Source organism: Streptomyces sp. NPDC094147 (assembly GCF_044764265.1).
GTDB lineage: Bacteria > Actinomycetota > Actinomycetes > Streptomycetales > Streptomycetaceae > Streptomyces.
The window spans coordinates 561992-675450 of record NZ_JBIWHT010000001.1; the positions used below are offsets into that span (position 1 = coordinate 561992).

99 protein-coding genes, 1 tRNA gene and 2 pseudogenes (1 of these 102 cut by a window edge) are annotated in these 113459 nt (G+C 72.0%); 54 read left to right on the plus strand and 48 right to left on the minus strand.

Features of this window, described 5'->3' with window-relative positions; all coding sequences use genetic code 11:
* Nucleotides 1-311 precede the first annotated feature (311 nt).
* Genes ACIQ8J_RS02595 through ACIQ8J_RS02610 form a run of 4 tightly spaced genes read right to left on the minus strand, consistent with a single transcriptional unit; the run spans nucleotide 312 to nucleotide 4288 of the window.
* Nucleotides 312-1598, minus strand: coding sequence for a bifunctional RNase H/acid phosphatase (locus ACIQ8J_RS02595; protein ID WP_403264036.1), 1287 nt, complete (start codon nucleotides 1596-1598; stop codon nucleotides 312-314).
* Nucleotides 1599-2342, minus strand: coding sequence for a zinc ribbon domain-containing protein (locus ACIQ8J_RS02600; protein ID WP_403265180.1), 744 nt, complete (start codon nucleotides 2340-2342; stop codon nucleotides 1599-1601).
* The gene (locus tag ACIQ8J_RS02605) at nucleotides 2339-3187 is read right to left on the minus strand and encodes a Nif3-like dinuclear metal center hexameric protein (RefSeq protein WP_403264038.1); all 849 of its coding nucleotides are present in this window, start codon (nucleotides 3185-3187) and stop codon (nucleotides 2339-2341) included. Before ACIQ8J_RS02605 ends, ACIQ8J_RS02600 begins: the two co-directional genes overlap by 4 nt.
* Nucleotides 3188-3235: 48 nt before the next feature.
* Complete coding sequence (locus ACIQ8J_RS02610) at nucleotides 3236-4288, minus strand: ABC transporter substrate-binding protein (protein ID WP_403264040.1); 1053 nt, start codon at nucleotides 4286-4288, stop codon at nucleotides 3236-3238.
* Nucleotides 4289-4512: 224 nt separating this feature from the next.
* Here ACIQ8J_RS02610 and ACIQ8J_RS02615 point away from each other — a divergent pair, with 224 nt between their 5' ends.
* Both ACIQ8J_RS02615 and ACIQ8J_RS02620 read left to right on the plus strand, forming a co-directional pair.
* Nucleotides 4513-5637 (plus strand): hypothetical protein, encoded by a 1125-nt coding sequence (locus ACIQ8J_RS02615; RefSeq protein WP_403264041.1) that lies wholly within the window; start codon nucleotides 4513-4515, stop codon nucleotides 5635-5637.
* Between the two features lie 55 nt (nucleotides 5638-5692).
* The gene (locus ACIQ8J_RS02620; RefSeq protein WP_403264043.1) at nucleotides 5693-5839 is read left to right on the plus strand and encodes a hypothetical protein; all 147 of its coding nucleotides are present in this window, start codon (nucleotides 5693-5695) and stop codon (nucleotides 5837-5839) included.
* 66 nt (nucleotides 5840-5905) lie between these two features.
* On the opposite strand, the gene ACIQ8J_RS02625 is transcribed toward ACIQ8J_RS02620, so the two are convergent.
* The 3 genes from ACIQ8J_RS02625 to ACIQ8J_RS02635 are packed head-to-tail and all read right to left on the minus strand — an operon-like array spanning nucleotide 5906 to nucleotide 8881.
* On the minus strand, nucleotides 5906-6868 hold the full coding sequence (locus tag ACIQ8J_RS02625; protein WP_403264045.1) for a 3-oxoacyl-ACP reductase: 963 nt from the start codon (nucleotides 6866-6868) through the stop codon (nucleotides 5906-5908).
* Nucleotides 6869-6916: 48 nt separating this feature from the next.
* Nucleotides 6917-7993: a Zn-dependent alcohol dehydrogenase gene (locus ACIQ8J_RS02630; RefSeq protein WP_403264047.1), complete on the minus strand. Its 1077-nt coding sequence runs from the start codon at nucleotides 7991-7993 to the stop codon at nucleotides 6917-6919.
* A 33-nt stretch (nucleotides 7994-8026) separates the two neighbouring features.
* Nucleotides 8027-8881, minus strand: coding sequence for a MaoC/PaaZ C-terminal domain-containing protein (locus tag ACIQ8J_RS02635; protein WP_403264048.1), 855 nt, complete (start codon nucleotides 8879-8881; stop codon nucleotides 8027-8029).
* Nucleotides 8882-9165: 284 nt separating this feature from the next.
* On the opposite strand from ACIQ8J_RS02635, the gene ACIQ8J_RS02640 reads away from it, so the two are divergent.
* From ACIQ8J_RS02640 to ACIQ8J_RS02650, 3 genes are read left to right on the plus strand one after another with little or no spacing between them, the layout of a single operon-like run.
* Nucleotides 9166-9471 carry a hypothetical protein gene (locus tag ACIQ8J_RS02640; protein WP_403264050.1) on the plus strand — a complete coding sequence of 102 codons (306 nt, stop codon included), beginning with the start codon at nucleotides 9166-9168 and terminating at the stop codon, nucleotides 9469-9471.
* Nucleotides 9472-9527: 56 nt separating this feature from the next.
* Nucleotides 9528-10736, plus strand: coding sequence for a sensor histidine kinase (locus ACIQ8J_RS02645; RefSeq protein WP_403264051.1), 1209 nt, complete (start codon nucleotides 9528-9530; stop codon nucleotides 10734-10736).
* Between the two features lie 35 nt (nucleotides 10737-10771).
* Complete coding sequence (locus ACIQ8J_RS02650) at nucleotides 10772-11404, plus strand: response regulator (protein WP_403265183.1); 633 nt, start codon at nucleotides 10772-10774, stop codon at nucleotides 11402-11404.
* 19 nt (nucleotides 11405-11423) lie between these two features.
* On the opposite strand, the gene ACIQ8J_RS02655 is transcribed toward ACIQ8J_RS02650, so the two are convergent.
* The 3 genes from ACIQ8J_RS02655 to ACIQ8J_RS02665 form a co-directional block, all read right to left on the minus strand.
* Nucleotides 11424-12872 carry an MFS transporter gene (locus ACIQ8J_RS02655; protein WP_403264052.1) on the minus strand — a complete coding sequence of 483 codons (1449 nt, stop codon included), beginning with the start codon at nucleotides 12870-12872 and terminating at the stop codon, nucleotides 11424-11426.
* Between the two features lie 264 nt (nucleotides 12873-13136).
* Nucleotides 13137-14348 (minus strand): lipid-transfer protein, encoded by a 1212-nt coding sequence (locus ACIQ8J_RS02660; RefSeq protein ID WP_403264054.1) that lies wholly within the window; start codon nucleotides 14346-14348, stop codon nucleotides 13137-13139.
* 14 nt (nucleotides 14349-14362) lie between these two features.
* Nucleotides 14363-16525 (minus strand): acyl-CoA dehydrogenase, encoded by a 2163-nt coding sequence (locus tag ACIQ8J_RS02665; protein ID WP_403264055.1) that lies wholly within the window; start codon nucleotides 16523-16525, stop codon nucleotides 14363-14365.
* A gap of 215 nt (nucleotides 16526-16740) precedes the next feature.
* On the opposite strand from ACIQ8J_RS02665, the gene ACIQ8J_RS02670 reads away from it, so the two are divergent.
* From ACIQ8J_RS02670 to ACIQ8J_RS02685, 4 genes are all read left to right on the plus strand, one after another.
* Nucleotides 16741-17334 (plus strand): class I SAM-dependent methyltransferase, encoded by a 594-nt coding sequence (locus tag ACIQ8J_RS02670; RefSeq protein ID WP_403265186.1) that lies wholly within the window; start codon nucleotides 16741-16743, stop codon nucleotides 17332-17334.
* A gap of 253 nt (nucleotides 17335-17587) precedes the next feature.
* The gene (locus tag ACIQ8J_RS02675; RefSeq protein WP_403264057.1) at nucleotides 17588-18550 is read left to right on the plus strand and encodes an N-acetylmuramoyl-L-alanine amidase; all 963 of its coding nucleotides are present in this window, start codon (nucleotides 17588-17590) and stop codon (nucleotides 18548-18550) included.
* 144 nt (nucleotides 18551-18694) lie between these two features.
* Nucleotides 18695-19549, plus strand: a complete 855-nt coding sequence (locus ACIQ8J_RS02680; protein WP_403264059.1) for a hypothetical protein — start codon at nucleotides 18695-18697, stop codon at nucleotides 19547-19549.
* A gap of 99 nt (nucleotides 19550-19648) precedes the next feature.
* Nucleotides 19649-20659 carry an LLM class F420-dependent oxidoreductase gene (locus ACIQ8J_RS02685; RefSeq protein WP_403264060.1) on the plus strand — a complete coding sequence of 337 codons (1011 nt, stop codon included), beginning with the start codon at nucleotides 19649-19651 and terminating at the stop codon, nucleotides 20657-20659.
* A 21-nt stretch (nucleotides 20660-20680) separates the two neighbouring features.
* Here the strand turns inward: ACIQ8J_RS02685 and ACIQ8J_RS02690 are convergent, their stop codons facing one another.
* From ACIQ8J_RS02690 to ACIQ8J_RS02705, 4 genes are all read right to left on the minus strand, one after another.
* Nucleotides 20681-21253 (minus strand): hypothetical protein, encoded by a 573-nt coding sequence (locus ACIQ8J_RS02690; RefSeq protein ID WP_403264062.1) that lies wholly within the window; start codon nucleotides 21251-21253, stop codon nucleotides 20681-20683.
* A gap of 87 nt (nucleotides 21254-21340) precedes the next feature.
* Complete coding sequence (locus ACIQ8J_RS02695) at nucleotides 21341-22417, minus strand: prenyltransferase (RefSeq protein ID WP_403264063.1); 1077 nt, start codon at nucleotides 22415-22417, stop codon at nucleotides 21341-21343.
* Complete coding sequence (locus ACIQ8J_RS02700; protein ID WP_403264064.1) at nucleotides 22414-23157, minus strand: class I SAM-dependent methyltransferase; 744 nt, start codon at nucleotides 23155-23157, stop codon at nucleotides 22414-22416. Before ACIQ8J_RS02700 ends, ACIQ8J_RS02695 begins: the two co-directional genes overlap by 4 nt.
* A gap of 117 nt (nucleotides 23158-23274) precedes the next feature.
* Nucleotides 23275-24600, minus strand: a complete 1326-nt coding sequence (locus tag ACIQ8J_RS02705; protein WP_403264065.1) for a glycosyltransferase family 4 protein — start codon at nucleotides 24598-24600, stop codon at nucleotides 23275-23277.
* 234 nt (nucleotides 24601-24834) lie between these two features.
* On the opposite strand from ACIQ8J_RS02705, the gene ACIQ8J_RS02710 reads away from it, so the two are divergent.
* Nucleotides 24835-25461: a TetR family transcriptional regulator gene (locus ACIQ8J_RS02710; RefSeq protein WP_403264067.1), complete on the plus strand. Its 627-nt coding sequence runs from the start codon at nucleotides 24835-24837 to the stop codon at nucleotides 25459-25461.
* A 267-nt stretch (nucleotides 25462-25728) separates the two neighbouring features.
* The gene (locus ACIQ8J_RS02715) at nucleotides 25729-26337 is read left to right on the plus strand and encodes a LuxR C-terminal-related transcriptional regulator (RefSeq protein ID WP_403264069.1); all 609 of its coding nucleotides are present in this window, start codon (nucleotides 25729-25731) and stop codon (nucleotides 26335-26337) included.
* Between the two features lie 270 nt (nucleotides 26338-26607).
* Here the strand turns inward: ACIQ8J_RS02715 and ACIQ8J_RS02720 are convergent.
* The 6 genes and pseudogenes from ACIQ8J_RS02720 to ACIQ8J_RS02745 form a co-directional block, all read right to left on the minus strand.
* Nucleotides 26608-27951, minus strand: a pseudogene (locus ACIQ8J_RS02720) (ATP-binding cassette domain-containing protein); the annotation flags it as partial.
* A complete protein-coding gene (locus ACIQ8J_RS02725; RefSeq protein WP_403264071.1) occupies nucleotides 27945-29594 on the minus strand; it encodes an ABC transporter ATP-binding protein in 1650 nt (549 codons plus the stop codon). The gene ACIQ8J_RS02725 and the pseudogene ACIQ8J_RS02720, both read right to left, overlap by 7 nt.
* A gap of 93 nt (nucleotides 29595-29687) precedes the next feature.
* A complete protein-coding gene (locus ACIQ8J_RS02730; protein WP_107090581.1) occupies nucleotides 29688-29822 on the minus strand; it encodes a SapB/AmfS family lanthipeptide in 135 nt (44 codons plus the stop codon).
* A 56-nt stretch (nucleotides 29823-29878) separates the two neighbouring features.
* Entirely contained in the window at nucleotides 29879-32449 is a 2571-nt protein-coding gene (lanKC, locus tag ACIQ8J_RS02735; protein ID WP_403264073.1) for a class III lanthionine synthetase LanKC, read from the minus strand.
* A 176-nt stretch (nucleotides 32450-32625) separates the two neighbouring features.
* Entirely contained in the window at nucleotides 32626-32859 is a 234-nt protein-coding gene (locus tag ACIQ8J_RS02740) for a ferredoxin (RefSeq protein ID WP_403264075.1), read from the minus strand.
* Nucleotides 32859-34322 carry an aldehyde dehydrogenase gene (locus ACIQ8J_RS02745; protein WP_403264077.1) on the minus strand — a complete coding sequence of 488 codons (1464 nt, stop codon included), beginning with the start codon at nucleotides 34320-34322 and terminating at the stop codon, nucleotides 32859-32861. Before ACIQ8J_RS02745 ends, ACIQ8J_RS02740 begins: the two co-directional genes overlap by 1 nt.
* A gap of 231 nt (nucleotides 34323-34553) precedes the next feature.
* Here ACIQ8J_RS02745 and ACIQ8J_RS02750 point away from each other — a divergent pair, with 231 nt between their 5' ends.
* The 7 genes from ACIQ8J_RS02750 to ACIQ8J_RS02780 all read left to right on the plus strand — a co-directional run bounded on the left by ACIQ8J_RS02750 (nucleotide 34554) and on the right by ACIQ8J_RS02780 (nucleotide 42685).
* Nucleotides 34554-35609, plus strand: a complete 1056-nt coding sequence (locus tag ACIQ8J_RS02750) for an MBL fold metallo-hydrolase (RefSeq protein ID WP_403264078.1) — start codon at nucleotides 34554-34556, stop codon at nucleotides 35607-35609.
* 571 nt (nucleotides 35610-36180) lie between these two features.
* Entirely contained in the window at nucleotides 36181-37422 is a 1242-nt protein-coding gene (locus ACIQ8J_RS02755) for a prenyltransferase/squalene oxidase repeat-containing protein (RefSeq protein WP_403264079.1), read from the plus strand.
* Nucleotides 37422-38060: an SCO2322 family protein gene (locus ACIQ8J_RS02760; RefSeq protein WP_403264081.1), complete on the plus strand. Its 639-nt coding sequence runs from the start codon at nucleotides 37422-37424 to the stop codon at nucleotides 38058-38060. Before ACIQ8J_RS02755 ends, ACIQ8J_RS02760 begins: the two co-directional genes overlap by 1 nt.
* A gap of 7 nt (nucleotides 38061-38067) precedes the next feature.
* The gene (locus tag ACIQ8J_RS02765) at nucleotides 38068-39330 is read left to right on the plus strand and encodes an energy-coupling factor transporter transmembrane component T (protein ID WP_403264083.1); all 1263 of its coding nucleotides are present in this window, start codon (nucleotides 38068-38070) and stop codon (nucleotides 39328-39330) included.
* Nucleotides 39327-41105 carry an ABC transporter ATP-binding protein gene (locus ACIQ8J_RS02770; protein WP_403264085.1) on the plus strand — a complete coding sequence of 593 codons (1779 nt, stop codon included), beginning with the start codon at nucleotides 39327-39329 and terminating at the stop codon, nucleotides 41103-41105. Before ACIQ8J_RS02765 ends, ACIQ8J_RS02770 begins: the two co-directional genes overlap by 4 nt.
* Nucleotides 41102-41956, plus strand: coding sequence for an ECF transporter S component (locus ACIQ8J_RS02775; protein WP_403264087.1), 855 nt, complete (start codon nucleotides 41102-41104; stop codon nucleotides 41954-41956). The genes ACIQ8J_RS02770 and ACIQ8J_RS02775 overlap by 4 nt, the downstream gene beginning before the upstream one ends.
* A gap of 306 nt (nucleotides 41957-42262) precedes the next feature.
* Nucleotides 42263-42685, plus strand: a complete 423-nt coding sequence (locus ACIQ8J_RS02780) for a lytic transglycosylase domain-containing protein (protein ID WP_403264089.1) — start codon at nucleotides 42263-42265, stop codon at nucleotides 42683-42685.
* Here the strand turns inward: ACIQ8J_RS02780 and ACIQ8J_RS02785 are convergent.
* Together ACIQ8J_RS02785 and ACIQ8J_RS02790 are read right to left on the minus strand one after the other, a co-directional pair.
* Nucleotides 42682-43893, minus strand: a complete 1212-nt coding sequence (locus ACIQ8J_RS02785) for an alpha/beta hydrolase family protein (protein WP_403264091.1) — start codon at nucleotides 43891-43893, stop codon at nucleotides 42682-42684. The genes ACIQ8J_RS02780 and ACIQ8J_RS02785 overlap by 4 nt on opposite strands.
* A gap of 270 nt (nucleotides 43894-44163) precedes the next feature.
* On the minus strand, nucleotides 44164-45333 hold the full coding sequence (locus ACIQ8J_RS02790; RefSeq protein ID WP_403264093.1) for a steroid 3-ketoacyl-CoA thiolase: 1170 nt from the start codon (nucleotides 45331-45333) through the stop codon (nucleotides 44164-44166).
* A gap of 237 nt (nucleotides 45334-45570) precedes the next feature.
* Here ACIQ8J_RS02790 and ACIQ8J_RS02795 point away from each other — a divergent pair, with 237 nt between their 5' ends.
* The 3 genes from ACIQ8J_RS02795 (at nucleotide 45571) to ACIQ8J_RS02805 (ending at nucleotide 48630) form a co-directional block, all read left to right on the plus strand.
* A complete protein-coding gene (locus tag ACIQ8J_RS02795; protein WP_403264095.1) occupies nucleotides 45571-46818 on the plus strand; it encodes a cytochrome P450 in 1248 nt (415 codons plus the stop codon).
* An 85-nt stretch (nucleotides 46819-46903) separates the two neighbouring features.
* Nucleotides 46904-47866: a phosphotransferase family protein gene (locus ACIQ8J_RS02800; RefSeq protein ID WP_403264097.1), complete on the plus strand. Its 963-nt coding sequence runs from the start codon at nucleotides 46904-46906 to the stop codon at nucleotides 47864-47866.
* Between the two features lie 62 nt (nucleotides 47867-47928).
* Nucleotides 47929-48630 (plus strand): pyridoxamine 5'-phosphate oxidase family protein, encoded by a 702-nt coding sequence (locus ACIQ8J_RS02805; RefSeq protein WP_403264098.1) that lies wholly within the window; start codon nucleotides 47929-47931, stop codon nucleotides 48628-48630.
* Here ACIQ8J_RS02805 and ACIQ8J_RS02810 read toward each other — a convergent pair.
* A complete protein-coding gene (locus ACIQ8J_RS02810; protein WP_403264100.1) occupies nucleotides 48534-50594 on the minus strand; it encodes a bifunctional glycosyltransferase 87/phosphatase PAP2 family protein in 2061 nt (686 codons plus the stop codon). The genes ACIQ8J_RS02805 and ACIQ8J_RS02810 overlap by 97 nt on opposite strands.
* A 187-nt stretch (nucleotides 50595-50781) precedes the next feature.
* Here ACIQ8J_RS02810 and ACIQ8J_RS02815 point away from each other — a divergent pair, with 187 nt between their 5' ends.
* From ACIQ8J_RS02815 to ACIQ8J_RS02825, 3 genes are all read left to right on the plus strand, one after another.
* Nucleotides 50782-51900 carry a DUF2330 domain-containing protein gene (locus ACIQ8J_RS02815; RefSeq protein ID WP_403264101.1) on the plus strand — a complete coding sequence of 373 codons (1119 nt, stop codon included), beginning with the start codon at nucleotides 50782-50784 and terminating at the stop codon, nucleotides 51898-51900.
* Nucleotides 51901-51978: 78 nt separating this feature from the next.
* On the plus strand, nucleotides 51979-52311 hold the full coding sequence (locus ACIQ8J_RS02820; protein WP_403264103.1) for an antibiotic biosynthesis monooxygenase family protein: 333 nt from the start codon (nucleotides 51979-51981) through the stop codon (nucleotides 52309-52311).
* Between the two features lie 47 nt (nucleotides 52312-52358).
* The gene (locus tag ACIQ8J_RS02825) at nucleotides 52359-52862 is read left to right on the plus strand and encodes a GNAT family N-acetyltransferase (protein ID WP_403264105.1); all 504 of its coding nucleotides are present in this window, start codon (nucleotides 52359-52361) and stop codon (nucleotides 52860-52862) included.
* A gap of 22 nt (nucleotides 52863-52884) precedes the next feature.
* Here ACIQ8J_RS02825 and ACIQ8J_RS02830 read toward each other — a convergent pair whose 3' ends face one another.
* The gene (locus ACIQ8J_RS02830) at nucleotides 52885-54927 is read right to left on the minus strand and encodes a DHA2 family efflux MFS transporter permease subunit (RefSeq protein WP_403264107.1); all 2043 of its coding nucleotides are present in this window, start codon (nucleotides 54925-54927) and stop codon (nucleotides 52885-52887) included.
* 192 nt (nucleotides 54928-55119) lie between these two features.
* Between ACIQ8J_RS02830 and ACIQ8J_RS02835 the strand changes: the two genes are divergently transcribed.
* Both ACIQ8J_RS02835 and ACIQ8J_RS02840 read left to right on the plus strand, forming a co-directional pair.
* Nucleotides 55120-56133: a peptidoglycan-binding protein gene (locus tag ACIQ8J_RS02835; protein ID WP_403264108.1), complete on the plus strand. Its 1014-nt coding sequence runs from the start codon at nucleotides 55120-55122 to the stop codon at nucleotides 56131-56133.
* A 186-nt stretch (nucleotides 56134-56319) separates the two neighbouring features.
* Nucleotides 56320-56994, plus strand: a complete 675-nt coding sequence (locus ACIQ8J_RS02840; protein WP_403264110.1) for an HAD-IA family hydrolase — start codon at nucleotides 56320-56322, stop codon at nucleotides 56992-56994.
* 63 nt (nucleotides 56995-57057) lie between these two features.
* On the opposite strand, the gene ACIQ8J_RS02845 is transcribed toward ACIQ8J_RS02840, so the two are convergent.
* Nucleotides 57058-57639, minus strand: coding sequence for a TMEM165/GDT1 family protein (locus ACIQ8J_RS02845; RefSeq protein WP_403264111.1), 582 nt, complete (start codon nucleotides 57637-57639; stop codon nucleotides 57058-57060).
* Nucleotides 57640-58038: 399 nt separating this feature from the next.
* Complete coding sequence (locus ACIQ8J_RS02850) at nucleotides 58039-58803, minus strand: ABC transporter permease (RefSeq protein WP_403264112.1); 765 nt, start codon at nucleotides 58801-58803, stop codon at nucleotides 58039-58041.
* 184 nt (nucleotides 58804-58987) lie between these two features.
* Here ACIQ8J_RS02850 and ACIQ8J_RS02855 point away from each other — a divergent pair, with 184 nt between their 5' ends.
* Both ACIQ8J_RS02855 and ACIQ8J_RS02860 read left to right on the plus strand, forming a co-directional pair.
* Nucleotides 58988-60661 carry an alkaline phosphatase D family protein gene (locus tag ACIQ8J_RS02855; protein ID WP_403264113.1) on the plus strand — a complete coding sequence of 558 codons (1674 nt, stop codon included), beginning with the start codon at nucleotides 58988-58990 and terminating at the stop codon, nucleotides 60659-60661.
* Nucleotides 60662-60744: 83 nt separating this feature from the next.
* Nucleotides 60745-61197 carry a DoxX family protein gene (locus ACIQ8J_RS02860; protein WP_403264115.1) on the plus strand — a complete coding sequence of 151 codons (453 nt, stop codon included), beginning with the start codon at nucleotides 60745-60747 and terminating at the stop codon, nucleotides 61195-61197.
* A gap of 91 nt (nucleotides 61198-61288) precedes the next feature.
* Here the strand turns inward: ACIQ8J_RS02860 and ACIQ8J_RS02865 are convergent, their stop codons facing one another.
* Complete coding sequence (locus ACIQ8J_RS02865) at nucleotides 61289-61837, minus strand: superoxide dismutase family protein (protein WP_403264116.1); 549 nt, start codon at nucleotides 61835-61837, stop codon at nucleotides 61289-61291.
* Nucleotides 61838-62053: 216 nt separating this feature from the next.
* Here ACIQ8J_RS02865 and ACIQ8J_RS02870 point away from each other — a divergent pair, with 216 nt between their 5' ends.
* Nucleotides 62054-62689, plus strand: a complete 636-nt coding sequence (locus tag ACIQ8J_RS02870; protein WP_403264118.1) for a DedA family protein — start codon at nucleotides 62054-62056, stop codon at nucleotides 62687-62689.
* Between the two features lie 112 nt (nucleotides 62690-62801).
* Here the strand turns inward: ACIQ8J_RS02870 and ACIQ8J_RS02875 are convergent, their stop codons facing one another.
* Nucleotides 62802-63038: a DUF2277 domain-containing protein gene (locus ACIQ8J_RS02875; RefSeq protein WP_403264120.1), complete on the minus strand. Its 237-nt coding sequence runs from the start codon at nucleotides 63036-63038 to the stop codon at nucleotides 62802-62804.
* A gap of 87 nt (nucleotides 63039-63125) precedes the next feature.
* Here ACIQ8J_RS02875 and ACIQ8J_RS02880 point away from each other — a divergent pair, with 87 nt between their 5' ends.
* Nucleotides 63126-63539, plus strand: coding sequence for an RNA-binding S4 domain-containing protein (locus ACIQ8J_RS02880; protein WP_403264121.1), 414 nt, complete (start codon nucleotides 63126-63128; stop codon nucleotides 63537-63539).
* A gap of 180 nt (nucleotides 63540-63719) precedes the next feature.
* Here ACIQ8J_RS02880 and ACIQ8J_RS02885 read toward each other — a convergent pair whose 3' ends face one another.
* Nucleotides 63720-64283: a DUF1990 family protein gene (locus ACIQ8J_RS02885; protein ID WP_403264123.1), complete on the minus strand. Its 564-nt coding sequence runs from the start codon at nucleotides 64281-64283 to the stop codon at nucleotides 63720-63722.
* Between the two features lie 1851 nt (nucleotides 64284-66134).
* On the opposite strand from ACIQ8J_RS02885, the gene ACIQ8J_RS02890 reads away from it, so the two are divergent.
* The 3 genes and pseudogenes from ACIQ8J_RS02890 (at nucleotide 66135) to ACIQ8J_RS02900 (ending at nucleotide 69260) form a co-directional block, all read left to right on the plus strand.
* On the plus strand, nucleotides 66135-66407 hold the full coding sequence (locus tag ACIQ8J_RS02890) for a hypothetical protein (RefSeq protein ID WP_403264125.1): 273 nt from the start codon (nucleotides 66135-66137) through the stop codon (nucleotides 66405-66407).
* A gap of 657 nt (nucleotides 66408-67064) precedes the next feature.
* Nucleotides 67065-67634 carry a MepB family protein gene (locus ACIQ8J_RS02895; protein ID WP_403264127.1) on the plus strand — a complete coding sequence of 190 codons (570 nt, stop codon included), beginning with the start codon at nucleotides 67065-67067 and terminating at the stop codon, nucleotides 67632-67634.
* Nucleotides 67635-68191: 557 nt separating this feature from the next.
* Nucleotides 68192-69260 (plus strand): annotated as a pseudogene (locus ACIQ8J_RS02900) (helix-turn-helix domain-containing protein).
* 1036 nt (nucleotides 69261-70296) lie between these two features.
* Here the strand turns inward: ACIQ8J_RS02900 and ACIQ8J_RS02905 are convergent.
* Nucleotides 70297-70371 (minus strand) — tRNA-Val (locus tag ACIQ8J_RS02905).
* Nucleotides 70372-70538: 167 nt separating this feature from the next.
* On the opposite strand from ACIQ8J_RS02905, the gene ACIQ8J_RS02910 reads away from it, so the two are divergent.
* The 4 genes from ACIQ8J_RS02910 (at nucleotide 70539) to ACIQ8J_RS02925 (ending at nucleotide 73725) form a co-directional block, all read left to right on the plus strand.
* Nucleotides 70539-71303: a DUF4097 family beta strand repeat-containing protein gene (locus ACIQ8J_RS02910; protein WP_403264128.1), complete on the plus strand. Its 765-nt coding sequence runs from the start codon at nucleotides 70539-70541 to the stop codon at nucleotides 71301-71303.
* 98 nt (nucleotides 71304-71401) lie between these two features.
* On the plus strand, nucleotides 71402-72763 hold the full coding sequence (locus ACIQ8J_RS02915) for a hypothetical protein (protein WP_403264130.1): 1362 nt from the start codon (nucleotides 71402-71404) through the stop codon (nucleotides 72761-72763).
* A 189-nt stretch (nucleotides 72764-72952) separates the two neighbouring features.
* Nucleotides 72953-73471, plus strand: a complete 519-nt coding sequence (locus ACIQ8J_RS02920) for a DUF4383 domain-containing protein (protein WP_403264132.1) — start codon at nucleotides 72953-72955, stop codon at nucleotides 73469-73471.
* Nucleotides 73472-73512: 41 nt separating this feature from the next.
* A complete protein-coding gene (locus ACIQ8J_RS02925) occupies nucleotides 73513-73725 on the plus strand; it encodes a zinc ribbon domain-containing protein (protein ID WP_403264134.1) in 213 nt (70 codons plus the stop codon).
* 217 nt (nucleotides 73726-73942) lie between these two features.
* Here the strand turns inward: ACIQ8J_RS02925 and ACIQ8J_RS02930 are convergent, their stop codons facing one another.
* The 4 genes from ACIQ8J_RS02930 to ACIQ8J_RS02945 are packed head-to-tail and all read right to left on the minus strand — an operon-like array spanning nucleotide 73943 to nucleotide 79145.
* Nucleotides 73943-74602: an O-methyltransferase gene (locus tag ACIQ8J_RS02930; RefSeq protein WP_403264135.1), complete on the minus strand. Its 660-nt coding sequence runs from the start codon at nucleotides 74600-74602 to the stop codon at nucleotides 73943-73945.
* Between the two features lie 52 nt (nucleotides 74603-74654).
* Nucleotides 74655-75470, minus strand: a complete 816-nt coding sequence (locus ACIQ8J_RS02935) for an HAD family hydrolase (RefSeq protein ID WP_403264137.1) — start codon at nucleotides 75468-75470, stop codon at nucleotides 74655-74657.
* Nucleotides 75467-77932 (minus strand): phosphoribosyltransferase, encoded by a 2466-nt coding sequence (locus ACIQ8J_RS02940; RefSeq protein WP_403264139.1) that lies wholly within the window; start codon nucleotides 77930-77932, stop codon nucleotides 75467-75469. Before ACIQ8J_RS02940 ends, ACIQ8J_RS02935 begins: the two co-directional genes overlap by 4 nt.
* A gap of 49 nt (nucleotides 77933-77981) precedes the next feature.
* Nucleotides 77982-79145 (minus strand): HpcH/HpaI aldolase/citrate lyase family protein, encoded by a 1164-nt coding sequence (locus ACIQ8J_RS02945; protein WP_403264141.1) that lies wholly within the window; start codon nucleotides 79143-79145, stop codon nucleotides 77982-77984.
* A 210-nt stretch (nucleotides 79146-79355) separates the two neighbouring features.
* Between ACIQ8J_RS02945 and ACIQ8J_RS02950 the strand changes: the two genes are divergently transcribed.
* Nucleotides 79356-80144: a TerD family protein gene (locus tag ACIQ8J_RS02950; protein WP_403264143.1), complete on the plus strand. Its 789-nt coding sequence runs from the start codon at nucleotides 79356-79358 to the stop codon at nucleotides 80142-80144.
* A gap of 14 nt (nucleotides 80145-80158) precedes the next feature.
* On the opposite strand, the gene ACIQ8J_RS02955 is transcribed toward ACIQ8J_RS02950, so the two are convergent.
* The 6 genes from ACIQ8J_RS02955 to ACIQ8J_RS02980 all read right to left on the minus strand — a co-directional run bounded on the left by ACIQ8J_RS02955 (nucleotide 80159) and on the right by ACIQ8J_RS02980 (nucleotide 84728).
* Nucleotides 80159-80893, minus strand: coding sequence for a Tellurium resistance (locus tag ACIQ8J_RS02955; protein ID WP_403264145.1), 735 nt, complete (start codon nucleotides 80891-80893; stop codon nucleotides 80159-80161).
* 152 nt (nucleotides 80894-81045) lie between these two features.
* Nucleotides 81046-82188: a DUF475 domain-containing protein gene (locus ACIQ8J_RS02960; RefSeq protein WP_403265189.1), complete on the minus strand. Its 1143-nt coding sequence runs from the start codon at nucleotides 82186-82188 to the stop codon at nucleotides 81046-81048.
* A gap of 159 nt (nucleotides 82189-82347) precedes the next feature.
* The gene (locus ACIQ8J_RS02965; RefSeq protein WP_403264146.1) at nucleotides 82348-82923 is read right to left on the minus strand and encodes a TerD family protein; all 576 of its coding nucleotides are present in this window, start codon (nucleotides 82921-82923) and stop codon (nucleotides 82348-82350) included.
* Nucleotides 82924-83018: 95 nt separating this feature from the next.
* Complete coding sequence (locus ACIQ8J_RS02970; RefSeq protein WP_403264148.1) at nucleotides 83019-83594, minus strand: TerD family protein; 576 nt, start codon at nucleotides 83592-83594, stop codon at nucleotides 83019-83021.
* A gap of 148 nt (nucleotides 83595-83742) precedes the next feature.
* Nucleotides 83743-84201, minus strand: coding sequence for a peroxiredoxin (locus ACIQ8J_RS02975; RefSeq protein ID WP_114035478.1), 459 nt, complete (start codon nucleotides 84199-84201; stop codon nucleotides 83743-83745).
* A 104-nt stretch (nucleotides 84202-84305) separates the two neighbouring features.
* Nucleotides 84306-84728 (minus strand): DUF3052 domain-containing protein, encoded by a 423-nt coding sequence (locus ACIQ8J_RS02980; RefSeq protein ID WP_403264149.1) that lies wholly within the window; start codon nucleotides 84726-84728, stop codon nucleotides 84306-84308.
* Nucleotides 84729-85154: 426 nt separating this feature from the next.
* Between ACIQ8J_RS02980 and aceE the strand changes: the two genes are divergently transcribed.
* Nucleotides 85155-87887, plus strand: a complete 2733-nt coding sequence (gene aceE / locus ACIQ8J_RS02985) for a pyruvate dehydrogenase (acetyl-transferring), homodimeric type (RefSeq protein WP_403264150.1) — start codon at nucleotides 85155-85157, stop codon at nucleotides 87885-87887.
* Between the two features lie 212 nt (nucleotides 87888-88099).
* Here the strand turns inward: aceE and ACIQ8J_RS02990 are convergent, their stop codons facing one another.
* Nucleotides 88100-89698 (minus strand): MFS transporter, encoded by a 1599-nt coding sequence (locus ACIQ8J_RS02990; RefSeq protein WP_403264152.1) that lies wholly within the window; start codon nucleotides 89696-89698, stop codon nucleotides 88100-88102.
* A 116-nt stretch (nucleotides 89699-89814) separates the two neighbouring features.
* On the opposite strand from ACIQ8J_RS02990, the gene ACIQ8J_RS02995 reads away from it, so the two are divergent.
* The 7 genes from ACIQ8J_RS02995 (at nucleotide 89815) to ACIQ8J_RS03025 (ending at nucleotide 97541) form a co-directional block, all read left to right on the plus strand.
* The gene (locus ACIQ8J_RS02995; protein ID WP_403264154.1) at nucleotides 89815-90468 is read left to right on the plus strand and encodes a TetR family transcriptional regulator; all 654 of its coding nucleotides are present in this window, start codon (nucleotides 89815-89817) and stop codon (nucleotides 90466-90468) included.
* Nucleotides 90469-90641: 173 nt separating this feature from the next.
* Nucleotides 90642-91853, plus strand: coding sequence for an alpha/beta hydrolase (locus ACIQ8J_RS03000; protein WP_403264155.1), 1212 nt, complete (start codon nucleotides 90642-90644; stop codon nucleotides 91851-91853).
* Nucleotides 91854-91970: 117 nt separating this feature from the next.
* Complete coding sequence (locus ACIQ8J_RS03005; RefSeq protein ID WP_403264157.1) at nucleotides 91971-92837, plus strand: DUF4429 domain-containing protein; 867 nt, start codon at nucleotides 91971-91973, stop codon at nucleotides 92835-92837.
* 295 nt (nucleotides 92838-93132) lie between these two features.
* Nucleotides 93133-94419, plus strand: a complete 1287-nt coding sequence (locus tag ACIQ8J_RS03010; RefSeq protein WP_403264158.1) for a sensor histidine kinase — start codon at nucleotides 93133-93135, stop codon at nucleotides 94417-94419.
* On the plus strand, nucleotides 94416-95099 hold the full coding sequence (locus tag ACIQ8J_RS03015) for a response regulator (protein WP_403264159.1): 684 nt from the start codon (nucleotides 94416-94418) through the stop codon (nucleotides 95097-95099). Before ACIQ8J_RS03010 ends, ACIQ8J_RS03015 begins: the two co-directional genes overlap by 4 nt.
* Before the next feature lie 199 nt (nucleotides 95100-95298).
* Entirely contained in the window at nucleotides 95299-96342 is a 1044-nt protein-coding gene (locus tag ACIQ8J_RS03020) for an alpha/beta hydrolase (RefSeq protein ID WP_403264161.1), read from the plus strand.
* Nucleotides 96343-96347: 5 nt separating this feature from the next.
* Nucleotides 96348-97541 (plus strand): acyltransferase, encoded by a 1194-nt coding sequence (locus ACIQ8J_RS03025; protein ID WP_403265192.1) that lies wholly within the window; start codon nucleotides 96348-96350, stop codon nucleotides 97539-97541.
* 1 nt (nucleotide 97542) lies between these two features.
* On the opposite strand, the gene ACIQ8J_RS03030 is transcribed toward ACIQ8J_RS03025, so the two are convergent.
* Together ACIQ8J_RS03030 and ACIQ8J_RS03035 are read right to left on the minus strand one after the other, a co-directional pair.
* Nucleotides 97543-98571, minus strand: a complete 1029-nt coding sequence (locus tag ACIQ8J_RS03030) for an aldo/keto reductase (RefSeq protein WP_403264163.1) — start codon at nucleotides 98569-98571, stop codon at nucleotides 97543-97545.
* A 6-nt stretch (nucleotides 98572-98577) separates the two neighbouring features.
* Nucleotides 98578-99066 carry a MerR family transcriptional regulator gene (locus tag ACIQ8J_RS03035; RefSeq protein ID WP_403264164.1) on the minus strand — a complete coding sequence of 163 codons (489 nt, stop codon included), beginning with the start codon at nucleotides 99064-99066 and terminating at the stop codon, nucleotides 98578-98580.
* A gap of 142 nt (nucleotides 99067-99208) precedes the next feature.
* On the opposite strand from ACIQ8J_RS03035, the gene ACIQ8J_RS03040 reads away from it, so the two are divergent.
* Nucleotides 99209-100027 (plus strand): serine hydrolase domain-containing protein, encoded by an 819-nt coding sequence (locus ACIQ8J_RS03040; protein WP_403264166.1) that lies wholly within the window; start codon nucleotides 99209-99211, stop codon nucleotides 100025-100027.
* Here the strand turns inward: ACIQ8J_RS03040 and ACIQ8J_RS03045 are convergent.
* Nucleotides 100014-100673, minus strand: coding sequence for a pirin family protein (locus ACIQ8J_RS03045; protein WP_403264168.1), 660 nt, complete (start codon nucleotides 100671-100673; stop codon nucleotides 100014-100016). The two genes, ACIQ8J_RS03040 and ACIQ8J_RS03045, sit on opposite strands and share 14 nt — an antisense overlap.
* 251 nt (nucleotides 100674-100924) lie before the next feature.
* Between ACIQ8J_RS03045 and ACIQ8J_RS03050 the strand changes: the two genes are divergently transcribed.
* The 5 genes from ACIQ8J_RS03050 (at nucleotide 100925) to fabF (ending at nucleotide 105789) form a co-directional block, all read left to right on the plus strand.
* Nucleotides 100925-102121, plus strand: coding sequence for a PucR family transcriptional regulator (locus ACIQ8J_RS03050; RefSeq protein ID WP_403264169.1), 1197 nt, complete (start codon nucleotides 100925-100927; stop codon nucleotides 102119-102121).
* A gap of 89 nt (nucleotides 102122-102210) precedes the next feature.
* Nucleotides 102211-103128, plus strand: a complete 918-nt coding sequence (locus tag ACIQ8J_RS03055; protein ID WP_403264171.1) for an ACP S-malonyltransferase — start codon at nucleotides 102211-102213, stop codon at nucleotides 103126-103128.
* A 13-nt stretch (nucleotides 103129-103141) separates the two neighbouring features.
* Nucleotides 103142-104140 carry a ketoacyl-ACP synthase III gene (locus ACIQ8J_RS03060; protein ID WP_403264172.1) on the plus strand — a complete coding sequence of 333 codons (999 nt, stop codon included), beginning with the start codon at nucleotides 103142-103144 and terminating at the stop codon, nucleotides 104138-104140.
* Between the two features lie 59 nt (nucleotides 104141-104199).
* Complete coding sequence (locus ACIQ8J_RS03065; protein ID WP_403264174.1) at nucleotides 104200-104448, plus strand: acyl carrier protein; 249 nt, start codon at nucleotides 104200-104202, stop codon at nucleotides 104446-104448.
* 78 nt (nucleotides 104449-104526) lie between these two features.
* Nucleotides 104527-105789, plus strand: coding sequence for a beta-ketoacyl-ACP synthase II (fabF, locus tag ACIQ8J_RS03070; protein ID WP_403264176.1), 1263 nt, complete (start codon nucleotides 104527-104529; stop codon nucleotides 105787-105789).
* 59 nt (nucleotides 105790-105848) lie between these two features.
* On the opposite strand, the gene ACIQ8J_RS03075 is transcribed toward fabF, so the two are convergent.
* Nucleotides 105849-106343: a DUF3145 domain-containing protein gene (locus tag ACIQ8J_RS03075; RefSeq protein ID WP_403264178.1), complete on the minus strand. Its 495-nt coding sequence runs from the start codon at nucleotides 106341-106343 to the stop codon at nucleotides 105849-105851.
* Nucleotides 106344-106679: 336 nt separating this feature from the next.
* On the opposite strand from ACIQ8J_RS03075, the gene ACIQ8J_RS03080 reads away from it, so the two are divergent.
* Entirely contained in the window at nucleotides 106680-107573 is an 894-nt protein-coding gene (locus ACIQ8J_RS03080) for an SGNH/GDSL hydrolase family protein (RefSeq protein ID WP_403264179.1), read from the plus strand.
* Nucleotide 107574: 1 nt separating this feature from the next.
* On the opposite strand, the gene ACIQ8J_RS03085 is transcribed toward ACIQ8J_RS03080, so the two are convergent.
* Nucleotides 107575-110034: a glycoside hydrolase family 3 protein gene (locus tag ACIQ8J_RS03085; protein WP_403264181.1), complete on the minus strand. Its 2460-nt coding sequence runs from the start codon at nucleotides 110032-110034 to the stop codon at nucleotides 107575-107577.
* Between the two features lie 237 nt (nucleotides 110035-110271).
* Between ACIQ8J_RS03085 and ACIQ8J_RS03090 the strand changes: the two genes are divergently transcribed.
* The gene (locus tag ACIQ8J_RS03090) at nucleotides 110272-111468 is read left to right on the plus strand and encodes a pyroglutamyl peptidase (protein WP_403265195.1); all 1197 of its coding nucleotides are present in this window, start codon (nucleotides 110272-110274) and stop codon (nucleotides 111466-111468) included.
* 49 nt (nucleotides 111469-111517) lie between these two features.
* Here ACIQ8J_RS03090 and ACIQ8J_RS03095 read toward each other — a convergent pair whose 3' ends face one another.
* Nucleotides 111518-112957, minus strand: coding sequence for a PepSY-associated TM helix domain-containing protein (locus tag ACIQ8J_RS03095; protein ID WP_403264182.1), 1440 nt, complete (start codon nucleotides 112955-112957; stop codon nucleotides 111518-111520).
* 34 nt (nucleotides 112958-112991) lie between these two features.
* Nucleotides 112992-113459, minus strand: the 3' portion of a protein-coding gene (locus ACIQ8J_RS03100; protein WP_403264183.1) for a hypothetical protein. Its footprint extends 342 nt past the window's final position; the window shows 468 of its 810 coding nt (coding positions 343-810); its start codon lies off the right edge, out of view; its stop codon occupies nucleotides 112992-112994.

The window sequence follows — 113459 nt, forward strand, 5'->3', positions numbered from 1 at the left end:
CCAACCCGCAGCCGCCCACGGCAAAGACACCCCACCGGAAGCTCAGCCTTCACTACCCGGCAGAACGGGCACGCGGGAAGAAGGCCGCCAGACACCACAGGCGAACGACCTTCCGACCACCAACCCGCAGCCGCCCACGGCAAGGACACCCCACCAGAGGCTCAGCCTTCACCACCTGGCAGAACGGGCGGGCGGGTGGGAGACGTCGGACACCACCGGTCCGCAGACGCCGGCGGCGTGCAACCCGCCACGGGATGGCCGAGCCCTCCGACCCCGGGTGACGGGCGGGCGGGTGGGCTAACGCCCCCCCCTCAGCCCAAATACCCCGTATCGTTCAGCAACCGCACAGACGCATTCCCGTCCCCGTAATACGCCACCGCCGACAGCGACGCCGCCGACAGTTCCATCCGGAACAGGGACTCCGGGGGCGCCCCCAGGGCCAGTCTCACCAGGGTTTTGATCGGGGTGACGTGGGTGACCGCGAGCACCGTGCGCCCGGGGTACGCGGCGATCAGCCGGTCCCGGGTCGCCGAGACCCGCCGCGCCACCGTCGCGAAGCTCTCGCCGCCCCCCGTCGGGGCCGCCTTCGCCGAGGCCAGCCACGCGTCGAGGTCGTCCGCGTACCGCTCGCGCACCTCGGCGAAGGTCAGCCCCTCCCACGCCCCGAAGTCCGTTTCGCGCAGGCCCTCTTCGATGCGGACGTCGAGCCCGAGGCGGGCCGCCACCGCCGCCGCCGTCTCGCGGCACCGCCGCAGCGGGGACGAGACGATCGCCTGGACGGTGCCCCGGGCGGCCAGCGCCGCCGCGGCCCGTTCGGCCTGGCCGCGTCCGACGGCCGACAGCTCGGGGTCGGATCCGCCGCTGCCGGAGAACCGCTTCTCGGGCGTGAGCGCCGTCTCACCGTGCCGCAGCAGCAGGAACGTGGCGGGTGCGCCCAGATCCGGGGCCGCCCCCCAGCCGACGCTCGGCGTGGCGGCCGCAACCGCCTTGTCCCGTACGGCAGTTGAGGCGACGGTCGAGGCAGAAGCAGAGGACACGGCCGCGGCACCCGCCAGCGCCGCCCGCGCCCTGGCCGCACCCGCCGCCGCGTCCCCGACCACCCGCGCCGCACCCGCGTCGCCGGACGGGCCGGACCTCGACAGCTCGGCCATCGAAGCCGACGGCTCCCACCGCTTCCCGCGCTTGCCCGCGTCCATCGCCTCGTTGGCCAGCCGGTCCGCGTGCTTGTTCCGCTCGCGCGGGATCCACTCGTACGACACCTGCGAGGCGGGCAGGATCCGCGCCGCCTCCGCCGCGAGCGGCTTCATGTCCGGGTGCTTGATCTTCCAGCGCCCCGACATCTGCTCCACGACCAGCTTGGAGTCCATGCGGACCCGCACGACCGCCGCCGGGTCGAGCTCCTTGGCGGCCCGCAGACCGGCGATCAGCCCCTTGTACTCGGCGACGTTGTTCGTCGCGACGCCGATGTACTCGGCCGCCTCGGCGAGCGTCTCGCCGGTCGCCGGGTCGAGGACGACCGCGCCGTACCCGGCGGGACCCGGGTTGCCCCGGGAGCCGCCGTCGGCCTCGATGACGAACTGCCGTACCGCGGAAGGCACTTACAGACCCGATTCCGACGTACGCACCAGAATGCGGCGGCAGTTCTCGCAGCGCAGCACGGCGTCCGGGGCGGCCGCCTTGACCTCGTTCACCTCGGTGATGTTGAGCTCCAGGCGGCAGCCCTCGCAGCGGCGCTGGTAGAGGCGGGCCGCACCGACGCCGCCCTGCTGCGCGCGCAGCTTGTCGTAGAGCTTGAGGAGGTCGGCCGGTACGGAACCGGCGACGATCTCGCGCTCCTTGGTCACCGAGGCGGCCTCGGCGTCGAGCTCGCCCAGCGCGGCGTCGCGGCGCTGGGTGGCGTCGTCGGTCTTGGACTGCACGGAGGAGACGCGCTCGGTCAGCTCGGCGGCCCGCTCCTGCGCGGACTCGCGGCGCTCCATGACCTCAAGGACGACGTCCTCCAGGTCGCCCTGGCGCTTGGCGAGCGAGGTGAGTTCGCGCTGGAGGCTCTCCAGGTCCTTCGGCGAGGAGACGGCGCCCGAGTCGAGGCGCTGCTGGTCGCGGACGGCGCGCTGGCGCACCTGGTCCACGTCCTGCTCGGCCTTGGTCTGCTCGCGGGCGGTGTCGCTCTCCTCGGTCTGCGCGGCGACGAGCAGGTCGCGCAGCTGCGTGAGGTCCTTGGTCAGCGATTCGATCTCGGCGTGCTCGGGCAGCGAAGTCCGCTTGTGGGCGAGCTGCGACAGGCGTACGTCCAGCGCCTGTACGTCGAGGAGGCGGATCTGGTCGGCGGGCGCGGCGTTCAGTTGGGGGCTCCATCAATAGAAGGGGAGGTGTGGTGGGCGGACCACGGGTCGGTGACCGTCTTCGAGACGTGGACCCTGAGGTCCCAGCCGTGGCGGTCGGAAATCTCGTCGAGCTGAGCGGCGGCCTGCTCGCACCAGGGCCATTCGGTGGCCCAGTGCGCGGCGTCGATCAGTCCCAGCGGTGAGTGCCGCACGGCCTCCGACACCGGGTGGTGACGCAGGTCGGCGGTGAGGAAGGCGTCGGCTCCCGAGGCCCGTACGGCGTCGAAGAGGCTGTCGCCGGAGCCGCCGCTGACCGCGACCGTGCGGACGGTCACCCCGGGGTCGCCCGCGACGCGGATGCCCTGCGCGGTGGCGGGCAGGGCGGCGGCGGCCCGCGCGGCGAACTCGCCGAGCGTCATGGGATGGTCCAGCTCGCAGACGCGGCCGAGCCCGCGCCGTCCGGCGGGGTCGGTGGGGTCGGGCACGAGGGGGCGTACGACGCGTACGTCCAGGGCGCCCGCCAGCGCGTCGCTCACGCCCGGGTCGGCGCTGTCGGCGTTGGTGTGCGCGACGTGCAGCGCGATGTCGTGCTTGATCAGGGTGTGCACGACGCGGCCCTTGAAGTGGCCGGCGGCGACCGTGGTGGTGCCGCGCAGATAGAGCGGGTGGTGGGCGACGATCAGGTCGGCGCCCAGCTTCAGCGCTTCGTCGACGATCTCCTGAACCGGGTCGACGGCGAATAGGACCCGGCGCACTTCGGCGTCGGGGTCGCCGCAGACGGTGCCGACGGCATCCCATCCCTCGGCCCGCTCGGGCGGCCAGAGGGCGTCGAGCGCGGCGATGACTTCAGACAGACGGGGCACGGACACAGGTTACCTGCGCTCCGCGCCCCGCCGGTCGGCCGCCGGGAGCTACTTCCGGACGAGGAAGCCGCGCAGGTCGTCCAGGACCGAGTCGGCGGCGGTGACGCCGAGGCCGAGGTACCAGGTCTCGTCCTTGACGTCCTTGGCCCGCCCGGCCTTGACGGCCTTCAGGTTCTTCCACAGCGGGTTGGACTCGGCGCTCTCCCGCTTGGACTTCTTCGGGTCGCCGTAGACGCCGGTGAAGATCCAGTCGGCGTCGGCCTGGTCAATGGTCTCCGGGCTGACCTCGGTGGCGAGGTCGACGGCCTGCTGGTTCTCGGGGCGCGGGATGCCGGCGTCGTCCAGGATGGTGCCGATGAAGGAGGCCTTGGCGTAGAGGCGGACCTTGCCCGGCAGGTAGCGGAGCATCGTCACGGTGGGCTTGTTCGCGCCGAGGTCCGTGCCGAGCCGCTTCGCCTTGGTCTCGTACGCGGCGAGCTCGGCCTTCGCCTCGGCGGTTCTGTCCAGAGCGGCGGCGTTGAGCAGAAAGTTCTGCTTCCAGGGGAAGCCGGGGCGGATCGAGAAGACCGTGGGGGCGATCTTGGCGAGTTCCTTGTACTTGTCGGCGGCGCGCAGCTGGCTGCCGAGGATGAGGTCCGGCTTCAGTGCGGCGATCGCCTCCAGGTTGAGGCTGTTGATGGTGCCGACGTTCTTCGGGGCGCCCGCGCCCTTCTTCAGATAGCTGGGGATGCCGTCGTCGCCCTCGGTGGGCGCGTAGCCGACCGGCTGGACGCCGAGCGAGACGACGTTGTCGAACTCGCCGACGTCGAGGACGACGACCCGCTTGGGCTGCGCCTTGATCTCGGTGGCGCCCATCGCGTGCTCGACGGTGCGCGGGAACTGGCCGGGCTTGGCGTCGGTGCCCATCTTCGCGGTCTTCTCGGCGGCCGCGGCGAAGTCCTTGCCGCCCTGTGCGACGGACTTCTTGCCGCCCGCGTCCGCCGTGGCCGAGGCCGACGCCGAGGCCTTGTCCCCGCCGTCACTGCTTCCGCAGGCCGCGAGGGAGAGCCCGGCGGCCACGGCGAGGGCGACGGCGGCGGTGCCGCGGCGGCTTGGGGACATCACAGGCTCCTGTACAGCGGGAATCGAGCGGGGTACGCCGTGCCGCACCAGCGGCCCAGTGCGAGTTAGGTACGCCTTACCTTACATAAAACGTTCCTGCACAGACGCCTCCCCCCGCACAGCAAAATCGCCCGACAGCCACCCTTTGGTGTGAAGCGAGTGGTCTCGTGTTGTTCGTCAGGAAGTGCGAAAACTAGCTTCGTGGGCCGGAGGTGAGCCATCTGATGACGGCTTTGGCCATCGAGACCGCCGCCGGGGGCGGCACGGTCGGGAGTACGGGATTCGCGATCACCGCGAACGGCGCGTACGCCGCGAGGCTGGTACGGAAGGGCGGCGAGGGGGACGCCTGGTTCCCGGAGCGCTGGACGCTCGACGGCCCCGAGCCGTACGCGGTGCCGCTCCCCGGCAACCAGCCGGAGGAGCCGGACACGGGGGTGCTGCCCATGGCGGACGGCAGGGTGCTCATCCACCGCCGGGTCGCCGACCGGCACTCCTTCGCGCTGCTCTACCCGACCGGCCCCGGCACCGGCGAACTGCCGCTGGGCGCGGTCGACGCGGCGGCGGGCGCGCTCACCCTGCTCCCGCCCTCCCCGGACGGCAGCTGCGCCTACGCCCTGGCGGCCGGCCCGGACGACACCGCGCTGTGGCTGGTGGCGGGCGGCGCGTTCGGGCCCGAGCCGGTGGCCCGCGTCAAGGGGCGCTGCTCGGGCGGGGTGTGGCTGGACCGGACCGGCCGGGTGCTCGCCCTGGACCGGGACCTGGACGGCCGCACCAAAACGGTGGCCGTCGACCTGGAGCGGGGCGGCGAGGTCACCGAACTGCTGGAGATCACCGAGGACAGCGACGACCGGCTGCTGCTCGCGGACGCCGACAGCGGGCTGATCCTGATCCGCTCCAACGCCCCGGGCCACGACCGGCTCGGCTGGGGCGTGCTCGGCTCCGCCCTCCCGGTCCGCTTCCCCGAATGCCTGCGCCTCGCGGACGCGGCCGTCACCCCGTTCGCCATTCAGCCGGGCCAGGTCCTGATGCCGGAATCGTGCCAGGTGGCCCTGCGCATCGACGCGGCGAGCGGCAGCTGGCTCGGCATCTGGCGCCCGGCGGGCCGTCATCTGCACCAACTCGCCGCGCCGCAAGGGTGGTTGGCGGGCTACGGGCTGTGGACGCGGGAGGGGGTGCTGAGGCTCCCGTGCAGCACGGACGCGAACCCCTGCGCGGTGCTCGGCGTGCCCGCGCCGCCGGACCCCGCGCCCGCCCCCGCACCGCCCCCCGTCAGGCCCGCCGCCCCCAAGCCCGTACCCCTGGCGCAGGCACCCCTGACCGGCCGTCGGCAGCCGTCAGGAGATCGTTAGAATCGGCGCGCTGTACGAGGGATACATGAACACAACAACGGGGTGACCACAGCTCATGTCCAACCAGACCGACACCCGTCCGCTGGAGACGGGGAACGACAGCGCAGGCAAGCACCGGGGCGGGGCCGCGTCGACCGAGGACTCGGCGACGCCGGCCCACGGACGCCACCGCCGCGAGGAGAACGCGGGCAGCAACGCCTGACCTGCCATACGGCCGAGGCCCCCGGGGTGCACCACCCCGGGGGCCTCGCCTTTGCCGTACGTCCGCTCAGCCCCGCTTGAGCCCGAGCACCTCGGCCGCCGCGAAGGTCTCGTTCGCGGGCCTGTCCGCGTAGTACGGGGAGAGCAGCTCGTCCAGCTCCTGGTACGAGAAGGCCTCCTTCGCCGAGTCGAACTTGGCGGCCACCCTGGGCCGTTCGACGATCGCGACCATTGCGCCGTGCACCACGAGCAGCTGCCCGTTGACCCCGGCGGCCGCGGGGGACGCCAGATAGCCGACGAGCGGCGAGACGTGCTCGGGTGCCAGCGGATCGAGCTGCCCCTCCCCCGGCTCCTGGCTGCCTGAATTTGCTGGAATGGCAGCGAACACGTCCTCGGTCATGCGGGTGCGGGCGCGCGGGCAGATGGCGTTGGCCGTGACCCCGTACTTGCCGAGCGCGAGGGCGGTCGAGGTGGTGAGGCCGACGATGCCGCCCTTGGCCGCCGCGTAGTTGGGCTGGCCCGCAGAACCGGCGAGGAAGGCCTCCGACGAGGTGTTGACGATGCGGCCGTAGACCGGGCCGCCCGCCGCCTTGGAGCGCTCGCGCCAGTGCGCGGCGGCGAAGTGGGTGGTGTTGAAGTGCCCCTTGAGGTGCACGTGGATCACCGAGTCCCACTCGGCCTCGCTCATCGAGAAGATCATCCGGTCCCGCAGGATGCCCGCGTTGTTGACCAGGATGTCGAGCTTGCCGTACGTGTCGATCGCCAACTGGACGAGTTCGCGGGCCTGTTGGTGGTCGGCCACGTCCCCGGTGTGGGCGACGGCCCGCCCGCCCGCGGCCCGGATCTCGGCGGCGACCTCCTCGGCGGGGCCCTTCGACGCCTGGCCCGAGCCGTCGCGCCCCGGCTGCCCGAAGTCGTTGACGACGACGGCCGCGCCGAGCCGGGCGAGTTCCAGCGCCTCGGCCCGGCCGAGCCCGCGCCCGGCCCCGGTGACGATCGCGGACAGGCCTTCAAGTGGCAGTGCTGCCATGCCGGTTGGATCCTCTCGCAGTCGGATGGACCAGATCTCGGTGCGGGTTCAGATCTCGATGCAGGTGCGGAGCGCTTCTCCGGTACGCATCTGGTCGAGGGCGTCGTTGATCCCGGCGAGCTGCACCCGGTGGGTGATCAGGCTCTCCAGGTCGATGCGGCCCGCCCGCCACAGCGCGATGGCCCGCTCGTAGGAGCGCAGCACGTCGCCGCCGCCGTACAGGGAAGGCAGGATGCGCTTCTCGTCGAAGAACAGCTCGAACATGTTGACCTGGAAGAAGTCGTCCATGGCGCCCGCGCCGACCACGCACAGGGTGCCGCCGCGCCGGGTGTTCTCGTACGCGGTGCGGGCGGTCGCGGACCTGCCGACCACCTCGAAGACGTAGTCGAAGCCCTCGCCCGCGGTGACGCGCTGCTTGGCGTCGGCGAACTCCTCGGGCGAAACCGCCTCGGTCGCACCGAACGTGAGGGCCGCCTCGCGCCGGGACGCGACCGGGTCGACCGCGACGATCTGGGCCGCGCCCTGCACCCGGGCGCCCTGGATGGTGGAGATGCCGACCCCGCCGCAGCCGATGACGGCGACCGACGAACCCGCCTCCACCTTCGCGGTGTTGATGGCCGCGCCGAGCCCGGTGGTCACCCCGCAGCCGATCAGCGCGGCGATCTCGTACGGCACGTCGTCGGGGATCGGCACCGCGCAGCCGGCCGCGACGACGACCTCCTCGGCGAAGGTGCCGGTGCCCGCGAAGCCGAACACGTCGCCGCCGGGCCGCTTGAAGTTGGGGGTACCGGCGTTCATGAACCCGGCCAGACAGAGCTGCGTCTGGCCCCGCTTGCAGGACGGGCACGCCCCGCACGCGGGCAGCCAGCACATCAGGACCCGGTCGCCCGCCTTGAGGCTCGTGACGCCGTCGCCCACGTCGATGACCTCCCCGGCCCCCTCGTGGCCGGGGACGAACGGCGCGGGCTGCGGAAGCACGCCGCTCATCGCCGAGAGGTCGGAGTGGCAGAGCCCGGTGGCGCGGACGCGGAGCTTGACCTTCCCCGGGCCGAAGCCGACCGCCTCCACGTCGTCGAGCACATCGAGCTTGTCCTGGCCGATCTCGTGCAGTACGGCTGCGCGCATGGTGCGGCTCCCTCAAGTCCCTCGGGAATCAGGTCAGTTGTGTGCCACGATCGTGTCGGCGAGGACCGGCGCGTCGTCCCGTTCGACGGCCGTCACCGACACCTGGACGCGGCCGGGGCCCGACCACATCCGGATGCGCAGGGTCTCGCCCGGGAAGACGACCCCGGTGAAGCGGGTGGCGTACGAGCGGACGCGGGTCACATCGCCGTCGAGCAGCGTGTCGACGACGGCCTTGAGCGTCATCCCGTACGTGCAGAGCCCGTGCAGGATGGGCCGGTCGAAGCCCGCGAGCTTGGCGAAGTCGGGGTCGGCGTGCAGCGGGTTCCAGTCCCCCGAGAGCCGGTAGAGCAGCGCCTGTTCCTCGCGGACGGGCCGCTCCACCACCTGGTCCGGGGCCCGGTCGGGCTGCTCGACGCGCGCCGAGGGCCCCCGGTCCCCGCCGAAACCGCCCTCGCCGCGCACGAAGATCTGCGCGTCGCTGGTCCACAGCGGCCCGTCCGCGTCGGCGGCCTCGGTGCGCAGGACCAGGATGGCGGCCTTGCCCTTGTCGTAGACGGCGGCGACGCGGGAGGTCGAAGTCGCCCTGCCCCGTACGGGGATCGGCCGGTGCAGGGTGATGGCCTGCCCGCCGTGCAGCACGGCCGCCAGGTCCACGTCGATGCCGGGCGCGGAGAGCCCGCCGACCACGCCCATCCCGGCGCCCGCGACGGTCGCGAAGGAGGGCAGGACGTGCAGCCGGGACTCCAGGGTGTAGCGCAGCTCGTCGGGATCGGTGGCCGGGGCGCCCGCCCCGAGCCCCAGGTGGTAGAGCTGTACGTCCTTGTGGTCCCAGGCGATCTCGGTGGACCGGGGCTCGGCGGCGACCGCCTTCGCGGCATCAATGGGCATGTGGATGCTGCTCCTTGAGCGTTGTGCGGGCACGGGGAAGACCTCGGCGCGGTCGTCCGCACCGTCGGCCGCACCGAGGCCGTACTGGACCGGGCCGAGGACCCGTTCTAGAACGCGTTCTAGGCCGATGGCCCCTAGGTATAGCGCACGCCCCGGCAGTTGGGAAGGCTCCTGACGCTACGTCAGATCCGCTCGCGGGCGCCCCGCACCATGACATTTGTCCTGACCAGCTCCGTACAAGCGCATCTGGGGCGGCCCCCGCCGCGCTCCGTAGCGTTCGGGGCATGACGCAGACGACGACACAGAGCGCCACCGCGGTCCGCTTCAGCGGGGTGGTCAAGCCCTACGGGGCGGTGCGGGCCGTGGGCCTCGCGATCCCGGGCGGGCTGCGGTTCCCGGTCACGGCCTTCCCCAACTGGCTGCGTTCGATCGCCGAGTACACTCCGACCCACCGCTTCGCCGGCCTCGGCCGGGCCACCTCGCAGGGCCACGCCCCGGGTGCGGCCACCATCGCGCTGATGGCAGCCTGGCTGCTGGCCTTCGGTTCGTACGCCGTGGTCTCCTGCCGTCGGTCCGCCCGGACCGCGTGAGCACACGGACACCGGGGCCGGGCGAGCGCATGGACCATCAGTACGGGGAGAACACGATGCCATCACTGCTGCCGAAGCTGCCGCCGAGGGGCGAGCGCCTCAAGGCCGAGGAGTTCCCCGGCCCGCCCGCCAACGGCTACGCCTTCCTGCCGTGGCTGCTGATGGGCACCGGCGCCGTCATCGAGGTGGCCAAGGGAAAGGTGGGGCACCCCTGGCTGGGCGGCGCCGGAATCGTCGCCTTCGCCGTCCTTTACGGGAAGGTCGTCTTCCGCGCCTTCGACAAGCAGCGCCGCGACGGGCGGACCACCTTCGTCCTGCTCGGCGCGCTGGCCGCCGTCACCTACGCCCTCGGACTCGGCTACGGCGGCAGCTGGCTGCTGTTCTTCCCGCTGCTCTCGCTGGCCTGCGGCGCGGTGCTGCGGGACAAGCGGCTCGGCTTCGTGATCCTGGCGCTCGCGGCTTCGGTGGGGGTGATCTCGGGGATCAGGACCGGCGACCCCTGGGACAACATGACCATCGCGTACGGGACGTTCATGTCCGGCATGGTGATCGCGGCGCTGCTCTCCCTCTCCGAGACGGTCCGCGAACTGCGCGACACCCGGCAGGAGCTGGCCCGTACCGCGGTCGAGAAGGAGCGCCTGCGCTTCTCCCGCGATCTGCACGATCTGCTGGGCCACACGCTGTCCGTGATCGTGGTGAAGTCGGAGGCCGCCCGCCGGATCGCCCCGCGCGACCTGGACGCGGCGCTCGGCCAGGTCGCCGACATCGAGTCGGTCGGCCGGCAGGCGCTCACCGAGATCCGCGAGGCCGTCACCGGCTACCGCGAGGGCAGCCTCGCCACCGAACTCGACCGGGCCCGCTCGGCGCTGAGCGCCGCCGAAGTCGAGCCGGTGGTACGCCAGTCGGGCCCGCCGCTGCCCGCGCAGGCCGAGGCCCTGCTCGGCTGGGTGGTCCGCGAGGCCGTCACCAACGTCGTACGCCACAGCGCGGCGACCCGCTGCGACATCGTGGTCGACGGCGCGCCGGAACGCGTGACCCTGACCATCACCGACAACGGCAAGGGCGCCCCCGCCGCGCCCTCCCCCGCCCCCCGCATCGGCGGCACGGGCCTCAAGGGCCTCACCGAACGCCTCGCCGCGGCGGGCGGCTCCCTCACCGCGGGCCCCGCCCCCCGCACCGGCTTTCAGGTCACCGCCGAACTCCCCGTGGACCCCCAGGACGCGGCCCTGGACACCGAACTGACCACGGCCCCCGAACACCGCTGAGGACGGGCGGCGCATACCCTTGCCGCGTGGACGAGATGCCCGAGAACCACCGGCCGGCCAAATCCGTAAGAGTTCTCCTCGCCGAGGACCAGGGCATGATGCGCGGTGCGCTCGCCCTGCTGCTCGGTCTGGAAGAGGACATGGAGGTGGTCGCCCAGGTGTCGGCGGGCGACGAGATCGTGCCCGCGGCGCTCGACTCCCGCCCCGATGTGGCCCTTCTGGACATCGAGCTGCCGGGCAGGAGCGGTCTGGACGCGGCCGCCGACCTCCGCGAGGAGGTGCCGGACTGCCGGGTCCTGATCCTCACCACGTTCGGCCGCCCCGGCTATCTGCGCCGCGCGATGGAGGCCGGCGCGGCGGGCTTCCTCGTGAAGGACGGCCCGGTCGAGGACCTCGCCGAGGCGATCCGCCGGGTGCTGCGCGGCGAGACGGTCATCGACCCGGCCCTCGCGGCCGCCGCCCTCAGCGCGGGCCCCAGCCCCCTGACCGCCCGCGAACGCGACGTGCTGAACGCCTCGGTGGACGGAGCGACGGTCTCCGACATCGCGGGCAAGCTGCATCTGTCGGAGTCGACGGTACGGAACTACCTGTCGTCGGCCATCGGCAAGACGTCCACCCGCAACCGCATGGAGGCGGTGCGGGCGGCCCGCCAGCAGGGCTGGCTGTAGCGGGCACCCGGGGGCTCCCTCAGACCCCGGAGGGGCTGGATTTCGGACTGGACGCACCCGAAACCCTGGGCAGCCACAGCAGCGCCAGCACCACGCTGCCCAGCAGCACGAACCCGCCGACGCGGAAGGCGAGCGCGTAGCCCGCCGTGAGGGACTCGGGGGTCACGGCGGAACCCGTCCGGGACGCCGCCACCGTGGACAGCACGGCGAGCCCCAGCGCCCCGCCCATCGTCCGGGACGTGTTGATCAGGCCCGACACAAGACCCGCCTCGCCCGGCGCGGCCCCGGACGTGGCCAGCGCCGCCAGCGGCGTGGTGGCGAGGCCCGCGCCGGTCATCATCAGGACACCGGGCACCAGGATCGACAGCCAGTACGGATCGTCCGCCCGCATCGTGGACTGCCAGCCGAACCCCGCCGCGGTGACCAGCATGCCCAGCACGGTCAGGTTCCGCGCCCCCGTTCTCGGCATGAGGCGCGGCGCCAGCTTCGAGCCGAGGACGACGCTGAGCGAGCTGGGGATCAGGGCGAGCCCGGCGCCCAGCGGGCTGTAGTCGAGCACGTTCTGGGCGTACAGCGTCATGAAGAACCAGGTGCAGAACATCGCCGAGCCGCACACGAACATCACCGCGTTCGCGGCCGAGACCGCCCGCAGCCGGAACAGGCGCAGCGGCATGAGCGGCGCCGTCGTGCGCGACTCGACCACGAGGAACGCGAGCAGCAGCGCGAGCCCGCCCACGAGCGGGACCAGCGTCCCGGACGCGCCCCAGCCGCCCTGTTCGGTCTGGACGATGCCGTACGAGAGGGTCGCGAGCCCGGCCGTGACGAGGACGGCGCCGGGCAGGTCGAGGCGGTGGCGCTCACCGGCCCGCGACTCGGTGATCCAGAGCGCGGCGCCGAGCAGGACGAGCGCGCCGACGGGCACGTTGATGAGCAGCACCCAGCGCCACGACAGCGCGTCGGTGAGGAGCCCGCCGACGAGTCCGCCCGCCGCGCCGCCGCCCGCGCCGACCGCCGCCCAGGTGCCGATGGCCCGGGTGCGGGCGGCGCCCTCGGGGACGGCGGCGGTCAGGATGGTGAGGGTGGCCGGCGCGAGCACGGCGGCGCCGAGTCCCTGCGCGGCGCGGGCGATGAGCAGCTGCCAGCCCTCCTGGGCGAGGCCGCCGCCGAGGCTGGCCGCGGTGAACAGGCCGAGCCCGACGAGGAACATGCGCTTGCGTCCGTAGAGGTCACCGGCGCGGCCGCCAAGCAGCATGAACCCTGCGAAGGCGATGGCGTACGCGTTGACGACCCACTGCAGTCCGTCGGCGCTCATGCCGAGGCCGGTGCGCATGGAGGGGAGGGCCACGTTGACGACGGACACGTCGAGCACGACGAGGAACTGCCCCGCGCAGGCGGCGAGGACGACGGGCCAGGTGCGGGAGGTTCGGGTGGGTGCGGATATGTGGGTGTCAGCGGGGGCTTGGGGCATGCGGGTAATGGTTGCACCTAGCAGGTGGCCCTTGCATCCATTTCTGGCCGCAATCCCGGCGGTCCGATGGTCCCAGGGGGTGTCCGGTGGGTCAGGGTCGGACAGGGCGCGGCGGCTGGTGCGGTGCATCGCAAGGCGCCGGAGCGGCTTCATAGCGGAGCTATGGGGACGTTTCGGCAACGCGGCGAGGTGCCGTGCCAGCCGCCGCGACCCCGGCCATGACCCACCGGACACCCCCTAGGCCCGAAACCCTCGGAGGCTCCGCTACCCGCGCCGCAGCACCGTCACCACCGCCGCGCCGCCGAGACCGATGTTGTGCGCGAGGCCGACGCGCGCGGCGGGGACCTGGCGCGGCCCCGCCTCGCCGCGCAGCTGCCACACCAGCTCCGCCGCCTGCGCGAGCCCCGTCGCCCCCAGCGGATGCCCCTTCGAGATCAGCCCGCCGGAGGGATTGACCACCCAGCGGCCGCCGTACGTCGTCGCCCCGGACTCCACGAGCTTCCCGGACTCCCCCGCCCCGCACATCCCCAACGCCTCGTACGTGAGGAGCTCGTTCACCGAGAAGCAGTCGTGCAGCTCGATCACGTCGACGTCCTCGATGCCGAGGCCGCAGCGCTCGTAGGCCTGCCGCGCCGCCTCCCGCGACATCGGCTGCCCGACCGCGTCGATGCAGCTCCCCGAGGCGAACGACTCCTCCGTGTCCGTCGTCATCGCCTGACCCGCGATCTCAACTGCCTTGTCCCGCAAACCGTGTTGGGCCACGAACCGCTCCGAGACGACCACGGCCGCCGCCGCGCCGTCCGACGTCGGCGAGCACTGGAGCTTGGTCAGCGGGCGGTGGATGGTCTTCGCGGCGAGCACCTCCTGGACCGAATAGGTGTCCTGGAACTGGGCGTTGGGGTTGTTCGCCGAGTGCCGGTGGTTCTTGGCGCCGACCGCGGCGAGCTGTGCCGGGGTCGTCCCGTAGCGCTCCATGTGTTCGCGGGCCGCGTTGCCGAAGATCTGCGCGGTGGGCGGTGACATCTCGAAGCCGTGGCGGGCCGCCATGACGCCGTAGTGGCGGGCCACCGGCGAGGTGGCGCCCCAATCATCAGCGGCTGCGCCGCGGGCGCCGTCCGAGCCGCCACCCAGCGCGCCCCGCTTCATCTTCTCGAAGCCCAGCGCGAGCACGCAGTCGCTGACGCCGCCCGCCACGAACTGCCGGGCCAGCATCAACGCACTCGCGCCGGTCGCGCAGTTGTTGTTGACGTTGTAGACCGGGACTCCGGTCAGCCCCAGTTCGTACGCCGCCCGCTGCCCCGCCGTCGAGGCCTGGAAGCAGTAGCCGACCGGCACCTGTTCCACCACCTCGTACGGGACCCCCGCGTCCGCCAGTGCCGCGCTCCCCGCCTCCTTCGCCATGTCCCAGTACTGCCAGTCCCGGGACTCCGGCTTCTCGAACCTGGTCATGCCTACGCCGACGATGTAGCTCTTCACGACAGGGGAACCCTTCAGTCTCGGGGCAGGCCGAGGATGCGCTCGGCCACGACGTTGAGCTGGACCTGGGTGGTGCCGCCCGCGATGGTCAGGCAGCGCGACATGAGGAAGCCGTGCACGGCCCGCTCGCCGGGGCCTTCGGTGACCGCGCCGTCCGGGCCGAGGAGTTCCAGGGCGAGCTCGGCGATCTTCTGCTGGTGCGGGGTCTGGACGAGCTTGCGGACGCTGGCCCCGGCGCCCGGCTCCAGGCCGGACACCTGCTGCATCGTGGTGCGCAGTCCGATGCAGGCCAGCGCGTGCGCCTCGGCGGCGAGCGCCCCGATACGTGCCCGGCAGGCCCCGTCGAGGTCCCCGGCGCGGGCGATGAGCGCTTCGAGGCCGGTGTCGAAGGTCAACTGGTCGGCCATGTGGACGCGTTCGTTGCCGAGGGTGTTGCGGGCCACCCGCCAGCCGCCGTTCACCTCGCCGACCACGGAGTCGGCGGGCAGCAGCGCCCCGTCGAAGTAGACCTCGTTGAAGAGGGAGTCCCCGGTGATCTCCTTCAGGGGGCGGATGTCGATCCCGTCCGTCCGCTTCATGTCGACGAGGAAGTACGTCAGCCCCTGATGCTTGGGGGCGTCCGGGTCGGTCCTGGCGAGCAGGATGCCGAAGTCGGCCCACTGCGCGGCGCTCGTCCACACCTTCTGGCCGGTGACGCGCCAGCCGCCGTCCTCGGTGCGTTCGGCCCTGGTGCGCAGCGAGGCGAGGTCGGAGCCCGCGCCGGGTTCGGAGAACAGCTGGCACCACAGCAGTTCGCCGCGCAGGGTGGGGCCGAGGAAGCGGTCCTGCTGGGGCCCGGTGCCGTACGCGAGGAGCGAGGGCACCACCCAGGTGGCGATCCCGAGGTCGCTCACCTTGACCCCGGCTCTCGCCAACTCCTCCTGAATCACCAGCTGTTGGACCGGTCCCGCGCCGAGTCCGTACGGGGCGGGCAGGTGCGGGGCCGCGTACCCGGTGGGCGCGAGGGCCCGGCGCGCCGCGCCCGGGTCCAGGCCCCGTACGCCCTCGATCGCGGCCCGCGCGGGCCCGCGGAAGTGCTCGGCCCGGGGCGGCAGCTCCATGCGCAGTTCCCGGCGCGCCCCGCCGCGCGCGAACCGCACGGCCCGCAGCCGGTGGGCGTCCCCGTTTCCGAGCAGCTGGCGGGCGACCAGGGCCCGGCGCAGATACAGGTGGGCGTCGTGCTCCCAGGTGAAGCCGATGCCGCCGAGGATCTGGATGCAGTCCTTGGCGCAGGTGTACGCGGCGTCCAGCGCGGTGGCCGCGGCGAGGGATGCGACGAGGCCGCGCACCTCGGCGGGCTCGTCCATGGCCCGCGCCGCGTCCCACACCAGCGCGCGGGCCTGCTCGACCCGTACGAGCATGTCCGCGCAGAGGTGTTTGATCCCCTGGAACCGGCCGATGGGGCGCCCGAACTGCTCCCTGACCTTGGCGTACTCGGCCGCCGTCTCCAGTGCGCGGGCCGCGGTGCCGCAGGACTCGGCGGCGAAGAGGACGGCGGCGAGGTCGCGGACCAGCGCGGAGTCGACGTCCAGGACCCGGCCCGGTGGGACCACGACACCCTCGGCGCGCACCTCGGCGGTGGGGCGGGTCGGATCCGCGCTCTGATGCGTACGGATCCGCAGCGCTTCGGCGTCCACCGCGAGCCAGAGCGTCCGGTGGTGGGCCTCGGCCGCGAGGATCACCAACTCGGCCTGGCCCGCGGCGAGTACGGGCGGGGCCGCGCCGTCGAGCAGCCAGCCGCCCTCGCAGCCGACGGCGGTGAGCGTCCCCGCGCCCAGGGCCACGGCCGCGGTCCGGCGCCCTTCGGCGATGTCCGCGAGGAGGTCTCGGTGGCGCCCGGCGCGGCGCAGCAGCTCGGCGGCGAGCGCACCGCAGAGGTACGGTCCGGGCAGCGCCGCGCGCCCGGCCTCCTCAAGGACGACGGCGAGCTCGGGCAGGGCGCCCCCGCCGAACTCCGCGCCGAGGTGGATCCCGAGCAGCCCCTGTTCGGCGAGCCCGTCCCAGTACTGCGGCCGGGCTCCGGCCGCCCCGGGCGCGTCCAGGAGTTTGCGCACCTCCTCGACCGGCACGGCCCGCGCCAGCCACCCCCGCACCGCCTCGGCGAGCTCCCGCTGTTCTTGCGTGATCGCGATGCCCATGTACGCCCTCACCCGTCGCCGGACCCGGAACGGCGCAAGAGTAGAACACGTTTCAATCTGACGGAAGGTCAGATCCGTCCGACGTTCCCCGCCCGGACCCGCCGCGGCGGCGTACGGCACCATGGACCGCCCACACACCTACGACCCAAAGGAGCCGGGCCGTGGCCACTGTCCAGCCTCAGATCCTGGCCGCCTTCGAGGCGGCCAAGGGCTTCATGCCCGTACGGGAAGGCCTCGCGCTGTACGCGGCGGCCACCCGGGCCGGGGCGCTCGGGCTGCCGCTCCTGGAGGTCGGTACCTACTGCGGGCGCTCCACGATCCTGCTCGCCGAGGCCGCCCGCGAGAGCGGTACGGTCGCGGTCACCGTCGACCACCACCGCGGCAGCGAGGAGCAGCAGGCGGGCTGGGAGTACCACGACCCGACGCTCGTCGACGCGGAGGTCGGCGCGATGGACACGCTGCCCACGTTCCGCCGGACGCTGCACGCGGCCGGCCTGGAGGACCACGTGATCGCGGTGGTCGGACGCTCGCCGCAGGTCGCGCGGGCGTGGGGCGGGCAGCTCGGCTTCGTCTTCATCGACGGCGGGCACACCGACGAGCACGCGACCGCCGACTACGAGGGCTGGGCGCCGAAGCTCGCCGAGGGCGGCACGCTGGCCATCCACGACGTCTTCCCCGACCCGGCGGACGAGTTCACCGGCCAGGCCCCGTACCGCATCTACCTGCGGGCCCTCGAATCGGGCGCCTTCACCGAGGTCTCGGCGACCGACTCCCTGCGCGTCCTGCGACGCACGGCGGCCGCGCTGTGACACGTCGCGGCGCCGGGTATCCGGGCGCCGGAGGATCGCGCCGCTAGGGGGTGCCCAGTGGATCGGGGTCGAACAGGCCGCGGCGTCTGGTGCGGTGCATCGTAAGGCGCCGGAGCGTCTTCAATGGGGGTCCCCCCTGGCCCTTGAGGCCTTGGGGGAGGAGCTATGTGGACGTTTCGGCAACGCGGCGAGGCGCCGTGCCGGACGCCGCGGCCTCGGCCCTGATCCGCCGGGCATCCCCTAGCATCGCAGCGTGTCGTACGACAGCGAGTCACAGAACCCTGACAGCCGGTCGCGCCGTGTGCGCGGCCGGGCCCTCGTCACCCTCGCCGCCCTCGCGCCGACCGCCCTCGCGGGGTGGCTCGTCTGGCAGGCGATGGGCGGGCCCGGCGGGCAGGACGACAAGCCGCCGCGGGTGCTGCCCCTGCCGAGCCGCACCGAGCAGTCCGCGCGCCCGGGGCCGGGCACCGCGACGGTGACCGTGACGGCCACGCCCGCCTCCCCCTCGCCCCCGGCCGCGTCCAAGGGCCGCCCCGGCGGCGGACCGCTCGCCGGAAAGACCGTCGTCATCGACCCGGGTCACAATCCGAATAACTTCCGGCATACGACCGAGATCAATGAGCAGGTCGACATCGGAACGAACAAGAAGGAATGCGACACCACCGGCACCGACACCAACGACGGTTATACGGAGGCCGAGTTCACCCTCGATGTGTCGCACCGGATCAAGGCGATCCTCGAAAAGCAGGGCGCGAAGGTCATCTTCACCCAGAACAACGACCGGACATTCGGCCCGTGCGTGGACGAGCGCGCCCGGATCGGGAATCAGGCCAAGGCCGATGCCGTCGTATCGGTGCACGCGGACGGCGCGGAAGAGGGCCAGCGCGGCTTCCATGTGATCCTGCCCGCGCTGGTGAAGGGCGGCGCCGCCAACACCGCGCCGATCATGGGGCCGTCGCGTGAACTCGGTGTGCGGATCGCGGGGAAGTTCGTCCAGGACACCGGCATGAACGCCTCCAACTACGTGGGCGACGGCACCGGTCTGGACACCCGCAGCGACCTCGGCGGGCTCAACCTGTCGACCGTTCCGAAGGTGTTCATCGAGTGCGGCAACATGCGTGATTCCCGGGACGCGCCGCTCCTGAAGAGTGCGGACTGGCGCCAGAAGGCGGCCCAGGGCATCTCCGACGGCATTACGTCGTTTCTCGGCGGGTAGGCTCCCGACCCGCCGTACGGCCCACGGACGCAGACGATAGATTCTTCCGCACAGGGGGAACCACCTAGAGCTTCACGCCGTGTGCACGTACACCGGCGGCAGCGATGACCGCCCCGACGAGACGACGCAAAAGAGGACTTTTACGTGAACATCCGCTCCCTCACACGAGGCGACGGCGTGGTGATCGGTGCAGCGGTGGTGCTGTTCATCGCCTCGTTCCTGGATCTCACCTCCGCTCCGAGCTGCACCGGTCAGTTCTGCCCCAACATCAGCGCGCCGAACGCGTGGGACTCGCTCTCGCTCCTGATGAGCATGTTCCTGGCCGGGATCATCGGTGCGGTGCTGTTCGTCGTCGGCCGTTCGCTTCCGCAGCCGAAGAAGGTCGTGGGCCTCGACGTCACGCAGTTCGGTGTCGCGTTCACCGTCTTCGCCGCGTGGACCGCGTTCTGGACGATCGTCGACGCGCACGGCTCCGGCGCCGGCCTGATCCTCGGCCTCATCGCCGCGCTGGCGCTGGCCGCGGGCGCCGTCGCCGCCCCGCTGGTCGGCGCGCTGAAGGCGCCGCTGGTCGGCGCCCCGGCCCCGGCCGCCGGCCAGCCCTACGGCTACCCGGGCGCGGCCCAGCCGGCCGGTGGTTACGGCTACCCCGGCGCCGCCCAGCAGCCGTACGGCGCACAGCCCGGCGACCCGAGCCTGGGCGGTCAGCCGCAGGCCCAGGCGCAGCCGTTCGGCGCGCAGCCCGCCCCGGACCTGGCCAAGGACGCCCAGGCGCAGCCCGCCGCGGCCGCCGCCCCGGCCGGTGACTTCGCACCGTTCTGGTTCGCGGTCCCGGTCGCCCGCCCGCTGTACGCGGAGGACGGCTCACCCACCCCGATCGCCGAACTCGCCCCCGGCACCTGGTACCTGGCCGTCGACCAGCGCGGCCCCGGTCTGGTCGCCCAGACGCAGGACGGCCGCCGCGGCGTCCTCCAGGACACCACGGGCATCCAGCGCGGCTGATCTCCCGCCACCTCCACGGCCCCTCGCCCCCTTCCGGGCGGGGGGCCGTTGCCCTACAGTCCCCTGACGGATCGTCAGATCACTGGAGGGGGACGGCACATGCGCCTGGGACTCGCACTCGGCTACTGGGGGCGCGGCCCCCACCCCGGCCACCTCCAACTGGCCCGCGCGGCCGAGGAGTTCGGCTACGCCTCGGTGTGGACGGCCGAGGCCTGGGGCTCCGACGCGTTCACCCCGCTCGCCTGGATCGCCGCGCACACCTCCCGCATCCGGCTCGGCACCGCGGTCGCGCAGATGGCCGCCCGCACCCCCACCGCCACCGCCATGCACGCCCTCACCCTGGACCATCTCTCGGGCGGCCGGATGATGCTGGGCCTCGGCCTCTCCGGGCCGCAGGTCGTCGAGGGCTGGTACGGCCGCCCGTTCCCGTCGAGCCCGCTCACCGCGACCCGCGAGTACGTCGACGTCATCCGCCAGGTGCTGCGCCGCGAGGCCCCCGTCGAACTCGACGGCCGGTTCCACTCCCACCCCTACGGCGGCGCGGACGGTACGGGCCTGGGCAAACCCCTCAAGTCCATCACCCACCCCCTGCGCCCGGACATTCCCGTACTCCTCGGCGCGGAAGGCCCCAAGAACATCGCCCAGACCACCCGCATCGCGGACGGCTGGCTCCCGCTGTACTGGTCGCCGACCCGCACCGACGTGTACGCGGCCTCGCTGGCGGGGTTGCGGGACGGCTTCCTGGTCGCCCCCATGGTCCGCGCCCACGTCTGCGACGACGTGGCCGGGGGCCTGCTCCCGGTGAAGGCGATGCTGGGCTTCTACATCGGCGGCATGGGCCACGCCGCCCGCAACTTCCACGCCGACCTGATGGCGCGCATGGGGTACGGGGAGGCGGCCCGCCGCATCCAGGAGCTGTTCCTGGCGGGCCGCCGCGACGAAGCGGTCCGGGCCGTCCCGGACGCCTTCGCCGACGAGATCTCCCTGGTGGGCCCGCGCCAACGCATCGCGGAACGCCTGGAGTTGTGGCGCAAGGGCCCGGTGACGGACCTGCTGATCACATCACCGGACCCAACGACCCTGCGCACGTTGGCGGACTTGAACGCTTAGCGCTGGGCGGACGCGGGGTGCTCAGCCACCCAACTGGCTGGCAGAGGGCACCTGGTCGGTCACCGGCGCTCCCGCGCTCGCGCCCGCGTTCTTCACCCCGCCGATCACGTTCTGGAACTGGTTGACGTCCGCGTCGCTCGCGTCCCCCTTGCGCAGCTTGTCGCCGAGGCCCTTCAGCGAGTCGATGCCGGACCCCAGCGGCGCGAGGGCCTTGGACAGCAGCGGGTCGCCCTTGGCGTTCTCCGTGGCCGCCTTCAGGCGGTTGTACGTGAACGCTCCGGCCAGGCCCGCCTTGACGAGGGCGAACGTACGGCCCTTGGCGCCCTTCTTGAACGTGCCGGCCTTGAACGGCTTCACGATCCACTGGTAGGCGGCGCCGGCCGCGAGACCCGCGTTCGCGACGAAGCGGGTCTTGGCGAGTCTCTGGCGCTCGGCGGAGCCGGTCGGCGAGGGGCTCGCCGCCGCGTTCTCGGCCGCCGTCAGACTGCTCTGGGTGGTCTTGGTCTGGCCTCCGCAGGCGGTCGTCGACACCAGGACGGTGCTGGACAGGACGACCGCCACGACTATGCGGCGGATGGGGAGCGTACTGGGCACGATGACCTCCGGGGGATGTTTCGGGCCTCCCAGGCAGCCTCACCCGCCTCCCCGCACTCCGCCACTCGGGCGACTCCGTACGAGTGGCTAGCCGCAGCAGTACGGGGCGAGCCCCCGGGGCAGGCGGTCGCCGCCGAAGACCGCCGTCGTCGCCTCGTCGCCGCCCAGCGCGGCCACCGCGAGGAGCAGGGAGCCCGCCGTCCACGTGGTGAGCTCCTCCGGCCACACCGCGCGGTTGCCCTCGAAGACGTACCCCGTCCAGTACATGCCCGACGCCGGGTCGCGCAGGTGCCGGATGGACTGGAGGATCTCCAAGGCCCGGTCGGACTCCCCCATCGCCCAGAGCGCCAGGGCCAGTTCGCAGCTCTCGCCGCCGGTGACCCAGGGGTTGGGCAGCACGCAGCGCACCCCGAGAGCGGGGACCACGAAGTCGTCCCACCGCGACTCGATGCGCTGCTTGGCGTCGGCGCCGGTGAGCGCGCCGCCGAGGACCGGGTAGTACCAGTCCATGGAGTAGCGGGACTTGTCGAGGAAGCGTTCGGGGTGGTGCTGGATGGCGTGCGCGAGCGCGCCGGCCGCCAACTCCCAGTCGGGCTGCGGCTCTTCGCGCTGCTCGGCGATGGCGAGCGCGCAGCGCAGGGCGTGGTGGACAGACGAACTGCCGGTGAGCAGCGCGTCGTTGACCGCCGTGCCGTCCTCCTCGCGCTTCCAGCCGATCTGCCCGCCGGGCTGCTGGAGGGCGAGGACCCATTCGACGGCCGCGAAGACGGCGGGCCACATGCGGTCGAGGAAGGTGTCGTCGCCGGTGGCGAGGTAGTGGTGCCAGACGCCGACGGCTATGTAGGCGACGAAGTTGGACTCCCGGCCGTGGTCGGTGACCCGGTCGTGCTCGCCGTCGTGGTAGGCGGCGTACCAGGATCCGTCCGCGTTCTGGTGCCGGGCGAGCCACGCGTAGGCGCGCTCGGCGGCCCGGTGCTCGCCCGCCGCGTCGAGCGCCATCGCGGCCTCGGTGTGGTCCCAGGGGTCCAGGTGGTGCCCGCGGAACCAGGGGATGGCGCCGTCCTCGCGCTGGGCGGCGAGGAGTCCGGCGACCGTCTGCGAGGCCTGCCCGGCGGTGAGCACCCCGGGCAGCACGAGGTGTTCGGTGCGCTCCGGCGAGGTCACTTGGCGGCGCTCTCAGGCAGGTGAGGCTTGGTCGCGTACGCCACGAAGCTCTTGCCGACGACCGGGTTGAGCGCCTTCTCGGCGAGCCGGGTGACCGTGCTGATGCCGGGCGTCTTCATGATGTCCCAGACCAGGAGCTGGTGGTACGCCTTCACCGGCAGCGCCTTGTCGTTGTCGACGCCGAAGGCGCACTTGAGCCACCAGTACGGCGAGTGCAGCGCGTGCGCGTGGTGGGTGCCGTACGGCTTGAGGCCGGCCTGCTTCATCTTGCCGATCAGCTCGTCCGCCTTGTAGATGCGGATGTGGCCGCCCTCGACCTCGTGGTAGGCGTCCGACAGCGCCCAGCACACCTTCTCGGGCCCGTACCGCGGCACGGTGACGGCTATGCGGCCGCCGGGCCTGAGGACCCGGACCATCTCGGCGAGCACGCCCTTGTCGTCGGGGATGTGCTCCATGACTTCCGAAATGATCACGACGTCGAAGGACTCGTCGGGGAAGGGGAGGTTGAGCGCGTCCCCCTCCATCGCCGTCGCGGTGGCTCCCTCGGGCGCCTCCCCGGCCTCCTTCATCGCGGCGAACCACTTGGCGACCTCGCGGATCTCCTCGCCGTTCTGGTCGAGCGCCACGACCTGGGCGCCGCGCCGGTAGCACTCGAAGGCGTGCCGGCCCGCGCCGCAGCCCAGGTCGAGCACGCGGTCGCCCGGGGCGAGCGGGAAGCGGGAGAAGTCGACGGTCAGCACGGGTGCCTGCTTTCGCGGACGGGGAGACGGAGAGGGGGTCGGCCGGGGTTTCGGGGGCGCCGGGTCACCAGGCGTCCCCGGGGGCGGGCGCGGCGCACCCGGGGCTTGCGCTCCGGGTCACCTGGCTGCCTTCCCGGCCGCGGAGCGGCCCTGGGCGGCGATCGCCGAGCGGTAGAGGTCCGCGGTGCCGATGGCGGCCCGGCGCCAGGTGAAGCGGTCCAGGACGCGTTCGCGGCCGGCCGCGCCGAGGCGGGCCCGCAGCTCCGCGTCGGCGAGGAGGCGGCCGATGGCCGCCGCGAGGGCTCCCGCGTCGCCCGGCGGCACGGCCAGGCAGGTCTCCCCGTCGGCCCCGGCGACCTCGGGAATCGCGCCCCCGGTGGTGGCGACCAGCGGGGTGGCGGTGGCCATGGCTTCGGCGGCGGGCAGCGAGAAGCCCTCGTACAGCGACGGTACGCAGCTGATCTGCGCGGATCGTACGAGGTCGACGAGTTCGGCGTCGGAGATGCCCTTGACGAACTGCACCGCGTCGCCGAGCGCGTACTTCTCGATGGCCTGGGCGACCGGTCCGTCCTCGGCGCGCCTGCCGACGACGACGAGGTGCGCTTCGGGGTGCTCGGTGCGCAGCTTGGCGAGCGCTTCGACCAGGAAGACCAGGCCCTTGAGCGGGACGTCCGCGCTGGAGGTGGTCACGATCCGGCCGGGCACCTCGGCGACGGCCGGGTCCGGCGACCACAGGTTGGTGTCGGCGCCGATGTGCACGACCCGGATGCGGTCCTCGCGCACCCCGAGGTGGTCCACGATCTCGCCCTTGGACGTGCCGGAGACGGTGAGCACGGACGGCAGCCGGCGGGCGACCCGCTTCTGCATGCGGGTGAAGCCGTACCAGCGGCGGACGGAGGCGCGGCGCTTCCAGTCGGCGGCGGCGTCCAGTTCGAGCTTGCGGTCCACGGTGATGGGGTGGTGGATCGTGGTGACGAGCGGTGCGCCGACGTCGCCGAGCAGCCCGTACCCGAGGGTCTGGTTGTCGTGGACCACGTCGAACTCGCCCCTGCGCGCGGCCAGATGACGCCGGGCGCGCAGCGAGAAGGTGAGCGGCTCGGGGAAGCCGCCGGTCCACATGGTGGCGACCTCCAGGCGGTCGATCCAGTCCCGGTACTCGTCCTTCTTGGGCGTACGGAACGGATCGGGCGAGCGGTAGAGGTCCAGGCTGGCGAGTTCGGTGAGCGGGACGCCCTCGTCGAGCACGGGGTAGGGCTGGGCGCCGATGACCTCGACGCTGTGCCCGAGCCGGGCGAGCTCGCGCGAGAGGTGGCGGACGTAGACGCCCTGGCCGCCGCAGAACGGGTTCCCCTTGTAGGTGAGGAGCGCGATCCGCAGCGGGCGCTCGCCCTCACGGCCGGCGTCCCCGGTGCGGGGGCTTGCCTCTATGGCCTCAGCGGTCACTCGCGGCCCCCTTCATCACTGCGTTTCGCCGGAGCGTAACCGCTCGCGCTAATCTAGAACAAGTTCCAGACTTGATCCTTCTCAAGCGTTCTTCGATCACTTGAGGAGCTTCGAATCTACCGGCAGGTAGCGCGACTGTAAGAGCCGGATCAGGTGATTCGCGCCACGACGGGACCCCTGCCATGCTGGGCCGCCGAGCGCGGGCGTCACGACGTGAACAACGGAACGGGACATATGACAGCGGAAGCCAGGGTGGCCACCGAGACCTCCCCTCCCCTGACGGAGCGGCAGGAGGCGCGCCGTCGCCGCATCCTGCACGCGAGCGCCCAGCTGGCCAGCCGGGGCGGCTTCGACGCGGTCCAGATGCGCGAGGTGGCGGAGGCGGCGGGAGTCGCGCTCGGCACCCTGTACCGCTACTTCCCGTCCAAGATCCATCTCCTGGTCGCCACCATGCAGGACCAGCTCCAGCACCTGCACGGCGCGCTGCGCAAGCACCCGCCGTCCGGCGAGGGGGCCGCGGACCGGGTGGCCGAGACGCTGATGCGCGCCTTCCGGGCGCTCCAGCGCGAGCCGCATCTGGCGGACGCGATGGTGCGGGCCCTCACCTTCGCGGACCGCTCGGTGAGCCCGGAGGTGGACACGGTCTCCCGGCAGACCACGGCGATCATCCTGGACGCGATGGGCCTGGACCGCCCCACACCGGAGCAGCTCTCGGCGGTCCGGGTCATCGAGCACACCTGGCACTCGGCACTGATCACCTGGCTCTCGGGCCGCGCCTCCATCGCACAGGTCAAGATCGACATCGAGACGGTCTGCAAACTGATCGACCTGACCGCGCCGCCCGTTCCGCCGAAAGCGTAGGGAATAACCGGGCACCCCTGGGCGCGCTCCCCCGCCGAAGGAGCCCTTCGATGCCCCAACTGCCAGGTGGGGCACGACAATTGAGGGATTCGCCGGGCCCTCGGAATGCGCCCCGGCGGCGCGTGCCGCGCCTCGTGTGCGCTTGCGCGCGCCCCCAGTGCCCCCCGTCAATCTGTTCGGCCGGGCCATGACAGGGGCAGGCGCCGCCCAGAATCGTTGCGTGCCCAACGAAGGCGCCGGTAGGTGAGCTTGGAAGGAGCTGGAAACGTGGTCCGGGTACTTCTCGTGCACGACTCGTGCCTGCTGCGATCGGCCCTGGCCGAACGCCTCGCACGCGAGCCCGACCTGGAGGTCCACCACACACCTTGGCGCGGCGCCCCGGCGCTCGCGCGATTACTGAGCCCGGACGTCTGCGCGGCCGATCTGGACTGTTCCGAGTCCTACGGGATCGCACCGCTCGGCGAACTCACCGGCTGCCGCCCAGGCACCGGGAAATGCCGACTCCTGGTGCTGGCCGACGCACACCGTCCGGGCCCGCTGAAGCGGGCGGCCGATGCCAATGCCCGCGGCTATGTGGACAAGGGGGGCACGCCCGAGCATCTGATCGCGGCCATCAGACAGGTGGCCGAGGGGAAACGGTTCGTCGACGACTCGCTGGGCTTCAGTTTCCTCAGAGCGGCCGAAATGCCGCTGACCCGCCGCGAGTTGAGCGTTCTCTCACTCGCCGCCGAAGGAGCCTCGATCTCCGACATCGCGCACCGGCTGCATCTGACCAACGGCACGGTGCGCAACTACATGGCCGCCATCACCCGCAAGACCGGCGCCCGCAACCGGGTCGACGCCATACGGATCTCCCAGGGAGAGGGGTGGGTGTGAGGCGCCGGCGCCGGTGAGATCGCGGTAGAACGCGGAGCGGGCGAGGAGCTCCTCGTGGGTGCCGAGTTCGGCGCGGGACCCGTCCATCAGCAGTACGCGGTCCGCGCGGCGGGCCGAGCCGGTGCGGTGGGCGACGACGACGAGGGTACGGCCGGGCCGCCCGGTGAACGCCCGCTCCGCGCGCGCCTCGGCCACCGGGTCGAGATGGCAGGTCGCCTCGTCGAGGAGCACCAGCGGCGCGGGCGAGGCGTGGGCCCGCGCCAGCGCGACGAGCTGGCGCTCACCGGCCGGGAGCGCTGCGGGGTCGAGCACGGCGTCGAGCCCGCCGAGCCGGGCGAGCAGCGGCCCCGCCCCGACCGCTTCGGCCGATGCCAACAGGGCGCTGTCGTCCGGGAGTTGGGGGCAGAAGTAGCCCAGGTTCTCCCGGACGGTGGCGGTGAAGACGTACGCCTCCTGCGGCACGAGCACCCGGTCGGTACCCCGCAGCACCTCGCCCGCGTCCGGCCGCAGCACCCCGGCGATCAGCGCGAGCAGGGTGGATTTGCCGATGCCGCTGGGACCGGCCACCGCGAGGTGCCCCCCGGCCGGTACGGCGAGGTCGAGGCGGTCGAGCACCGGGGCGGCGCCCGGCCCGTACGCGAAGACGACGCCGCGCAGCCGCACCGGCCACGCCGCCCCGTCCTCGTACCGCGCCCGCTCAGGAACCTCGTCCGCCTCCGCGGTGAGCCGTCGCAGGACGACCGAGAGGCGGGCGCCCGAGGCGCCGAGGCCCTGCACCAGGGCCTGGAGCGCGGGCAGCAGCGACTGGGTGAGGTAGGCGAACGCGCCCGCGAGGCCGCCCGCGGTGACTCCGTGGCGCAGCAGCCAGGGCGCGGCCACCAGGAGCAGCGGCAGGGGCAGCCGTCCCCCGATGCCCACGGCGAAGGTCCTGGCCACGCCCCAGACAGCGAGCGAGCGGGCCGCGCGGTACTCGCCGTCGATACGCGCCCCGGCATCCGTGGCGGCCCGCTGCTCGGCTCCGGATGCCGCGATGTCCCTCAACCCGGTTGCCAGCAGGCCGAGTTCGGCGGCAAGGCGTTCGTCGGCGGCCAGGAAGTCCTCCTGGCGCCGGGCGAGCGGGCGGAGTGTCGCGGCGAAGAGCGCGAGGCCGAGGAGCAGCGGGCCCGCGACCACCGGGAGCAGGACGGGGGCGAGGGCGAAGAGGCCGAAGAGGGCTCCGGCCGCGGTGAAGACGAAGGTGCGCGAGACGAGCACGAGCCCGGCGAGGGTGTCCCTGGCCAGTTCCACCTGCTGGGTGAGGCGGGAGAGCGCCGCGTCGTCCGCCTCGCGCAGGCCGCGCGTCACCACCGCCCGCACGAGTTCGTCCCGTACGGGTTCGACCAGCGCGGCGACGGCTCCGTACACCCGCCGGGTCCCGAACGCCCCCGCGAACACGGCGAGTCCGGCCGCGGCGAGCCATCCGGTGCCGGTGGCGGGGTGGCCCGCGAGGAAGCCGTCGTCCAGGGCGCGGGCGAGGGCGAAGCCGAGCAGGAAGGTCTGGGCTGCTTCGAGCAGCGACCATCCCGCGAGGCGGAACAGGACCGGTTTGCGCCGCCCCAGCAGGTTTCTCAGCATGCGGCATCGTCCTCGCCGAACACCGCGCGGTAGTCGGCCAGTCGGGACAGTTCGCGGTGCGGGGCGACCGCGCGCGGACGGCCGTCCTCCAGCCACACCACCAGGTCCGCGCGGGCCGCCGTCGAGGCGCGGTGGGCGACGATCAGATGGGTGCCGGTGCCGTGCAGCAGGGCCCGGGAGACCTTGAGCTCGGTGGCCGAGTCGAGGCTGGAGGTGGCGTCGTCCAGGATCAGCAGGCGGCCGGGGTGGGCGAACGCCCGTGCCAGGCCGAGGCGTTGGGACTCGCCGCCGGACAGGGGCGCGCTCGCGCAGGGGGTGGCATAGTCGGCGGGCATCCGGCGGACGAAGTCGTCGGCGCAGGCGGAGCGGGCCGCCGCCACCACGGCTGGCTCGCCCGGGTCGTGGGCCCCGTACGCGATGGTGCCGCCCACCGTGCCGCCGAGCAGCACGGGGCGGGCGAAGGCGTAGCCGACCGCACGGCGCAGCTCCGCGTGTGTGAGGGAGGGCAGCGGTACGCCGTCGAGGCAGACCGTGCCGGACTCCGGGTCGGCGAGGCGGCCCGCGACGGCCGCGAGGGCCGACTTGCCGCTGCCCGACCGGCCGACCACGGCGACCACCGCCCCGCCCGGCAGCGTCAGATCGACCTCGCGCAGGGGCCCGTGCATGACTCCCCGCAGGGTCAATTCACCTGCACCTGGCGGCAGTTCACCACTCCCGTACGTGACGACCGGCGCGGTCAGCACCTCCTGGAGCCGGGCGGTGGCGGTGCGTCCGCGGGTCAGGGTGTTCACCATGCCGACCAGGGCGCCGGTGCCGGTGGCGAGGCTCGCGTAGCGCCAGGCCGCGAGGAGGCCGCCGACGCTCAGGTCGCCCCGGGCCAGGCGCAGTCCGGCGACGGCGAGCACCGCGAGCTGGAGCAGCGGGAGCAGCACCGCGGCCTGCGCCGTGGAGCGGCCGAGCACCTGCCACATGAGGTGGCCCTGGCGGGAGAGTTCGGGCAGCGGCGCGAGGATGCGGGCGGCGTCCCGCTCGGGGTGTCCGGCCGCCGCGATCGTGCGGGCGCCGCGGACCGCCTCCAGGAGGCGGCCCGCGATCTGGCCCTGGGTGCGCAGATAGCCCGCGCTGCTCGCGCCCGAGCCGCGCACGAACACCCGCAGCAGCAGGGCGAACAGCGGCATTCCGGCGAGCACCACCAGGGCGGTCCACAGATCGGTGAGGGCCAGCGCGACGAGTCCGCCGACCGGGGTGATGACGGCGGCAAGCGCGCCCGCGATCGATACCGGTACGGTCGCGGCCTGGGCCGCGTTGCCGGTGAGACGCGCCACCAACTCACCCTCCGAACAAGCCTGTTGGGGACCGGCGTCGAGGACATGACCGAGGACCCGGCGGCGCAGCCAGGCCGCGCTGCGGGCGGTGGCGGTGGCGGTGACGGCCGATTCGAGCGCGCCGACCAGTACGGCGGCCACCGTGAGCAGGGCGCACAGGGTGATCCAGGGCGCGGCCTCGGGCTGCCGCCCGGCGAGCACCAGGTCGAGCGCGCGGCCGACGACCGCGGGCAGCGCGAGCCCGGTGCCGGCCGACGCGCAGGTCAGCGCCAGGACCAGGGTGCCGGGCCCGGCGCTCTGCCGGACGGTCTCACGCAACAGCAAAGCGGCCTCCCGCGTGCGGCGGCCCCGGCCGGCGAGCGGTGCCGGGCGGGGCCGCGTCGTTCACTGGTGCACCGGATTACGCGGTGATCAGAGGCAGAGCGTCAGGCTCGCGACGCTGTCACAGAGCAGCAGGCTGAGGCTGCTGCCGCCGCCGTGGCCGCCGCCGTCGCCCTCGTCGATGTCGAGTTCGACGTCGAGGTTCTGCAGGTCGAGAAGGGACATTGCATTCTCCTTATGTCGGCGATGTGCGTTGCCGTCCGTGGGGGACGGGGTTTGCTTCAGCCCCGGGTGGGGCCGTCTTGGGGGCCGCCCGGTGGGGCGGCGGATGGGGTGGCGGCGGTGGGCGCCAGGAAGGGCAGCCCGGCGGGCCGGTCGGCGAGCGCGGCGCCGAGCGCCAGGAGGCAGCCCGCCGTGCCGGTCGCGAGGTCCATGGAGAGGCGCATCATCTGGTCGCCGGGGAAGGCGAGTTGGCCTTCGTAGGGCAGGGCGTACCAGGAGAGTCCGGCGATCTGGTCGGCGAGCCAGGCGCGCGGCGCCCCGGTCCGCGCCAGGTGGAGCACCATGCCGGCGCGCCCGTTGAACAGGCCGGGCTGCGCGTAGTACCGGGAGCGGGCGGCGGGCAGGATCTTCTCCCGCGCCTGTTGGAACGCCTCGTCGGGCCGGTGGGCGAGGAAGTCGTCGAGGACCGCGGCGATGCCGACGCTGCCGCCGCCGAGGTAGGGCAGGGTGCGGGTGGTGTCGTTCACCACCAGGGTGCCGGCCGGGTTGGTCACACAGCGGTCGAGATCGCGCCGCAGTTCCTCGGCCGCCCGGTCGAGCAGCGCGGGGTCGCCGGTGGACTCGTACAGGCGCAGGAAGAACAGCGCGGGGCCGCCGGCGCCGCGCAGCAGCCCGGCCCGGTGTCCGACGGAGGGGCGCGCGGCGATCAGCTCGGCTGCCTCCAACGCCTGTTCCCTGTAGCCGAGTCGGTCGAGTACGAGGCCGAGTCCGGCGAGGCCGCCGTGCAGGTCGGGGGCGAGCCGCTGCCAGTTCTCGGCCAGGACTCGGCCGATCAGCTCGCGGGCCCGTTCGGGGTGGCCGAGCCGGTCGAGGACGTACGCGACTCCGGCGAGCCCGTCGTAGAGGCCGAGCGGGGTGCCGGACGGCGGCGGCGCGGTGTGCGCGAGGAGCCACTGTTCGCCCTCGGGGTAGGGTCCGGCGCCGGTCTCGGCGAGCGCGTAGAGCACTCCGGCGGCGCCGTGCGCGAGGCCGAGGCCGCCGCCCTCGGTGAACTGGGCGATGTCGCCGGGGAAGAGCCGGTCGTCGCGTTCGGGGCTCGCGGAGGCGAGGATGGCGCGGGCCATGGAGTCGCGGCCGGCCGGCCAGTCGGCCGGGTCGGCGGGCGCGCGCCCGGCGCGCTTCGGCGCGGACTCCCCCTCGATCACGCGGACCGCCTCGTCCAGGTACCCCGCGGGCAGGTCGGGGAACTGGGCGGCGGCGATCTCGGCGAGGTGCGCGGCCTTGGCGCGGTCGATGACCAGCAGGCTCGTCATCGGCACGAACAGCGCGATCCGCAGACAGGCCAGCGCGTAGCGGTCCACGTCGAGGCCCGTGCGGTCGAGGGGTGCGATGAAGCCGGGGTGGGCCATGGACTGGCCGCGGTGGCGGTCGACGGGCATGGCGGCCTCGAAGTCGAGGAGCCGTACGGACTGCTCGTCGGGGGCGACCATGATGTTGAACATGTGCAGGTCGTTGAAGACGATGCCCCGCTCGTGCACGGCGGCCACCGCGTCCTCGACGGCCCGCAGCATGCGCAGCGCCCACCGGGTGTACTCGGCGACCTCGGCGGGATCCGGCTCGACGCCGATGAGCGGGTGCCGGGGCGCGAAGAAGGAGTTGAGGGTGCGTCCTTCCAGGAAGTCCATGACCAGGAAGCGGTGCTCGCCGAGGGTGAACCAGTCGCGCACGGCGGGCGCGATGCCGAGCCCGCCGACCTGTTCCAGGGCGGCCTTCTCGCGCTCCAGGCGGGTCACCGCGTCGGCACCGTCCGCGGCGAGCCCGGCATGGGGCCGCGCTTCCTTGAGGACGACCCGCTCGCCGGTGCGGGTGTCGGTCCCGGCGTAGACGCCGCCGCCGTTGGAGAAGTGCAGGGCGCGTTCGATGCGGTAGGGCAGCTCGCCGGTGGTGGTCGCGTTGCGGGCGGCGAGGTGGGGCGCGAGGAACTCCGGCAGGGCGACCCAGTCGGGGACGTGGAAGACCGGGTCCCTGCGGTCGGGTACGAGCACTCCGTCGGCGTTCTCGACGGCGGTCACCAGGGTCCCGTTCGCGTCGACGCAGTGGCGCTTGGTGAAACCGCCGTAGCGGACGTAGAGCGGGCCCTCGCCCCAGCGCAGATCGGAGAGGATGTACGGCCCCGGCTCCCCGGCGAGCAGATCGCCCAACTCCTCAAGTATCAAGCGGAGTTCGGCTTCATCGGCGGGGTAGAGGGTGGCGAACTTCCCGCTGGAGCCGCGGCCCGCGTACTTGGAATTGCGCAGATGCAGGGGCCGGCGTCCGGGCACGAACTTGAAGGGGATGGCGCGCGGTACGCAGTAGTCCCACACCTGCGCCGCCGTCTTCTCGGCATTGTCCAGACAGGCCGAGACGTGGATCTTCCAGCCCTGCTGCGGCCGCACCGGGCGCCCTGCCGCCACGTCGGGGCTGAAGTGCAGCCAGTCTCCGGCGAGTTGGGAGGTCCAGCCGTCGGGCGCGGTGCGCTGGGCGGCCTCGAAGAGAGGGGTCCGGCCGTCGGTGCGCGAAGAGGACAAGCGGTCCGGGGTCTCGTAGAAATACCTGTCCGCCAGACAGAAGACCTCGTACCGCTTGTCCATGTGTGCCTCCCCCTCGACGCCATGGCATCGAGTGGCACTCCCCCCTCGACGGCGTGGCAACGAGATTTCCACGCCGCCGCCGGGGCCGGACAGTCACGCCTGTAATCAGGTCACCGTGCGGTACGCATGGGTCAACCTGTGTTCGCAGCGACCGAACAGGAGGGAACAAAGGCGGGCTAATCCTCCGGCGGGAACACCGTTTCGCGGGAGTCGAGCAGGGTGATCAGGATGGCTTCGACCGGGCAGCCCTCGGCGGCGGCCAGGATCTGCTCGTTGGCGTCGGTGTCGGGGGTGCGGGGGTGGGACTGGCGGGCGGAGTCGAGCTCGAAGCCGGCCGGGGCGTGGTTGACGCACATGCCGGAGCCGATGCACACGCCCCGGTCGACCTCGACGTGCCAGCGGTCGCCCATCAGGCACCCGCCTCGTATCCGGCGGGCAGGTGGATCATCTTGTGCTCCAGGTACTCGCCGAAGCCCTCGGGCCCGAACTCCCGCCCCACACCGGAGGACTTGTAGCCGCCGAACGGGCCCAGCATGTCCAGGCTGAAGGTGTTGACGTTGAAGGTGCCGGTGCGGACGCCGCGCGCGAAGTCGATGCCGTGCTCCACGTCACCGGTCCACACGCTGCCGCTCAGACCGTAGTCGGAGTCGTTGGCGATCTTCAGCGCCTCGGCCTCGTCCCCGTACGGCAGCAGGCAGATGACCGGCCCGAAGATCTCCTCGCGGGCGATGCGCATCGAGTTGTCGACACCGCCGAAGAGGGTGGGCTCGACGTACCAGCCCCGGTCGGCACCGGCCGGACGCCCGCCGCCGGTGAGGATCTTGGCGCCTTCCTCCTGGCCGATCCGGATGTAGTCGAGCGAGCGCTGCTGCTGGCGCCTGGCGACCAGCGGGCCGACCTGGGTCGCCGGGTCCAGCGGATCGCCGACGACCAGCGCGCCCGCGGCCGCCGCGAACGCCTCCGCGATCTCGTCGTAGCGGCTGCGCGGCGCCAGGATGCGGGTCTGGGCCACACAGGCCTGCCCGTTGTTCATCCACGCGGCCGGGACCACGCCCGCGACGGTCGCCGCCAGGTCCGCGTCCGGCAGGATCACCGCCGCCGATTTGCCGCCGAGCTCCAGGGTGACCCGGGTGAGGTTGCGCGCGGCGACCTCCATCACGCGCTTCCCGGCCGCGACGGACCCGGTGAAGGACACCTTGTCGACGCCGGGATGCCCCACGAGGTACTCGCTGACCTCGCGGTCCGCGGGCAGGATGGAGAGCACGCCGTCGGGAAGCCCGGCCTCGGCCGCCATCTCGCCGAGGATGTAGGAGTCCAGGGGCGACTCGGGCGACGGCTTCAGGACCACCGCGCAGCCGGCGAGCAGCGCGGGCGCCAGCTTGGCGGCGGCGACGAACTGCGGGACGTTCCACGGCACCACCGCCGCCACCACTCCGACCGGCTCGCGCCGCACCAGGATCGGGCCGAGCGCCCCGGACCGCCGCTCCTCGTAAGGGAACTGACGCGCGACGGCGATCGCCGAATCCCACACCATCATCGCGCCGAGCGCCTGCGCGAGCACGCTCCACGAGTACGGCGAACCGTTCTGCGAACTGATCGACCGGGCGATCTCCTCGTGCCGCACCAGGATCGCGTCCTTGATCCGCGACACGACCTCGATGCGCTCCTCCAGCGTCGCCCGGGGCCAGGGCCCCTGGTCGAAGGCCGTGCGCGCGGCGGCCACGGCCCGGTCCACATCCGCCCGCGAGGCGTGCGGTACGCGGCCGATGACCTGCTCGGTGTGGGGCGAGACCACCTCGATGACGCCGGTGCCGAGGGGGTCGGTCAACTCCCCGCCGATGTACAGCTGTCCGTGTTCCACAAGCTCGGTCATGCCTGGTGCCTCCTGCGGCGCGGGCTTCCCTGACACAGCTTCCTGACACTGTTTCAGAACTGATACCAGTTCTACTTGCAGGAGTCCACGGCCGGAACAGCCATGGCCGCCCGGCGACTTGGATGACTTGGGCGACCACTGAAACTGGTTCTAGTTATAGTGGGCGGGAAGCGTGCCACCGGGTACGCGTCCCAGGAAGGGGGCGCGCACCCAGACAGAGACGAGGACTCCATGCCGCAGGAGCCAGCCGCGCCTCAGGTGACCGACCACGGCGGCGGCGTCCACTCCATCAAGGTGCCGATCCCGGACAATCCGCTCGGCCACACCCTGGTCCACCTGATCGACACCGACCGGGGCCCGGTCCTCGTCGACACGGGCTGGGACGACCCGGCCTCCTGGGACACCCTGACCGCAGGGCTGCGCGCCCTCGGTACGGATGTCGCCGACGTCCACGGCGTGGTCATCACCCACCACCACCCCGACCACCACGGGCTGTCCGGTCAGGTCAGGGAGGCGTCCGGCGCGTGGATCGCGATGCATGCCGCCGACGCCGCCGTCGTACGCCGCACCCGCGAGGCCGAACCGGGCGTCTGGCTCGACTACTTGGCCGACAAGCTCGCCACGGCGGGCGCCCCCGAGGACCACCTCGCCCCGCTGCGGCAGGCCCGCGCCTCCGGCCGCACGCGCACCCTGCCGGGGCTGCGGGCCGCGCTGCCCGACCGCGAGATCGTCCCCGGCGACCTGCTGCCGCTGGCCGGCCGCCGGCTCCGCGCGATCTGGACGCCGGGCCACACCCCCGGCCACGTCTGCCTCCACCTGGAGGAGCACCACCCCGCCCAACTCCCGGGCAGCGGCCGCCTGTTCAGCGGCGACCACCTGCTGCCCGGCATCACCCCGCACATCGGCCTGTACGAGGACCCCGACGACGCCACGGAGACCGACCCCCTGGGCGACTACCTCGACTCCCTCGAACGCGTCGGCCGCCTCGGGGTCGCCGAGGTGCTCCCGGCACACCAGCACGCCTTCACCGAACCGGGCGTACGGGTACGGGAGTTGCTGGCCCACCACGAGGACCGCCTGACCGGCCTGCTGGCCCTCCTGTCCGCCCCGCTCACCCCGTGGCAGCTCGCCGAACGCATGGAGTGGAACCGGCCCTGGGCGCAGATCCCGTACGGCTCGCGCAACATCGCGGTGTCGGAGGCGGAGGCACATGTGCGCCGCCTGGTGAAACTGGGCCGGGCGGAAGCGGTGGCGGGGGGTGGGGTGGTGCGGTACCGGGCGGTGTAGGGGGTCGGGCGCCTGCGGCGGGCCTTTCCGAACCGGGGCTCCGCACCAGCCCCCGCTCCTCGAACTCCCCCAAGGCCTAAAGGGCCAGGGGGACCCCCATGAGGGGCTCGATTTGGCTGAGCATGGGGATTTGACCCCAGGTCCCCGCCCCGTCAAGGGGCGACTTCCAGCCCGTCCGGCGATTGAGGACTGGGGGTCCGGGGGCAAAGCCCCCCCCACGCGGCGGAGCCGCAAAATGTCACAGCGGGGAAGGGGCGGGGTGGGGAGAGAGGCCCCGCAGGGCCCCCGACCCCCGGCCGGTAAGGTGGGCGGGTCGTCATCATGCCCGTACGGGGGGAAGCCGGTGCAAATCCGGCGCTGACCCTTCCCCGAGCTCTCGGCTCCGCTTGAGCAGGGGAGACCCCAATCCGTAAGCCGCACAGCGGTAAGCCGGAATGCCTCACCGGACATGACCGGCTCAGAGTCACCCGCACCCCGCAGGTGACCGGCACCGTCGAGGCACACGGAGCCGGAGCCGGGTGCCAGCGTGCGCCCGTGCCCGCGCTCCCCCGCAGGAGAGGCACCGCCCGCCATGACCGTTCGCCGCTGCGCCGCAGCGCTCGCCGCCGCCACCGCCGTCCTGGGCGGCACCGCCCCGGCGGCCCTCGCCGACGGCACGCCGCCGCCCGCGACGGTCCCGCCGGGCCTGTACGGCACGAAGGACCCCCAGTACGACGGTGTCTTCCGGCAGTCCCTCGCCTTCCTCGCCCAGCAGAAGGCCGATGTGCAGCCGGCCGCCCAGGCCGTCGCCTGGCTCACCGGGCAGCAGTGCGCCGACGGCTCCTTCATGTCGTTCCGCGCGGACACCGCCAAGGCGTGCGACGCCACGAAGCCGGACACCAACGCCACCGCCGCCGCGGTTCAGGCGCTCGTCGCGATCGGCGGTCACGCCGACGCCGTGAAGAAGGGCGTCGGCTGGCTGAAGTCGGTGCAGCAGGACGACGGCGGCTGGCCGTACACCCCGGGCATGGGCGGCAGCGACGCCAACTCCACCGCCATCGTGATCGGCGCGCTCGCCGCCGCGGGCGAGAAGCCCGCCGAGGTGAAGTCGGCCAAGGGCGGCAAGTCGCCGTACGACGCGCTGCTCACCTTCGCGCTGCCCTGCGACGACCCCACCGGCGCGGGCGCCTTCGCCTTCCAGCCGGACCCGAAGACGCAGAAGCTGTACGCCAACGCCGACGCGACCGCCGCGGCCGTGACCGGCTCCCTCGGCAAGGGCCTCACCGCCACCGCCGGCCCCGCCGACACCAAGGGCACCGCCTGCGAGAAGGCCGCCACCCCCGAGCAGGGCGCGCACAACGGTGCCGCCTACCTCGCCAAGACGCTCGCCCCGACCGGGTTCCTGAAGTCCGCGCTGCCGGGCGCCGCCGACCAGCCCGACTTCGGCAACACCGCCGACGCGGTCGTCGCGCTGGCCGCCGACGGCATGGCCGAGCAGGCGAAGAAGTCCGCCGACTGGCTCTCGAAGAACGCCGCCGCCTGGGCCAAGGAGAACGGCCCGGCCGCCTACGCCCAGCTGGTCTTCGCCGCCGACGCGACCGGCGCCGACCCGAAGAACTTCGGCGGCATGAACCTGGTCCAGTCCCTGAACGCCACCGGCCCCACCCCGCAGGCGGCCCCGTCGTCGGGCCCGTCGTCGGAGAAGAAGGACGAGAGCGCGAAGACGCAGAAGAACGACGGCATCTCCGTCTGGTGGATCGTCGGCGTCGGCCTGGTCGCCGGTATCGGCGTCGGCTTCCTGATCAGCAGCCGCAAGAAGAACCAGCAGCTGTGATGCGGACGCGACTCGCCTCGTTCGCCGCGCTGCTCCTCGCACTGGTGGCGCTGGCCGCCGGTGCGGGGTCGGCGCAGGCGGCCGGGTACCGCTACTGGTCCTTCTGGGACCTGGCGGGCGACACCTGGACGTACGCCACCCAGGGCCCGGCGTCCGCGCACCCCAACGACGGCGCGGTGCAGGGCTTCCGCTTCGCGGTGAGCGCGGACTCGAACGACGCGACGCGGCCGCGTTCGGCGCCGTCCTTCGAGGCGGTGTGCGGTGCGACGCCGACCAAGGACGGCACGAAGCGGGTCGCGCTGGTCATCGACTTCGGTACGCCGCAGGACGCCGCCCGGGGCGAGACCCCGCCCGCCCCGCGCACCGCCTGCGCCCAGGTCGCCCCGGACGCGACCAGCGCGGACGCACTGGCGGCGGTCGCCAAGCCGCTCCGCTACAACAGCGCGGCCCTGCTGTGCGCGATCGGCGGCTATCCGCGCACGGGCTGCGGCGAACAGGTCACGGACACGGCGCCGAAGCCGGCACCCGCGACGAAGTCCGGCGGTTCCGGCCCCTCCGTCGGCCTCCTGGCCGGCGTGGCCGCGGTCCTGGCCCTGGGCGCGGCAGCGTTCTGGCAGTCCCGCCGCCGCAGGAACTGAAGCCGGAATGCCTTCTCCGGAAGACGACGGTCCGCGGCCGCCGACGGCGAGTACTCACCACAGGGAGACCCGCACCACCCCACTGACCAGCACGGGTGGTGCGGGTGGTGCGGGTGGGAACGACGGCCCGGCCGGAGGCCGGGCACGTACCCACCGGCCCGCCGCCGCCAGGCGCGCGCTCGCCGCCCCCACCGCGACCCGGAGCAACGCCGTGCACCCCGGCGCCTGGTGGCTCTGGGCGCTGGGCCTCGCCACAGCCGCGTCGCGCACGAACAACCCCCTCCTGCTCGGCCTCCTCGTCGGCGCCGCAGGCTACGTCGTGGCCGCCCGCAAGACCGACGCCCCCTGGGCACGCTCGTACACCGCGTTCCTCAGGATCGGCCTGTTCGTCGTCGGCATCCGCCTCGCCTTCAACCTGGTCCTCGGCTCGCCGATCCCCGGCAGCCACACCCTGCTCACGCTGCCCGAACTCCCGCTCCCCGACTGGGCGAAGGGCATCCGCATCGGCGGCCGGGTCACCGCCGAGGGCATGCTCTTCGCGCTGTACGACGGCGCCCGGCTGGCCACCCTGCTGATCTGCGTGGGCGCGGCGAACGCGCTCGCCAACCCAGCCCGCCTCCTCAAGTCCCTGCCGGGCGCGCTGTACGAGGCCGGGGTCGCCGTGGTCGTCGCGATGACGTTCGCGCCGAACATGGTCGCCGACGTCGTACGGCTGCGTACGGCACGACGGCTGCGCGGCCGCCCCACCGGCGGCATCCGGGCGATCGCCCAGATCGGCCTGCCGGTCCTCGAAGGCGCCCTGGAGCGCTCGGTCGCGGTGGCCGCGTCGATGGACGCGCGCGGCTACGGCCGCACCGCCCAGGTCCCCGCCTCCGTACGGCACACCACCACCGTCCTCACCCTCGGCGGACTCCTCGGGGTGTGCGCCGGAACGTACGGGCTGCTCGCCGCCGAGGGCGCCGGGTACGGGCTGCCCGTGCTGGCCGCCGGCCTGCTCGCCGCGCTCGCCGGGCTCCGCCTCGGCGGCCGCCGCCAGATCCGCACCCGCTACCGCCCCGACCGCTGGGGCGTCCGGTCCTGGCTGGTCGCCGGTTCCGGCGCGGCGGTCGCGGTGCTGACCCTCTGGGCGGGTACGTACGCTCCGCAGACCCTGACCCTGGGGGTCGTCCCGCTGACCGCGCCGAGCCTGCCGCTCTGGCCCGCGCTGTCACTGCTCGCCGGTCTGCTCCCGGCGTTCATCGCACCCGTGCCACCGAAGGAGTCCCCGTGATCCGGTTCGAGAACGTGTCGGTCACCTACGACTCCGCCGAGGAGCCGACCGTACGGGGTGTCGAACTCGCCATTCCCGAAGGGGAGTTGGTGCTGCTCGTCGGCCCGTCCGGAGTCGGCAAATCGACCCTCCTCGGGACGGTCTCCGGCCTCGTCCCGCACTTCACCGGCGGCACCCTGCGCGGCCGGGTCACCGTGGCCGGCCGTGACACCCGTACCCACAAGCCGCGCGAGCTCGCCGATCTGGTGGGCACGGTGGGCCAGGACCCGCTCGCGCACTTCGTCACCGACACGGTCGAGGACGAACTCGCCTACGGAATGGAGTCGTTGGGCCTCGCCCCGGCCGTGATGCGCCGCCGCGTCGAGGAGACCCTCGACCTGCTCGGCCTCGCGGAGCTGCGCGACCGCCCCATCGCCACCCTCTCCGGCGGCCAGCAGCAGCGCGTCGCGATCGGCTCGGTCCTCACCCCGCACCCGAAGGTCCTGGTCCTGGACGAACCGACCTCGGCGCTCGACCCGGCGGCGGCCGAGGAGGTCCTGTCGGTCCTCCAGCGCCTGGTCCACGACCTCGGCACGACGGTCCTGATGGCCGAGCACCGCCTGGAGCGGGTGATCCAGTACGCGGACCAGGTGATCCTCCTCCCCGCCCCCGGCGAGCCCCCGGTGATGGGCACCCCAGCCGACATCATGGCCGTCTCCCCGGTCCACCCCCCGGTGGTGGCCCTGGGCCACCTGGCAGGCTGGACCCCCTTGCCCCTGTCGGTACGCGACGCCCGCCGCATGGCATCCGCCCTACGAGCCCGCCTCGCCCCACATAACCCGCAGGCGGCCCCCGCCACCCACGGGGAAACCCGCGCCAACCCCTCCACCAGCACGGGATGGGGGTCCCCCCTGCTCCTTAAGAGCTTGGGGGAGGGTGGGAACGACAGCCCGGCCGCAGGCCGGGCGCACCCCCACCCGCCCGTGGCCACCAGGCGCACCCTGGCCACCCTCTTCCGCCGCGCCCCGGACACCCCGCGCACCCCCGACATCGCCCGCACCACCGCCCTCGGGGTAAGACGCGGCCGTGTGGAAGCCCTGCGGAACGCGGACCTCACCGTCACCCCCGGCGAGACCATCGCCCTGATGGGCCGCAACGGCGCCGGCAAGTCCACCCTGCTGGCCACCCTCGTCGGCCTGATCGAGCCGACCGCCGGCGCGGTCACGGTGGGCGGCCGCACCCCCCACCGCACCCCGCCGCGCGAGCTGATCCGCGAGGTCGGCCTCGTACCGCAGGAGCCGCGGGACCTGCTGTACGCCAACACCGTGGCGGCCGAGTGCGCCACCGCCGACGAGGACGCCGGGGCCACCCCCGGAAGCTGCCGCGAACTGGTCTCTCAGCTGCTGCCGGGCGTACGGGACGACACGCACCCCCGCGACCTCTCCGAGGGCCAGCGCCTCGCCCTGGCGCTGGCGGTCGTCCTGACCGGCCGCCCGCCCCTGCTCCTCCTGGACGAGCCGACCCGCGGTCTGGACTACGCGGCGAAGGCCCGCCTCGTCACGGTGCTGCGCGCGCTCGCCGCCGAGGGGCACGCCATCGTGCTCGCCACCCACGACGTGGAGCTGGCCGCCGAGCTCGCGCACCGTGTCGTGATCATCGCGGGCGGTGAGGTCGTCGCGGACGGCCCGACCGCCGAGGTCGTCGTCTCCTCCCCCGCCTTCGCCCCGCAGGTCGCCAAGATCCTCGCCCCGCAGCACTGGCTCACCGTCCCCCAGGTCCGCGAGGCCCTGTCGTGACCAGAGACACAAAGGACGTACAAAAGGACGTACAAGCCACCGAAGCCGTACGGGCGGTACGGGCTATCCGCCTCGGCCCGCGCGCGGTCGTCGCCCTGACGCTGATCACCCTGATCGGTGTCGCCGCGTTCGGCTGGCCGCTGCTCGCCGACGCGAACGCGGGGCTCGCGCACTCGCGTGACGCCCCCTGGCTCTTCGCCGCGCTGCTCCCGCTCCTGGTGGGTGTGGTGGTCGCCACCATCGCCGACGACGGCATGGACGCCAAGGCCGTCGCGATGCTCGGCGTACTGGCCGCGGTGGGCGCGGCGCTGCGCCCGCTCGGCGCGGGCACCGCCGGTCTGGAGCCGATGTTCTTCCTGATGGTGCTGAGCGGCCGGGTGCTCGGTCCGGGCTTCGGCTTCGTGCTCGGCTCGGTGACGATGTTCGCCTCGGCCCTGCTGACCGGCGGCGTCGGGCCGTGGATGCCGTTCCAGATGCTCGCGATGGGCTGGTTCACGATGGGCGCCGGCCTGCTGCCCAGCCCGCACCGGCTGCGCGGCAAGGCCGAGCTGGGCCTGCTCGCGCTCTACGGCTCGCTCGCCTCACTCGCGTACGGCACGGTCATGAACCTTCAGGGCTGGACGTACATCGGCGGCATGTCCTCGGGGATCTCCTTCCACCCCGGCGATCCGCTGCCCGCCAACCTGGTCCGCTTCTTCGCGTACTGCGCGGCCACTTCGCTGGGCTGGGACCTGGGACGGGCGGCGCTCACGGTGGTGCTGACCCTGACGCTCGGCGCCACCCTCCTCAAGGCGCTGCGGCGCGCGACGCGGCGGGCCAACTTCGAGGCCCAGGTCACATTCGAGGGCTGAACAGAGCCCCGCGGGGGTGAGGCCGCCCACAGGGCGTTGGTCCTCCACTAGGCGGGATAGTGGTCCCACAGCATGATCGAAGCGACCCCTCACAGCGGCACTGACCTGCACTTATCCGGCCCTTACACCTTTGGGACGTTTCACCCGTCATGCGACTCCCGCTAGTAAATGGGGTCATTGCGGCCATCCATCGAGCCGGTTACAACTGTTCGAGTCGCCGGAACCGCCCGGTCCGCAACCCGGGCCGATTCCTTACGGGTTCCCCCGTCGTGGAGGTCTTCGCACCTCCGGCGGAACGCGACGGCCATGTCCCCGAAGTTAGGTCCTTCGTTGTCTTTCGCCGCCCGCATCACCGCTCGTAAGAAGTCCATCGCCGCCGCCGGTGCCACGCTGCTCGCCGCCGCCGGTGTCGCCATGGCCGCCGTCCCGGCCCAGGCCGCACCGACGAGCGCCCAGGCGATCGCGCAGCAGATGATGCCGTCCGACCAGTTCCAGTGCTTCAGCAACATCGTGCACCGCGAGTCCGGCTGGAACCCCTCCGCCACGAACTCCTCTTCCGGCGCCTACGGCCTGGTCCAGGCCCTGCCCGGCTCCAAGATGGCCTCCGCCGGCGCCGACTGGCAGACCAACCCGGCCACCCAGATCAAGTGGGGCCTGAGCTACATGAACGAGCGCTACGGCAGCCCCTGTGGCGCCTGGAACTTCTGGCAGCAGAACAGCTGGTACTAAGCCGTACCGGCGATCGAGTCGAAGAGCCGCACGATCTGCGGCGCCGACTCCTTGAAGGCCCCGTTGTGGTCGACCGCACCTTGGTCGACGACCGGGGCCTTCTTCCCGTGCGCGGCGAGCTGCCGGGCACAGCTGAGCGTGTTGCCGATCGGTACGTCGGTGTCCCCGGCCGCGGTGTAGAGCCGCAGCGGCACGGCGGGCTTCCAGTCGCAGGTGTGGTCGTTGTCGCGCATGGCGTCGAGCAGCGCGCCACTGGGATGCCTGAGCCGCTCGTAGAAGCCGGGCGTGAGCATCTCCTTCGCGGTGCCCGGCAGCGCGCCGAGGACTTCCTCCGAGGTGTGCCGCCCGTCGAAGAGCTGGTCGACGACCTGGGCGTACGGCTGCCGGAACGCCTCCCCCGCTTCCTTGTACATGGGGTGCAGCCGGTTCTGGGCGGTGAGCCAGTAGGAGAGGTACAGCACACCGCTCGTGTCGTTCACCCGCCCGTCGAAGAGCGCGGGCATCTCCTCGCCCGCGATGTCGTACGGTCCCGACACCGGCGCCAGTGCCTTCAGCCGGAAGTGCGCGTCCGCGCCCCGGCTCAGCGCCTTGCCGAGCGCCATGGCGACCTGCCCGCCCTGCGAGAACCCGGTGCCGTACACGTCCCCGGTCAGCGGCCTGCCCAGCTCGCGGGCGGCGGTGCGGGTGGCCCGCAGCATGTCCAGCGAGGCGGACACGGACGACGCGGTGTCCATATAGGGGTGGCGGCCGGGCCCCTTGCCGAGCCCCAGGTAGTCGGGCGCGGCGACGGCCCGGCCCGCGGAGGCGTGCAGATAGGGCGAGATCCGGCCGGAGTCCTCGGAGGCGGAGGGCGCGTAGTCCCGGTCGACCATGGTGCCGTGGGTGTCCGCGACGAGGTCGAGCGGCCCGTGCCGGCCGTCGGCGGGCAGCGCGAGCAGGCCGGTGGCGGTGGTGGGGCGGCCCTGGGGGGTGATGGTGCGGTACGTGATCCGGTACGCGCGTACGCCGTACCGGACTCCGGTGGTGTCGACGTCCTCCCCCTTGAGGAAGGCGGAGACCTGGGTGGGCGCGAGGTCTGCGACGCGCGTGACGCCCACGAGGGTGCCTCGCGGGTGTGCGCCCTGCGCCTGGGCGGGTGCCGCCGCGGCTCCAACTAGCCCTGCCAGTACGACAGTTGCAGCCCCGGCCCGAATGTGTGACTTCGTCATACCCCGAACCTAGGCCCGGCCTCCGACTCCAACCATCCGGCCACCCCCCGAAGCGAAAGGGCACCTAGCCCCACCGGAGCGGAGACCTTCCCCACCCCGCCCCTTCCCGCTGTGACATTTTGCGGCTCCGCCGCGTGGGGGGGGGCTCCGCCCCAGACCCCGCTCCTCAAACTCCCCCAAGGCCTAAAGGGCCAGGGGGACCCCCATGAAGGGCTTGATTTTGCTGAGCGGCATTTGAACTGGGGGTCCGCGGGCAAAGCCCCCGGGAAGCTACAGCCGCTGGATGATCGTCGCTGTTGCCAGTGCGCCGCCCGCGCACATCGTGATCAGGGCGAACTCCTTGTCCCGCCGCTCCAGCTCATGCAGGGCCGTCGCGATCAGCCGCGCCCCCGTCGCGCCCACCGGATGCCCCAGCGCGATCGCGCCCCCGTTCACGTTCACCTTCTCCAGATCCTGCTCGAAGACCTGCGCCCAGCTCAGCACCACGGACGCGAACGCCTCGTTGATCTCCACCAGGTCGATGTCCCGCAGGGACATCCCCGCCTTCCCGAGCACCGCCCGCGTCGCGTCGATCGGCCCGTCGAGGTGGTAGTGCGGATCGGCCCCGACGAGCGCCTGCGCCACGATCCGCGCCCGGGGCCGCAGCTTCAGCGCCCGCGCCATCCGCTTGGACGCCCACATGATCGCCGCCGAACCGTCCGAGATCTGCGAGGAGTTGCCCGCCGTGTGCACCGCCGTCGGCATGACCGGCTTGAGCCGCCCGAGCGCCTCCATCGATGTGTCGCGGAGCCCTTCGTCGCGGTCCACCAGCCGCCACATGCCCTGCCCGGCCGCCTGCTCCTCCTCGGTGGTGGGCACCTGCACGGCGAACGTCTCCCGCTTGAACCGCTCCTCGCCCCAGGCGACGGCCGCCCGCTCCTGCGACAACAGCCCGAGCGAGTCGACGCGTTCGCGCGTCAGCCCCCGGTTGCGGGCGATCCGCTCGGCGGCCTCGAACTGATTGGGGAGGTCGACGTTCCACTCGTCGGGCCACGGCTTGCCCGGCCCGTGCTTGGAGCCGGACCCGAGCGGCACCCGGCTCATCGCCTCGACCCCGCAGCTGATCCCGACGTCGATCACCCCGGCCGCGATCATGTTGGCGACCATGTGGCTGGCCTGCTGCGAGGAACCGCACTGGCAGTCCACGGTGGTGGCGGCGGTCTCGTACGGCAGTCCCACCGCGAGCCAGGCGTTGCGCGCCGGGTTCATGGACTGCTCGCCGGCGTGCGTGACCGTACCGCCGACGATCTGCTCGACGCAGTCGGCGTGGATGCCGGTGCGGCCGAGGAGTTCGCGGTAGGTCTCCCCCAGCAGATAGGCCGGATGCAGATTGGCGAGCGCGCCTTGGCGCTTGCCGATGGGCGTGCGTACGGCTTCGACGATGACGGGTTCCGCGGCCATGAGCTCGTCCTCTCCTGACACAGCCGCTGGGTGTCCCGGCACCGCACGGCCACGAACTGATACGCGTTCTAGTTCTGAGTGCAGTCTTATGAGGGCTACCCCGGGTACGCAAGGGTTGTGCACGCCACACATGGGGAGTTCGGACCGCAACAGATGCTGCCGCAGGCCTTGCCAGTCGTAGAACTCGTTACTACCTTTCGGACCACATCTGATGGGCCGTCAGACATGGAGTGGCCAATGCGTTGCCCCCACCTGCCCGACGGGTTCGACTTCACCGACCCCGATCTGCTCCAATCCCGCGTGCCTCACCCGGAGTTCGCCCAGATGCGGCAGACCGCTCCGGTGTGGTGGTGCGCCCAGCCGGCCGGCATCTCCGGCTTCCCGGACGAGGGCTACTGGGCGGTGACGCGGCACGCCGACGTCAAGTACGTGTCCACCCACCCGGAGTTGTTCTCCTCCAACACCAACACCGCGGTCATCCGCTTCAACGAGTCGATCAGCCGTGAGCAGATCGAGGTCCAGAAGCTGATCATGCTGAACATGGACCCGCCGGAGCACACCCGGGTCCGCCAGATCGTCCAGCGCGGCTTCACCCCGCGCGCGATCCGGTCCCTGGAGGGCGCGCTGCGTGACCGCGCCCGCAGCATCGTGGACGCGGCGCTGTCCGAAGCCGACAAGAACAACGGCGCCTTCGACTTCGTCACCAATATCGCCGTCGAACTCCCCCTCCAGGCCATCGCCGAGCTGATCGGCGTCCCCCAGCAGGACCGGACCAAGATCTTCGACTGGTCCAACAAGATGGCGGCGTACGACGATCCGGAGTACGCGATCACCGAGGAGATCGGCGCCGAGGCGGCCATGGAGCTGGTGTCGTACGCGATGAACCTCGCGGCGGCGCGCAAGGAGTGTCCGGCCAAGGACATCGTCTCCCAGCTGGTCGCGGCCGAGGGCGAGGGCAATCTGCTCGCGGACGAGTTCGGCTTCTTCGTCATCCTGCTGGCGGTCGCGGGCAACGAGACCACCCGGAACGCGATCAGCCACGGAATGCACGCCTTCCTGACCCACCCCGACCAGTGGGAACTCTACAAACGCGAGCGGCCCGGCACCACGGCCGAGGAGATCGTGCGCTGGGCGACCCCGGTGGTCTCCTTCCAGCGGACGGCGACCCAGGACACCGAACTCGGCGGCCAGAAGATCAAGGCGGGCGACCGCGTCGGCATCTTCTACTCCTCCGCGAACAACGACCCCGCGGTCTTCGAGGACCCGGAGCGCTTCGACATCACCCGGGACCCCAACCCGCACCTCGGCTTCGGCGGCGGAGGCCCGCACTTCTGCCTCGGCAAGTCCCTGGCGGTCCTCGAAATCGACCTGATCTTCAACGCCATAGCCGACGTCCTGCCCGGCCTCCACCTGGCGGGCGACCCGCGCCGGCTGCGCTCGGCGTGGCTGAACGGCATCAAGGAGCTCCAGGTAACGCGCGGTTGACCCCGCCCCGGATCCGGGAGGCAGGGGCCAATCCCTCCTACGCCCCGCCCCTGTCTCCTCCCCGGACCCTCGCTACGCTCGCCCCATGGACGACGGGGTGGACACCGGGCAGGGCTGGGACACGACCCGGCTGTGGGTGGAGAAGAGCCTGGGCGGGGGCGCGCGGGTCGAGCGCGTGGTCGCGCTGCACGGCGGCTGGACCTCCGAGATGCGGCGCCTGTACGTCGGCGGCGACCGGCCGCGTTCCGTGGTGCTGCGGTCCTTCGTCAAGGAGTTCTACGTACGGCACGCCGCCGGGCTGCTCACGCGCGAGGCGGACATCCTGACGCTGCTCGCCCGCACCGGCGTACCCGCCGCCGAGCTCATCGCCGTCGACCCGCGCGGCGAGCACTGCGCGCACCCCTCACTGCTCATGTCGCTGCTCCCGGGCGACGTACGCATCGACACCCCCGGCGCCGAGCGGCGCGCGCCCCTGCTCGCCCGCCAACTCCTCGACATCCACCGCGTCGGGGTCGGCGCGTCCGACCGGCCGCGCGACTACGAGGCGTGGACCTCCGCCGAACGCGTCCGGGTGCCCGAATCCACCCGCCGGCCCGAGCTCTGGCGGCGTGCCATCGACGTCATCCGGCGCCAACCGCCCGCGTACCGGCCCGTGTTCCTGCACCGCGACTTCCACCCGGGCAACGTCCTGTTCACCGGCACCGGCCCCGAGCTCCGCATCAGCGGCGTGGTCGACTGGGTGGAGACCTCCTGGGGGCCCGCCGACCTGGACGTGGCCCACTGCTCGACCAACCTCGCGCTCCTGTACGGCGTCCCGGCCGGCCTCGACTTCGCCGACCAGTACGCCGCTGCGGGCGGACAGCTCTCCCCCGACCCCCTCGACCGCCTGTACTGGCGCCTCCTCGACGCCCTCGCCTTCGCCCCGGACGCCGAGAAGGTGGCGGTCCCCTGGCGCGAACTCGGCCGCACCGATCTCACACCGGACCTCGTCAGGGACCGCCTGGAGGCCTACCTCCAGGGCCTGTTCGATCTGACCCTCGGCTCTTGATCGCCCACCTCGCTGCTGAAACAGTTGACGGCACACGCTCTCGCGACTGAATCGGTGAGGAAATGGACGCACAACAACAGGATCAGCACACACCGGCGGAGCTGGCCGTCACCGAGCGCACCCGGCACCGGCGGCTCCGGGACCAGGGCAGTACGCGGGTCGCGGACCTCGACGCGATACTCCGGGCCGGGTTCGTGTGCCACCTCGGGGTCGTGGTCGACGGCACGCCGATGGCGGTGCCGACGGTGTACGGCGTGGACTTCGCGAGCCGCACGCTGTTCGTGCACGGCTCGGTCGCCAGCCGCAGCATCGTGCGGGCACCGGAGGCGACCGTCTGCGTGACCGTCACGCACATCGACGGGCTGGTCCTTGCCCGTTCGGTGTTCGAGCACGGGGTCAACTACCGCAGCGCGATGGTGTACGCCGTGCCCCGGCTGATCACCGGCGGGGACGAGCTCCTGCACGGCCTCAGGATCGTCACCGAGCACTGCGCGCCGGGCCAGTGGGACTACGCCCGTCGCCCCAACTCCCGGGAACTGGCGGCCACTTCACTGCTCGCGCTGTCGCTGAAGGAGGCGTCCGTGAAGGTGGCGGCGGGCCCGCCCGACGACGGGGACGGGCCCGACGGAAAGCTCGGCCTGTGGGCCGGGGTGGTGCCGGTGCGGACCTATTTCGGGACGCCCGAGGCCGATCCCGCACTGCCCGCGGGCATGGCCGTGCCCGACCATGTCGCGGCTCTGGGCAGCGGCAGCTCGGGCAGCTGAACGCGGCGCGGACCGGCCAGGACGTACACGAGCCCGAAGCCGGCCGCGACGACCGTCGCGCCGCCGATCGCGTCCAGCACCCAGTGGTTGGCGGTGGCGATGATCGCGCAGACCGTGAACAGCGGGTGCAGCAGGCCGAGCAGCTTCATCCAGAGCTTGGGCGCGCACAGCACGATGACGATTCCGCACCACAGCGACCAGCCGAAGTGCAGCGAGGGCATCGCCGCGTACTGGTTGGTGACCTCCGTCATCGCGCCGTAGTGGGGCCTGGCCAGGTCCTGCGGACCGTGCACCGTGTCGATGAAGCCGAGGCCCGGCATCAGGCGCGGCGGGGCCAGCGGGAAGAACCAGAAGCCGATCAGGCCGAGCAGGGTGGCGAAGCCGAGCGAGGCGCGGGCCCAGCGGTAGTCGGCGGGGCGGCGGACGTACAGGACGGCGAGGATCGCCATCGGGACGACGAAGTGGAAGGACTCGTAGTAGAAGTTGAAGAAGTGCTCCAGCCACTTCACGTGCTGCACACCGGAGTTGGCCCAGTGCTCGATGTTGATGTGCAGGGCGCGTTCCACATCGACGATCGTCCTGCCGTGCGCCTCCGCCGTCTCGCGGCCGCTGGTCGCGGCGGCCCTGATGTGCGAGTAGCCGGAGTAGCCGACCCGTATCACCAGGAGTTCCAGGAGCAGGTTGGGACGGGTCACCACGCGGCGCCAGAGCGGCAGCAGCGGGACGCGCGCCCAGCGGGCCGGGACGGGTTTGACGTACGTCGTCGGGACCGGGGTGCGGAAGTTCTCGTCGGTGCGCGCCAGGAACGGCACCGCGCAGGCGGCGGCGAGCGCCACGATGAGCAGCAGGTTGTCGCGCAGCGGCTGGACGGCGGCGATGTTCGGCAGGATCACGTCGCCGGGCAGCGCCAGGATGAGGATCACCGTCGCGGGCCAGACCTTGCGGTCGGCGGCCCGGCGTCCGGCCCGGCCGACGGCGGCGAGCAGTACCCACAGGAGCTGGTGCTGCCAGGCGGTCGGTGAGACGGCGACCGCGACGCTGCCGGTGAGGGCGACGGCGAGCAAGAGCTGGCCGTCGCGCGCGTAGCGGACCGCGCGGCGCAGGCCGAGGGTGATCACGACGGCGGCGAGGGCGGCGAAGAGGACGATTTCCAGCGGGCCGTGCAGTCCGGCGCGCAGCAGCGCGCCGTGCAGGGACTGGTTGGCGAGGCTGTCGGCGCGGCCGCCGAGCCCGGCGCCGGCCAGGTGGTGCACCCAGTACGTCCACGAGTCGTGCGGCAGCGCGGCCCAGGCGAGTGAGGTGGCGGCGGCGAAGGTGGTGAGGGTGGCGGCGCCCGCGCGTCTGCGGCCGGTCAGCCACAGCAGCGGGACGAAGAGCAGCACGGTCGGCTGGAGGGCCGCGGCGATGCCGATGAGCGCCCCGGAGAAGCGTTCACCGCGTACCACGAACAGGCCGAGCAGTACGAGCAGGACCGGGATGATGCCGGTCTGGCCGAGGTGGAAGGCGTTGCGCACCGGCAGCGACACCATGAGCAGGCTGATCGCGACGGGCGCGGCGAGCAGGGAGCTGCGACGCGAGACCGGGCCGGGCAGGGCACGGGCCACGACCAGGCCGAGGACGACGACGAGCAGCAGCGTGGCGAACGTCCAGCCGACGCCGAGTGCCTGCTCGGCGGCGTGCGAGAGCGGTCTGAGGACGAGACCGGCGAAGGGCGCGCCGGTGAAGTGTTCGGTGCCGGTGCCGTACAGCGAGCCCTTCACGTGGAAGGCGCCGCCGGTGCGGGTCCAGGTCTCCAGGTCGGTGAGCCGTTCACCCGGTGGCAGTCGCAGCACGGCCGCGATCTGCCGTATCGCGAGCACCCCGGCGAGCAGCCACAGGAACACGCGGGCCGTGCCGGTCCTGGGGTCCACCGTGCCGGTGTCCACCGCGCTGCCGCGTCCGCCACCGTGCTCCGCATTCGCCACGCCGCGCCGAACCTTCCGCCGATCGTCCTGTGCTCCCAAACCTTCGCACCACCCGGGCATGAAGACTCAGGCAACCCCCACTTCGCCTGACTGTCACCCGGATTTGCCCGGAACGGGCAACGTACCGGAACCGCCGGGGCCGCCACTCCGTCGTAGCTCCCGTCGATCACACGGGGGGTATACGGACATGCGGGACGCGCAGAGGCCGTGGCGCCGGGCGCTGCTGGTGGCGTTGGCGCTGGTGGCGCTCCAACTGGGCTCGCTGGTGGCCCCCGCGTACGCCTGCGGCTGCGGGGCGATGGTGCCGCAGAGCGGGCGGCAGCTGAGCGTGCAGCAGGAGACGTCGGCGGTCCGCTGGGACGGTGGGAGCGAGCAGATCGTGATGAGGCTCACGGTCGCCGGGAACGCGCCGCGGGCCGCCTGGATCATGCCGGTGCCGAGCCGGGCGACGGTGAAGCTCGGCGACCGGCGGCTCTTCGACGAGTTGGAGTCGCTCTCGGCGCCGGTGCACCGGACCCGTTCGTACTTCTGGCCGCGGAACGGCGACTGGCCGCTGACCGGCGCTCGCGCGGACGGCGCGGGCCCGCCGAGCGCGCCGGGCGCGGCCGCGAAGCCGCCCGTCGAGGTGGTCGGCAGACAGCGGCTCGGCCCGTTCGACGTGGCCCGCCTCACCGCGACCGACCCGACGGCACTGCGGGACTGGCTCGCGCGCAACGGCTTCCAGCTGCCGCCCGCCCTCGCCACCGAGCTGCGGCCGTACGTCGAGCAGAAGTGGGAGTACGTCGCGATCCGGCTCGCCCCCGATCAGCCGGGGCAGACGCTGGGCGGTCCGCTCGACCCGCTGAGCCTGACCTTCGCGAGCGACCGCCCGGTCTACCCGATGCGGCTCTCCCGCCTCGCGAAGACCCCGCAGACGCTGAACCTGTACGTGCTCGGCGAGCACCGGATGCAGACGGCGTCCACGATCGGCGGCGGGCCGCCCGAGACCCTGTTCGCGGGGAGGATCACGCACCCGTCGGGCCCACTGGGCGACCTGACCGGCCGCCCGGACGCGGTCTATCTGACCGCCCTGACCCAGTTCTTCGGGCAGCCGTCCCTGATCGACGGCGACCACGAACTCCACCCGTCCGCCGACGACACACCCTTCCAACGGACTTCGTACACCGACGAGTTGATGACGGTGGGCGGGATTCCGGCGTGGCTGTTGACGGTGGTGGGCGTGCTGCTGGTGCCGGCGGCCGGGGGCGCGGTGACCATCCGGATGCGCCGTACGCGGCGGACGAGGGGCGCCCTCACCCCGTCTTGACCTGGCCATGTAGCAGACTGCTCGCACATGGACGAGGCGAAGGCGCCACCCCGGCGGCCTTCTGACGAGAGGTGTCGCGTGCCCAGCGTCGTAAAGATCAACGTACTGACCGTGCCGGACGACCAGCGCGAGGTGCTGGAGCAGCGCTTCGCCTCGCGGGCGGGCTCGGTGGAGAACTCGGACGGGTTCGAGTGGTTCGAGCTGCTGCGCCCCGCGGAGGGCACCGACCAGTACCTCGTGTACACCCGCTGGCGCAGCGAGGAGGACTTCCAGAACTGGATGGCCACGTCCATGCGGGGCGCGCACGGCGGGGGTGCGCAGGGCGAGGGCGGCGAGCGGCCGGGGCCCGCCGCCTCCGGGTCCACGCTGTGGTCCTTCGAGGTCGTGCAGCAGGCCGCGCCCAAGGCGTGAGCGAAATTCGGTGGCCGTGGCGGGGGTTGCCGGGATAGGCAGTGCCCATGAGCTGGATCATGGCCACCGAGCGGTACGACACCCCCGACGCGAGCCTGCTGCGCCGCGACTACTACGACGAGGTGGCGAGCCGGTGGTACGGCCGGCCCGCCACCGGCGAGGAGATCGAGGCGGGGCTCACCGATGACGGCGCGGATCAACTGCGGCCGCCCACGGGGGACTTCGTGGTCGGCCGGTACGGGGGCCGGGCCGCGGCCTGCGGTGGCGTACTGCTGTGCGCGCGGGCTCCCGTGATCGACGGCACGTCTCCGGCGACGGCGGAACTCACCCGGGTCTTCGTCCGCCCCTTCGCGCGCGGGACCGGGGGCGGCGGGGCGCTGCTCTCGGCCCTTGAGGACGCGGCCCGGCGCCTGGGAGCGCGGCGCCTCGCGCTGGACACCCGGCACGATCTGGTCGAGGCGCGGGGGCTGTACGCGAAACACGGCTACCGCGAGGTGGCCCCGTACAGCGAGGGCCCGTACAGCGAGCGCTGGTTCGCGAAGGAGCTGTAGCGGGGGGGGCGGGAAGACCCGCTCACGCCGCGTGATCCCGCGGCACCGGCGGCCCCCCGGGCTGCTCCGCGTCCGAGCCCGACAACTCCTCCGTCAGCTCCGCGACCAGCTTGACCAGGTCCGTGGGGCGGTCCGGGCCCCACCAGTCGCCGAGGAGTTCCGCCAGGGACTCCTCCCGCGCCGCCGCCAGGCGGACCGCCACCTCGCGGCCCTGCGGCGTCAGCACCATCGGCAGGCCCTCCCGCCGGGCCAGACCGCGCGACTCGACCTGGCGCGCCGCCTCGGTGATGATGTGCAGCGGCACGGGGCTGCGCTCGGCGAGCACCCCGGGTTCGGCGGATCCGTACTTGTTGATGCGCAGGAGCAGCCAGCTCGCCGCCGGGAGCAGGTCCAGGTCCGCCTTCGCCGTGATCGTCTCGTAGATCTCGCGGCGGCCCTCCCGCGTACCGAGCACCGACAGCGCCCGCGCGCACTCGTCGTACGAGGATCGCTCGACGGGGTTCGAGGCGACGGTCTGGCTGGCGTCGGGCGCGGTGACCGCACCCCGCAGCTTGTCCTCCCTCAGCAGCCATGCGATCACGAAGGCGATGAGGACCACCGGAGCCGCGTACAGGAAGACGTCGGTGATGGAGGAGGCGTACGCGTGCAGCACCGGTTGCCGTGCCGCGGGCGGGAGTTGACGGATCGCGCGCGGGTCCGCGGAGATGGTGCCGGCGCCGACGCCGGGCGGGAGCTGCTGTCCGGCGAGGGCGTCGGACAGCTTGCCGGTGAGACGGTTGGTGAAGATCGTGCCGAAGATGGCGACGCCGAACGAGGCGCCGATGGAGCGGAAGAAGGTCGCGCCCGAGGTGGCGACGCCCAGGTCCGCGTAGCCGACCGCGTTCTGGACGACGAGCACCAGGACCTGCATGACCAGGCCGAGGCCCGCGCCGAAGACGAAGAAGTAGACGCTCATCTCCCAGGTGGAGCTCGACTCCGTGAGCCGGTGCAGGAGCAGCAGGCCCACCGTCGTGACCGCCGTGCCCGCGATCGGGAACACCTTCCAGCGCCCGGTGCGCGACACGATCTGCCCGGACGCCGTCGAGGTCACCAGCATGCCGAGGACCATCGGCAGCATGTGCACCCCGGACATGGTGGGCGAGATGCCCTGCACGACCTGGAGGAACGTCGGCAGGTACGTCATCGCGCCGAACATCGCGAAGCCCACGATGAAGCTGATGACGGCGACGAGGGAGAAGGTGCGGATGCGGAACAGCCGCAGCGGCAGGACCGGCTCGACCGCCTTGCGTTCCACCGCGACGAAGGCCGCGAGCAGCACCGCGCCGAGCGCCGCGAGCCCGATGATCTGCGCCGAGCCCCAGGGCCAGGTCGTACCGCCGAGCGAGGCGACCAGGACCAGGCACGTCGCGACCGACGCGATGAGGAAGGTGCCCAGGTAGTCGATGGTGTGCCGCATCCCGCGCACCGGGATGTGCAGCACGGCGGCGATGACGAGGAGCGCGATCACCCCGATGGGCAGATTGATGTAGAACACCCAGCGCCAGCTGAGCTGTTCGGTGAAGAATCCGCCGAGCAGTGGGCCGAGCACACTGGTCGCGCCGAACACCGCGCCGAAGAGGCCCTGGTACTTCCCGCGTTCGCGCGGCGAGACGATGTCGCCGACGATCGCCATGGACAGGACCATCAGACCGCCGCCGCCCAGGCCCTGGAGCGCGCGGAATCCGATCAACTCGCCCATGTTCTGGGCCACTCCGCACAGTGCGGAGCCGATGAGGAAGATGACGATCGCGGCCTGGAAAAGCTTCTTGCGGCCGTACTGGTCGCCGAGCTTGCCCCAGAGCGGGGTGGCGGCGGTGGAGGCCAGCATGTACGCCGTGACGACCCACGACAGGTGCTCCATCCCGCCCAGCTCGCTGACGATGGTCGGCAGCGCGGTCGAGACGATGGTCTGGTCGAGCGCGGCGAGCAGCATGCCGAGCAGCAGCGCGCCGATGGCGACCAGTACGGTCCGCCGTTCCTGCCCCTCACCCGGGGCGACGGTGGCGGGAGCGGTTCCCTGAGCCATGGCCACGTCCCATCCGTTGTGTGCTCCGACTCGCTCTCACCATCTTGATCGGAATGTACGGAATTGGCCTGCCGGGGTTGGCCGCGCACCCCGGGTGCCCGCGGGGCGCCGGGCATAATCGCACGCAGTCCAAGGGGAGGGGACCCGACGATGACCGGACACGGCTGTCCTGAATGCGGTGCGGAACGCGGGGTGGACGGCAGACCCGGCTGCGTCTGCGCCGAGCGCGCCGCCGAGACCGTGCACGCCGAACGCTCGGCGGAGGCCGCCGCCTCGGAGGACTTCGACCCGCTGCGGATCCGGCCGTATGTGACCCTGCCGAACGCCGGGGTGCCGCCGGTCGCCGAGGACCCTGACGCCCTCGCCCCGCCCGTGCCGCCGGACGCGGCCGAGACCATGCGGCTCCGGGCCGTGCCCGCCGACGGGACGGCACCGCTGCCCACCGTTTCCGCCGACGGGGCGGCGCCGGTTCGGCCCGTGTCCGCCGAGAGTGCGGAAGACGCCCCCGGCGGCGCGCTCGGCGCCACGGGGCTCCGCCCCGGACCCCGCTCCTCCATCGCCGGAGAGGCCGAAATTGCCGGAGGGGCTGATCTCGACCCCCCGCCCCGGAACCGGAAACACCGCCGCCTGGCCGCGCTGACCATCGGCGCCGCCGCCGCTGTCGCCATCGGGACCGCCGCCTTCGCGAGCACCCTGTTCGCCGGGGACGCCACGCCGAAGCAGGCGCTGCCCGATGCCGTGGACACCGGGGTGCCGTACAGCGGCACCGGCCAGGCGTCCGCCGATGCGCCCTCGGTCGTCCCTTCGCGTACGAAAAAGGCCGCCCCGCCCCACTCCGCGGCCCCGAAGCCGTCGGCCCCGCCCTCGCCGTCCGCCTCCAGGGCCGCTTCGCCCAGCCCGTCGAAGGCCGCGCCGTCCCCGTCCGCGTCCGCGTCGCAGCAGCCGTCCGACGGCCCCGGCAGGCAGTCGCTCGCGCCGCGGGGCGCCACCTTGCGGCGCGGCGACAGCGGGCCCGCGGTGCTCGAACTCCAGCAGCGGCTCGCCCAGTTGGGGCTCTACGGCGGCAGCATGGACGGCACGTTCGGGGCCGGGACGGAGCGCGCGGTGAGCACCTTCCAGTCGTACGCGGGCGTCGACGGCGACCCGGCCGGGGTGTACGGACCGCAGACCCGGCGCGCGCTGGAGTCGATGACGGACCAGCCCTAGGCCCACGCGGCCCGGGTATTCCGGATGACCCGGGTAATCCAGGTAACAGGGGGGCGGGTGGCACAACCCGCCCCACGTTTTGTATCGTGGAGAAACAAAGTGATCCCTGCCTGTACTCCCTGACCGGCGGGCGGGGATCACCTTTGTTTTCTGTGCCACCCCGCTCCCGCGCCCTGGAGTCCGCCGATGTCGGCTCGCACCACGACCACCACCGTCCTGACCGCCCGCGCGTTCCTGCTGGACATGGACGGGACGATCGTGAACTCCGACGCCGTGGTGGAGCGCTGCTGGCGCCGCTGGGCCGAGCGGCACGGCCTCGACCCGGAGGCGGCGCTCAAGGTCGTCCACGGCCGCCAGGGCTACGCCACCATGGCCGTGCTGCTCCCGGACCGGCCGATGGAGCTGAACCACGCCGACAACAAGGTGATGCTCGCCGAGGAGACCGCGGACACCGACGGTGTCGTGCCGGTCGCCGGCGCCCCCGCCTTCATGGCCGCCCTCGCCGGGCTGCCGCACGCGCTGGTCACCTCCGCCGACGCGGCGCTCGCGCGGGCCCGTATGACGGCCGCCGGGCTGCCGATGCCCGCCGTGCGGGTCACCGCGGAGAGCGTGGGCGCGAGCAAGCCGGACCCGGAGGGCTTCCTGAAGGGCGCCGCCGAGCTGGGCTTCGAGGCGGCGGACTGCATCGTCTTCGAGGACTCCGAGGCAGGTATCGCGGCTGGCCTGGCGGCCGGGATGCGGGTCGTCGGCGTGGGCCCGCGCGCCGCCGAGCACAACCCCACGGCGTACGTCCCCGATCTGACGCACCTCACCGTCGCCGCCCGGCCCGACGGCACGCTGTGCCTGGAGATCACCGGCTGACCGCGCCGACCACGAGCAAACGGCCCCCGTCCTACCACGGGGGCCGTTTTCGTATCCGCCGCCTCAGCCCGCGAACGCCTCGAACAGGCTGAACCCGGCGAGTGCCAGCATCAGGCAGGCGGCCACCTTGGTGATCAGACGCAGCGGCACGTGCTTCATCAGGGTCCGGCCTCCGATGATGCCGAGCGCGGCGACCGCCCACAGCCCGAGCACCGCGCCGATGCCGACGGACAGCGGGTTGTCGTAACGCGCGGCCAGGTTGGCGGTCATGATCTGGGTCAGGTCGCCGAACTCGGCGACCAGGATGAGCATGAAGCCCGCCCCGGACACCTTCCAGAAGGACTGGTCGGCGGGCGCCTTCACTTCCTCGTCGTCTCCGCCCTTCTTGAAGAGCAGCATCGCCGCGCCCGCGAGGAAGAGCACCCCGACGATCGCCTGGAGCAGCCGCTGCGGCAGCAGGGTCAGCACGCTGCCCGCCGCGATGGCGAGGACGACGTGGACGGCGAAGGCGGCCGCCACGCCGACGAAGACGTACGAGGCCTTGTAGCGGGTGCCGAGCATGAGTCCCGCGAGGGCGGTCTTGTCGGGGAGTTCGGCGAGGAAGATCACGCCGAAGGTGATCGCCATGATCGTGAAGCTGAGCACGGAAGGGTTCCTCAATCGGTCGGGCACGGCCGCGCCGAGAGCAGTTCCGAGCTGAATCCGGGGTCGCTTCGGCACGGCAGCGCCATGAATGGTCATGGTCACTGCGGCCGAAGGTCTCGCTGGCGGGTCCCTCACGGGCACTCGCCTCCGGGCGCCGGCCGGGGCCCCTGGGGGACTCGGCAGTATGTCGACGTTCCGGCGAAGAGCTACTCCCCTTCTGCGCCGTCCAGCCTACGGCATGCCGCACGCGACCGGTCAGGGCCTTAGGGGGTGTCCGGTGGATCATGGCCGGGGTCGCGACGCCTGGCACGGCACCTCGCCGCGTTGCCGAACCGCCCCGATAGCTCCGCTATCAAGACGCTCCGGCGCCTTGCGATGCACCGCACCAGCCGCCGCGCCCTATCCGCCCCTGACCCACCGGACACCCCCTAGGTCCCGATGCATCTTGCCCCGCGCGACGAGCTCCAGCACCACCGACACCGCGATCGCCTGTACGGCCATGAGCGCGACCAGGACGAACAGCTGGACCGCGCCCGCCTGGACGGGTGAGGCGCCGCCGAGCAGCATGCCGACGAACGCGCCGGGGAGGGTGACCAGGCCCACGGTCCTGGTCTGGTCGAGGCCGGGCAGCAGTGCGTCGGACGCGGCCGGCCGGGCCACTTCGAGGCGGGCGTCCCGGTCGAGCAGGCCGAGCGCCATCGCGGCCTCCACCTCGCCACGCCGCGCGGTCAGCTCGTCAAGGGCCCGGCGCCCGCCGAGGACGGTCGCGGTGAGCGCGCCGCCGATGAGGATGCCGGTGACCGGAATCAGGGCGATGCCCTTGACGGGGACGAGTCCGGTGAGCAGGAGCGCCGCCACGACGGGGGCGACACCGGCCGCGATGGGGGCGGCCGCCCACCACCAGGTGCGGTTGGCGGTCATCCGGCGGCCGGCGGTGCGGACCGCGACGGCGAACATCAGGGTGAGGAATCCGAGCAGCAGCGGCAGGGAGCCGACCACCCAGTGGATCGCCAGGGCGACCACGGTGAGCTGGACGGCCGCGCGCACCCCGGCGACGAGGATCTCGCGGTGCCGCCCGAGGTGCGCGGCCGCGGCGACGCCAGCCGCGACGAGGAGCAGGGCGACCAGGACGACCCCGAGCGTGACATTCACCGGCAGCAGCACGCGCCCACCGTACGATGCCGGGGCCCGGCACCCCGCCCGCGGCTGCCGCCGACGGCCTCCCGCCACCGCCCGTACGCCCGCCGGGCAGGGCTCAACACCGTCTGGCGCCACGGCAGTTGAAACCTGTTGTACCCCCGCGTCGTTCCGTACCGTACGAACGGACCGGCGACGGAGGGGGCATCACATGGCCGGGCTTCGCCTGGGACCGCTGCTGCGCTACGTGGATCCGCGAGGGGCGGCCACGGTCTGGGTCGAGGCCGACCGGCCCGGCACCGTCGACGTGCGCTGCGCCGACGGCGCGTCCGGCGCCTCCCACACGTTCCAGATCGCGGGGCACCACTACGCCCTGGTGCCGGTGAGCGGGCTCACCCCGGGCGCCGCCACGGCGTACGAGGTGCTGCTCGACGGGCGGAGGGTCTGGCCGCTGCCGGACTCCCGCTTCCCGCCGAGCACCATCTCCGTTCCGGCGGCCGGTGACACGGAGCTCCGCATCACGTTCGGCTCCTGCCGCCGGGCGCCGGACCCGACGGGCACGGACGCGCTGGACGCCCTCGCCGCGGGCCTGGCGGCCGACCCCGGGGCCGGGCGGCCGGACGTCCTGCTGCTCCTGGGCGACCAGGTGTACGCCGACGCGGTCTCCCCGGACACCCGCCGCTGGCTGGCCGCGCGCCGCGATCCGCGCGACGCCCCGGGCGCGGGGGTCGCGGACTACGAGGAGTACACCCGGCTCTACTACGAGTCCTGGCTCGACCCCGAGGTGCGCTGGCTGCTGTCCACCGTCCCCAGCTGCCACCTCTTCGACGACCACGACGTGATCGACGACTGGAACACCAGCGCCGCCTGGCTCGCCGGGATGCGCGCCACCCACTGGTGGCGGGAGCGGGTGATCAGCGGCCTGATGACGTACTGGGTCCACCAGCACCTGGGCAACCTCTCCCCCGCCGAGCTCGGCGCCGATCCGCTGTACGCGGCGGTGCGGGCCGTGCCGGACGGCACGGAGGCGCTGCGTTCCTTCGCGGCCCGCGCGGACGCGGATCCGGCAACCGTGCGCTGGAGCTACCGGCGCGACTTCGGCCGCACCCGGCTGCTGATGGTGGACACCCGGGCGGCCCGCGTCCTGGAAGAGGGGCGGCGGGCCATGCTGGACGAGGGCGAGGCGAGGTGGCTGGAATCGCAGGTGCTCCAGTCTCCCGGCGACTGCGACCACCTGCTGATCGGGACCTCGCTGCCCTGGCTGCTCCCTCCGCTCGTCCATGACGCGGAGGGCTGGAGCGCGGCGCTGTGCGCGGGGGCCCGCGGGCGGCGCTGGGCGCGCGTCGGCGAGGATCTGCGGCGCCGCGCCGATCTGGAGCACTGGGCCGCGTTCCCGGCCTCCTTCGGCCGCCTCACCGAACTGATCGCCCGCGCGGGGACGGGCCCGAGCGCGCCCGCCACCATCGGCGTCCTGTCCGGTGATGTGCACCACGCCTACGTGGCGGAGCCCTTCTGGCCAATTTCGGCGCCCCAACCCGCTTCCCACATCGCCCAGTTGACCTGCTCGCCGATCCACAACTCCGTTCCGGCCCCGCTGCGGGCCGGATTCCGCTTCGGCTGGAGCCGCCTGGGGCGCCGGCTCGGCCGCGCCCTGGCCCGGCACGGACGGGCGGGGCGGCCGGTCCTCGACTGGCGCCGCACGGGCGGCCCCTGGTTCGGCAACCAGCTCATGACGCTCACCCTGCGCGGCCGTTCCGCGCGACTGCGGCTCGAACAGGCACGGCGCGGCCGCACGGGCCCGGCCCGGCTCACGACCGTGATGGAGCGCCCGCTCACCCCCGGCGGCCCTCCTGACTCAATTCACACAGCCGAAACAAGACATTAAGAATGTTGAACTTGCAAGCACTAGTGAGGGCTGCCTAACCTGGGGGCTCCCGTCGGTCACGTCCCCAACCGAAGGAGCCCCCCATGGCCTCCCCCACCCTTGACACCGAGCGCGCCCGGCCCTATGCGCTCGGCCTGTTCCGCATCGTCATCGGCCTGCTCTTCGCCTGCCACGGCGCCGCCTCGCTGTTCGGCGTCTTCGGCGGCGCGCAGGGCGGCGGCTCGATCCCCGCGGGCACCTGGCCCGGCTGGTACGCCGCCGTGATCCAGCTCGTCGGCGGCATCCTCGTGATGTCCGGCCTGTTCACCCGCCCCGCGGCCCTGGTCTCCTCGGGCTCGATGGCGTACGCCTACTTCAGCGTCCACCAGTCCGCCGCGCTGCTTCCGCTGCAGAACGGCGGCGAGGCCTCCGTGATGTACTGCTGGGCCTTCCTGCTCCTCGTCTTCACCGGTCCCGGCGCGCTCGCCCTCGACCAGGTCCTGGGCGCCCGCCGCACCGCCCCGGCCGCCGAGCAGCGCGAGGCCGTCGCCGCCTGAGCCCGCACGCAGGGCCCAACTCCCCTTCCGCTGCCCGGAGTTCAGCCGCCGAACTCCGGGCAGCGGCATGCCGCCACCCGGCGGGGCGCGACTACCGCGCCGACTGGAACGGCACGGTGAAGCACGCCAGCCGGTCCCCCTTGCCGCCGGGGTCCCGGTGGATCACCACCGAGTTGGCCTCGCCCCGCCGGAATCCCCAGGCGTGGTGCGCGACCGCCGCGCCGTCGCCGTGCGCATCGGGCGTGAAGTCCAGCCACACCTCGTTCGCCGAGTCCGGCACGATGGCGGGCCGGTGGCGGTAGTGGTCACCCGCGTCGCCGGGCAGACTGCCGCACGGGGCCCGGTGCACATGCACCCCGTACGCGTGGCCGGGCACCAGACCCCGCACCCGCAGCTTCACCGTGGTCCCCTCCCGCCCGAACGGCGCCGTCCGCTGCTCGACCTGGATCCACGCCCCGGCCGGTACGAGATCGAGGCTGTACGTCACCGCCGGGGACGGAAGGAACGCACCGGGCGGGGAGAACCGCGCCTCGGCCCGCAACCGGGCGAGGCCGCCGGGCCCGCTCCCGCCCGCACCCTGGCCGAGCGCGCCACCGGCGAACACCGCCAGGGCCGCGACCCCGGCCTGCACCGCAGACATCCTTGAGACCATGCGCTCCACTCCTCGCGATCGCCCCCGCTCCCTTTCCTCTGTGCTGTAACACCAGCCACCCCCGAGAGAAACCCAGCCACCCCTGAGAGAAACCTCGAGTGGCCCGCGCGTACGCTGTACGGCTGTACCGCCGCCCCTGCCGCTTCCCCGCGACAACGCGGTATTCACCGTCCCGGGGAGCCGAGAAGCAGCAGAGGAGCGAACGTGCTGGAGAGTGTGGGGGCGCTGACTTCCGGCCCCTGGATCTACGCCGTGGTCACCCTCTCCGTCCTGCTCGACGTCTTCCTTCCCGTGCTGCCCAGCGGGGTGCTGGTGATCACGGCGGCCACCACGGCGGCCGGTTCGGCGAACACCGCGGGCGCCGGGGCCGCCGGTGCGACCGGGCACGCCGATCTGTTCGCCCTCGCGGCCTGCGCCGCCGCCGCTTCGGTCCTGGGCGACCTGGTGGCGTACCGCCTCGCCCGGCGCGGCGGGGCCCGCCTTGAGCGCGCGATCGCCCGCTCCCGCCGCCTGACGCGGGCGCAGGAACGACTCGGCACCGCGCTCAACCGGGGCGGCGGCGCCCTCGTCGTCGTCGCACGCTTCGCCCCGGCCGGGCGCTCCGTCGTCTCACTCGGCGCGGGTGCGGCCCAGCGCAAGGTGGGCGAGTTCCTGCCCTGGTCGGCGCTGGCGGGCGTGGCCTGGGCGACGTACAGCGTGGGACTGGGCTACTTCGGCGGCCAGTGGCTGGGCGCGACCTGGCTGGGCACGGCGGTGTCGGTGTTCGCCCTGTTCGCGGCGGGGGGCCTGGCGGCGTACGTCATGCAACGCCCGACCCCGGGAACGGCGACGGCTTCCTGAGACCGGCCGGGACCTCGGCGGGCCGCCAACGCCCCAGCCATCCCAGCCCCGCACCGACCGGCCTGCTCGCCGACGCAGCCCAGCACCACACCGGCTTCCCCGCCGGCGCGGCTCAGCCCTGCGCCGGCTTCCTCGCCGGAGCGCCCCGCACCTCAAGCCCGGCCAGCAGTTCCCGCGTCGCCTCGGCTATCTCGTCCACCGCGCGCTCGAACACCTCCCGGTTGTGCGCGGCGGGTACCCGGAAGCCGGACACCTTGCGCACGTACTGCAGGGCGGCGGCCCTGATGTCATCCTCGGTGGCCTCCTCCGGCATGGCCGGCGGCCTCAGCGTCTTGATGCTTCTGCACATGCCCCAAGTGTGACCGACACCACTGACAACGCCCCGAGGGCGGTAAATCCGGGGGGATCCGCGGCGGGCGGCGTCTAGAGTCGGGGCATGGCGGAAGCAGCGAACGGCACCAGCACCGGGCCCGTACGCGTCGACAGCTGGATCTGGTCGGTCCGGCTGACCAAGACGCGCTCCCAGGCGGGCACGGCCTGCCGGGCCGGACACGTCCAGGTCAACGGCGAGCGCGTGAAGGCGTCCCACCTGGTGAAGGTCGGCGACGAGGTGCGGGTGCGCATGGACGGCCGGGAGCGCATCGTCAAGGTCAGCAAACTGCTGCGCAAGCGGGTCGGCGCCCCCGTCGCCGTCGAGGCGTACATCGACAACAGCCCGCCGCCGCCCGCCCGCGCGGACGTCCTCGCGGCCGGTGTGCGCGACCGGGGCCTCGGCCGGCCGACCAAACGCGATCGGCGCGAGATGGAGCGACTGCGCGGCCTCGCGGAGAGCCGCCGCACCGCGGGCTGAACGCAGGAGCCGGGGCGCGTCGGCCTGCGGGTGGCCCTCCTGCAGCCAGCCGTTGCGCCGGAACCCCCGCTGAATGGCGAAACAGGCCACCGCCATGAGCCCGAGCCCGGGGAAGTGGCCGTACTTCCAGTGCAGTTCGGGCATGTTGTCGAGTTGAGGGACGCACCCCCGCGCGGCCGGTCACCACTCCAGCGTGCCCCGGCGGACGGCCGCGGCCACTCCCCGCAGATACCGCCGGGTGGCCAGGTCCTGGAGGAGCCGCGTGACGGGCCCGCCGAGCCGCGCGTACCAGGCGGCGGGCCGCGAGAAGGCGGCGACCTCGAACCATACGAGGCCGTCGGCGTCGCGCCCCACGACGAACGACTCCTCCCCGCACTCGGGGTGGCCGGGCAGGGTCCCGTACGCGAATCCGATGCGGTCGGCGGCGCGTACGGTCCACACCACCCGGCACGGGATGATCATCCTGGGCCACGGCAGCCCCGGAACCCGCAGCAGGACCAGCGCGGTCGCGCCGGGCACGGCGGGCGTACGGGGAAACACCCCGAACCCGGCGCCGGACTGGGCGCCCCAGGCCAGCACGTGCGCCCCGGCCCGCTCGAACGCCTCCGGCCCGCGCCCGACCGGGATCCGCCGCCGGAACACGCGGTACCCGGCGGGCAGCGTCCGCCCGCCGGTGGCACCGACCTCCGGGTAACTCGGCTCCGCCGCGCGAGCCCGCGCGTACGCAGCCCGCAGACTCCGCATTCCGACCACCATCACCGGCCCGTCCCTCCATCCCCCACTCATCCCCCACCAGAATCCCGCGCGCACCCGAACTCCTGGCCCCCACAGCCCCGTGGAACCGGTGGAGCCTCATCCCGCACAGGGGTTACTTTTCAGCCAATCACAGGCGTAATCTCAGCCATCCGGCGGCGTCCTCCCCGCTCCTGGCCCCGCCGGACCCCGGCGCCGAGCGTTTCCCCGAGCACGCCCCGGCACCGACCGAGAAGCCCCGTCCCACCCCGACGGGGCTTCCCGCTGCGCGCGAGGCGACTACGAGAGCGCCAACCACCATCCTGGCCCTGGGGACGCCGCCTTGGAACGCCGAAGCCCCCCGGCCGTCAAAGGCCGAGGGGCTTCGTGGCTGCCGACCGGAGCTAGCGCTTCCTGCGCATCTTGCGCTTCTTCTCCTTGGCTTCCTTCTCCTGGCGTTGGGCGATGCCGTACGCGGACCACGGTCCCTGGTGAACGGGACACCGAGAAGTGCCGGTCACCACCTGTCGCCGGCACGGCCCACCCGTCTTGGTCGGCGCTCCGCACTTCGCCATGCGCGTTCCCTCTTCCGGTCGCGTCCCGCGGTATCTGATGCTCCAAGCACCGTGACCCATCAACTGGTAGGAGGGAAGGCGCGCGCAGGCCTCGATCGGTGCACATGGGCACACGTCGGAGCCATCAGCTTGGGAAGCGGCGGCGCTTGGGCGAGGGCGTCGCTTCTGACCTGCGGATACGTGCGTCACAGTAGCGATCGACCTTGCGTGGACGCACTCTTGCGGACCGTGGCTATCCGCTCTGAACGGCATGCCGTGGACACGACGCCGATGATCAGTCTGGCCAGGAGTAGGGGTGGCGCTTGCGCCGACCCATCCCCGCAGTCTCCCGGGCGGATCGGGAGCCTTGGCCGCGACTGCACATGCCCCAACCAGGCCTTCTGGGGCGCGAGTTGGATATTGCCGCACAGGCCCTCGCCCCTTTCAAAGACCGCTCAAGGCGTGTCGCCGGTCACCTGGCTCTGCGAACAGCGCACCTGGGGGTTGCAGCCTCACCGTGCCGCCGACTTGCTGGCCGGGGGCTCGGTCTGCGGCTCCGCTCCCCCACCCGCGTGCAACGAGGCAGCGAGGATCCGGCAAACCTCGACTCGCTGCCCTTGATCGCAGCCTTCCAGAAGCCGCTCCAAGCCGCGAAGCACCGCCAAGTCCCGCCCGCAGCGCACGATCACGCCCAGGACCCCGCATGCCGTCATTCCGAGCAACACCACGGACAGGGTCATGACGCGTAGTCCTTCCTGATGTACTCCGTGACGTCCTCCACCCTGCGGCCGTACAAGCACGAACCGTGGCGATTCAGGATCACTGTGCGATCGCCGAGGTGAGCAGAGTGACGAGAGATCAACTCGATCGCCTTCTCCCGTGGCAAACCGTCAGCGATGCCGTGGGCCAAGAGGTTCGCGCAGAGGACTTCCACGGTGTCACCGCAGCACCACTCGATGACAAGGTCGCCCAAGTGATGCGTGTAGCAGTTGGCGAACCCGTGCGGCTCCGCTGTCCTGTTCACCACCCCTGGACTACGCAGAATTCGGCTCAACAACACATCGCGCACCCGTAGGTCCACACCCCTTCTTGACTCCACCCACTTCTCAGCCTCCTGTCTTTCGTTGCGAGAGAGACCGCCGGAGACTCTTTTCCACAGGAGCGCTTCGCCCTCGCGCGCGGACGGTAGACACATGGGGCCGCGATCTGCACGTGTCACAGTGACTCGCGCCAAGCTGAGCGTGTCGTGGAGAACCACCCGCTCCTTGCTCCCCCGGACGCGAAGCCCGGGGACCCCGCGGATGCCTCCATGGAAGTGATCGAACCGCGGAAGAAGCTCGCGAAGAACCTCGTCCGCCATGTCGGAGTCCAGGGCCAGCTTCAAGCCTTGATCGTCTGGCCGCGCTTCTCGCACACCAAGAAGGGCACCATTGAGCTGACGATCCTTGAATCTGCTTGCCAACACATGGGCTACGTGCGCTTCCAGACGCCGCTGATGAGGATCGGCGGCATCTGTGACCGAGGACCCGAGATAGACATTGGCCTGCTGAGCCAACCTGGAAGCATTCGAGAGCGTGAGTGACGTCTGGTCACGGATCTTCTTGGCCAGGCGGTTGGCGTTGCGTGAACTGGACATACCTCGCCCCTTCCTTGTGCCGCCCGGCGACGACAGGAGAGACAGATCGGATGTCCTGATGCGTACTGACTGCCAACTGCGGGTGACTCTCAAGAGCCCACTGCTCGCTCCGGCGCCGGGACCGGGGTATGGCGAGACACGCTGCCGCAGCAACGCCGCACACAAGGTACACCAGGATCCTGCGCTGGCTCTTGCGACGACGAGAGCTGGCTTGATCACCCCATTACCGCCTCCGACACCTCGCTGCTCAGCCTCTCCGCGCGGACCGCCGCAGCCCACTCGATGGGCAACCGCTGGTACTCATCCGAAACCAGACCACCCGCAGAAATCAGCACCCGGATCTACTCGTTGATCACTGAGGCAGAGCGCGCGGAGCCAGAGTCGGCAAGGGCGGGGGACATGGATCACGATTACCGCCAAGGTCCGACAATCAGGCCGGAGCGGCGCCTACTCAATGGGTCCGGCGGGCGCGGACCAGCTTGAGCGCTGATCTCTTCGCGCCCCGGCCGACTGCGATGGCGGGCGGCCGGGGCCCTCTCTCAATGCGAGCTACGGCCCCAGTTCGGTCGGCGACCGTCCCGGCATGCGTGACAGGGTGAGCGAATGGCGACGAACCGCGAGCACTCACCCGATCTCCACCCCGGCGGATTCAAACCGTGGTCGGACGCCATTCCAACCCACAGGGATCTCCTCGCGGCGAAAGCCCTCGTCTACGACCCTTGCGGGTTCACCTGCTCGCAGCCAGTCCCGGAAGCCGAGAGTGCCGCGTACGCCGCCCACGCATTCACCCTTGACGGACTCGCCATCCGATTCCGCGCAGCCAGGACGACCCCCACCAAGGTCGGCCAGTTCGTCACCGTATGGAAGAGGTCCCCGGGCGGGCCCATCCAGCCTTTCGACGCGACCGACCCCGTCGACCTCTTCGTCGTCAGCACCCGCGACCATCAACACTTCGGCCAGTTCGTCTTTCCCATGGACGCGCTCTGCCAACACCGTGTCGTATCAACAGACGGTTCTGGCGGCAAACGGGCCTTCCGCGTCTACCCGCCCTGGGTGACCACCACCAACCGCCAAGCCAGCACCGCGCAGGCGTGGCAATTGGACCACTTCCTCCACCTGCCCCAGGACCGACCCATCGACTCCGCCCGCGCCCAAGAGCTCTACCACCCATAGGACGGACAACCAGCCGGGGTGACCCGCTCGCAACTCGCCTACGACCGACCTCTGAATCATGCGGAATGACCCGACTAGTTGGAGAGCCAGAGGCTGTGGTCGACACCGGGGCGGCGGTCCTCGTGCGGGTCTTCCGGTGGCTCAGGCACTGGTCGTCTTCCCAGACAGCAGGCACAGATCCATCCGTCGTTCTCCTGGATTCCGTTGGCTGTGTCGTCTCCGCAGCCGGAGCATTTACGGCGTCCGGGATAGCCGGTGAAGCAGGCGCGCATGAGTGGACCTCCTGGCGATTACCTTGCGGAATCCGGCCTACCGAGGCAACCCGCGCGTCATGGGTTCGCCGCAACGCCCCTTGATCCGCCGGGACTCCGGCCGGCAAGGCGCGGGGAGCCACTGTCGGCAGGTGCGGGGGTATGCACCACGGGTAGTGCACCCCTCAGAAATGCACCCGGCCCAACAGCACGAATGGCCCACCCCAGCAAGGAGCGGGGCCGATCGTGTGCTCGCGGAGCCGACCGCGAGTACCGTTCTGGTGTCGAGTCAGAACAGGAGCCAGTATGCACGCTCTACCTCATGACCGCACCGGTGCCCGCATCAAGCGTCTGCGCCTAGAACGGCACCTCACACAGCGCGCCCTCGCAGACCTCTCCCTTGTCCCGTACAGCACCCTGACCAAAATCGAGCAGGGCGTCATTCCTGCCAGCCCGCACGTCATCGCTGCCCTGGCGCGCGCCCTTCGGGTCGACGTCGCCACGGTCACCGGCCAGCCCTACGTCAACGAGCTGCGCGCCGACGAACTCGACGTCCTGATAAGGCCGATCCGTGAGGCTCTCGACGTCTATGACCTCGGCGCGGATCCGGACATCACCCCCCGCGCACACCTCCCCGAGCCGGGACGCGTGGCTGTTGCTGGCCAGCACCTACCGCACCGCGTACGACGTCGCCTCCAAGCTCGGCTTCTACGACCTCGCGACCATCGCTCTCACGCGCGTGGACTGGGCCGCGCAGCGGGGATCCGATGCCGTCGTCGGCGGCATGTACCGCTACATGCGGGCCCTCACCTACCTGCGAAACGGCCAGTACCGCACGGGTGAACGCCTCGTAGACCTCGGCCTTCGCACCTTGGAGCAAGCCGACCAGGGTCGCGAACGCGACGTCCTGGCGGGCCAGTTGCATCTCGGCGCAGCCGTCATGGCCGGCCGGTCGAAGGACGAGGACCGGGCAACCGACCACCTCGACGAGTCTGAACGCATCGCCGAGTCCACGGGCGAGGCCGTCAGCGTTCATTGGCTGGCGTTCGGACCGACGAACGTCAAGGTCCACAGAGTCAGCGTTCTGGCCGAGCTGGACGAGTACGGGCAAGCGGCGCAAGTCGCGCGAGGAATGACGATCCCGAAGGACTGGCCGGCGTCACGGCGGAGTCACCACTATGCCGAAGTGGCTCGGGCGCAGATGTGGACGGGGGATCTGGACGAGTCGTTCAGGAATCTGGTGCGGGCTCGCAAGACCGCGCCGCAGCAAGCGAGGTATCACCAGACGGTCAGGGAGACGTACGCGGGATTGGAGGCGGCGAAGCGCCTGCTTCCCGACAGCTTCCTGTCGTACGGCTCCTGGCTGGGCACATAGCCCTGGGCGAACCGTTGGCCCCACCTATCAACAATCATTGATAGTTGGGGCCTTGGTGCAGGTCGACCATGTCGGTACCAACCTCGATGACATGGAGCCGACCATGGTCACTCGCCACACTGTCGGGGGTCTCACCCGCCGCCGCGTCATCGCTGACGCCGCTGCGGGTGTCTCGACGCCTCCACCTCAGTACCCCGCCACCCCACCGCAGGCGACGGCCGACGTGCGGCTACCGCCCTCGTGCGCGAGGGGGCCGGAAACCTCGTGAACACCACGACCGAGGCCTCCAAAGAGGCGGTCGCCTCCTGGCTCGCCAACAGCCTCAACCGGCCCCACGACGCACGTCGGCAGTGGCAAGACGGCCGCATCGCCGTACTGGCGCTCGGTCGGCACTTCTCGGCGGTCCGCCTCACCGACGGGCTGGTGTACGCCGTCACCACGAGCACGGCCCCGGCCACCGTGACCCGCGTCCTGCGCGAGCGCCTGCGCGGGCCCGTCATCCACGATCCGCGCGGGCGCCGGTTCTACGCGCTGGTGCCGCCCTTCCCGCCCGGCCCGTACGCGACGCACCTCGGCCTCGGCAACTACGTCGGCGTACCCCGCGTCGGAGACGACGAGCCGGACGGATGCCAACTGAGCTACTGGGCCGTCCCCATGACCGCACCGGGCGCCCTGTGCGAGCCCATCCGCCTCTCCGGGATGCTCACGGCGGGCGCGGGCGAACTCGCCAGCCGGACCGGGGTGAGCGGGGCACGGGCGCCGAGCGGCTACGTGACGCCCGAGTGCCGGGTCGCCCGACAGCTCTCCTGGGCGGGAGGCCACCGGCAGCGCCCTGGCCCGCTGGAACTGCGCGAGCGCCCCGCAGAGCGCGCGCGAAGTGCTGCGCCGCTCGTGCCGCCGCCATCCCAAGAGTTGACGGGCCCGCATTCCGCTGTCCCGCAGGGGCGAGGCATGGCCCTGCGACGGGACGTGGCAAGGCCCCCGAGCCGAACACGGCTCAGGGGCCCGAAACAGGCTCTCACCTGCTGCTTATTACTGGTGGGCGTGGACGGTTTCGAACCGCCGACATCTGCTTTGTAAGAGCAGCGCTCTACCCCTGAGCTACACACCCGTGAATGAAGGAACAGCCTACATGGCCCGCGGGGGTGGAGCCGCACATCGGATCGTGGGGTGGGGGTAGCCCCACCCCGGATTCGGTGGCGGGCGTCAGCGCGGTCGGGGGTGGGGGCTCCGTACGGTGGCGGGACGGGCATCGGACCAACCGGGGGAACAATCACCATGGCACTTCACTGGCGTACCGCGCTGATCGCCGCAGGCGGTGCCGGGCTGCTCGCGGTCGCGCTCACCGGGTGCGGGAACGCGGACGCGGCGGACGCGCCCGTCGAGCACAAGAACTTCCCCCTCGCCGGGAAGACGCTGACCATCGAGGCCGATGACTCGACCCTCGTCGTGACGCCGGCCGATGTGAAGGACGTCGAGGTGTCCCGCCAGGTCGACGGATGGGTCGTGCTCGGCAGCGGGCCCCACGCCAGCTGGGCGCTGACGGACGGCAAGCTGAGCCTCAAGGTGAAGTGCGACGGCGTGATCAACGGCTGCAGCGCCCGGCACGAGGTGAAGGTTCCGCGCGGGGTGGCGCTGACCGTCACCGACGACGACGGCCGGGTCGAGGCCGGCGGCTTCGACACCCCGCTGAAGATCACCTCCGACAACGGCCGGGTGACCGTCGAGGATTCCTCCGGCCCGCTGGACCTGACCTCGGGCGACGGGCAGATCGAGGGCCGGGGGATCCGGGCGAAGACCGTGCGGGCGAGCTCCGACAACGGCCGGGTGGGGCTCGCGTTCACGGTCGTACCGGACAGCGTGGACGCCCGGAGCAACGACGGCAGGGTCGACATATCGGTACCGAAGGACACCTACAAGGTCGGCGCCCGGTCGGACAACGGCAGGGTCAGTGTCGGCGTGGACCGCTCCGATTCCAGTACGCACGTGCTGACCGCGCGGAGCGACAACGGCCGGGTCACCGTGCGCGACAGCGGCAACTGACATCTCGGCCGGGCAGCCGTGAACTGACCGGGCCGTGTGTTCGTCCTTACCTGGTGGGAGAATGGACCGGGCAGGGCGACACAGCACGGGAGAGGGATGTGACGGCGACACACGCGCGGCCGTACAGCAGAGCGGGTGCCACCGTCCGGGACGTGCTGGCGCTGATGGCGTTTCCCGTGGTGCTCGGTGTCGCGGTGCTGCCGGGCGCGTTCGCCGGGGGCGGTACGCGCCGCTGGTTCGGCGGGCGTGGCGAGAGCGTGCGCGCCGACGCCCAGGCCGCCAAGGACGCGGCGGCGGCCGCGTTCTACGAACTCGACACCGCCCAGCGCGATCTGCGGATCTCGATCGAGACGATCACCGCCGTGGACAGCTCGCCCGGGGCCCGCCGGGCGCTCGACGACTTCGACGCGCTCGGGCTCCGCATCGACGAGGTCAGCAACCAGTACATCACCGCCGTCGACGCCCATGACCTGGACCGCGACGACCTCGACGCCTCCGTCGCCGCCCGCGCCCGCTCGGAGCTGACGGCCGCCAAGGACGAACTCGTACGGGTGAAGGCGGAGCTCGACCGCTTCGAGCAGAACCTCCGGCCGCTGCTCTCGACCGCCGAGACGCAGCTCGCCCGGCTCGCCCCCGCCGTCGAGCGGGCCCGGCACGCGCTGCTCGGCGCCAGCACCGCGCTGGACGCGGTACGCGCCTCGGGGCTGCGCGCCGACGAGCTCGCGGCCCGGCTCGCCCAGCTCGGTCCCGAGCTCACCAAGCTCAACCAGGGCGCGGGCCGGCACGGTGTGCCCGAGACCCTCCAGCGCGCCGACCTGGTGCTGCGCGACGCGGAGGCGGTGCGGGCCGAGGCCGAGCAACTGCCCGCCCGCGCCACCGAGATCGACCGCAGGCTCGTCTCGCTGCGGACCCGCGCGCAGGCGCTGACCACCCGGGCCGGCACCGTCGACCCGGTGCTCAGCGAGCTGCGCCGCAGGTTCTCGGCCGCGTGCTGGCAGGACCTCCAGCACGTTCCGGATCAGGCCGTCGTCTCCGTGCGGCAGGCCGAGGAGAAGCTCAAGGAGGCGGGCCGGGCGCGCGAGGAGCAGCGCTGGGCGGATGCGACCGCGCGCCTCACCACGGTGCGGGAGCTGCTCAACGCCACGGACGAGGCGGTCTCGGCCGCCGGTGACCGGCTGCGCCGGCTCAATGACGTGGCGAAGGACCCGCAGCAGGAGATCCAGCGGACCCGGTTCGCGATCCGGGACGCCCAGCGCCTCGCGATGTCCGGCCGCAACACCCCCGATCCGCGCCATGCCGGGCCGCTGGACGATTCGGTGGCCCGCCTGGAGCGGGCGATCGCCACGCTCGAAGGCAGGCACCCGGACTACTGGCACTTCCTGACGGAGACCGAGGCGGTGCGGCAGGCCGTGGCGCGGGTGGTGACCCAGATCCGCGAGGAACGCGGCCACGGCGCCTGAGCGCCCGGGTCCGAACCCGCCGGTGACCGGTGGCGTCCGGCAGCCGGGCGCTGGGCCGCCCCGCCGGGAACGCGCCGCCCGGACCCGTCCTGAACTGGCCCGACTCCGGCTGATTTGTTACGTGTCCGACCCGGGCGGATCCTGGGAGTACGTACGCCATGCGTGCCTAGGGATGAGGAGGGCCTCACCATGGCCACCACCCAGACGTTCTCCCAGCGCCTCCACCACAGCCGGGTCTCACTCAACGAGCACCTGCCGGTCGACCACCGCCTCAGCCGCGTCTACCGCTTCGGCGCCGGGATCATGGGGCTCTTTCTGCTCGTCTTCGGCATCCTCGGCCTGATCCACCAGATCGGCTTCTTCGACACCGGCGGTGACACGGTCGCCGGGCTCAACACCAACGGCGCGCTGAGCGTGCTGTCCATCGTCGTCGGTCTGGTGCTCCTGTACGGAATGGCCAAGGGCGGCAACTTCGCCTCGACCCTCAACATCACGCTCGGCATCCTGTTCCTGATCAGCGGGTTCGTGAACCTCGCGCTGATCGGCACCCCGCGCAACTTCCTGGCCTTCGGGATGCAGAACGTGCTGTTCAGCTTCGTGGTCGGGCTGCTTCTGATGGTGTTCGGGATGTACGGGCGGGTCACCGGCTTCCTGCCGCACGACAACCCGTACTGGAAGGCCCGCCACCAGCCCCCCGACGAGCTCTAGCCGGGAGCCGGGCCCGCGGGGGCACCCCCTACCCTGGGGCCATGCCTCGCTATGAATACCGCTGCCGCTCCTGCGGCGACACGTTCGAGCTCAGCCGCCCGATGGCCGAGTCCGCCGCGCCCGCGACCTGCCCGGTCGGCCACGACGACACGGTGAAGCTGCTCTCCACCGTGGCCGTGGGCGGCTCCGCCAAGCCCTCCCCCACCCCGCCCGCCGCAAGCGGCGGCTGCTGCGGAGGCGGCCACTGCGGCTAGGAGGCAACCCCCAAGGGACGCGGAGAACTGCGCGACCAGCCACAGACGCCCCGCACCCTCCCGACCACGGGCACACATCAAGGGGCGCGGGGAACTGCGCGCTCAGCCACACACAGCCCGCAGAAAACCGACCACCCATCCAGCGAAGCCGGCCCGCAAATACCCGCACCCCAGCGGAGCTGGCCCGCAGCAACCCACCCGCACCCCCAGCGGAGCGCTACCGCTTGCGGGACAGCGTCAGGCCGTCCGCGACGGTCAGCATGACGCTGTCCATCCGCTCGTCCTTCGCCACGTGGTCGTTGAACTCCCGAATCGCGGCGGGCGAGCCGGTCTCCTCCAGGTCGAGAACCTTCCCGTGGAAGAGCACATTGTCCGTGGCGATCAGCCCGCCGGCCCGCATCCGGGGCACCAACTCCTCCCAGTACGCGATGTAGTTGGCCTTGTCCGCGTCCAGGTAGGCGAAGTCGATGTGCGGCTCCCGGGGCATCGCCCGCAGGGTGTCGAGCGCGGGCGCGATCCGCAGCTCGATGCGCTCGGCGACCCCGGCCTTCGCCCAGGCCTCCTGGCCGTACGCCGTCCACTCCTGGGACGCGTCGCAGGCGATCAGCGTGCCGTCGGCCGGCAGCGCCTGCGCCATCGCCAGGGCGGAGAAGCCGGTGAATGTTCCCACCTCGACGATGTGCCGGGCCCCCACGAGCCGGACGAGGAACGCCAGCAGCGGCGCCTGCTCCTCGGCCGACTGCATGTCGGCCTGGTCCGGCAGCTGGGTGTACGTCGTCTCCACGAGGTCCTGCTGCACCGCGTCCAGCGGAGGGTTGTGGGCCAGCATGTAGGCGTACAACTCATCAGTGATCTTGGTGGTGTTTCCTTTGCTCATGCGGCGACCGTAACCCCGGCCCCGGCGGCCCGGAGGGGTTTTGATCAGGCTCTCAGCGCACGGAGCGGGCCAGGAAGCGGCGCAGGATCTCCTCGCCGGCCAGCACTCCGCGCGCCGCGAGGGCTTCGGTGCCGGGGGCCCGCCAGCCGGCCTCGGCGAGCTCGCCGTGGCCCGGCCGCCAGCCCTGGTCGGCGGCGAGCAGGAGGTCGGCGTCCAGCAGCGAGTCGCCTGCGGCGAGGGTGAGGCGGGCGCCGGTGCGACGGGCGACCTCGCGGACCGCGGCGCTCTTGGTGAGCGGCTTCGGCACCGCGTAGATCTTGCGGCCCTGGAGCGAGACCGTCCAGCCGCGCGGCTCCGCCCACGCGGTGAGCTCCTTGACCCAGTCGGCCGGCAGCAGCTCCCGCTCCACGACGAGGTACGCGAAGAGGTCCTCGGCGACGCGTTCCTTGCGCAGCCAGGCGGGGTCGGCGACAGCCTGAAGATGGGCGCGGACCTCGTCTAGCGGGACGCACTCGGCGGCGATGCGGCCCGCCACCCGGCGCGCCCAGTCCGGATCGGACACGCCGTCCACGAGGAGGTGGCCGCCATTGGCGCAGATGGCGAACTCCGAAGGCGGGCCCGGGAGTTGGACGCGCTGGTACTGCTTGCGGGTCCGGGTGGTGGTGGGCACGAAGACGGCGGCCGCCTTCAGCTCGGCGAGCAGCTGGGCGGCGCGTTCGGTGACGTACGAGAGGGGCTTGTGCTCGTGCACCTCGACGCAGAGCAGCCGGGGCGCCAGGGCGTCGGGCATGGTGAGGCCGAGGGCCGCGGCCGAGTAGATCAGGGTGCGGTCGAGGTCGCTCGCGACGAGCGTGCGGGGGGTGCTCACCGGGCCGCCACCGCCCTGCCGTCGGCGCCGGTCGCACCGCGGGTGAACCGGGGGTGGATCAGTCCGACGCAGCTGTACGGCAGCCCGGCCACCTCCTCGACCGGTACGCCGCGCTGTTCGGCGAGCAGCCTGACGTGGTCGAGGTCGGCCCCGGCGCCCCGCCCGGCGAGGATCTTCCAGGGCACCCGGCGGAGCAGCACCCGGGTGGTCTCGCCGACGCCGGGCTTGACCAGGTTCACATCGTGGATGCCGTACTCCTCGCTGATCCGCTCGACGGCGGCCCAGCCCTCCCAGCTCGGGGTGCGGTCGGTGTCGCGCAGGGCCTTGGCCTCGTGGTCCACCTCGTCGGCGACCTCGCCGAAGCGGGCGGCGACGGCGTCGAGGAAGTCGGCCGAGACGTCCGCGCCGGCCAGTTCTCGGTAGAACTTGGCACCGTGGAAGTCGCCGGGGCCGATCAGGTCCTGGCGCAGCACGGTGCGCGAAATGAGCCCGGAGACAGTGGAGTTGAGGCAGGCCGACGGGATCAGGAAGTCCTCGCGGGTGCCGTACGTGCGCACACAGGAGCCGGGGTCGGCGAGCACGGCGATCTCCGGATCGAAGCCCTCGAACTCCGGGAACTCCCTTATCGCCTCGGCGAGTTCGCGGGTGATGGCGCCCTTGCCCGTCCAGCCGTCCACGAACACGACGTCGGCGGGGTCGTGGTGGGCGGCGAGCCAGCGCAGCGCGTTGGGGTCGATGCCCCGGCCGCGCACGATGGAGACGGCGTAGTGCGGCAGGTCGAGGCCGTGCCGGTGCTCGGCCCAGCGGCGCATCAGCACGCCGACGGGGGTGCCCGCGCGGGCGAGCGAGACGAGGACGGGGCGGGGCGACCGCTCGGCGATCACCGTCTCGGTGACCACGCCGACCGCCCGAGCGATCCGCCCGGCCGAGGTGTCGAGCGCGGCGCGGAACAGCTCCTGGTACTGGGCGCTCGGCTGGTATTCGACGGGCAGCGACTCCGCGTAGTGGGCGCCGCCGCTCTGGACGGCCTCCTCGCGCTCCTCCGTCGGGGCTTCGAGCGCCACCCCGGAGAGGTCCTTCAGGAGCCACCCCACCTCGTCGGGCGCGTAGGAGGAGAAGGCGGGACCGCGCAGCGGCTCGGGCATGGGGGCACCTTCGGGTACGTACGAGGGCAGGACGGCGAGCACGACGTGCGGAATGTGCGCGGCGAGTCGGCCCAACAGGCCGTCGGGGGCGTGCAGTTCGGGGGTGTCGGCGACGGAGTCCACCACGGCGACGACCGCGTCGAAGCCGTTTCCGGCGACGTTGTACGCATAGCGGTCGCCGGGCCCGTCGGCCGGGTCGTCGTGCGCGGGAAAGACGAGGCGGGTCCGGATGGCGTACCCGGGATCGTCCACCGCCAGGACGGGCGAGCGGGTGGTCGTGGAGTACCGCACCTCGGCGCCGCCGAGCTCTTCGAGAGCGAGGGCGAGCCGGAGCGGCGCGTACATCAGCTCCTCGAAGCCGAGGACGAGGACGCGGCGGGGGGCCTCGGAGGTGGGCTGCCGCTGGTCACCGGCGGACGGCTCGTCCTCGCCGACAGCCTCCAGCGCCGCCGCCAGGCGGGCAGCCATGCCGGGCAGGGCCGCCTCCAGCCGCGCCCGGTGGGCCGGGGTGAAACCGTGGCGGGCGCCGTCGGGGAGGCCCTCGGGCCAGCCGAGGTCGACCCTGCGGGCCCCCGGTGCGTAGCCCTCTCGCTGAGCACTGCTCTTACAAAGCAGATGTCCGGGATTGAGCGCGGGCGCCTGCTCGTGCTGCGCGACCAGCGCCCGCCCCTTCTCCAGTACGCCCTCCGGCAGCCGCACCGTGCCGGACGCCGCGGCCACCAGGTCGACCCGGGCGCCGGTCTCCGCCGCGAACGCGGTGAGGCGGTCGCGGTCCCCGGGGGAGCGCATGTCGACCAGCGCGACGATCACGTAGTGGTCGCGCGGATGGCGGGCGTGGAGGTCGCGGATGGTGTTGAGGACCGTGTTGCCGGTCGAGAACTCGTCGTCCACCAGGACCAACGGGCCCTTCCCCGCGAGCAGTCGGGGATCCTCGGGCAGCAGCAGGTGCGAGGTGGCGTGGGAGTGGGACTCCTCGAAGCCGCCCGCCGCGGCCACCCCCGCGACCGGCCGCCGGGTGGAGTGGAGGCAGGGTGCGAGGGCGAGGCCGTCGGCGACCGAGTGGCCGAGGCCGGTCGCGGTCTCCGCGTACCCGAGCACCACCGCCCGCCCCGCCGCCTCGTCGCCGAGCAACTCCCGTACCCGGACGCCCAGTTCGTACCCGGCGTGCCACACCGTCGAGGGCCGCTGCGGCACGTGCTTGCCCAGCACGTTGGAGACCAGCAGGTGCGCGCGCTTCGGGTTGCGGCGCAGGGCGAGCCCGAGCAGCCCGCTCAGCCGCTCGTCACCGACGAGCTCGACTCCCAGCCGCTCGGCCACCCACGTTCCCGACCACTCAACCACGTCGCTGTGTCTCTCTGTTCGTTCGTCAGCCGGCCAGGCCGGCCGCCAGCAGGTCCACGAAGCCGACGTCCCGCGCGGCGACGCCGAAGACCTCCGCCCGCAGCAGGGTGCGCTCGGCCCAGGCCCGGTGCGGCTTCACCTCGTTCATCTTGTTCGTGTACGCGGAGCGCAGCACTCCGCCGCCGTCCCGCTCGGGGCGCAGGATGTCCTGGGCATCACTGAACTCCTCGTGGCTGACCACCGACAGCGCGTGCACGGGCACCACGTGGCTGGGGTGGATGCAGGTCTTGCCGAGCAGTCCGTTGGCCCGGTCGAGCTCGATCTCGCGGAGCAGTCCGTCCAGGTCGTGCTCGATCAGTGTGGTGCGCAGTTCCTCGGCACTGCCCTCCAGGAAGGGGCTGCGGCGCAGCTGGGGCTTGAACATCCGCTCCTGGAGCCGGAAGTACTCCCATACGGGGCCGGTGACGGTGAAGCCGCTGCCGTCGGCCCGGCCCAGCACGTTCACCACGTCCCCGATGACACCGGCCACGATCTGGACGTCGTACGCCGTCATGTCCGACGAGCGGCGCAGCCCGTAGCCGGAGCAGAAGTCGGTGACGCCGAGCCGCAGGGCGAGGATCCGCTCGCGGTACTTCTCCACCGTGCGCGAGATTCCGGCCAGCGTCTCGGCCCGGGTCTCCAGATGGAGCAGCTGGGGCGATTCCAGGACGGGCATCGCGAAGAGCCGGCGGCCGCTCGCGGACTCGGCCGCGGTGAGCGCCTCCAGGAAGGGCAGCCCGCGCTCCTCGGTGAACTTCGGCAGGACGAAGCCGGAGAGCAGCCGCGCCGAGGCACCGAGGCGCTGCACCAGGTCGGGTATCTGGATCGGCTCGCGGACCCGTACGAAGAGCAGCGGGACCTCCTCGCCGCGGGCGTCGAGATCGGCCAGCTGGTGGACCAGATTGGCCTCGGCGGCCACCACCTCGGCGTCGTCTATCGAGTCCTCCAGGCACAGCACCATGGACACGACACCGCGGCGGGCCTGCTTCAGTACGTCGTCGGCCAGCGTCGGCCGGGTGGCCGGGCTGTACAGGGTGGCTCCGAGGGCCGCCGACAGCACGCGGGCGGGAGAGCCCGCGGTGAATTCGCAGGGCTCCCGATGGAAGAGCTGCTTCCGCGCAGCCGGCGGGACGTGCCCGAAATGCCGCATACATATCCCCCGTACCGCCAGGACGGCCCAGACTTTGGATGGCCGGTAATAGTACGTAGGAGCACGTGCCAAGAGTTCCCCAAATCCATGAAATCCAGGTAACTCGTCTGCATCACCGCGCCGCCGTGCACCCGGCGGGTACATCGCGGGACGTATCCGACCAGGCCCCCGCGTTGTCCGCGGGCGCCGCGGGGAGGCAGGATGGCGGGCATGACGCACGCGATGCTGAAGGGATCGAACGTCCCGCTGGAGGCCCTGGCCGTGCGGGCCGTGCTCCGCTGGTCGCCCGGCTCCGACGTCCCGGACGTGGACGCCTCGGCGCTGCTGCTCGGCGGCGACGGCAGAGTGCGTTCGGACGAGGACTTCGTCTTCTACAACCAGCCGCGCCACCCCTCGGGCCTGGTGCGCCGGCTGCCCAAGAAGCGCATCGCCGAGGGTCTCACCGACACCATCGAGGCCGATCTGGCCGCGCTCGACCGGTCCGTGGACCGGGTGCTGATCACCGCGTCGTCGGACGGCGCGACCTTCCGTGCCGTACGCGATCTGCGGATCCTGCTGTTCGACGCGGCGGCGTCGGGGGCCGAGCCGGTCGCCCTGTTCGATGTGCGGCCGGAGACCGGCGAGGAGACCGCGATCATCTGCGGCGAGCTGTACCGCCGCGGCGAGGGCTGGAAGTTCCGCGCGGTGGGCCAGGGGTATCCGACCGGCCTGGTGGGTCTGGCCACCGACTACGGCATCTCGGTGGACGAGGACGGCGAGAGCACGGACAGCGCGGGGAATGCGCCCGGTGCGCCGTCCGTGCCCCGGCCGCATCCGCAGCCGGCGGCCCAGCACGCGTACGGGTACCCGCATCCGGCACCGCCGGCCCAGCCGCCCGTGCCGCAGCCTTCATACGGCTATCCGCAGCCCGCGTACGGCTACCCCCAGCCCGCGGCGGCGGGCGGGCCCGACACCGCGTTCGTCCTGCCGCCCATGGGGCCGCAGTTCATCCGGCAGTAGGGCAGGGGGCCGCCTCAGGCCTTGGTCTTGTAGCCGCGGCCCCATTGCAGGCCCCAGCCGTACAGGCGGTCCAGCTCGGCCTGGAAGCCGTACACGAACTTCACCTCGCGCCGCACCACCATGTCGCCCTTGACGTTCTCGATGGTGACGACCGCGCAGGAGCGGGCCTCGGGCGCGCGCTCGTCGAGCTCGATCTCGATGCGCGGGCCGTTGCTCGGGTAGAGCGTCACCTTGGCGTGGGTGCGGTCGAAGGCCGGGGTCTGGTCGTAGATGTAGACGAAGACCAGCAGCCGTTTGATCTCGTCGCGGTGGTCCAGATTGACGAAGATCGTCTCGCCGGACCCCGAGCCGAACCGGTCGTCGCCGCTGCACTCCACGTACGGCGGCTTGTTGGTGGCGCCGACGAAGTTGCCCAGGGGCTGGACCACGCCCTTGGTGCCGTCCTGGAGCTCGTAGAGGCAGCCCAGGTCGAGGTCGACGTTGACCATGGACTGGGTGTGCCCCTGCACCATCTCCGGTTTGAAGTATTTGAACGGGTGGCGCAGCAGCCGCCCGCCCTCATCGGGTTTGCCTCCGAAGTCCGAGGTCCGCATCCGCCAGGACAGGTTGACCCGCAGGCTGCCGGTGTTGGCACCCTGCTTGCCGAGCGAGACCGTGCTGTGCCGCCGGGTCATCTCGATCGTGTTGGTCGCCGCGCTGCCCGAGTCGAACTGTGAGCTCCTGCTCCGCAGGCCGTCCCAGAACGCCATCTCCCCCACCCCATAGGTCCGTGAACTTTCCCCGCCCAGAAGAACGCGGGGCGGCCGGCGAGACCGAGGCCTCCTGACCGCCCCGCACAAGAGCGTTCCGCAATCCGCGGCGGATCACACGCCCGCGGGCGTGCGCTCCTGGAGCACCGGGGTCACACCCCGGAGCCCACTTCCGCCTGTTCGCTCACATCGCCGTCGCCCGTCGCCTCGATCCGCCGGTTGCGGCGGACGGAGGACCAGAAGGACCAGGCGATCAGGATGACGCCGACGAGACCGGTGATGACCTCGTTGATCTCGTACTGGATGGTGACGAGCAGGATGACGGCGAGCGCACCGATCGCGTAGTGCGCGCCGTGCTCCAGGTAGACGTAGTCGTCGAGGGTGCCCTGGCGGACCAGGTAGACGGTGAGCGACCGCACGTACATCGCGCCGATGCCGAGGCCGAGCGCCATCAGGACGATGTCGTTGGTGATGGCGAAGGCGCCGATGACCCCGTCGAAGGAGAAGGACGCGTCCAGGACCTCCAGGTAGAGGAACATGAAGAACGCGGCCTTGCCCGCCATGGCGACAGCAGAAACCTTGCTGCCGCTGCGCTTGGCCTCTTCCTCCGCCTCGTGCTCGCGCTCCTCGTCCTCTTCGAGCCGGTTCTCGAAGTAGCCAGAGAGCCCGCCGACGACCAGGTACGTGATGAGGCCCGCGATGCCGGAGATCAGTACGGTCTGCGCCTTGTCGGCGTGCGCGCCGCCGTGCTGGTGGGCCTGGGTCGCGAACGTCATGGAGGAGACGAGCAGGACGATCAGGGCGATGCAGACCGACAGCATGTCGATCTTGCCGAGCTTGGCCAGCGGACGTTCCAGCCGGCCGAGCCACTTGATGTCGCGGTCCTCGAAGATGAAGTCGAGGAAGATCATCAGCAGGAACATGCCACCGAAGGCGGCGATCGACGGGTGCGCGTCGGTCACCAGCTGCTGGTAGCGGTCGGCATCGTTCAGCGCCAGATCGACCGCGTCGACCGGGCCGATCTTGGCGCTGATCGCGACGATGACGACGGGGAAGAGCAGCCGCATGCCGAACACGGCGATGAGCACGCCGACCGTGAGGAAGATCTTCTGCCAGAAGGCGTTCATCTTCTTCAGGATCCCGGCGTTGACCACCGCGTTGTCGAAGGACAGCGAGATCTCCAGGACGCCCAGGATCGCGACGACGCCGAACGCGGTCCAGCCGCCGTAGAGCACCGCCAGGGCCAGGCCGATCGCGGTGATCGCGAACGACCAGCCGAAGGTTTTCAGTAGCACTGACTTCCCCATCGTGTAGAGCGGGCCGACCCCACGTAGAGCGGGTGTCCCCCCGCACCGCGCACGGCTTGCGCTGCTTTGTCCCCAGGGAGGCCCCCCGGGCTCCCGGCAGGGACCACCCCGGGTACGACGCGACTTGAACGGATCCGGGCGATCTCTTTAGGAGACGTTGACCCCGAAGTCTAGAGCGATGCCGCGCAGCCCCGACGCGTACCCCTGGCCAACCGCTCGGAACTTCCATTCGCCGCCGTAGCGGTACAGCTCGCCGAAGATCATCGCGGTCTCGGTCGAGGCGTCCTCGCTCAGGTCGTAGCGGGCGAGCTCCTGGCCGTCGGACTGGTTCACCACGCGGATGTAGGCGTTGGCGACCTGGCCGAACGTCTGGCCCCGGCTGTCCGCCTCGTGGATCGAGACCGGGAAGACGATCTTGTCGCAGGCGGCCGGCACCTTCGCCAGGTCGACGATGATCGACTCGTCGTCGCCCTCGCCCTCACCGGTCAGGTTGTCACCGGTGTGCTCGACCGAGCCCTCCGGGCTCGTGAGGTTGTTGTAGAAGACGAAGTACTCGTCGCCGAGCACCCGCCCGTTCGCGCACAGCAGGGCGCTGGCGTCGAGGTCGAAGTCGGCTCCGGTGGTGGAGCGCGCGTCCCAGCCGAGGCCGACGAGCACCTGGGTCAGGTTCGGTGCGGCCTTGGAGAGGGAGACATTGCCTCCCTTGGCGAGCGTGACGCCCATGATCGTGTGTCCTCCCCGAGATGTGGAACAGGTGGTGAGCACGTCCGGCGCCGCACCGGAAGGGGTGCGGCGCCGGACGAGGGAGAGCGGTCGGCTCAGACGTTGACGCCGAAGTCCTGCGCGATGCCGCGCAGGCCCGAGGCGTACCCCTGGCCGATGGCGCGGAACTTCCACTCCGTGCCGTTGCGGTACAGCTCGCCGAAGACCATCGCGGTCTCCGTCGAGGCGTCCTCGCTCAGGTCGTACCGGGCCAGCTCGCTGTTGTCGGTCTGGTTCACCACGCGGATGTAGGCGTTGCGCACCTGGCCGAAGGACTGCTGGCGGGTCTCGGCCTCGTAGATCGAGACCGGGAAGACGATCTTGGCGACGTCGGCCGGCACTCCGGCCAGGTTCACCTTGATGACCTCGTCGTCGCCCTCGCCCTCACCGGTGAGGTTGTCACCCTGGTGCTCGACGGAGCCGTCGGGGCTCTTGAGGTTGTTGAAGAAGACGAAGTTCGAATCGTTGGCGACCTTGCCCTGATCGTTGGTCAGCAGGGCGCTGGCGTCCAGATCGAAGTCACCCCCGGTGGTGGTGCGCGCGTCCCAGCCCAGACCGACGATGACCGCGGTCAGGTTGGGGGCGGCCTTGGTCAGCGAGACGTTTCCGCCCTTGCTGAGGCTGACTCCCACGAGTCCTCCCAATGGTGTGAGGGGCCGGCTTGGTCAGCGTCCCCGTCGTGCGTTGGCATCGGATCAACGAATGGATCCTAGTGACCGGTTCCCGGGTCAAACAGACGATTCGGCCGAACAATCGCAGGGTGTCGGCCGCATCCCGCACTCAGATGGTGTCGAGTGCCTTGAGGTACTCGTTCAGGTCGCGGGCGTCCGGCAGGGCGTTCACGACGGTCCAGCGGACCACGCCCTCCTTGTCGATGATGAAGGTGCCGCGCACCGCGCATCCCTTGTCCTCGTCGAAGACGCCGTACGCGCGCGAGACCTCGCCGTGCGGCCAGAAGTCGGAGACCAGCGGGTACTCCAGGCCCTCCTGCTCGGCGAAGACGCGCAGGGTGTGGATGGAGTCGTTGGAGACGGCGAGCAGCTGGGTGTCGTCGTTGACGAACTTCGGCAGGTTGTCGCGCAGTTCGCACAGCTCGCCCGTGCAGACCCCGGTGAAGGCGAACGGGTAGAAGAGCAGCACCACGTTCTTCTCGCCGCGGAAGTCGCTGAGCTTCACGGTCCTGCCGTGGTTGTCCTTGAGCTCGAACTCCGGGGCCTTGGTGCCGACCTCGATAGCCATGGAAACGCCTTCCCTTCAATGGGCCATTCTGCTGACACCGCTCACCCTACGCACAGGGCCCCCTCGGGCAGTTGCCTGAGGGGGCCCTGGGGGCGTGAGGAGGATCAGCGCTTGCCGGACTTCAGGCGGGTGCCCGACCAGTCCTTGCCGACGCTGACGCTCTTGGCCGGGGAGAGGCCGGCGGTCTGCGCGGCGTCGTTGATGTCGCTCGGCTCGACGTAGCCGTCCCGGCCGGTCTTCGGGGTCAGCAGCCAGATCGTGCCGCCGTCCTCAAGGAGACCGATGGCGTCCACCAGGGCGTCCGTAAGGTCGCCGTCCTCGTCGCGGAACCAGAGCGTGACGACGTCGGCAACGTCGTCATAGTCCTCGTCGACGAGATCCTGGCCAATAATGGACTCGATGCCCTCGCGGAGATCCTGGTCGACGTCGTCGTCGTAACCGATCTCCTGGACCACCTGTCCGGGCTCGAACCCCAGCCTTCCGGCCGGGTTGGTCCGCTCCTCCGCGTGGTCCGCGGTCGCGCTCACGGCTTGCCTCCTGATCTTGATTCGGTAACTTCTGCAGCCGCGCGCATACGCGTGGCATTGGGCGTAGTCCACACGGGCGGGACGAATCTCGCAAGTACCCGGCCCCCGAACCCGTCCTTTGGGGGTCAGTGTGGCCGTGTTCAGGGACATCCGCATCCCCGCCGGTGATTCATCCCACACCATTGGGGACGGTTTGCGGCTTTCTGTTCCTTCGGGTACTCCAATCGGGCCCGAACACCCTTCGGGAACGGATGGCCGGGTTGAGCGTAAGGTTGCGATTTGGCCCGACCCGTCCAGGCCCTGAGCCTACTTCCTGCTCGGGTGACGGTTACCTCTCGGTAGAGATGACGTTTGCTTCCCAGCGGTACACGATGGGATGCGGCGCAGAATTGGCTTCTCCGCATCCCCCGACAGTGAAGGAACAGCGTGGCTTCCGGATCCGATCGCAACCCGATCATCATTGGCGGCCTGCCGAGCCAGGTCCCGGACTTCGATCCAGAAGAGACCCAGGAGTGGCTGGACTCTCTGGACGCCGCCGTCGACGAGCGCGGCCGGGAACGGGCCCGTTATCTGATGCTCCGGCTGATCGAGCGGGCGCGTGAGAAGCGCGTGGCCGTGCCCGAGATGCGCAGCTCGGACTACGTCAACACGATCGCCACCAAGGACGAGCCGTTCTTCCCCGGCAACGAGGAGATCGAGCGCAAGGTCCTCAACGCGACCCGCTGGAACGCGGCCGTGATGGTGTCCAGGGCCCAGCGTCCGGGCATCGGCGTCGGCGGCCACATCGCCACCTTCGCCTCCTCCGCCTCGCTGTACGACGTGGGCTTCAACCACTTCTTCCGGGGCAAGGACGAGGGCGACGGCGGCGACCAGATCTTCTTCCAGGGCCACGCGTCCCCCGGCATCTACGCCCGCGCCTTCCTCCTCGACCGGCTCAGCGAGCAGCAGCTCGACGCCTTCCGGCAGGAGAAGTCGAAGGCGCCGTACGGCCTTTCGTCGTATCCGCACCCGCGGCTGATGCCGGACTTCTGGGAGTTCCCGACCGTCTCGATGGGCCTCGGCCCGCTCGGCGCGATCTACCAGGCGCGGATGAACCGCTACATGCAGGCGCGCGGCATCGCCGACACCTCCAAGTCACACGTCTGGGCCTTCCTCGGCGACGGCGAGATGGACGAGCCCGAGTCGCTCGGCCAGCTCTCCATCGCGGCCCGCGAGAACCTGGACAACCTGACCTTCGTCGTCAACTGCAACCTCCAGCGCCTCGACGGCCCGGTGCGCGGCAACGGCAAGATCATCCAGGAGCTGGAGTCGCAGTTCCGCGGCGCCGGATGGAACGTCATCAAGCTGATCTGGGACCGCAGTTGGGACCCGCTGCTCGCCCAGGACCGGGACGGCATCCTGGTCAACAAGATGAACACCACGCCGGACGGCCAGTTCCAGACGTACGCCACCGAGACCGGCGCGTACATCCGCGAGCACTTCTTCGGCGACGACCACCGGCTGCGCGCCATGGTCGAGAACATGACGGACCAGCAGATCCTGCACCTGGGGCGCGGCGGCCACGACCACAAGAAGGTGTACGCGGCCTTCGCGGCGGCCAAGGCGCACAAGGGCCAGCCGACCGTGGTGCTCGCGCAGACGGTCAAGGGCTGGACGCTCGGCCCGAACTTCGAGGGCCGCAACGCGACCCACCAGATGAAGAAGCTGACGGTCGACGACCTCAAGGGCTTCCGGGACCGGCTGCACATCCCGATCACGGACCGGGAGCTGGAGTCCGGCGCGCCGCCGTACTACCACCCGGGCCGGGGCTCCGAGGAGATCCAGTACATGCACGACCGCAGGACCGGGCTCGGCGGCTACGTGCCGACCCGCGTCGTGCGGTCGAAGCCGCTGAACCTCCCCGAGGACAAGACGTACGCGGCCGCCAAGAAGGGTTCGGGCCAGCAGTCGATCGCCACGACGATGGCGTTCGTGCGCATCCTGAAGGACCTGATGCGGGACAAGGAGATCGGCCGGCGGTTCGTGCTGATCGCGCCCGACGAGTACCGCACCTTCGGCATGGACGCGTTCTTCCCGAGCGCCAAGATCTACAACCCGCTGGGCCAGCAGTACGAGGCGGTCGACCGCGAACTGCTGCTCGCCTACAAGGAGTCGCCGACCGGGCAGATGCTGCACGACGGCATCTCCGAGGCGGGCTGCACGGCTTCGCTGATCGCCGCGGGCTCGGCGTACGCGACGCACGGCGAGCCGCTGATCCCGGTGTACGTCTTCTACTCGATGTTCGGATTCCAGCGCACCGGCGACCAGTTCTGGCAGATGGCCGACCAGTTGGCGCGCGGATTCGTGCTGGGCGCGACCGCCGGACGTACGACGCTGACCGGTGAGGGTCTGCAACACGCGGACGGCCACTCGCAGTTGCTGGCCTCCACCAACCCGGGCTGTGTCGCCTACGACCCGGCGTTCGGCTACGAGATCGCGCACATCGTCAAGGACGGTCTGCGCCGGATGTACGGGCCCGACAGCGAGGACGTCTTCTACTACCTCACCGTCTACAACGAGCCGGTCCAGCACCCGGCCGAGCCGGCGGACGTCGATGTGGACGGCATCCTCAAGGGCATCCACCGCTACCGCGCGGGCACTTCGGGCGCCGTACCGGCCCAGATCATGGCGTCCGGCGTGGCCGTGCCGTGGGCCCTCGAGGCGCAGCGGATCCTCGCCGAGGAGTGGAACGTGCGCGCCGACGTGTGGTCGGCGACGTCGTGGAACGAGCTGCGCCGCGAGGCCGTCGAGGTGGAGGAGCACAACCTCCTGCACCCCGAGGAGGAGCAGCGCGTCCCCTATGTCACGCGGAAGCTCCAGGGCTCCCCTGGCCCGTTCGTGGCGGTCTCCGACTGGATGCGGGCGGTTCCCGACCAGATTTCACGCTGGGTGCCGGGCACCTACCAGTCGCTCGGCGCGGACGGCTTCGGCTTCGCGGACACGCGGGGGGCGGCCCGCCGCTTCTTCCACATCGACGCGCAGTCGATCGTGCTCGCGGTCCTCACGGAGCTGGCCCGCGAGGGCAAGGTCGACCGCTCGGCGCTGAAGCAGGCCGTGGACCGCTACCGGCTCCTCGACGTCACCGCGGCCGACCCGGGCGCGGCGGGCGGCGACGCGTAGCGCTCCGCGGGGGCGGGGTCACTGCGGCCCACGCGGGCCGCGCGTGTCGCTTCCGCGGGGCGTTCGGTTCGCCGGGGACCGTTCGTTCACTGCGGGCCGTGCGTGGCTGGTCGCGCAGTTCCCCGCGCGCCCCTTTGGGGGGCGTAGCGAAAAGCCCCGTCGGTCGCCTTCAGGGCGGCCGACGGGGCTTTCGCGTACGGGAGTTGGACCGGTCAGATGTGGCCCGCGCCCGCGCCCGCCGGTGTGTTGTCGCCGCGCTTGGTGAACATGGCCACCGCGGCGGCCAGGACCGCGACGATTCCGGCGACGGTGAACGCGGTGCTCATGCCCGACACGAACGTGTCGTGGGCGACGGCCGCGACCTTGGCGGCGACCTCGGGCCGGGTGCCCGGCGGGACCGGGCCCATGCCGACCTCCACCGCCTTGGACATGGCCGAGGACTGCTCGGGCGCCATCGGGGGCAGCTGCGCCTTCGCCCAGTTGTCCGGGAGCTTGGAGGTGACCTGCGAGGACATCACGGCGCCCAGCACCGCGGTGCCCAGCGAGCCGCCGACCTGCATGCCGGCCTGCTGGAGACCGCCCGCCACACCCGACAGCTCGATGGGCGCGTTGCCGACGATGACCTCGGTCGCGCCGACCATGACCGGGGCGAGGCCCAGGCCGAGCAGGGCGAACCAGATCGACATCGTCAGGGTGCCGGTGCCGATCGTCAGGCGGGACATGCCGAACATCGCGACGGCGGTGCAGACCATGCCGCCGACCAGCGGGACCCGCGGGCCCAGCTTGGTGATGAGGGCGCCCGCGAGCGGCGAGGCGACGATCATCATGCCGGTGAGGGGGAGGAGGTGCAGTCCGCTGTCCACCGCCGACATGCCGTGCACGTTCTGCAGGTAGAACGTCACGAAGAAGAGTCCGCCCATGAAGGCGAACGCCATCAGGATCATCAGGACCGTACCCGCCGACAGCGGTACGGAGCGGAACAGGCCGAGCGGGATCAGCGGTTCCCTGACCTTCGTCTCCCAGAGGGCGAAGAGCACGAAGCTGATCACCGCGGCGGCGATGAACCCGAGGGTCTTCCCGCTGCCCCAGCCGTACTCCGAGCCCTTGATGAGCGCCCAGATCATGCAGAACATCGCGACCGAGAGCAGCACGATGCCCAGGATGTCGAAGGACTTCGGCGCGTTCTCGGCGCGGTGGTCGAGCAGGATGACCAGGCCGAGGACCAGCGCGAGCACGCCGACCGGCACGTTGATGAAGAAGACGGACTGCCAGCTGACGTGCTCGACGAGCACGCCGCCGAGGATCGGGCCGCCCGCGGTGGAGGCGCCGATGACCATGCCCCAGATGCCGATCGCCATGTTGAGCTTCTCGGCCGGGAAGGTGGCGCGCAGCAGGCCGAGCGCGGCCGGCATCAGGAGCGCGCCGAACAGGCCCTGGAGCACGCGGAAGGCGATGACCAGGGTGACGCTGTGGGAGAGGCCGATGGCCCCGGACGCGGCGCCGAAGCCGACGACGCCTATGAGGAAGGTCTGGCGGTGGCCGAACCGGTCACCGAGCTTGCCCGCGGTGATCAGTGAGACGGCCAGCGCCAGCATGTAGCCGTTGGTGATCCATTGGACGTCCTGGAGCGAGGCCCCGAGGTCCTTCTGGATGGCGGGATTGGCGATCGCCACGATGGTGCCGTCGAGCGCGACCATCATCACGCCGATGGCCACGGCGAAGAGCGTCAGCCAGGGGTGACCGCGCAACCCCTTGGGCGGCACCTCGATCTCGTCCTGTGGCGCCTTTTCGAGGCTGGTCTGACTAGTCATGCCGACGAGGCTAATGTCAGCTGCTGACAGTTGACAAACCATTTCACAAGTCGGTAGCTGTCACATGGCTCACAGCTAAACTGAACAGGCCAAATTGACGGAAAGAGGACCACGACGTGACGGTGGAGCAGCGGCCGACGGCGCCGGTCGGCGGCCTGCGCGAGCTGAAGAAGCAGCGCACCCGTGACGCGCTGCTGCGCGTCGCCCTGGAGCTCTTCACCACCAAGGGGTACGAGCAGACGACCGTGGACGAGATCGCCGACGCGGTCGACGTCTCCCAGCGCACCTTCTTCCGCTACTTCGCGAACAAGGAGGCCGTCGTCTTCGCGGCGCAGGACACGGTGGAGTCCCACTTCGTGGACGCGCTGCGCCAACGCCCGCCCGCCGAGGGCCCGTTCACCGCGATGCGCCGGGCGACGCTGTCGGCCTGGGACACCATCGACGAGCTCCTGTCCCCCGTCGTGCCGGTAGCCCTCTACATGCGGACGTACCAGGTGATCGAGTCGACCCCGGCGCTGCTCGCGGTCCATCTGCGCCGCTCGGCGGAGCTGGAGGAGCACATCGCGCGGCTGATCGCCGAGCGCGAGGGCCTCGACATCGACACCGATCCGCGCCCCCGGGTCGCCGTGGCGGCCTTCACCGGAGTGATGCGGGTGGCGGGCGGACTGTGGGGTCAGGGCGAGGACCCCAGCGTGGCGGCGATCCGCGAGCTGACCGCCGCCCATCTCGATCACCTCGGCCCCGCCCTGGCCGACGACTGGCGCGGCTGAGCGGCCGGCGGACATACGGAGCGTGAAGTCGTACGGAGCGCGAGGACGGGGGAACGCGCTGACCTACGGAGCGTGCGCCCGCGCGCGCTCTTGGTGAGACCACTCCTGATCCAAACGTGATCTGAGTCACTGTCAGCCCAGTGGACCTCCCGGGTCTCCTACTGTGGTCAGCAGTGACTTCCTTCGACTCCTCCCCCACCCTGAACGCATGGCGTGCGCTGCTCGCGCTCGCCGTGGTGTTCGTGATGCTCGCGACCTCCGGCTGGACGGCGATCCGCGGCCACGCGGGCGACTCCGCACCCCGCGCCGCGGCCCTCGCCGCCTGGGCGCGGGGCACGATAGACGGCCACGCGCTGCCGAAGCCGGACGCCGGTGCGCACCAGCTCGGCCTGTTCTTCGGCTCGCTCGGCCAGGCCGAGCAGAACGAGCTCGCCGACCGCTATCCGCTGGTCGTCGGCAATCTGAACGGCGCCCCCGTACCGCTGCGCTACCGGGCCAACCGGGTCGCGCTCGCCGAGGCGCGCACGGTCGAGCAGAAGCGCATGGTCGACAGCAGGCTCTCCGCCGACGGCCGCCAGGACGCGGGCCGCCGGATGCACCGGTTCGACTCGCTGCTCGCCGACGGCCGCCAGATCCTCGCCTTCGACCCCTCCGACAGCGGCCGGGTCGCGGAGGTCTTCGGCGACCTGGACCACGCCCAGCGGGTCTCGGTCATCGTCCCCGGAGTCGATACGGACGTCTTGACGTTCGAGAAGAGCAACCGCAAGAACAGCGCCCCGGTCGGCATGGCGCAGTCGCTGTACGACGCCGAGCACGCGGCCGCACCCGGCACCCGTACCGCCGTGATCGCCTGGGCCGACTACACCGCGCCGGCCGGTCTCGGCATCGACGCGGCCGTCGGCAAAATGGCCGAGGACGGTGCGGTGCGGCTCGCCGCCCTGGTGCGCGCGCTGCCCGGCAGCACCCCCGTCGAGCTCTTCTGCCACAGCTACGGCTCCGTGGTGTGCGGGGTCTCGACGCGTGAACTGCCGCCCCGGGTCACCGACATCGCGGTGGCCGGCAGCCCCGGCATGCGGGTGGGCAGCGCCGCCCAGCTGGACACCCCGGCGCGGGTCTGGTCGATGCGGGACAAGGACGACTGGATCCAGGACGTGCCCTACCTGGACGTCGCGGGCCTCGGCCACGGCGCCGACCCGGTCTCCCCGGCCTTCGGCGCCCGGGTCCTCTCGGCCGCCGGAGCCGTCGGCCACCCCGGCTATTTCGAGCCGGGCACCCAGAGCCTCGCCAACTTCGCCGCGATCGGAGTTGGCGCATACCAGTCGGTCGTCTGCGCATCCGACGACAACAGCTGCGGCAGCGGAATTTTCGACCGGTCGGCGGCTTGACGGGCGAGCCCACGGGCTGACACGCGTAGACGCCGCGCGATCGCCGGAACGGTGGCGCGGCGGCGGGGTTTTCTCCGAGGGGGGACGCGCGGGCGTGCGCCGCCTACGATGAGGCGCATGGGTGATGTGCTGGCCGGAATTCATGCCACCTGGGAGTTCGCGTCCGACTCCGTGCTCATCCGCTTCGAACGGGGGATCCGCGCGCCGAAGCTCTTCCAGGCGCTGCGCGAACGGCGCATCCCCCACGAGGCGTTGGAGTCGGTCGCGCTGACCCCGGGCAAACGCGGCACGATGGTGCTGCACGCGGTGCCGAGACCGGGCGCCGACCCTCTGATGGAGGCCGCGGCGGGCCAGTTGAAGGAGGCCTGCGACCCCTACCGCCTGGTGCTGCCGGCGGAGCGCGGGACGCTCGCCGAGTACTACGCGGACGAGCTGCGCGGCGCTCTGGTGCCGGGCGCCTCCCGGCCCGCCGACCGGCATCTGGTGGCGGCGCCCGAGCCGCCCCTGAACTTCAAGGCGTACGACGGCAAGGCAGCCTTCGACGGCCGGCAGGTCACCTTCCGCTGGTTCTGGACGGGCGCCTCCTCCGAGAAGTGGAAGGCCGGCGACCAGACCTTCCCGGTGGCGGCGCTGAGCGGGGTCGAGTGGCGCTCCCCCGATGTCTTCGACGGCCATCTGCGGCTGCTGCGCCGCGAGCCCGACGGGTTCCCCGGCCAGGCCGACCGCGACCCGGCGGCCGTGGTCTTCGGCCTCGGCTACGGCCCGGTGCACGAGTCGCTGCCGTTCGCGGCGGCGGTCCTCGCGGCGGTACGCGGCGGGGGCGGCCCCGCGATCCCCCACCAGACGGTCCCGGTCCCGGCGGGGCGGCGCGATCCCGCCGACATCGCGGAAAGGATCCGCCACCTCGGGGAGCTGCACCGGGCCGGTCTCGTCACCGACGACGAGTTCAGCGCCAAGAAGGCGGAGCTGCTGGCCGAGCTGTAGGCGGGGTCACTCCGCGGACCCCGTACCAGGGTGTGGCAGCGGCGTGGCACCCCGGTATGACGCGCGGGCGGGCCGATCCTTCCCAGGGGGTGTCCGGTGGGTCAGGGTCGGACAGGGCGCGGCGGCTGGTGCGGTGCATCGCAAGGCGCCGGAGCGGCCTGAGTGGGGGTCCCCCCTGGCCCTTGAGGCCTTGGGGGAGGAGCTATCGGGACGTTTCGGCAACGCGGCGAGGTGCCGTGCCAGGCGCCGCGCCCCCGGCCATGACCCACCGGACACCCCCTAGGCTGGCCGGGTCATGAAGATCGCACCTCTCTTCCGCCGCGCGCCCGCCCTGCTGCGGCCCCCCGCCGAATCCGCGCGGCCCCTGTTCGCTCGGGCGCCCAAGCGCTGGCAGCGGTGGAGTCCGTACGTCGTCACCGGGATCTTCGTGGTGATCCTGATGCCGGCCGGCATCGCCGTCCTCACCAACGACTACAAGGCGGGCGGCGGCTGGGCCGGGGCGCTGGGGGTGGTCCAGACCGTGCCCCTGCTGCTCGCCGTGACCCGGCCCGTGCGGGCCTGGCTGATCATCCTCGGCGCCGACGTCCTCGGCGCGATCCTGCTGATCCACGCGGACACCGCCGGGCGCCCCTGGCCGTGGACCCCGACGGTGGTCGTCGGCTATCTGGTCCTCATGGCCTGCCTCGGGCTGCGCGAGAAGACCCGCACCCTGATCGCGGTGTGGCTGGTGACGGGCGCAGCCAGTGTCGTGCTCGGCGTCTCCACACCCGCCGGCGCCACCAGCACCCACGTCCTGCTGTTCGTCCTGGCGGGCGTGATGCTGGCCCTCACGGGCGCGCTGCGCAGCCGCGGCGAGGCCGAGCGGCTGCTCGCCGAGCAGGAGACCATCAGCGAGGCAGAACGCGCCCAGCGGACCCTCCTGGAGGAACGCGCCCGGATCGCCCGCGAGTTGCACGACGTGGTGGCCCACCACATGTCGGTGATCACGGTGCAGGCCGACTCGGCGCCGTACCGGCTGACCGGGCTCGACGACGCGGCCCGCGGGGAGTTCGAGTCCATCGCGTCGAGCGCCCGGGAGTCGCTGAGCGAGATGCGGCGGCTGCTCGCGGTGCTGCGCAGCGAGGGCGGCGAGGAGGGTGTCGAGCGCGCGCCCCAGCCCGGCGTCGACCGGCTCCAGCAGCTGGTGGAGGCGACGGTACGGGCCGGACTGCCCGCCCGGCTCTCGCTGGCCGCGGAGCTGCCCGCGCTGCCGCCCGCGGTGGACCTGTCGGCGTACCGGATCGTGCAGGAGGCGCTCGCCAACGTCGTACGGCATGCGCCGGGCGCCACGACCCGCGTCTCCGTCACGTGCGAGGACCGGTATCTGACGGTGCTCGTCGTCAACGGCCCGGCGGCGGGCCGCACTTCGCCGCTGGAGGGCTCCGGGACCGGGCACGGGCTCGTCGGGATGCGCGAGCGCGTACGGTTGACCGGCGGGCATCTCGACACCGGGCCGCTGCCCGACGGCGGCTTCCGGGTCGCGGCCCGCCTCCCGCTCGACCCTCCCTCCGTACCGGACTCCCTTCCCGAGGACGCCAGTTGACCATCCGCGTGATCATCGTTGACGACCAGGCCATGGTGCGCGCGGGGTTCGCCGCCCTGCTCTCGGCGCAGGCCGACATCGACGTGGTGGGCGAGGCGCCGGACGGCCGCCAGGGGGTGCAGGTGGCCCGCTCCGCCCACCCGGACGTGGTCCTCATGGACGTCCGGATGCCCGAGATGGACGGGCTCGCCGCGGCCCGCGAGATCCTGGACCCGCCCGCGGGCGTCGTCCACCGCCCGAAGGTCCTGATGCTGACGACCTTCGACGTGGACGACTACGTGTACGAGGCGCTGCGCGCCGGGGCGTCCGGGTTCCTGCTCAAGGACGCGCCGCCGGCCGACCTCATCGCGGCGGTGCGGATCGTCGCCTCGGGCGAGGCGCTGCTCGCCCCGTCCGTGACGCGCCGCCTCATCGCCGACTTCGCCAGGCAGCGGCCCACGCCGCGCAAGGGGACGGCGGCGCTGCGGCTGAACGGGCTGACGCCGCGGGAGACGGAGGTCCTTGAGCTGATCGCCCGGGGTCTGTCGAACCAGGAGATCGCCGACCATTTGGTGCTGGCGGAGCAGACTGTCAAGACGCACATCGGCCGTGTGCTGGCCAAGCTGGATCTCAGGGACCGGGCGCAGGCGGTGATCTTCGCGTACGAGGCGGGTGTGGTGCGGCCCGGGGACGCGGGGTAATTCTCCCCGCCCCGCCCCTTCCCGAGGGGCTTGATTTTCGCCGGCCAGGATTGGCTTCGGCCCAGCTCCGCCGCGAAACCCTCCCCCACCCCCTACCCAGGTACCACTCCCCACCCAACCCCCCAGTCCGACGCCCCGGCCCCCACCGCCTTCCTACCTTCCTCCTCGTCAAGGAACGGCGAAGGAAGGGAGTCGGGGCATGCGTCGGTTCGGGAGGGCGGTTGTCGCTGCCGCACTGGTGGGGGCGGTCGTCGCGGGGACGGCGGGGTGGGCGGCGGCCGACGCTCAGCAGGCCGTCACCGGGCCGCCGCCCGGCGCCGCCGCCTGGCGGGCCGACACCGCGCTCGGGCGCCCGCTGCCCGACCCGGCGACCGCGACACCCCGCGACGTCGCCCTGTTCTTCGCCGGGTTGAGCGAGCCCGAGCAGCAGACACTGGCCCGCCGCCACCCCCAGACCGTGGGGAACCTGGACGGCGCCCCCGTACACCTGCGGTACGAGGCGAACCGGCTCGCCATCTCCGCCACGCACAACGAGCGGTACGCGCGGCTCGCCGACCCCGGGCGGCAGATCCTCGCGTTCGATCCGCGAGGTCGCGGTCAAGTGGCCGAGGTTTACGGGGAGTTGGACCGAGCCGCGCATGTGTCCGTCGTCGTCCCCGGCTCCGACATCGACGCCGGGACCTTCGACCGCACGAACGACCGGTACGGCACCCCCGCCGGAATGGCCGCCTCGCTGCGGACCGCGACCCACGGCGCCACCGCCGTGATCGCCTGGGCCGGCTACACCACCCCGGTCGGGGTCGGGATCGACGCGGCCACCGGGAAGCTCGCCGAGGCGGGGGCCGAGCGGCTGACGCGTCTCACCGAGGGGCTCGACGCCGTCGGCGCGCCCGACCCGGTGCTGTTCTGCCACAGCTACGGATCCGTGGTGTGCGGGCTCGCGGCCAAGGACACCGACGCCTCGGACATCGTGGCGCTCGGCTCCCCCGGCATGCGCGCCGACACCGCCACCGACCTGCACACCGGCGCCCGGGTGTGGGCCGCCAAGGACCCCTCGGACTGGATCGACGACGTACCGCACATCGAGTTCGCGGGTCTCGGCCACGGTGCCGACCCCACCGACCCGGCGTTCGGCGCCCGCCGGGTGCCCGCCGCCGACGCCCAGGGCCACACCGGCTACTTCGCCCCCGGCACCGAGTCCCTCAAGGCCTTCGCCGCCATCGCGACGGGAGATGTGGGGTGAGTGCGCTGACCGAGGCCGTCGCGGACATCGAGCGGCGCACCCCCGCCCACCGCGACCGCGCCATCGACGGGCTGCGCGCCCTCGCGCTGCTCGCCGTGCCGACCGGGCACTGGCTGCTCGGCGGGTTCACCCGCGACAGCGGGGGCGCGCTGCACAACGCGAGCCCGCTCTCCGCGTTCGCGGGCTTCGCGCCGGCCAGCTGGATCCTCCAGATGCTCGGCATCTTCTTCCTGGTCGGCGGCTATGCCTCGGTGCTGTCCTTCAACCGCCGCAAGGGGTCGGCGGCCCAGTGGCTGAGGGGGCGGATCGCGCGGCTCGGGCGGCCCGTGCTCGGTGTCACCGCCGTCTGGGCCGCCATGATCCCGGTGCTGCACGCCCTCGGGGTGCCCGGCGACACCCTGCGCACCGGATCGACGCTGGTGATCCAGCCGCTCTGGTTCGTCGGGGTGTACGCGGCCGTCACCGCGCTCACCCCGTACTGCGTACGCGCCGCCCGCAGGCTGGGGGGCTGGGCCGCGGCCCCGCTGCTCGGCTCGGTCGCCGTCGTCGACTTCCTGCGTTACGGACCGTACGCCGACGCCATGCCGTCCTGGCTCTCGCTGATCAACCTCCTGCCGGGCTGGCTGTTCGCGTACCAACTCGGCGTCTGCTGGGGCGAGAAGAGGATCGGGAGGCGCGGCGGACGGCTGCTGCTCGCGGGCGGGTCGCTGCTCTTCGCCGCGCTGCTCGTCGTCTTCCACTACCCGGCGTCGATGGTCGGCGTGCCGGGTACGGCCCGTACCAACTCGCATCCGCCGTCGCTGCTCGTCCTCGCACTCGCCGCGGCCCAGTCGGGCGCCGCGATCCTGCTGCACGACAGGATCACCAACTGGCTGAAGGAGCCGGCCCGTTGGGCGCCAGTGATGGTCATCAACCTGTCCGCGATGACCATCCTGTGCTGGCACCAGACGGCGCTGCTCGCGGCGGCCGTGCCCGCTTCCCTCGCCGGCCGCGTGCCGGGGCTGACCACCGCGCCCGACACCCTGGCGTGGATCGGTGAACGGCTCGCGTGGATGCCGGTGTTCGCGGTGCTGCTCGCGGTCATCGCCCGTTACGCACGCGGCTTCGAGGCGCCCTGGGCGAAGGCGACGAAGGCCCGCCGGGCAGCGGCGGGGCTGCTCTCGGCGGGCTTCGCGGTGTTCGCTCTGGGCCTGGCGTGACCTACTGCTCGCGGGCCGCCGAGGTGGACGACATGTCCGGGTAGCGGTCGCCGGCCACCTGACCCGCGATCGGCTCCAGGAGCGCCAGCTCCTCGGCGCTCAGCGTGATGCGGGTCGCCCCGGTGTTCTCCAGGAGGCGGCTGCGCTTGCGGGTGCCGGGGATCGGCACGACGGTCAGGCCGTGCACCTGGGCCCGCTGCTGCACCCAGGCGAGCGCGATCTGCGCGGTCGTCGCGCCGTGCGCCGCGGCGATCTTGTGGAGGGGTTCGAGCAGGGCCGCGTTGGCCACCGCGTTGTCACCGGTGAAGCGCGGCTGGAACTTGCGGAAGTCCGTACCGGACAGCTCCTTGCTCGCGTCGGCGAACGCGCCGGTGAGGAAGCCGCGGCCGAGCGGCGAGTACGGCACGAAGGTCACGCCGAGTTCGGCGGCGGCCGGCACGGCGCTGCGCTCGACGTCACGGCTGAAGACCGACCACTCCGACTGGAGGGCGGCGATCGGGTGCACGGCGTACGCCTCGCGCAGCTCGGCGCCGGTCACCTCGCTCAGCCCCAGGTACTTGACCTTGCCCTCCTGGACCAGCTCGGCCATCGCGCCGACGGACTCGGCCAGCGGCACCTGGGGGTCGCGGCGGTGCATGTAGTACAGGTCGATGACGTCGATGCCCAGGCGGCGCAGGCTCGCCTCGACGGCCTTCTTGATGTACACGGGCGAGTTGTTGATGCCCCGGTACTGCGGGTCCTCCGCGCGGCGCTCGATGGCGAACTTGGTGGCCAGGGTCACCTCGTCGCGGTGGGCGGCGAGGAACGGGGCGAGGAACTCCTCGTTGGCTCCGGAGCCGTACACATCGGCGGTGTCGATGAGGCTGACGCCCGCTTCGAGGGTGGCCTCCAGGGTGTCGCGGGCCGCGGTCTGGTCGGTGTCGCCGTAGAACTCGCTGATGCCCATGGCGCCGAAGCCCTGGACGCCGATCCGCGGGCCTTCGTTGCCGAGCCGTACCGTGCTGATCTTCTCAACGGGGCTGCTGCTCATGGGTGTTCAGACCCTTTCCGACGCCATGCGGGCGTCCGCTTCCGACGCCTTGCGGGCGTCCGCGTAGAAGTCGATCTTGTAGTCGAGTACGGCGAGCGTGTCCTGGAGCTCCGCCATGCGCGCTATGACATCGCGCCGGGTCTGCTCCAGGAGCTCCTGGCGGGCCTCGACGGTGTGCTGCCCCTCGCGGACGAGTTCGGCGTACCGGACCATGTCGGCGACCGGCATTCCGGTCAGCCGCAGCTTGCCGACGAAGGCCAGCCAGTCCAGGTCCTTGTTGCTGAACCGCCGCTGGCCGGTGTGCGAGCGGTCCACGTGCGGCATCAGGCCGATCCGCTCGTACCAGCGAAGGGTGTGCGCGGTGAGTCCGGAACGCGCCACGACCTCGCTGATCGTGTAGCGGTCCTGCCCGTCGGGGCGCGGGTGGGTCGGCCGCGTCGAGCAGTCGTGCGCCGCCTGCCGCACCGCGGCCGGAGTGTCTGCGATCACCGTCATGACCACCACGCTAGAACCTTGGAGTGCACTCCAAGCAAGTGATATCCGGTACGTCTTGCTGCACTCGGCCGAGCAGAGACCGGCCCGGCGGCGTCCGAGCACCCGGCGCGGCCCGCCCGGAGCACCCTTTAGGCTCGTACGCATGGAGAGCCTGCGGATCATCGAGAACTGGCCAGTGCCGACCGCCGCGGCGGCAGTCGTACGGGCCGACGGAACGCTTGCCGGCACGCACGGGCCGGTGTCCCACCGGTTCCCGCTGGCCTCCGTCACCAAGCCGCTCACCGCCTACGCGGCCCTCGTCGCGTACGAGGAGGGGGCGATCGAGCTCGACGAGCCGGCCGGGCCCGCGGGCGCCACGGTCCGGCACCTGCTCGCGCACACCTCGGGGCTCGCCTTCGACGAGCACCGGGTGACGGCGCCGCCCGGCGAGCGCCGGCTGTACTCCAACGCGGGGTTCGAGGTGCTCGGCGACCACATCGCGAAGCAGTCGGGCATCCCCTTCGCCGACTACCTCCGCCAGGCGGTGTTCGAGCCGCTCGGCATGGCGGACAGCGGCCTCGAAGGCTCCCCCGCCAAGGACGGCGTGTCGAGCGTCGAGGACCTCGTGAGGTTCGCGGCGGAGGTGCAGGCGCCGCAGCTATTGCATCCGGCCACGGTCGCCGAGGCGATGCAGGTGCAGTACCCGGGCCTCAAGGGCGTGCTGCCCGGCTACGGTCACCAGAACCCCAACGACTGGGGCCTCGGCTTCGAGATCCGCAGCGCCAAGTCCCCGCACTGGACGGGCAGTTCGTCCTCGCCGCGCACCTTCGGCCACTTCGGCCAGTCCGGTACGTTCCTGTGGATCGACCCGGACGCGGGCCTGGCCTGCGTGGCCCTGACGGACCGCGCGTTCGGCCCCTGGGCGGCCGAGGCCTGGCCCGCGTTCACGGACGCGGTGCTCGCCGAGTTCACCCGGCGCTGAACTCCCAGAGCAGGACCTCTGCGGCCTCGTCCGCGGTCAGCTCAAGGCCCGGCGCACCGGTGATCCGCGCCGAGTCGCCGGCCGCCAGCTCCTCCTTGGCCAGACGCACCCGGCCGCGTACGACATGGACGTACACCGCGGGCGCGTCCGGGACCTCGGCGCGCTCGCCGGGCGCGAGACGGCGGGCGTGGAGCAGGGCGCCCGCGGAGCGCACCGCGTAGGGCGTGGAGTCCGCGATGCCGCGGACGATCTCGTACCCGGGCTCGCCGCCCGGCTGCGCGGGCGCCAGCCACATCTGGAGGAAGACCAGCGGAGCCGCGCCCTCGTTGCGCTCCTCGTGCCGGACGCCGGCCGCCGAGCTGAGGCACTGCACGTCACCGGGGCGCACCACCGTGGTGCGGCCCGCCGAGTCGCGGTGGGTGAGCTCGCCCTCGACGACCCAGGTGACGATCTCGGTATGGCTGTGCGGATGCTCGTCGAAGCCCGCGCCGGGTGCGAGCCGCTCCTCGTTGCAGGCGAGGACCGCACCGAAGCGGAGGTTGTCGGGCTCGTAGAACCGGCCGAAGGAGAAGGCGTGCAGGGATTCGATACCGGCGTCCGGTTCCCCACCGGGGTAACGCTCGTCGCCGCGCCTGACTGAAATCACGTCGTCCACCGTAGACCTAGCGGCAAATGGGGGGTGGGAGAAGGAGCGGGGCTGGGGTGCGTGCATCGCAAGGCGGAGGAGGGAGTCGATGCGATGGGGGTCCCCCCTGCTCGTCAAGAGCTCGGGGGAATCGGCGAGTGACGACAACGCGGCGAGGTGCGTGCCCCAGCCCCGCGTCGCCGCCCCCCATTTGCCGCTAGGTCTCACCCCGGCCCGGCGGGCGGGCGTCCTGATAAGGCAGTCTTGTCCCCGTGCCAGCACCCGATCCCGTACAGCCCGCGAAGAATGCCCATCCGCATGCCGCGACCCTGAAGCGTCTTGAGCAGTCCTCGGGGCGGCTCGCCGCGAACGCCATCGCCCGCATGGACGAGACGCTGCCGTGGTACCGGGCGATGCCGCCGGAGAACCGGTCCTGGATCGGTCTGGTCGCCCAGGCCGGTATCGCGGCCTTCACCGAGTGGTTCCGGCACCCCGAGACGCCGCAGGCCATCTCGACCGACGTCTTCGGCACGGCCCCGCGCGAGCTGACCCGGGCCATCACATTGCGCCAGACCGTGGAGATGGTGCGGACCACCATCGAGGTCATGGAGACCGCGATCGAGGAGGTCGCGGCCCCGGGCGACGAGTCGATCCTGCGCGAGGCACTGCTCGTGTACGCCCGGGAGATCGCCTTCGCGACCGCCCAGGTGTACGCGCAGGCCGCCGAGGCGCGCGGCGCCTGGGACGCCCGGCTCGAATCGCTCGTCGTCAACGCGGTGCTGTCCGGCGAGGCCGACGAGGGGGCCGTGTCCCGGGCCGCGGCCCTTGGCTGGAATTCGCCGGAGCACGTGTGTGTCGTGCTCGGTACGGCGCCGGACGGCGACAGCGAGCTGACCGTGGAGGCGATCCGGCGGGCCGCCCGGCACGCCAAGCTCCAGGTGCTCACCGGGGTGCTCGGCGACCGCCTCGTGGTCATCGCGGGCGGCAGCGACAACCCGCTGCAGGTGGCGAAGGGTCTGATCGGGCCGTACGCGGCGGGCCCCGTCGTCGCGGGCCCCATCGTCCCCGACCTGCTGGCCGCGACCCGCTCCGCGCAGGCCGCCGCGGCCGGCCTGAAGGCGTGTTCGGCCTGGCAGGACGCGCCCCGGCCGGTTCTGGCGGACGATCTGCTGCCGGAGCGGGCGATCGCCTCGGATCCCGCCGCGCGCGAGCAGCTGGTGGAGGAGATCTACAGACCGCTGGAGGAGGCCGGCTCCGCGCTCCTGGAAACCTTGAGTGTCTACCTGGAGCAGGCGAGCAGTCTGGAAGGCGCGGCCCGGATGTTGTTCGTTCACCCCAATACCGTTCGCTACCGGCTCCGACGTGTGACGGACGTCACCGGATGGTCACCCTCCGATGTACGCTCCGCGTTCACGCTGAGGATCGCGCTGATCCTGGGGCGCCTGGCCGACGCAGATTCGCAGTCCTAGACTTTTGTCGGACACCCACAATTCCCCCGACGGTTCTTCGTCCCTGTCCTCACGGGCGTGCGGAGCCGTCCACAAGAGAGAGTGTGAGAGTGCTCGTACTCGTCGCTCCCGGCCAAGGCGCTCAGACGCCCGGCTTCCTGACCCCCTGGCTCGATCTCCCCGGCGCCGCCGACCGGCTCGCCGCGTGGTCCGACGCCATCGGTCTTGATCTCGTCCACTACGGCACACAGGCGGACGCCGACGCGATCCGCGACACCGCCGTGGCCCAGCCCCTGCTGGTCGCCGCGGGCCTGCTGTCCGCCTCCGCCCTGGGTGACGTCGTGCCCGGCGCGGTCGCCGGGCACAGCGTCGGAGAGATCACCGCCACCGCCTTCGCGGGCGTCCTCTCCGAGGAGGCCGCGCTCGGTTTCGTCCGCAAGCGGGGCCTGGGCATGGCCGAGGCCGCGGCCGTCACGCCGACCGGCATGGCCGCCCTGCTCGGCGGTGAGCCGGAGGTCGTCCTGCCGCACCTGGAGAAGCTCGGGCTCACCCCCGCGAACGTGAACGGCGCGGGCCAGATCGTGGCCGCCGGCACCGCCGAGCAGCTCGCCGCCCTGGAGGCCGACAAGCCCGAGGGCGTGCGCCGCGTGGTGGCCCTCAAGGTGGCCGGCGCCTTCCACACGCACCACATGGCCCCGGCCGTGGCGGCGTTGGAGGAGGCGGCGAAGTCCCTCGACATCGCCGACCCGAAGTTCACGTACGTCTCGAACGCCGACGGCAGGGCCGTCGCGACGGGCGAGGAGATCGTGGCGCGGCTCGTCAACCAGGTCTCGAATCCGGTCCGTTGGGACCTGTGCATGGAAACCTTCAAGGAGCTGGGCGCGACGGCCGTGGTCGAGCTGTGTCCGGGCGGCACCCTGACCGGGCTCGCCAAGCGCGCGCTGCCGGGCGTCAAGACCGTCGCCCTGAAGACCCCCGCCGACCTCGACGCGGCTCGCGCGCTCATCGCCGAGCATGCATCCGCCTAAGGAGCCGAGCCCCATGTCGAAGATCAGGCCCAGCAAGGGCGCCCCGTACGCGCGCATCATGGGCGTGGGCGGCTACCGTCCCGTGCGCGTGGTGCCCAACGAGGTGATCCTCGAAACGATCGACTCCTCCGACGAGTGGATCCGCTCGCGCTCGGGCATCGCGACCCGTCACTGGGCCTCCGCCGAGGAGACCGTGGCCGCGATGTCGATCGAGGCCTCCGGCAAGGCGATCGCGAACGCCGGCATCTCCGCCGACCAGATCGGCGGTGTGATCGTCTCCACCGTCTCGCACTTCAAGCAGACCCCGGCCGTCGCCACCGAGATCGCCGACAAGCTGGGCACGAACCGTGCCGCGGCCTTCGACATCTCGGCCGGCTGCGCGGGCTTCGGCTACGGTCTGACCCTCGCCAAGGGCATGATCGTCGAGGGTTCCGCCCAGTACGTCCTGGTCATCGGCGTGGAGCGGCTGAGCGACCTGACCGACCTGGAGGACCGCGCGACGGCCTTCCTGTTCGGCGACGGCGCGGGCGCCGTGGTCGTCGGCCCCTGCGAGGAACCGGCCATCGGCCCCACCATCTGGGGTTCGGAGGGCGACAAGTCCGAGACCATCAAGCAGACCGTGCCGTGGACGGAGTACGACAGCTCCACGGGCAAGTTCCCCACGATCACGCAGGAGGGCCAGGCGGTGTTCCGCTGGGCCGTGTTCGAGATGGCGAAGGTCGCCCAGCAGGCGCTGGACGCGGCCGGAATCACCGCGGACGACCTGGACGTCTTCATTCCGCACCAGGCCAATATGCGGATCATCGACTCGATGGTGAAGACTCTCAAACTGCCGGAGCACGTCACGGTCGCGCGTGACGTGGAAACCACCGGCAACACCTCGGCCGCCTCGATCCCGCTCGCAATGGAGCGGCTCCTGGCGACCGGACAGGCGAAGAGCGGCGACACCGCGCTCGTCATCGGCTTCGGGGCGGGTCTCGTGTACGCCGCGACGGTCGTTACCCTCCCCTAGGCACTCCGGATCTTCCGGAAGCCCGTAAATCGAAGCATTAACACCGAAGGAGCGCCAACATGGCCGCCACGCAGGAGCAGATCGTCGAGGGCCTCGCCGAGATCGTCAACGAGATCGCTGGTATCCCGGTCGAGGACGTCAAGCTGGACAAGTCCTTCACCGACGACCTGGACGTCGACTCGCTGTCCATGGTCGAGGTCGTCGTCGCCGCCGAAGAGCGCTTCGACGTCAAGATCCCGGACGAGGACGTCAAGAACCTCAAGACCGTTGGCGACGCCGCCGACTACATCCTGAAGCACCAGGCCTGATTCAGGACCTGAATTCGGTCTGCCACCCAGCGGTGGCGCCGCTGATTCACGCCCCTTACACACGTGGAGAAATTTCCTGTGAGCTCGACCAATCGCACCGTGGTCGTCACCGGTATCGGCGCAACCACACCGCTGGGTGGCGACTCGGCCTCGACCTGGGAAGGTCTGCTGGCGGGACGCTCCGGTGTCCGCCGTCTAGAGGACGAGCGCTTTGCCGAACTGCCGGTACGGATCGCCGCCGTGGCGGCGGTCGACCCCGGCGAGGTGCTGCCCCGCCCGCTGGCCCGCAAGCTGGACCGCTCGGCGCAGTTCGCGCTGATCGCGGCCAAGGAGGCCTGGGCCGACGCGGGTTTCACCGCCCCCGCGGGCGATGACACCGGTGTCACCCCGGAGCGCCTGGGCACGGTCATCGCGTCGGGCATCGGCGGTGTCACCACCCTGCTCGACCAGTACGACGTGCTGAAGGAGAAGGGCGTACGCCGGGTCTCCCCGCACACCGTGCCGATGCTCATGCCGAACGGCCCCTCGGCCAACGTCGGCCTTGAGGTGAACGCCCGCGCGGGCGTCCACACCCCCGTCTCCGCGTGCGCCTCGGGTGCCGAGGCCATCGGGTACGCCGTCGAGATGATCCGCACCGGCCGCGCCGATGTCGTGGTCGCCGGCGGTACCGAGGCGGCCATCCACCCGCTGCCCATCGCGGCGTTCGCCAACATGATGGCTATGTCCAAGAACAACGACCACCCCGAGCAGGCCTCGCGCCCGTACGACAAGGCCCGGGACGGCTTCGTCCTCGGCGAGGGCGCCGGCGTCGTCGTCCTGGAGTCGGCCGAGCACGCGGCCAAGCGCGGTGCGCGGGTCTACTGCGAGGTCCTCGGCCAGGGCCTGTCGGCCGACAGCCACCACATCGCGCAGCCCGAGCCGACCGGCCGGGGTGTGGCCGCCGCGGTACAGAACCTGCTCGAATCGACGGACCTGAAGCCGTCCGAGGTGGTCCACCTCAACGCGCACGCGACGTCGACCCCGCAGGGCGACATCGCCGAGATCAAGGCGCTGCGCAAGGTCCTCGGCGACGACCTGGACCATGTGGCGATCTCCGCCACGAAGTCGATGACCGGCCACCTCCTCGGCGGCGCGGGCGGCATCGAGACCGTCGCCACGGTGCTGGCCCTGTACCACCGCACGGCCCCGCCGACCATCAACATCGACGACCTCGACGACGCGGTCGACCCGGCCCTGGTGAGCAGCGAGCCCCGCAAGCTCCCCGAGGGTTCGATCTCCGCGATCAACAACTCGTTCGGCTTCGGCGGCCACAACGTGGTGCTGGCGTTCCGCTCGGTCTGAGTACGCAGCTGAAAGGGCCCCCACCTGCGGGTGGGGGCCCTTTCGCGTACGTACGCGGCTCAGACGACCTGGTGCAGCCAGCGGACCGGGGCGCCCTCGCCCGCGTAGCGGAAGGGCTCCAGCTCGTCGTCCCAGGGCTTGCCGAGCAGCTTGGCGATCTCGGCCTCCAGGTCGGTCTCGCCCTGGACGGAACGGGCCAGGGCCGCGCGCAGCCGGTCCTCCGGGATCAGGATGTCGCCGTGGATTCCGGTGACGGCGTGGTAGATGCCGAGGGTGGGGGTGGCGCTGTAGCGCTCGCCCTCCGCGGTGGCGCAGGGCTCGGCCGTGACCTCGAAGCGCAGCAGGTGCCAGCCGCGCAGCGCGGAGGCCAGCTTGGAGGCGGTGCCCGGTTCGCCCCGCCAGGAGAACTCGGCTCTCCAGGTGCCGGGCGAGGCCGGCTGGCGGATCCAGTCGAGCTGGACGCGCACCCCCAGGACGCCGCCCACCGCCCATTCGACGTGCGGGCAGAGCGCGCGCGGGGCGGAGTGGACGTACAGAACTCCACGTGTCGTCACCGGGACCTCCAGTGCGGTTCGAGGTTCGCCTTCCCCAGCGGCCTCGCGCCCCTGCCGTTCCCGGTCAGGACAGCACCTGACATTCTGCCCCTGGGTTCAACAGTAAACAGCATCGGGAGCTAATCTCCTGAAATGGGACAGTATGTGACGTGATGTAATTTACCGGAGTCGTCTGGCGTGGTTCCTCTGGCTGGACGGGCCAAAGCTACCGCGCGGAGCAGTGCCAAGGGTGTCGTAATGTCGGTCGGAGCGCCTTCGAACACCAAGCTTTCACTCGCGAGGACGCCGCAGCGCCATACGACCGCCGCACGACCGCCGCACGGAGGGGGACCCGGGATGCCGGACAGCTGCCGGAGCCGTCGCGCCCGCGCCACCGCCGCCCTCCTCGCGGCGGCGGCCCTCGCCGTCACCGCGGGCTGCCAGTCCGGCGGCGGCCACCCCGACGCGCACGCGTCGGCCGCCGCGAAGCCCTCGCCGAGCCCCACCCCGGTCTGGGACCGCAGCCCGAAGTCGGTCGCCGCGGTGGGCGACTCCATCACCCGCGGTTTCGACGCCTGTACGGTGCTCGCCGACTGCCCGGAGGTCTCCTGGTCGACCGGCAGCGACACCGCGGTCGACTCGCTCGCGGTCCGGCTGCTCGGCCCGGCGGCCCCCGGGCACAGCTGGAACTTCGCGAAGACGGGCGCCAGGATGGCCGATCTGCCGGCCCAGATGGGCCGGGCCGGGGCGCAGCGGCCGGGCCTGGTCACCGTGATGGCCGGGGCGAACGACGCCTGCCGCGACGACGTGTCGGACATGACACCGGTGGCCGCCTTCCGCGCGGACTTCGAGGCGGCGCTGCGGCAGTTGCGCACCGTGTCCCCGAAGTCGCAGGTGTACGTGACGAGCGTGCCCGATCTGAAGCGGCTCTGGTCGACCGGGCGGGGCAGTCTGCTGGGCAAGGAGATCTGGAAGCTGGGCATCTGCCAGTCGATGCTGGCCGACGCCGACGACCTGGGCACGGCCGCGACCGAACGGCGCTCGGCGGTGTACGAACGGGTCGTGGCGTACAACGAGGCCCTGAAGGACGTGTGCGCCAAGGACCGCGCCTGCCGTTATGACGGCGGCGCGGTCTTCGACTACGACTTCGGCGGCGACCAGCTGAGCCACTGGGACTGGTTCCACCCCAGCAAGAACGGCCAGAGCCGGCTCGCGGAGATCGCCTACGGCAAGGTGACGGCGCCCCAGTAGCTCAGACCTCCAGGGTTGCGGTCAGGCGGACGTCGGTCAGGCAGTGGCAGGCGCGGACCTCGTACTGTCCGGGGACGAACTGCCACCCGCCGGTCTGCTCGTCCCAGATCTCGAACGCCCGCCTGCGCAGCGGGATTTCGACCTCCACCGGCGCTCCGGCCGCGGCCTCGACGGAGGCGAACCCGGCCAGCCAGCGCCGCGGCCGCTCCACCGGGTCTGCGACCGGGGCCAGATAGATCTGGACGGTCTCGCGGCCCGTGCGCGCACCCGTGTTGCGGACGCGGACCGTGGCGTGCGCGGGGGTCACCTCCAGGGACTCGTACTCCCAGCTCGTGTAGCCGAGCCCGTGCCCGAAGGGGTACGCGGGGGTCGCTCCGGCCTTGTCGTAGGCGCGGTAGCCGATGAACAGGCCTTCTGTGTACGGGAGTTGGCCGCCGGTCGGGCGGACCTCGGTGACCGGGGCGGTGGCGAGGTCCGTCGGCCAGGTGGTGGGGAGCCGGCCGCCGGGTTCGGCGTGGCCGAGCAGGACGTCGGCGAGGGCGGCGCCGCCCTCCTGGCCGGGGAACCAGCTCAGGAGCACGGCCGCGACGTCCTCGCGCCACGGAAGTTCCACCGGTGCCCCGGCGTTGACGACCACGACGGTATGGGGGTTGACGGCGGCGACGGCGCGCACGAGGTCGTCCTGGCGGCCGGGCAGGCGCAGATCGCGGCGGTCGAAGCCCTCGGACTCGACGCGGTCGGTGGTGGCGACCACCACCACGGCGAGTTCGGCGGACCGGGCGGTCTCGACGGCCTCGGCGATCAGCTCGTCGGGGTCGCGCCGCGGGCCGAGGTGGGTGAGCGAGAACATCACGGCCGCGAGCGGGGCACCGGCCGCCCTGAGCACGGGGTGCAGCAGGGACACCTCGACCGGTACGCCCTCGGTGAGGTGGGCGCGGCCGCGTTCGGCGGGGGCGCCGAAGAACGCCTCGAACGGGTCGGAGGCGTCGCCCATCTCCTGGACGCCGTCCCAGAGGAGACGGCCGTCGAGGCAGAGCGTGAACGCGCCGATGCCCCGCGTGCCGAAGGTGTGCTCGCCGCTCTCGCGCGGGGTGAAGGTGCCGGTGACCTCGACGGAGTGCAGCGCCTCGTGGGTCACTCCGGCGGGCAGGTCGTCGCCGATCCACTGGACCTGGCCGCCCGGCAGCGATCCGGTGCCAAGGACGTTCCCCTCGGCGTCGCGGCAGATGGCGCGGAGCTCGAACCCCTCGCCGGCGGGGGCGGGTTCATCGCTCGGGTCGGCGCCGACCGCGTACCTCAGCGCGCCTTCGGGCAACGCGGCGGTGAGGCCGGCGAGCGGGGAGACGACGTGTTCCGGGAAGACGGTCGCGGCGCCGCCGCCCAGGACGCGGGCGTCGCGGGCGGCGGCGCCGACGAGGGCCACGGTGCGGACGCGGGACGGGTCGATGGGCAGGGCGGCGCATTCGTTTCGTGCTTCGTTCCGTACGAGGACGAAGGCGCGGCGGGCGATCTCGCGGGCCAGCGCCTGGCCGTCGACGGGCGCCGGGAGTTCGGTGACGGCGCCCGCCACACCGTCGAGGACGCCGACGCGGGCGGCGAGCCGCAGGACGTTGCGCACCGCGCCGTCCACGACGGACTCCTCGACGTCGCCCCTGCGGACGGCCGCGGCCAGCGCGTCGCCGTACACGGTCCTGGGGCCCGGCATCGCGATGTCGAGGCCGCCGAGGACGGCGCCGACGGTCGAGCGGGCGGCCGTCCAGTCGGAGACGACGGCTCCGTCGAAGCCCCACTCGCCGCGCAGCACCTCGTTCTGGAGGTGCTGGTGCTCGGTCATCGTGGCGCCGTTGACCTGGTTGTACGCGGCCATGATGCCCCAGGGGCGGGCGTTTTCGACGATGGCCTCGAAGGGGGCGAGGTAGAGCTCGCGCAGCGGGCGCGGGGCGATGACGTTGTCGACGGTGAAGCGGTCGGTCTCGGCGTCGTTGGCGACGAAGTGCTTGACGGTGGTGGCGACGCCGCCGCTCTGGACGCCGTTCACATAGCCGGAGCCGATCTCGCCGGTGAGGTGGGGGTCCTCGGAGTAGCACTCGAAGTGCCGGCCGCCGAGCGGTGAGCGGTGCAGGTTGACGGTCGGTGCGAGCAGCACGTGGACGCCCTTGCGGCGGGCCTCCTGGGCGAGCAACTCACCAGCGGTGAAAGCGAGTTCGGGGTCCCAGGTCGCGGCGAGCGCGGTCGGCGAGGGCAGCGCGACCGAGGGGTCCTCGGCGGTCCAGCGGACCCCGCGGACCCCGATCGGCCCGTCGGACATCACAAGCGACCTCAGCCCGATCTCCGCCAGCGCGGGCAGCGACCACATGTCCTGCCCGCCGAGCAGCCGGGCCTTCGCCTCCAGATCGAGCTTTCCGAGGGCCGTTTCGACGGCCTCGCTGTGGTCGGGGGTGGGAACGGGTGCACCAGCCACGGCCGTACCTCCTCGTTGAAGTCCACTGGGGGCTCCATGGTGACCCGGCCACCGGGGCGCGTCCCCAGGGCCTGTCCGGTGGATCCCGCCTGGGCCGCGGTACGGCCCGGACGTCCCATAAGTCCCTCTGTTCACAGGCGGGTTCGTTGCGAATACTGGGCCACCCCGACCCCGACGGAAGGATCTCCGGTGCGACGACGTGTACGGGTGGCGCGGCTCGGCTGGGCACTCGCGGCCATGACGTTCTGCACACTGCTCGGCCCCACGCCGGCACAGGCCGCGGCCCCGCCCCAGGCGCCCACCGTGGAGGAGCAGCGCCTGGACCAGGCGGTACCGCAGGAGATCCTGGCGCGCAGCGGATTCGCCGACGTGGCACCGGAGTTCACCCGTGAGCTGGCGGGCGTACGGTCCTACGGCGCGGCCCAGCGGCTCGTCGTGCGCGAGGGGACGCGGCTGTGGCGGCGGGCGGTGGACCGGGTGCAGGGCCGCGGCCCGGCGGGCGGCGACCTGAGCCGCGACGACGACCGCCCGCTGTACTGGGCCCGGCTCGGCCTGATGCGTGAACTGCGGCTCTGGCAGCCGGAGTTCAGCCTGTCCGAGGCGGGCCGCGCGGCGCTCCTGGACCGCCTGGAGCAGACGTCGCGGGGCCAGACCAGCGTCAACTATCCGAAGGGCAGGGGCTTCAAGCGGATCCTGCTGACCGGCTTCGACCCGTTCACGCTGGACCGCGACATACGGATCAGCAACCCCTCGGGGGCGACCGCGCTGGCCCTGGACGGCACCTGGATCCGCACCGCGGACGGGCAGCTCGCGCGGATCGAGACCGTGACGTTCCCGGTGCGCTGGCAGGACTTCGCGGACGGGGCGGTCGAACGGGCCCTGGCGCCGGTGCTGCCGAAGGTGGACCTCTTCACGACGGTGAGCCAGGGCCGCGTCGGCCGCATCGACGTCGAACGGTTCAACGGGGCCTGGCGGGGCGGCTTCCCCGACAACGACAACGTGTCGCGGACCGAGCGGGTCCCGGTGAGCGACCCCGCGACACAGCCGCAGTGGACCACGACGACCTTGCCGTACAAGGACATCGTGGCGGCCGACACCGGTCGCTTCCCGGTGTACGACCACACCTCGGTCACCGAGATCCCGGCCGGGGCGACGGAGCCGGTGGACCGCCCCGACGGGCCGACCCCCGGTTCCACCGCCCGCGCCGGGGGCGGCGGCGACTACCTCTCCAACGAGATCGCCTACCGGGCCACACTGCTCCGCGACCGCCTGGGCCTGAGCATTCCGGGCGGCCATGTGCACACCCCGGTCCTGGAGTTCGGTCCGGGCAACACCGATCCGGCGACGGGATCGGTGACGGACCCGGTCTTCGTCCGCAACCGTCTGGACATCGTGGCCCAGATGAGGGCGATCGTGGGGGTGGCCGCCGAATAGGGACCCCAGCGGGCCCGCACGCTACAACTGCGCGCGGGCCCAGGGGAGTTCAGGCCCGGCGTACGCGGCCGCGCAGGCCGAGCAGTACGTCCACGGCCAGGAACGCGAGCAGGCTGATCCCGAGGAGCGGGACGAACCAGCCGACCAGCGCGGCCGGCGCCGCGAGGCCGAGCAGCACCGGTACCGGGACCTTGCGCCAGGCGCCGCGCGGCTGCGGGCGGCCGACACCGAAGGCGCTCCCCTTGGTGGGCCTGCGCTGCCACCACATGCGGTAGCCCCACACGATCAGCGCCATCAGCGCCACGGCGAGCGCCGCGAGCGCGAGCTGGTTGGCGAGGCCGAGGAAGAGGCCCATGTGCGCGTCGATGCCGAAGCGGGTCAGCTTCGCGAGGAGCGGATAGTCGGAGAAGCGCAGCACGTCCATGACCCGGCCGTCGGCGGGGTCGATGGCGACCGAGTCGAGGTGCACGGGGAACTCGCTGTCCCGCTCGCGCACCACGAAGCCCTTGCCCTGGCTCGGCAGGCTGATCTGGATGCTCGCCCGCACGCCCTGGGCGCGGGCGGTCTCGGCCACCTGGTCGAGGCTGAGCGTGGAGGGCGCGGCGGGCGGCATCACCATGCCCTCGTGGTGCTCGTGGCCGCCCCCGCCCGCGCCGCCCGAGGTGGCCGCCGCGACGGTGGGGGTGGCGCCGCCGACGCGGTCCTTCAGCTCGGCGATGTTCTCGCCCGCGTACCGCGACCAGGTGAGGCCGGTGGCGGAGAGCAGCACCAGGCCGACCGCCGCCCACAGCCCGACCGAGCCGTGCCAGGACAGGGTGCGACGGCGGCCGGTGGCACCGCGCTCGGGCCGCAGCAGCCGGGTCCGCCTGCGCCGGCCGACCCAGAGCAGGACGCCGCCGAGGGCGACCACCCACAGCCAACTGGCCGCGAGCTCGCTGTAGTTGCGGCCGAATTCACCGAGCTTGAGGTCGGCGTGGAAGGAGGACAGCCAGCTGCGCAGCGGCAGGGCGCCGGAGCTTCCGGTGCTGGGGAGCGCGCCGCGTACCTCGTTGGTGTACGGGTTCACGAACACGGCGAGGGACTCGTCCGCGCCGAGGCCCGGGGCCTTCATCAGGACGCGGGTGGTGGCGCCCTTCTCGGGCGAGGGCCAGACGGCGGTCACCTCGCCCTCGGGGTGCGCGGCCTTCGCGGCGGCGACCTGGGCGGTGAGCGGCTGCGCGGTGTCGCCCGCGGGGACCCGCAGTTCGTGCCGGTACACGACGTTCTCGGCCTGGAAGGACAGGGCGTAGAGCAGTCCGGTGGCGGCGGCGACGAAGAGCAGCGGGGCGATCAGCACCCCCGCGTAGAAGTGCAGCCGCAGGACGAGGGGCCGCAGTCCGGCCCAGATCGAGGGCCGTTGGGTGGCGGGTGGTGCGGGGGCGGCGGTGGGCGCGGCTCCCCGCACCGGGGTGTCGGCGGACATGGTGATCCTCACGATGGGCGTGGGCATGGGTGAAGGGACCCCTGGCCACGCCGGCGCCGGATCAGGCGAGGGCGGGTCGGCCGGGGGCCGTGGCTCGGGTGGCTCCCCGGCCCGGCGGCCCCCGACGGATGAAGGCATGGCTGTGCACCGCACCGCGCAGCCTCGGGCGCGGGCGGGTGTGCGGGCGCGGCCGGCGCGCGGGCCGTGGCAGCGCGGGTGCGCAGGTCCGTACGAGAGCGAGGGCCCTGCGCAGCGGTTGTGCGGCGAGCACCCCGAGCGCGCCGACGGCCCGCGCGAGCCGGAAGGCGGCGGCCTCGCCGCGCCACAGCCAGATGCCGCAGACGAACGCGGCGAGAAGGTGTGCGGCGAGCATGCCGCCGGACATGGTGTGCGCGGCGGCGTCCATGGCCATGGAGTGCGCATGGCTCGCGGCGCCCGGCATATCGGGCATGGCACGGGTGTCGGGCGCGCCCGGCATGAGGTGGGCGTACCGCGCGCCGCAGGTCATCGTCGGCATGGGCATCGGGGC

Excerpts from the sequence above, each read along its gene's own strand:
- ACIQ8J_RS02610 (WP_403264040.1), bottom strand. The coding sequence starts at position 4,288 with ATGTCCCCAAGCCGCCGCGGCACCGCCGCCGTCGCCCTCGCCGTGGCC.
- ACIQ8J_RS02615 (WP_403264041.1), top strand. The coding sequence starts at position 4,513 with ATGACGGCTTTGGCCATCGAGACCGCCGCCGGGGGCGGCACGGTCGGG.
- ACIQ8J_RS02620 (WP_403264043.1), top strand. The coding sequence starts at position 5,693 with ATGTCCAACCAGACCGACACCCGTCCGCTGGAGACGGGGAACGACAGC.
- ACIQ8J_RS02625 (WP_403264045.1), bottom strand. The coding sequence starts at position 6,868 with ATGGCAGCACTGCCACTTGAAGGCCTGTCCGCGATCGTCACCGGGGCC.
- ACIQ8J_RS02630 (WP_403264047.1), bottom strand. The coding sequence starts at position 7,993 with ATGCGCGCAGCCGTACTGCACGAGATCGGCCAGGACAAGCTCGATGTG.
- ACIQ8J_RS02635 (WP_403264048.1), bottom strand. The coding sequence starts at position 8,881 with ATGCCCATTGATGCCGCGAAGGCGGTCGCCGCCGAGCCCCGGTCCACC.
- ACIQ8J_RS02640 (WP_403264050.1), top strand. The coding sequence starts at position 9,166 with ATGACGCAGACGACGACACAGAGCGCCACCGCGGTCCGCTTCAGCGGG.
- ACIQ8J_RS02645 (WP_403264051.1), top strand. The coding sequence starts at position 9,528 with ATGCCATCACTGCTGCCGAAGCTGCCGCCGAGGGGCGAGCGCCTCAAG.
- ACIQ8J_RS02650 (WP_403265183.1), top strand. The coding sequence starts at position 10,772 with ATGCCCGAGAACCACCGGCCGGCCAAATCCGTAAGAGTTCTCCTCGCC.
- ACIQ8J_RS02655 (WP_403264052.1), bottom strand. The coding sequence starts at position 12,872 with ATGCCCCAAGCCCCCGCTGACACCCACATATCCGCACCCACCCGAACC.
- ACIQ8J_RS02665 (WP_403264055.1), bottom strand. The coding sequence starts at position 16,525 with ATGGGCATCGCGATCACGCAAGAACAGCGGGAGCTCGCCGAGGCGGTG.
- ACIQ8J_RS02670 (WP_403265186.1), top strand. The coding sequence starts at position 16,741 with ATGCCCGTACGGGAAGGCCTCGCGCTGTACGCGGCGGCCACCCGGGCC.
- ACIQ8J_RS02685 (WP_403264060.1), top strand. The coding sequence starts at position 19,649 with ATGCGCCTGGGACTCGCACTCGGCTACTGGGGGCGCGGCCCCCACCCC.
- ACIQ8J_RS02710 (WP_403264067.1), top strand. The coding sequence starts at position 24,835 with ATGACAGCGGAAGCCAGGGTGGCCACCGAGACCTCCCCTCCCCTGACG.
- ACIQ8J_RS02730 (WP_107090581.1), bottom strand. The coding sequence starts at position 29,822 with ATGTCCCTTCTCGACCTGCAGAACCTCGACGTCGAACTCGACATCGAC.
- lanKC (WP_403264073.1), bottom strand. The coding sequence starts at position 32,449 with ATGGACAAGCGGTACGAGGTCTTCTGTCTGGCGGACAGGTATTTCTAC.
- ACIQ8J_RS02740 (WP_403264075.1), bottom strand. The coding sequence starts at position 32,859 with ATGGGCGACCGCTGGCACGTCGAGGTCGACCGGGGCGTGTGCATCGGC.
- ACIQ8J_RS02745 (WP_403264077.1), bottom strand. The coding sequence starts at position 34,322 with ATGACCGAGCTTGTGGAACACGGACAGCTGTACATCGGCGGGGAGTTG.
- ACIQ8J_RS02750 (WP_403264078.1), top strand. The coding sequence starts at position 34,554 with ATGCCGCAGGAGCCAGCCGCGCCTCAGGTGACCGACCACGGCGGCGGC.
- ACIQ8J_RS02755 (WP_403264079.1), top strand. The coding sequence starts at position 36,181 with ATGACCGTTCGCCGCTGCGCCGCAGCGCTCGCCGCCGCCACCGCCGTC.
- ACIQ8J_RS02760 (WP_403264081.1), top strand. The coding sequence starts at position 37,422 with ATGCGGACGCGACTCGCCTCGTTCGCCGCGCTGCTCCTCGCACTGGTG.
- ACIQ8J_RS02765 (WP_403264083.1), top strand. The coding sequence starts at position 38,068 with ATGCCTTCTCCGGAAGACGACGGTCCGCGGCCGCCGACGGCGAGTACT.
- ACIQ8J_RS02780 (WP_403264089.1), top strand. The coding sequence starts at position 42,263 with ATGTCCCCGAAGTTAGGTCCTTCGTTGTCTTTCGCCGCCCGCATCACC.
- ACIQ8J_RS02785 (WP_403264091.1), bottom strand. The coding sequence starts at position 43,893 with ATGACGAAGTCACACATTCGGGCCGGGGCTGCAACTGTCGTACTGGCA.
- ACIQ8J_RS02790 (WP_403264093.1), bottom strand. The coding sequence starts at position 45,333 with ATGGCCGCGGAACCCGTCATCGTCGAAGCCGTACGCACGCCCATCGGC.
- ACIQ8J_RS02795 (WP_403264095.1), top strand. The coding sequence starts at position 45,571 with ATGCGTTGCCCCCACCTGCCCGACGGGTTCGACTTCACCGACCCCGAT.
- ACIQ8J_RS02800 (WP_403264097.1), top strand. The coding sequence starts at position 46,904 with ATGGACGACGGGGTGGACACCGGGCAGGGCTGGGACACGACCCGGCTG.
- ACIQ8J_RS02805 (WP_403264098.1), top strand. The coding sequence starts at position 47,929 with ATGGACGCACAACAACAGGATCAGCACACACCGGCGGAGCTGGCCGTC.
- ACIQ8J_RS02815 (WP_403264101.1), top strand. The coding sequence starts at position 50,782 with ATGCGGGACGCGCAGAGGCCGTGGCGCCGGGCGCTGCTGGTGGCGTTG.
- ACIQ8J_RS02825 (WP_403264105.1), top strand. The coding sequence starts at position 52,359 with ATGAGCTGGATCATGGCCACCGAGCGGTACGACACCCCCGACGCGAGC.
- ACIQ8J_RS02830 (WP_403264107.1), bottom strand. The coding sequence starts at position 54,927 with ATGGCTCAGGGAACCGCTCCCGCCACCGTCGCCCCGGGTGAGGGGCAG.
- ACIQ8J_RS02840 (WP_403264110.1), top strand. The coding sequence starts at position 56,320 with ATGTCGGCTCGCACCACGACCACCACCGTCCTGACCGCCCGCGCGTTC.
- ACIQ8J_RS02855 (WP_403264113.1), top strand. The coding sequence starts at position 58,988 with ATGGCCGGGCTTCGCCTGGGACCGCTGCTGCGCTACGTGGATCCGCGA.
- ACIQ8J_RS02860 (WP_403264115.1), top strand. The coding sequence starts at position 60,745 with ATGGCCTCCCCCACCCTTGACACCGAGCGCGCCCGGCCCTATGCGCTC.
- ACIQ8J_RS02865 (WP_403264116.1), bottom strand. The coding sequence starts at position 61,837 with ATGTCTGCGGTGCAGGCCGGGGTCGCGGCCCTGGCGGTGTTCGCCGGT.
- ACIQ8J_RS02875 (WP_403264120.1), bottom strand. The coding sequence starts at position 63,038 with ATGTGCAGAAGCATCAAGACGCTGAGGCCGCCGGCCATGCCGGAGGAG.
- ACIQ8J_RS02880 (WP_403264121.1), top strand. The coding sequence starts at position 63,126 with ATGGCGGAAGCAGCGAACGGCACCAGCACCGGGCCCGTACGCGTCGAC.
- ACIQ8J_RS02885 (WP_403264123.1), bottom strand. The coding sequence starts at position 64,283 with ATGCGGAGTCTGCGGGCTGCGTACGCGCGGGCTCGCGCGGCGGAGCCG.
- ACIQ8J_RS02890 (WP_403264125.1), top strand. The coding sequence starts at position 66,135 with ATGGAAGTGATCGAACCGCGGAAGAAGCTCGCGAAGAACCTCGTCCGC.
- ACIQ8J_RS02895 (WP_403264127.1), top strand. The coding sequence starts at position 67,065 with ATGGCGACGAACCGCGAGCACTCACCCGATCTCCACCCCGGCGGATTC.
- ACIQ8J_RS02910 (WP_403264128.1), top strand. The coding sequence starts at position 70,539 with ATGGCACTTCACTGGCGTACCGCGCTGATCGCCGCAGGCGGTGCCGGG.
- ACIQ8J_RS02920 (WP_403264132.1), top strand. The coding sequence starts at position 72,953 with ATGGCCACCACCCAGACGTTCTCCCAGCGCCTCCACCACAGCCGGGTC.
- ACIQ8J_RS02925 (WP_403264134.1), top strand. The coding sequence starts at position 73,513 with ATGCCTCGCTATGAATACCGCTGCCGCTCCTGCGGCGACACGTTCGAG.
- ACIQ8J_RS02930 (WP_403264135.1), bottom strand. The coding sequence starts at position 74,602 with ATGAGCAAAGGAAACACCACCAAGATCACTGATGAGTTGTACGCCTAC.
- ACIQ8J_RS02945 (WP_403264141.1), bottom strand. The coding sequence starts at position 79,145 with ATGCGGCATTTCGGGCACGTCCCGCCGGCTGCGCGGAAGCAGCTCTTC.
- ACIQ8J_RS02950 (WP_403264143.1), top strand. The coding sequence starts at position 79,356 with ATGACGCACGCGATGCTGAAGGGATCGAACGTCCCGCTGGAGGCCCTG.
- ACIQ8J_RS02955 (WP_403264145.1), bottom strand. The coding sequence starts at position 80,893 with ATGGCGTTCTGGGACGGCCTGCGGAGCAGGAGCTCACAGTTCGACTCG.
- ACIQ8J_RS02965 (WP_403264146.1), bottom strand. The coding sequence starts at position 82,923 with ATGGGCGTCACGCTCGCCAAGGGAGGCAATGTCTCCCTCTCCAAGGCC.
- ACIQ8J_RS02975 (WP_114035478.1), bottom strand. The coding sequence starts at position 84,201 with ATGGCTATCGAGGTCGGCACCAAGGCCCCGGAGTTCGAGCTCAAGGAC.
- ACIQ8J_RS02990 (WP_403264152.1), bottom strand. The coding sequence starts at position 89,698 with ATGACTAGTCAGACCAGCCTCGAAAAGGCGCCACAGGACGAGATCGAG.
- ACIQ8J_RS03005 (WP_403264157.1), top strand. The coding sequence starts at position 91,971 with ATGGGTGATGTGCTGGCCGGAATTCATGCCACCTGGGAGTTCGCGTCC.
- ACIQ8J_RS03010 (WP_403264158.1), top strand. The coding sequence starts at position 93,133 with ATGAAGATCGCACCTCTCTTCCGCCGCGCGCCCGCCCTGCTGCGGCCC.
- ACIQ8J_RS03020 (WP_403264161.1), top strand. The coding sequence starts at position 95,299 with ATGCGTCGGTTCGGGAGGGCGGTTGTCGCTGCCGCACTGGTGGGGGCG.
- ACIQ8J_RS03030 (WP_403264163.1), bottom strand. The coding sequence starts at position 98,571 with ATGAGCAGCAGCCCCGTTGAGAAGATCAGCACGGTACGGCTCGGCAAC.
- ACIQ8J_RS03035 (WP_403264164.1), bottom strand. The coding sequence starts at position 99,066 with ATGACGGTGATCGCAGACACTCCGGCCGCGGTGCGGCAGGCGGCGCAC.
- ACIQ8J_RS03040 (WP_403264166.1), top strand. The coding sequence starts at position 99,209 with ATGGAGAGCCTGCGGATCATCGAGAACTGGCCAGTGCCGACCGCCGCG.
- ACIQ8J_RS03060 (WP_403264172.1), top strand. The coding sequence starts at position 103,142 with ATGTCGAAGATCAGGCCCAGCAAGGGCGCCCCGTACGCGCGCATCATG.
- ACIQ8J_RS03065 (WP_403264174.1), top strand. The coding sequence starts at position 104,200 with ATGGCCGCCACGCAGGAGCAGATCGTCGAGGGCCTCGCCGAGATCGTC.
- ACIQ8J_RS03080 (WP_403264179.1), top strand. The coding sequence starts at position 106,680 with ATGCCGGACAGCTGCCGGAGCCGTCGCGCCCGCGCCACCGCCGCCCTC.
- ACIQ8J_RS03090 (WP_403265195.1), top strand. The coding sequence starts at position 110,272 with ATGACGTTCTGCACACTGCTCGGCCCCACGCCGGCACAGGCCGCGGCC.
- ACIQ8J_RS03095 (WP_403264182.1), bottom strand. The coding sequence starts at position 112,957 with ATGCCCACGCCCATCGTGAGGATCACCATGTCCGCCGACACCCCGGTG.